This window comes from Pontibacter roseus DSM 17521 (genome assembly GCF_000373265.1).
Lineage (GTDB): Bacteria > Bacteroidota > Bacteroidia > Cytophagales > Hymenobacteraceae > Pontibacter > Pontibacter roseus.
In genome coordinates this window covers 1-115,343 of the sequence record NZ_KB890768.1, presented here as the reverse complement: position 1 = coordinate 115,343, position 115,343 = coordinate 1, and the positions used below count along the sequence as shown (strand labels likewise).

Here is a 115,343-nt window from a genome sequence, read left to right as displayed (position 1 = left end):
ACTTGAACTCCACTAAAACAACCAGGCGGCTGGCCACGGCGCTGCTCGGGCTGCTGCTATTGGGTGGCTCTCCGGCTCCGGTGGTCTTTGCCCAAGGCGGAAAAGACGTCAACATTGGCTACCAGCGCCCACCCGAAGCCATCGCGTCTATCATTGATGCGCCCTCCACACCGGGCGTGAGCATCAACTCGAAAGGGGATTGGATGCTCCTGCTGGAGCGGGCCGGTTACCCGAGCATAGAAGAGCTGGCGCAGCCCGAAAGTCGCTTGGCTGGTCTTCGCATAAACCCTGCCACAAACGGCCAAAGCCGCGCCGCCTTCATCAACAACATCAAGCTGAAGCAGGTGAACGGCGGGCAGGAGTTCCAGCTGAACGGGCTTCCGCAGAACGCGCAGATATCCTATGTGACCTGGTCGCCGGACGAGAAGCAGCTGGCCTTCACCGTGACCACCGCTCAAGGTATAGAACTGTGGGTGGCAGGTATAGCCGACAGGCAGGCGAAGAAGCTGACCGAAGCCACATTGAACGATGCCTACAGCGGCCGCCCGTTTTCGTGGATGTCAGATAGCAAGAGCCTGCTGGTGAAGTTTGTGGATGAGAAGCGCGGCGAGATGCCGAAAGCTAACTTGGTGCCAGCCGGACCGAACATCCAGCAAAACATCGGCAAGGCGAACCCAAGCCGCACCTACCAGGATTTGCTCAAGAACCGCCACGACGATCAGCTGTTCGATTACTATATGCAGACCCAGTTGAAGGTGGTGTCACTGGACGGCCAGCAGCAGAACATCGGGCAGGCGGGCATCATCAAAAGCATGGATGTGTCGCCGGACGGGCAGTACCTGCTGGTGGAGACCATCCAAAAGCCCTATTCCTACTTGGTGCCGCATTACTACTTCCCCTACAACGTGGAGGTATGGAGCCGCGACGGCAAAGTGCTGAAGCAACTGGCTCAACTGCCATTGGCCGAAGATATTCCGATTGGTTTCGACAACGTGGCCAAAGGCCCCCGCAGCTACAACTGGCGCCCTGACAAACCAGCTACATTGTACTGGGTGGAGGCGCAGGACGGCGGCGACGCCAGCAAAGAGGTAAAGGAGCGCGATATCGTGTTCACCCTCGATGCACCTTTCTCGGGTAAACCAGCCAAGCTGGCCGGCACCAAGTACCGCTTCCGAGGTATGCAATGGGGCAACAACAACCTGGCTCTGGTGAACGAGCGCCTCTGGAAGACCCGCACCGAGCGTGTCGTGCTGGTAGACGCGTCCAAGCCATCCAAAGCAGGCACAGTGCTGATTGAACGCTCCTATGAAGATGGGTATAACGACCCGGGCAGCCCTGTCTATACCAAGAATCAGTATGGCCGCAGCGTGCTGCTGACCGACAAGAAAGGCGACAACCTCTACATGATCAGCGAAGGCGGCTCGCCGGAGGGTAACCGTCCGTTCCTGAGCGAGTTCAACCTGAAGTCGAAGAAGGCCAAAATTCTGTTTCGCTCCGAAGCGCCATTCTACGAGCGCCCGGTGGACATCATCGACCTGAACAACAAGCGCATCATCACCAGAAGAGAGTCGGAGAACGACGTGCCCAACTACATCGTGCGTGACCTGAACAAGAAGAAGATGACGCAGGTGACCAACTTCCCGCACCCATACCCACAGTTGCAGGGCGTGCAGAAGGAGATGCTGCAGTACGACCGGAAAGATGGCGTGAAACTGACGGCGGTGCTATACCTGCCAAAGGACTACAAAAAGGAAAATGGACCGCTCCCGATGCTGATGTGGGCCTACCCGCGTGAGTTCAAGAATGCCGCCGCTGCCGGGCAGGTGAAGAGCTCACCCTATGAGTTTACGCGCATCAGCTCCGGCTCACCGCTGTTCTGGGTGACGCAGGGCTACGCCGTATTGGATAGAACCGACTTCCCGATTGTAGGGGAGGGCGACACGCAGCCAAATGATACTTATGTGGAGCAACTGGTAGCAAGCGCTGAGGCGGCTATCGATAAAGTGGTGGAGATGGGCGTAGCAGACCGCAAGCGCATCGCGGTAGGCGGCCACTCTTACGGCGCGTTCATGACAGGCAACCTGCTGGCGCATTCTGATTTGTTTGCTGCAGGTATAGCACGCAGTGGTGCCTACAACCGCACGCTCACGCCATTTGGTTTCCAGCAGGAGGAACGCACCTATTGGCAGGCGCCGGAGGTATACAACCGTATGTCCCCGTTCTCTGCCGCTCATAAAGTAAAAACGCCTATTCTGCTCCTCCACGGTGAGGCCGACAATAACTCGGGTACCTTCCCGGTGCAGAGCGAGCGTTTCTACAACGCCTTAAAAGGCCACGGCGCCACCACGCGCCTGGTGTTCCTGCCCCACGAAAGCCACGGTTACAGCGCCAAGGAATCTATCCTGCACATGCTGTGGGAGATGGATACCTGGCTGAACACCTACGTGAAAAACCGCAAGGTGCAGTAACCTAAACGTGATTTGAAATCAGAAAGCAGCCCCGGCCACTAAGGTCGGGGCTGCTTTTTTTATGGCAGTTCCTTGAAGCTAGGGTATAGCAGTTAGACCTGTTTGGCCGGGTACTGGTTCAGGAGCCTGGCTAGGGAGGTATAGATTTCCGGGTGCTCCTGTGCCAGCAACTGAGGCAACTCAAAGAACAGCTCCACGGCCACCGCGAAAAACTCATGTGCATCCGGGGCGGCGCTGAGTCTTCGGAACACACTCTTCTCCACCTGCATCCGGGTTCGCTCCCGTTCTGACAGGTGCGTCCAGCTGTTCAGGTATTCCCGGTTCAGGAAGTCGTATTCTTCGTTGCGGATGTCGTTCTCCAGGTGCAGCGCATGTGCCATCTCGTGCAGGCCCAGGTTCAGGCCGTCCTGCGGGTTCTGGTTTCCCGCCTCGAAGTCGCGCCACGACAGCACGATGTAGCCTTTCATGTTGACCTCGCCACAGTGGTACTGCTTGTAGATGGTGGAGTAGTAGCGGTCAGGGTATAGCAGGATGGTGCGGAAATGGGCGAAATGCAGCTCCTGTAGCCCGAAGGTGAGCTGCACGGCGCAGGCGGCGACCTGTACCTTCATGTGCGTGCTCACCTGCATGCCTTCGCCTCTGGCAATAAAGCGTTTATGCTGAATAAAGTTGACCACCAGGTCCTCGAACAGTTGCCGCTGCCCTTCGTTAAGGGTATGGTAATAGCGGGTGCCAGACAGGCGCAACGCCGCTTTGATTTCCTCCGGCGTCTCGTGTTGCTGTGCCGTGAGTGCGGCGGCTTTCTTACGGGTAAGGAAAATATAGTCGATGCCGAAAAGCGCCAACGACGCCAGGAGCAGCTGTTGCAACGACACGTCGTCTGATAGCGCGAGCACAACCAGGATGAGCAGGATGATGAACTTGAAGTGGCGGAGCATAGCGGCGGTTGTCGTACCAAAGGTAGTCATTCGCGCAGCATTAGGAAACCATAGGCAAGGTCTAGGAATGGAAATGATATTCATTGAGATATGGTGAGTGTGGTCATCCCCACATGGAACGAGGCATCAGGTATAGGGGCGCTGGTCTCTTTTCTGCACGAGCAGGCAAAACCCGGTGCGCTAGAGGTTATTGTAGCCGATGGCGGCAGCACGGACAACACCCATGACGAAGCGCAGGCAGCCGGGGCGCATGTCCTGCGCTGCGCCAGGAAGGGCAGGGCGGCACAGATGAACGAGGGGGCAGGTATAGCGGCTGGCGACATTCTCTACTTCCTGCACGCCGACACCTATCCGCCTGCCGGCTTTGTGGAGCAACTGGAAGGAGCTGTTCGAAGGGGCATTGGCAGCGGATGTTACCGGCTTGCCTTCGACGAACCGCACTGGTTTCTGAGAGCCAACGCCTGGTTCACCCGCTTTGATGTGGATGCGCTGCGCTTCGGGGACCAGAGCCTGTTTGTGCGGCGGGACACCTTTTGGCAAGTGGGAGGTTTCCAGGAGAACTGTCTGCTGTTGGAGGACCAGGAAATCATTGGCAGACTGAAAAGAGTCGCGCCTTTTGCCGTACTCCCTGATTGCGTGAAGACCTCGGCCCGGAAGTACAGGCAGTATGGCATTTACAAACTGCAGGGATACTACTTCCTGATTTACAGCCTCTACAGGCTTGGGCTAGCGCAAGAGCGTCTGATGGGGCTGTACCAATGGCTCCTGAGAAAGCAGTGAGTCTCGTTATACCTCCGTACGGCTCCTGAAGTGGTATAGCGAAATGGAAGAAGCAAGATTGCTGTCAGGTATAGGAAAACGAGAAGGGCGCTGCGTTATGGCAGCGCCCTTCTCGTTATGACGCAGGCTCGTGTAGCTACTATTGGCTTACTATTTTGATTTTGTGCGGCACAATGGTCCGAGGCCACTTCTGGGCATCTACCGGTTCTTCTGCGATTTTCTCCACCACGTCCATACCTTCTACCACCTCTCCAAACACAGTGTACTGCATGTCCAGGCTTGGTTCGCCGCCCAGGGTTTCATAGGCTTTCACCTGCTCAGGTGTGTAGGTGTGCTTATTCTTGGCTTCATAGGCCCGGAGTTCATTGGCGGACAAAGGCTCTCCCAACACGATGTAGAAGTTGTGGGAAGAGGACTCTTTGTCGGGGTTGCGCTCATCACCATAGCGGGCCATGGCCAGGGCGCCTCGCTTGTGGACATACTTGGGGTTGAACTCCTGCGGAATCTTGTAGGGGCCCTGCTTCAGAGTGCGGTTATCGGAGTCGCCGCCCTGCACGGCAAAGCCCTTCACCACCCTGTAAAACTCGCCCTGGTCGTAAAATCCGGCTTTGGTGAGGCGCACGAAGTTGGCGCGGTGCAGGGGCGTATCCTTGTAGAGGCGCACCTTGATGTCGCCGTGGCGGGTGCTGATGAGGGCGAGGCTGTCAGGGTTTTCCTTCTCGAAAGCAGTGAGTACCTCCACCGCGTTCTCAGGGGTGAGCGGCTCCAGTGTGGCTTCACCTGATACCTCAGCGGCCTCGCTGGTAGCCTCTTCCTCGGTCTGGGTTTGGCAGGAGCCAAGGACCAACAGGCAGACCATCAGGCGGATAATATGTTTCAAAGAAAATGCACGTATCGTAGTTTTCATATCTGTGGTTTATATGCTTGCTGTTTAATATATAAAATGTATGGTAGATACGCAAACAGGGGCGGCAGGAGCGAACTTTATCGCTGAAATAGTAATTGCATTTTATCTATAAAACCAAAAATGGGCAATACTTAATAGGAGGGGCGGCGTATAAAGTATCCCATGCCAAAGGTTCTATTTCTTTAAGAGGCTATACGAGGAACGCGCCTATTCAAATACACTTGAAGTCCTGCTAGGAGCGCCTTCCTTTTCAATGTTATAACACAAGATGGCATAGCATATGCCAGCCGCTGCCACAGCTGCATATATAGAAAAAAGTTATATTAACTTTTGTTTATATGAATCCATATCAGTACCTTAGAAATTACTAACCTTATTTTTTGTCTTAATTATTAACTAACCTTACATCTCACCAAGTATGAAAAACACCTTACACGTGAAGAGCATCCTACGCTCTGTATTGTTTGGCGCAGCCCTTTCAACAGCTGCATGTACCTTTACCTCCTGCGATAGCGATACACCAGATCCTGCGAATCCGACAGAGGAATTACAAGCCGCTGACCAGAATGGTGCAATTATCAAAGGTCAATTCATTGTTGTATTTAAGAAAGACGGCAATCAGCGTCTGGATGGCACTGCCACGTATGCAGAGCGTGTAGAAATGGTGCGCGCCATAGGCCAGGAGATACTTGCTGCCAACGGGATAGCCAATGCTACCATTGAGCAGGCTTACGGCAAAGCCATTGTAGGTATGGCGGCCAAGCTGACAGATGCGGAGGTGGAAGCGCTTCGCCGTGACTCCCGTGTGGCATATGTGGAGCCTGATAGAATCGTGATGCTGGCCAAGCCAGGTACTGGCGGTGGCGGGTCTGCTGCTCAGGAGATACCTTACGGTATAGCACGCGTAGGCTATGCAAGCGGTGCAGGCAAGACTGCCTGGGTGATTGACTCTGGCATTGACCTGACACACCCTGACCTGAACGTGGACGTTGCTCGCAGCAGAACGTTCTTTACCTCAGGTAGAGACGCAAGCGATGCGAACGACGGAAACGGACACGGTACGCACGTTGCGGGTACCATCGCCGCCAAGAACAACACGATTGGTGTGATTGGTGTTGCCTATGACGCCAGCGTGGTAGCCGTGAAAGTACTTGACTCCCGCGGCAGCGGCTCCTACTCTGGCGTAATAGCTGGTGTGGACTACGTGGCGGCCAATGGCAAGTCTGGTGACGTGGCCAACATGAGCTTGGGCGGACCAATTTCGAAGGCGCTTGACGACGCTGTGATAGCTGCTGCCAGCAAAGGCATCAAATTCGCACTTGCTGCTGGTAACGAGTCTACGCATGCCGAGAATTCTTCACCGGCTGGTGCCAACCATGCCAACATCTACACGGTATCGGCCATGGGCACTGGTGACAGATGGGCTAGCTATTCAAACTATGGCAACCCGCCAGTAGATTACTGCGCGCCAGGATCCAGCATTAAGTCTACCTGGAAAGGCGGTGCCTATAACACCATCAGCGGTACTTCTATGGCGTCTCCGCACGTGGCTGGTCTGTTGCTGCATGGCGCCATCAGGACCGATGGCAATGTGATTGGTGACCCAGATGGTAACCCAGACCCAATTGCGCATTTGTAATAGTAGTTTAAGGTAAGTGAAAGAGGGCAGCTGCGCAGCTGCCCTCTTTTTTTATGCCAGTTTCTTCCGCATCACGTAGTCGTTCATCCAATACGGGCCAATGGCAATGTCTTCCTCCTGGTGTACCTGATAGCCACAACGCTCATAAAACGCCTTTGCCTTGTTGTGGCGGTTCACATTCAAATCCAGGAAAAGGGCACCTAGTGCAGCAACCCTTTCCTCCACCGCCTCCAGGAGCCGCTTTCCTAGTCCTTCGCCCTGCCGGGCGGGCAACAGGTATATTTTGTTCAGTTTGTATACCTGCTCTTGTCCGTCTTTCAGAGAGTATGCTGCAAATCCAAGCGGCTCTGAATCACTGTAAAGCAAAAGAAACGTCTGGCCTTCCTCCATCTGCTGTTGCAGCGCCTCTGTGGTATAGATGATTTGGAACATATAGGCAATCTGCTCTTGGGTGAGTATAGGGCTGTAGGTTGGTTCCCATATGGCAGAGGCGAGCCGATGGATGGTGGCAATGTCAGCGTAAGTCGCTTCGCGAATGGTATAGGTCGTGTTCATGGTGTAGCTGTACGTATGGCTGCGTCCGCGAAGATAAAAGGCTACCCCAACAATTGCCAATACCGTGGCTGCTGCGCCTTTCAGGTTCCGGCAGATAGCTTATCTTTGTAGGTATACCTTATACCCTAAACTACTGAAAAATGCGAGCCATATACCTTGAGAACATCAACAGTCCCTTCGTGCTGATAGAAAAAGAGAAGCCCACCCCTGGTCCCGGAGAAGCCCTTGTGCAGGTCAAAGCCGCCGCCCTCAACCACCGCGACGTCTGGATACAGTATGGCCGCTATTTCACGAAGGAATACCCCGCTATCCTGGGTTCTGACGGTGCCGGCGTCGTGACGGAAGTGGGGGAAGGTGTGGACGCAAGTTGGATAGGCCAGGAGGTCGTGCTGGACCCATCTACTGACTGGGGAGACAACCCGCGCGCCCACAGCAAGGAGTACAAAGTGCTGGGTATGCCACAGGACGGGACTTTTGCTGAGTATGTGAAGGTGCTGGCCTCCAACCTGCACCGCAAACCGGAGCACCTGAGTTTTGAAGAGGCCGCCGCGCTTCCGCTGGCCGGCGTGACGGCTTTCCGGGCTATGTTCACGAAGTGCGGGCTGCAGGCTGGGGAGCGTGTGCTGGTTACCGGGGCTGGAGGAGGCGTTGCCTTGCTGGCGGTGCAGTTTGCAGTGGCAGCCGGTGCCGAGGTATGGGTGACTTCAGGCTCTGACGAGAAAATAGAGAAAGCCAAGGCCCTCGGCGCAACAGGAGGCATCAATTACAAACAGGAAAACTGGGGCAAAGAGCTGAAGGTGAAGGCAGGTGGCTTTGACGTGAGCATAGACGGTGCGGCCGGTGAAGGCTTTGTGCAGCTGGTGAAGCTCGCTAACCCTGGTGGCCGCATCGGCATCTACGGCGGTACTACTGGCATGATTGGTCAAATCAACCCGGCCGAGGTATTCTGGAAGCAATTGGCCATACACGGCAGCACGATGGGTACCAACGAGGATTTCAGGTTGATGATGGAGTTTGTGCGGGAGAAGCAGGTGAAGCCTGTGGTGGATATCGTTTTCCCGCTGGAGGAGACGGAGCAGGCCATGCGGTACATGGAGGCGGGTAAGCAGTTCGGGAAGATTGTGGTGAAGGTTAGTTAGGTAGGTGCTTGCATAGCTACTGTCTTTGAGGCTTGCCCGCTGAATTGCTCTGTAACTTGCCCTGGCCGGGCGGGCCTTACTTTTTTCCTTGATGAAAATCGAGGGGGCCTACCCCCAAAGCAAGCAAAAAAATCAAGGCGCTCCTTTCTCGAGGGCCCCTACCCCCACTCGCAGACCGCTCGGACAGTGGAGCGCCATGTAGTGCACCTGGCTGATATCTTCGCTCCGTGGCGGAGGTTACAAGTATGTCTACTATACCTGTCAGCAGCCTTTACCAGCTGCTACAATGCCTATACCTGACCACCTGTAGTGGCAGACTCCCCTCCTTGGATAAGGAGGGGCAGGGGTGGTTGGACCCAGTAGCACCTAAACCTATACCTGAAGGCAACATGCTCCTCTGTCATTCCGACAATAGTAGGAATCTGCCCACCGCTGCCCACCGCTGGTGCGAGCGCAGCGGGAACCTGCGGTGAGGCATGCAGACTATTTTGCACCTGGCGATTTTCTTTTTTCTTCGCAAGTGTCCTCACTTAAAGCTGCATCTGCGCTGGCGCTGGATGTGCGGCCGGAAGCGCATGAGATTCATCCTTCCGTCGGAATGACAATTTCGTCTGTTGGTATTCGCGTGGAGGGCTAGCTTGAAACACCTGAAACGCAATACGGCCCCGCTGCAGAACTGCAGCGGGGCCGTATTGCGTTTCAGGGAAGCGTTTTTCTACTCCTCTATACCTGCCAGTTTAAGGAAGAAGGCATATTGAAGCGCCGTCTCACGGTATGGCTGGAAACGGCCGGAGGCGCCGCCGTGACCGGCTTCCATATTGGTCTGGAGCAGGAGCAGGTTGTCATCCGTCTTCATTTCGCGCAGCTTGGCTACCCACTTGGCAGGTTCAAAGTACTGTACCTGCGAGTCATGCAGGCCAGTGGTCACCAGCATGTTCGGGTATTCCTTGGCCTCCACGTTGTCATAGGGCGAGTACGAGAGCATGTAGTCATAATACTGCTTCTCGGCAGGGTTTCCCCATTCGTCAAACTCACCCGTCGTGAGGGGTATGCTGGTGTCAAGCATAGTGGTCACCACGTCCACGAAAGGCACGGCAGCGTGCACGCCTTCGAACAGGTCAGGGCGCATGTTCACGACGGCGCCCATCAACAATCCACCGGCACTGCCTCCTTGTGCGAAGAGCTTATCTGGGTTGGTGTACTTCTGCTGAATCAGGTGCTCGGCGCAGGCGATATAGTCGGTGAAAGTGTTCTTCTTTTTGAGCATCTTGCCGTCTTCGTACCACTGGCGTCCCATCTCCTGGCCGCCCCGGATATGAGCGATGGCGTACACAAAGCCTCTGTCGAGCAGACTGAGGCGCACCGAGCTAAAGCCTGGGTTCATGGTGATGCCGTAGGAGCCGTAGGCGTAGAGCAGGGTGGGGTTGTTGCCATCCAATTGCAGGCCCTTGCGGTATACCAGCGAAATCGGGATTTTAGTGCCGTCCTTGGCTGTGGCGTAAATGCGCTTGGCTTCGTAGTTCTCCTTGTTGAAATCGCCTACCACTTCCTGCTCCTTCAGCAAGGTTTTCTCCTTCGTCACCATGTTGTAATCGAAAGTGGAGCCTGGCGTGGTGAGGGAGCTGTAGTTGTAGCGCAGCGTCTTACTGTCGAACTCTGGGTTGATGCCGATGCTGGCCGTATAGGCCTCCTCCCCGAAATCAACGTAATAATCGGTCTTCGGGTCGTTCCACTTCTTGATGCGGAGTTCCGTCAAGCCGTTCTTGCGCTCCTGCAGCACCAGGTAATCCTTGAAAATCTCGGTGCCTTCTAACAAGACATCGGCGCGGTGCGGAATCACCTCTTTCCAGTTCTCCTTGGCAGTTTTGCCTACCGGCGTCTGCATCAGTTTGAAGTTGGTGGCGCCGTCCTTGTTCGTCCGGATGTAGAAGTTGTTGCCGAAGTGGTCCACGTCATACTCCAGCCCACGTTCACGTGGCTGTATGATTTTGAAGCCGGCGGCGGGCTTGCTGGCATCGGCGTAGCGGTATTCCTGCGACAGCGTGCTGCTGGACCCGATGATGATGTATTTCTCTGACTTAGTCTTATACACATAGGTGCTGAAGGTCTCGTCCTTCTCGTGGTATACCTCTTTGTCCTGCGAGGTAGGAGTACCCAAGGTATGACTGAAGATTTTGAAGGAACGCAGAGACGGGTCCTTCATGGTATAGAAGACCGTCTTGTTGTCGTTGGCCCATACAGCCCCGCCCGTCGTGTTAGGGATACGGTCTGGCAGCAACTCGCCCGTCTGCAAATCCTTGAAACGGATGGTATACTGCCGGCGGCTCACAGTGTCCTCGCCGAAGGCCAGCAGCCTGTTGTTCGGGCTCACTTCCATGCCGGCCGGCGCGTAGTAGCTCTTGCCTTCGGCGCGTTCGTTGGCGTTCAGCATCACCTCCTCGGGTGCCTGCATCGTTCCTTTGCGCCGGGCGAAAATCGGGTACTCCTTGCCGGCTTCGTAGCGGGTATAGTAGAAGTAGCCGTTCTTTTTGAAGGGTACCGACTCATCTGTCTGCTTGATGCGGCTCACGATTTCCTTGAACAGCTTTTCCTGCAGTTCCTCGGTGTCGGCCATCACCTGCTTGGTATAAGCATTTTCAGCGTTCAGGTAAGCAATCACCTCCGGGTTCTCGCGCTCGTTGAGCCAATAGTAGTTGTCGGTGCGGGTTTGGCCGTGTGCTGTCAGTTCTTTCGGCTTTTTAGGGGCGGCTGGAGGCTGCGGCTGTGTGGTAGCAGCGGGTGGGGTGGCGGCAGCCTGCTGTTTAGCGGCCTGCTCAGCCGTGTTGGCCGCTGTGGAGTCCGTGGTTTTGCTGCTGCTGCAGCCGGCACCTACTGCCAGGCAGATGGCCAGCAGCAAAGCAGCGCCTGTTGCGGTGGTTTTTCGTTTTGTCATGGTTCCTTTTGTTGATGTTTGATGCCGAGGAAGGTATAGCCTGGTGCCCGGTAAGTGAAAATAAGCGAAAACTGGACTGAACAATTTGAGATAAAAGTTATGCATGCAGCGTATTATTTTATATCTTGTTTCCCATCACGAATCCAAACTTTTACAAGAACTATGGCCACACAACAAGAATTTGAAAGTGCAGTAGAGCAATCCAAAACCCTGACAGAACGACCTTCAAACGACATACTGCTGCAGCTTTATTCGCTGTACAAGCAAGCGACCGAAGGGGACGTTAACACCGACCGTCCTGGCGGCTTCGATTTCAAAGCCATTGCCAAATGGGATGCCTGGGCCAAACTCAGAGGAAAAGACCAGGAGGAGGCCCGTGATGAATACGTGGCTTTGGTGCACAGGTTGAAGGGATAACCCCGGAAACCCACCGAATCTGGCTCCGGTAGTCAATTGTTCTGTAGCAGCTGGCTATGACAGGGCCTATACCTACATGACTGAGCTGTAAAATAAAGAAGGGTGCCTGTAAAGGCACCCTTCTTTATTTATGCTTCCAGGTATGGCCGCAGTCGTAGCAGGTATACTTCCGGCTGACAAAGGGCACCGGAAACCCCAGCAGCAGATAGGAGATTGAGAACACCGCTTTGGAGTACTTCTCTTCGCCAATGTAGTCTGATTGGCATTCCGGGCAGGTGACTTCCTGGACATGCTCCTGCATGGGCGGGGCCAACTCAATGTTGTCGTCCAGGATGTACTCGCTGGTGCCGCCCTGGATTCGGGCCAGCATCTCGCGCGCCTCCTGCTCATCGCCCTCCGTCACACGCAGCTTCACGCCACCTACCGCCACTGAGTAGAGGGGTTGGGCCGCGATGATGTGCTCATCCCCCAGGAAACAGGGAATGCCCTCTGCCTCCAACCGACCCTTGAGAATGTGCGCCTCCGTTGGCTGGTTGAAAGTGGCGATGGTAATCAAACGCTCTGCCATGGTACTACATGCTTAAGAAACTAAGAGGCGGCTACTGCTTTTTGGGCGGCAGGTCAAAGGCCTGGGCATCGTGCTCAAAGTGGCCTTTGTGGGAGCCATCGCAGAAAGGCTTGTTCTGGGACAGGCCACAGCGGCAGATGGAGACCAGTTCGCGGCCTCCCAGACCATACACGTTGCCATTCTTATCCACTATCTCAAAGTCGCCCTCTATTCTCAGCGACCCGTTGTTGTTTACTGTTATCTTGGTTGTTGCCACGGTTTTATCTTTTGCTTAAAAACAAATATACTCATTTCTATGCATATATAGGTATGCCGCAGCCATAAAGGATACGCATAAAAACAGCACAGCCCCCGGATAGAAGTATCCGGGGGCTGTGCTGTTGGGAACATTTGCTTACTTGCTGTACACGTAGGTGAAGGTCTGGCTCTTGCCATTTGGCAGTGTCACCGTCTGGCTAATCGGGTGGCCGCTCTCATCGTACTTGTAAGAGTAAGAGTGTGTGTAAGACTTTTTGCTGGCATGCACCTCCGTCATGGAGCGGGTCAGGTTGTTGGGGCTGCTGGCAGTGCCTGGCTCAGCAAAACCATGGAAAGGATTCGGGTTTGAATCGAAGGAGTTGGTGGTAGTCGAGAACAGTTTGGCTGTGCCAGTGCCGTCCACTACATACTGCTTCTCCTGGCTGTAGTTACCGTTTGGCAACAGGTCATACTTCGTGAATGACTTCAGCTTGCCCTCTTGCTCAGAGCCCTCATAAACAGATTTTTTGCTCAGTTTGTTGGTCGCATCATACTCATATGTGGAGTAGGTGCTGAAATCGGCTTTCCCGTTGGTGAGGTAGGAGGTGACGGACTTAGAAAGCTCACCTTTGTCGTTGTAGGTATAGAGCTGCTCCGCCAGTACGGCCTGGCTCTTGCCGGCATAGGTCGTGGACTTCACCAGTTGACCTTTGCCATCGCGCTCAAACTTCTCAAAGCTCTCTACTTCACCGGACTTCTTGTCGTAGTGGTTGATTTGGGTGATGTGCTTGCCAGCGAACCTGAAGGATGTCACCTCAGCTGAGTCCAGCATCACATGCGAAAGCGCTCCCTGCTCAAAGGACGGGTTAGCGGCTTCGTTCTCTCTCTTCTCGCACGACGACAAGACTACCACGCCAAGAAATAGCATGGCGGGTAAAAATCTGTTTTTCAATTTCATTTGGCTAAAAGTTGAAATAGTGAAAAATGCGACTGGGCGGTACGTTTCTCCGGCAGTCTCAGGTAAAACGCGGCTTTTTGAAAATAAATTGCACTCAGGTAAATAAAATCTAAAACAAAGGCAAGTCTGATGAAATCCTACAATAAATAAAAAAAGGCAATAATCTGTTAATCAGATTATTGCCTTTTGAATGTCATGGATAAAAAAGTTGCCTTTTTAGGTATAGTGCAATTGAGGTAGCAATATTCAGGTATGGCTAGTTCAGGGCAGCCGTACGGGCTATGTTGAGGAGTTCGTCGCCGGCGTCAATGTTGTGGCGCAGGTGGTCGTGGAAATTGATGCTGATGCGAAGCGCTCGCAGACCCTGCACGCCTTGCATTTCCTCCAGTTCCACGTCCTCCACTTCATCTTCTATGTAACCCTCCGCCTGCAGGAAATCGATGTAGCGTCGGTACTCCTGGGCCTCCCGCTGCTGGGTATACACGATGGCGATTTTGCCGGGCTGCGTCAGGCGCTCGTCCGAACCACGCAACACGGCTTTGTCTATCCGCTTTTTTATGATTTCGTAGCGGATGTTGTCAGCCCCTTCCACGTCGAACTTCTTCTCATCGAGTCGGAAGCGGATGGAGATAGGGTTGCTGTGCACCAGGATGAGCTGCGTGATTTCGAGGGGCAGCTTGAGGTTGGCGCGCAGCTTTTGTATGCGGCGGGCAATCTCGCAGGTCAGCATCAGCTGCCACAGGCGCATGTTCTTGAGGTATAGCTGCTCAAAATTGCCATTGTTCAGCAATGACTCCCCAATGTAGATGTTGTACTCCAGCCCATCGGTCTTGTACTTCTCAAAATAGTGCGGGAAAATCTGCTGCGCCTTCTCCTCCTCCCTGTCCAGGAAGTTGGAGATGGTGTCATTTATCAGGTATAGGCTCTCCTCATAGGCCCTGCGCTTGTTGTACACCACACCGTTGGGGTTGTTGATGGCCTTGCGGTACGCATCAATGGCTTTTTTGGTGGAGGGGTACTTCAGCTCGAAGTGGTTGAAGAGCGGCTCAATCTCGGTGCGGAGGAACTCCAGCACCATGACTTCGTCGCCAGAGGCCAGCTCATGCACGATGCTCTGGGAGTACTTGTCTATTTTGTAGACCAACTCATCGAGTATAGACAAAGGCAGGTTGTCTTTGGCTGCCAGAATCACCTCTTTGGCATAGACTAACTGGTCCAGCAGGTCGCCTTGTATGGCCTTATTCCGCTCCATGGCCGAGCTCCGGATATCAGATACGCCGTAGAGCGGGTATATGTCGCGGAACACAATTGGCTCAATCTCGGAGCTGACATTGCGCTCCATCTTGTCGAGCAGGTTGATGGCCGCCTGCGTGAAACGCCATTCCACAATAGGGTGAATGGCGGTATATTTTTCTTTGATGATGTTCTGGATACTGCTGCGCAACTCCTCAAGCATGCGGTTGAGTGCCAGCGCGAACAGCGGCAGAATCTCCTTGAGCTTGATAGTGGAAAGGGCATTGAGCTCGCCAGGTATAGGTGAGGCAAGCTCCAGCAGACCGATGGTTTTGCCCTCGTACTGCAGCGGCGCCACAATCAGGTTGCGCACACCTGAGGCCAGCAGCTGTTGCTCCAGCCGGGTGGGGTTGTCAATCATTTCGAGGTCATCTACCACAATAGTGCTGCTCTCCGACATGACCGGGTGGTAAATGGAATCGCGTAAGTCCTGCTGCGTCACCTCACAGGTGTTGGTGAGCACCAGCCCGTTCCAGGTCTTGCGGGCGTAGTAGGAGTCGAATTCCTGCAGCGAAGGGCAGGAGGCCAAGCCTAGACGCAGGCCCGGAAGCCCGAAGAGCACGCGCAGCTTCTGTTGCAGGCTTTCAAAGCCCTCCTTGGTGTTCACTGAATCCTGGTCCAGCAAATCGTAGCGCAACGAGGAAATGGTCTCCTCGTTGGTCACATCGGTGAAGTCGTATATGGCGAAACCGCTGAACTCAAAGTCATCGGGAGGCAGTTTCTCCATCCACAGGTCCAGGTTGTTGTAGCGGTTTATCAGGAAGTTGATTTCCTGCGTGGTCAGCTTTTTAGGTTTGCCCTTCGCCTTTACCTGCATGAACTTGAGGTCGATGCTCAGCTTGTAGTTCCGCTCCAGATTAGTGAATTTATCCTTTATGGTGAAGATGAAGGGCTCGTCCACCATGAAGTTGGCGTTGTAGAACTTCTCCAAAATCAAGGTATAGGCAGAGAGGGTGAGCCTGAAGAGCAGGGTCTTCAGGTCGAGGTCGAGCTTCTCGGTATAGTTGCCGCCGCCCAGCAGGTTGAGTTCCTCCAGGCGCGGCGTGGCATAGAAGCTATCGAAATGGAACGGCACCACCGTGGCCCGCAGGTCGTTCTCCCACAATGCGCTCGGAAAGATGTCCTCCATCAGGATGTCCACGGTGTTGATGTACTTGTTGATGATGGAGGGGTCTTCGATGGGCTCCAGCAGCTCCCGGTTCTGGCGCAGCAGGCTGGCCAGTTCGTTTACGCGGGACACGTTGCAGTTGGGGTCTGTCTCAATCTTGTTCTCCCAGTAGGAGATAAGCGGGGACAGACTGAGCGTCGCCTTGAACGGGAACCGCTCAGTGCTTAGTTTGATATCGTCTCTGTTAGGTATAGAAACAACGGTTTCGTGAAAGTTGCCTCTTCTGTTACTCATACATTGGTTTTGCTTGGCTAAGGGAAACACGCCACTGGAACGTGTCCGGTAAGGGGTGGGCAATAAATATCACCTTCGTTGCATTAAACGTACGCGGCGCCAAAAAGGTAGGGAATACCCCTTACATGAGATGTTAAAGTTTGTGTTGACCTTGAAAATATAGCAGCATAAGAATATAGTGGCATAATATTTATGGGTATAGTATGTTAGAACATTAATCCGAAACCACACCTACCAACCATGAAGAAGACCATCAAAGGAGCTTTATTGATGCTGCTCGCACTAATGACGCTTGGGGCACAGGCCCAGACCAAATCCAAGCTAGAGCAGGACCTGGATGAATTCCGCAACTGGATGAGCAGGAGAGCCAGCCAGGGCGACAGCGCCATTCGGGCGGAATGGCCTACCGTCAAGCGCGAGTTCCAGGCCAAGACCCAGGGGCTGGAGAAGGGGACAAACCAACTGACCGAGGAGTCGAAGCAGGAATATGGCGAGTTGAGAGGGCGCTACAAGCAGTGGGAGGCAGAGAATGAGGAGCGCCAGGGCCAACCGCTGGACCGGGAGACGGCCGCACAGTGGGAGCGCCGCCTGACCGGCACCGGCAACATCCGGAACCTGCGAGCGAGCCAGATGCGCGACACCTATACCCGTTTCATGGAATCGGTGCGGGGCCTGCGCAGCGACTGGAGCCTCCGCGACTGGGACTACGCAGAGCACGTATACCTGGTGCTCAACGACCGCAAGCAGCAGGTGCTGGCGCAAATGAACAACAGCGACAAACTGAAGGTGGCGGCCCTGCAGGTGGAGTTCAACACGCTCCGCAAGAGCCGCGATGCCAAAGACATGTACAACAACATGAAAGAGAAGCGCTAAGGCTATACCTATACCTGAAAAACAGCGGCGCCTGCAGACTCAATCTGCAGGCGCCGCTGTTTTATGTGTCTATCCTTTAGATGGCATTCTGGCCCTTGGTGCCTCCTGACTGGTCTTTCTCCTTGTTACGGCCTTGGTTCGGGCTCTTGTCCTTCTGCTGGTCGCTCAGGCTGCTGTTGTGCCCAGGCTGGTCAGACTGTTTCTTCGCCTCTGGCTTCTGTGATTTGTTTTTATCCTGATTGTGTCCTTTTGTCATAGCTTTCAATGGTTAAGGTTCATGTAACGGATTTACCACACTAGTGTACGCTCGAGGCAGGAGAGGGTTGGTAGTGTGATTCAATGGGTTGTAATACAGTTGCTTAGGAGGGTATCTGAAATCCTTGGATAGTTTTTAAAGCGCCTGTGATTGGGCTTGAGTCAGATAAACAGGTATGGCAGGAGGTATGGTGACCACAGAAAAAAGCTGTTCCAGGGTTCAGATTTTAGGCGGCATCGTGCTCAAAAAACCTTTACTTTGTAACCCGGTTTTTCACCAACTATACTATTACCATGCACATTGCAATCGTCGGCAACATTGGCGCCGGCAAAACCACCCTGGCCACCAAACTCTCGCAACATTTCAAGTGGGACCTATACCTGGAGGCAGTAGAGAACAACCCCTACCTGAAGGATTTTTACGAGGACATGGAGCGCTGGGCTTTCCATCTGCAGGTATACTTCCTGAACAGCCGTTTCGGGCAGGTACAGCAGATACAGGCCAAGGATGGGCACGTTATCCAGGACCGCACCATCTACGAAGACGCCTACATCTTCGCCAAGAACCTGCACGATTCCGGGCTGATGAGCACGCGCGACTACGAGAACTACTTCGCCCTGTTCCAGTCTATGATCAGCATGGTGAAAGCCCCCGACCTGATGATATACCTGAAGGCCGACCTGCCCAAGCTGATTGGCCAGATTGAGAAGCGCAACCGCGACTACGAGAACAACATCAGCATCAACTACCTGCGCAACCTCAACGAGCACTACAACACCTGGATGAGCAGCTACGACCAGGGCAAACTGCTCGTGATTGACGTGAACAACATGGACTTCGTGGCCAATCCTGAGGATTTGGGCAGTATCATCGAACGCATCAACAGTGAGCTGTTCGGCTTGTTTTAAGTTAATCTAGAGCATCATATAAGTATAAGCCGCTGCCCCGCCAAAGGGCAGCGGCTTTTTCTTTTAGCTCAAATCCTGTATCTTTCTCTTGAAAAATAAAACTAACCTTATACCTGCATGAAACCACGTCACCTTATACTGGCCTCAGCCCTGGCCGCCCTTACGGCCGGATGTTCCGGCGGCAGCACCACAACTGAGGCCGAGACAACCACCAAGACCGCTCAGGCGGATACCACCTCCACTGACCTACAGCAGAAGCTCAGCATGTACACGAACGTGCGCCTGACCGCTGACCTGAGCGGCCTGAGCGCAAAGGAGCGCCAGATGATTCCGTTGCTGATTGAGGCGGGTGACATCATGGACAAACTCTTCTGGTACGAGGCCTATGGCAAGCAAGACTCCCTGCTGAACGCCCTGAACGATGCATCAGCCAAGCAGTTTGTGCAGATAAACTATGGCCCCTGGGACCGGCTCAACAACAACGAGCCTTTTATACCTGGTGTAGGACCTAAGCCCGATGCGGCCAATTTCTACCCCCACGATATGACGAAGGAAGAGTTTGAGAAAGCTAACTTGGAGGACAAGGCCAGCCAGTATACCTTTCTGCGACGCGACGCCAATGGCCAACTCATCACTGTACCCTACCATGTGCAGTTCAAGGAAGAGGTGAAGCGCGCCTCCGACCTGCTGCGCCAGGCGGCTGGTTTGGCTGACGAGCCGGGCCTGAAAAAATACCTGACGCTTCGTGCCGACGCCCTCCTCACAGATAATTACCAACCCAGCGACCTCGCCTGGATGGACATGAAAAACAACCGCATTGATGTGGTAATCGGCCCAATTGAAACCTATGAGGACAAGCTCTTCGGCTACAAAGCGGCTCATGAAGCCTATGTTCTGATTAAGGACATGGACTGGAGCAAGCGCCTCGAGAAGTATGCCGCTTTCCTGCCGGAGTTGCAGCGCGGCCTACCGGTGCCAGCCAATTACAAGAAAGAAACCCCAGGCACCGATTCTGACCTGAACGCCTACGACGTGGTGTACTATGCCGGAGACTGCAACGCAGGCAGCAAGACCATTGCCATCAACCTGCCAAACGACGAGGAGGTGCAGCTTAAGAAGGGCACTCGCCGTCTGCAGCTCAAAAATGCCATGCAGGCCAAGTTCGACAAAATCATGGTACCGATAGCGGATGAACTGATTGCTGATGACCAGAAAAAGCACATCACGTTTGATGCCTTCTTTGCCAACACCATGTTCCATGAGGTGGCGCACGGTCTGGGTATCAAGAACACCATCAACGGCAAAGGAACGGTACGCGAGGCGCTGAAGGAGCAAGGCTCTGCCTTGGAAGAAGGCAAAGCCGATATCCTGGGGCTGTACATGATTACGCAGCTGCACAAGAAGGGCGAAGTATCCGGAAGTCTGGAAGACTATTACACCACGTTTATGGCGGGCATCTTCCGCTCGGTGCGCTTCGGGGCGGCCAGTGCGCATGGCAAGGCTAATATGGTGCGCTTCAACTTTTTTAAAGACCACGGCGCCTTTGAGCGGGATGCGCAGACGGGCAAGTACCGCGTGAACTACGTGAAGATGGGCGAGGCCATGGACAAGCTGTCTGAGCTGATTCTGACCCTGCAGGGCAACGGCGACTACGCTGGCGTGACTAAGCTTCTGAATGAGCAGGGACAGATTGGCGCCGAACTGCAGGCAGACCTGGACCGCCTGAGCCGCAAGAACATTCCGGTGGACGTGGTGTTTGAACAGGGCGTGGACGTGCTGGGCCTGAATAAGTAAGCGTGATGGAGGTATGGCAGTGGCAACAGGAAAGCCTGGCGTCCCGCAGGTATACCGTTAGTGGGGAGAGCGGACCGATTGGCGTGCTCGCGTTTGGCGGCTGGACCAGCAATGATGCTGAGTTTTCTTCGGAGCGCCTCAGCCTTCATTTCCAGCGGCAAGGCTGGCTCGAACACGATGTCACGATTCGCTTCAAGGGCGAAGTGGTAGGTATGAGCAAGACAGCGAGCTTCGGCAAGACCATCACCACCTTCGTAACTGGTGAACGGTATACGCTGCAAGGCAAGACGCTGAACAGTAGCCGGGACTTAACTGACGAAGCAGGCCATGTGGTCATGCGCTTCGAGCAAGGTGATTTTTCTATCAGGCAGGGTCACATCTCCATGAACAAGGAGATTCCTGAGCTCACCAAGTTTCTGCTTGTGGCCATCGGGCTATACTTTAAGCACCTGGGCCAATAGAGAATGGCGGTTAACAAATGGCGTCATTTTCCGGGTGCTTGCTGCTGCAAATCTGATAAATACCTGACAATCTGATTAAAAGGCTCTGCTGGTTAGTAGAGCCTTTTTTATTCCCAATACCAGCGGTAAATTTTCTTGGGTTTACTATGAGTGAGTGCAGATTGTGGAAAACTGCTTCTAAATATAGACAACTTAAAAAGTGGCTAGAGAGTAAGATAGTTTTCCAACTCACTTAAAACCAATTTATTACTCATGGAAAATTTTGTTAAATCCTTTTACGATTATAATTTGAACAGCCCTCAGGAGCGTCAGGAGCGTAACAGATTATACCCTGAACTTGCCAAGTTCCACATTGCCCTGCGTGAGGAAATGAGCGAAGAAGAGTACCAGGAGTTTTATAAATCGGAGAAGGAGGCATTGAGACCTCGGATGATGAACACCACGACCACGCGCCAATGGATACACATATAAGGAACTGCTTTTATAGCAAATGAAAAAGGTAAGCCCAAGCTGGTTTACCTTTTTTTATGTCTGATTGTGTGGAAATTCGGTATTACAGCGCCTTCAACACCAAATCCGCTCCCTCTTCCCCTACAAGGGAGCCAATGGCCACGCCCATGCCGCCCATACGCACGGCGCAGAACACATGCTCCGATACCGGTTGCACAATGGTGGTTTTGGCAGTGCCAACCCCCATGATGCCGCTCCAGCGGTGCGCCACCTCAAACGGTGTGTCGGGCAGGATGACTTCCCGCAAGAGTTGCTCCAGTCTGTGCTGCACCAGTTCAGTCAGGCCCAAGGCAGTGGTCTCCTCTGTCTTGAAATCTAGGTTGCGGCCGCCCCCGAAAAGTATGCGGTTACCGATGTTCCGGAAGTAATAGTAGCCGTGGTCGAAGTGAAAGGTCCCTTTGAGTTTAAGATTTGGGATGGGCTCTGTGATGAGCACCTGCGCCCGGGCAGGTATAACCTGCACCTGGGGAAGCAATTGTTGGGCAAAGCCGTTGGTGGCCACCAGCGCTGCCCGCGCATGTATAGCTATACCTTGCGCGGTGGCGGCGGTTATACCTTTGTCCTCCTCCTGCAATTCCAGCACCTCCAGCCCGTTGAGCACTAACACACCCAGCGACTGCACTTTCTGCGTGAGCGCCAGAATCATTTTGCCAGTGTCTATCTGCCCCTCGGCGGTGCTCTCCAGCAGGTGGGCCACATTTCTGAAGCCGAATTGACTGATTTTATGGTCCGCTTGGCGGAACACTTCCTGTTCGCCTGTTACCTGTTGCAGTTGCCTGTTCAGGTACGGCAAGCGGTCCAGGCATTCCTCATAAAGCGGCTCCTGCGACTGCTCAAACAGTTCATAGCCGCCCCAGCGGTGGTAGTCGATGGTGGCGTCACCAAGGTTTTGGCGCAGGCGCTGCAGACCTTTCCAGCGGCGCTCTACCAGTGCGAACACTTCCTCCTCGGTATGGCGGCTCAAATCGTCAAGCAGTTCAGAGGGGCTTCCGAAGCAGGCGAAACCAGCATTTTTGGAACTGGCGCCTGTTGGCAGCAGGCCGCGTTCCAGTACCACCACCTTCAGCTTGGGTTGCTGCGTTTTGAGGTGCAGGGCCGCGTTCAGCCCCACAATGCCACTCCCGATTATCAGGACATCGATGTTGCTGAAGTAGGTGTCTTTCTCCCAATAGCTGAGCTGCATGCTTAGTCGTCTTCGCGGGTGTAGGTATGGGTATAGCTACGGGCAGTGGCCTCGTCCAGCATCACGAAGCCGGTGAGCATAATTTCACGTTCTCCGCTGTTATAACCTCTCACAAAAAGGCCCTCCGGCGTCTCATAGATGGAGTAGTTGTGCCTGCCAAACGGGTATAGGTTATTGCTCTTGAGCGTGCGGGCGTTCGTCAGGTCGGCCTGCGTACCGTCTGGCGTGGTGATGATGAATTTCTTTTTATCTGACATGGATGACTTCCTCTAGAATTTGATTCAATTTAGCACTTATCTCCGATGCATGGCTCAAAACCATCAGGTGGCCGGCATCTTTTATCTTGATGATGTTGGGATGCTCCCGCATGGGCAGGATGTAGTCGGCGGTACCGTGTATCATGACCACGTTATCATACCGTTCCGGCTGCTTCCAGGCAAGTAGCTGGCCCAGCGCCCAGCGCAAGAAATGCGGGTCTGTTTCCAGTATCACTTGCTTCAATAGCGCTCTTTCGGCCAGCGTGGCCGCGCCAAACAGCATAGGCGCTAAAAAGTGGAAGCGCTTGAGCAGTGGCACCGGGATGAGTTGGTGCAGCCGCAGGAAACCCATCAGGCGGTAGTACCAGGGCAGCGACTGGCTGCTGGCGATGCTGGAGATAAGGATGGTCTTGCGCGGGTGCAGAAACTTCGCCAACTCAATGGCCACCACTCCGCCAAACGACATACCTATCAGGATGGGGTTCGGCTCAGTGATTTGTGTTGCCAGCCTGCGGGCATAGTCGTGCAGCGGCTCGTTGGTTTCTGGCTGAATCCAGTACACGTATACCCTGTTTTGGCAGTGGATGTGCAGAAACTGGAACATCCGCTCATCCGCCCCCAGCCCACTGATGAAATAGACTGTACTCATGTAGCTTTGGTATTGGGACAAATGCCCCGGTTACTGATGCAAAGCTACGGCTTTTCTGCCTAATCCTTTTGGGCCGTCGAAGGGCTCAGGAACAACAGGGCGTCCTGTGCCGTCTGCTGCGCCAGTTCCTCCATCGGAATGTGTCCCGCCCCCGGGTATAGCTTGAGCTGCGCCCCTTTAATGTGCTGCTGAAAGTGCTTTGCATCAGTGGCCGGTACCCAGGCGTCGGCATCGCCCCACAGGATGAGCGTAGGAGCCTGCACCTGCCCCAACTTGTGTAGGTTGTCGGCATCAATGGTGTTCATGCGGGCGATGAAGGCCTGGCGGTTGCCTTCGCGCAGCAAGAGGTCATGGCTCATTGTGATAATGTCATCGTGGAGCCTGCTGTCGTCGCCGTATACCTCTTTCAGGCTCTGCTCCACAATGAAGCGCGGCGTGATGTACTTGAGAGAGTGCTTGAGCAAGGGCGTCTGTGCCATCCGGAAGGGCATGGAGATGCGTTTGTCGTTGGCATTGGTAACGCCGGTGGGCGACACCAGGATGAGTTTTTGTACCCGCTCCGGGTGCGAGGCGGCAAAATCATAAGCAATCTGTCCGCCCAGGGAGCTGCCGCCGATATGCGCTTTCTCTATACCCAGGCTGTCGAGGAAGTGCAGCAGCAAATCACTGTAGTAGTCAATGGAGTAGGTATCGGTGGCGTTGCGGCCGGTGAGGCCAAAACCAGGCAGGTCCAGACGCAGCACGCGGTGGCTTTTGCTGAGTTTGGAAGTCCAACCATCCCAGGTGTTGAGGGAGGCGGCGGTGCCGTGCAGCAGCACGATGGGAGCGCCTTGCCCCTCGTCACGGTAGTGCAGCCTCGCCCCGTCCAGGTGCATGAAGCGGGAGGAAGGGGAGCTATACCTCGCCTCCAGTTCTTCGGCAGGTATGTCAGCGCGAATCAGCAGTGCCGTGGCGGCCAACGTGAGGAATGCCCCAGCCATCAACATGCCTTTGGTTCTTTTTTTCATAGTAGAGGAGGGTCGGCTTACTTAATGAGGTACTAAAATAGAAAATCGAATTGAAAAAAGTAAATATGTCCTTGAGATTGTTATAGCAGGTATGGCGGTTTGTTTCTCATCAAAGGCCTATAATAAAAAAAGCCCGCACATACCAGCGGGCTTTCACATTGTATAAAGAAGGAGTTACTCCTTTTCTTCCCGGAACTTGTTCCCAAAGAAGTAGAACACAGGTATGCCCAAGCCTACTATGATGAGCCCTGGCCAGGTATACGTAGGCCTGTAGATGAGCAGGATAAGGCAGATGGCGGAGGCGAGAATCACGTACATGGCCGGCAGGATTGGGTAGCCAAACGCCTTGTACGGACGGTTCAGGTCCGGGCGCCTCACGCGCAGCACGAACACCCCCACAATGGTCAGGATGTAGAACAGCATCACTGCGAATATCACGTAGTCGAGCAGGTTGTTATAGGTGCCGGAAAGGCAGAGGAGGCAGGCCCAGAGGCATTGCAGCCACAGCGCCACAGCCGGAACACCATTTTTGTTCAGCCTCCCCATCTTCTCGAAGAACAAGCCGTCTTTGGCGATGGCGTAGTATACCCTGGCACCTGAAAGGATTGCGCCATTGTTGCAGCCGAACGTGGAAATCATAATCAGCACGGCAATGGCGACAGTGGCCGGATAACCCCCAATGACTTCAGCCACAGCCGTAGCCACCAGTCCGCCGGGTGCGTTCGTTATACCTTTAGCTACAATGCCAGCCGCGTTAGGGTCGCCGTTCAGGGGAAGCACCAGCAGGTATACCAGGTTGATGATGAGGTACAAACCCATCACAATGGCGCTGCCTATCACCATGCTCAGCACAATGGTGCGTTTTGGGTTGACGATTTCATCGCCTGAGAAACCAATGTTGTTCCAGGAATCGGCGGAGAAAAGCGCGCCCACCATGGCTATACCTACCGCCGTTATCAGGGCCCAGCCTGAGGGAGGTATAGGACCTGTGCCTGTCGCGGCGGCCGTGGCGCCCCAGAAGTCAGAGAAGTTAGCCTGCACGGCGGTTTCGTTCACCCCAAAGAGCAACCCAAACAGGATGAGCCCGAACAAGGCAATCAGTTTGGTGCTGCCGAAGATGTTCTGGATGAGCTTGCCGCTCTTCACGCCACGGGAGTTGATGTAGGTTAGGTAGACGATACTGGCAATAGCCAGCAGCTGCACCGTGGTGAACTTGAAGCCGCCAACGGCAAAGAGCACGTTGCTCTCGCTGAACCAAGGGATGAGCACGCCGGTGAAGCTGGCAAAGGCCACGCCAACGGCTGCAATCACACCGGTCTGTATCACCAGAAACAGCGTCCAGCCATACAGGAAGGCTACCATCTTGTTGTATGCCTCCTTCAGGTAGACATATTGCCCGCCCACTTTCGGGAACATCGAAGACAGCTCGCCATAACTCACGGCGCCCACCATGGTCAGGAAGCCCGAGAGCGCCCACACCAGCAGCACATTGCCCGGCGAGACTACCTCACTGGAGATGGAAGATGTCACCATGAATATACCGGAGCCAATCATGCCGCCTGTCACAATCATGATGGCGTCAAAAAGCGTTATTTCGCGCTTAAAACCCGTCCCGGACTGTTCTTCCCCAACCTGGTCCTTCTCTTTTATTTCCTGCATACTGTCTCTATTCAGACCACGAAGGTAAATGGAAATTCCGGCTTAGTCACTATTGGGAGTCCTGAGGCTATGTTTCTCCATAAATAGATGGATTTAAATATAAAGATACAACCTAAAAATTGACCTTTATGACGAAAATAAGAGCGCGCTGTTCGTCCGGTTTCCCGAGCGGTTCACGGACAAATTTTGGTAGTTGGTATAATAGGGTAGTAGTTACTGCAACAGTACCTTGCATAACAAAGTACTATAAGATATCTTTGTCACAGTAATTATTCATAACCACATAAACAACAAAGCCATGAAAGTATTATTCGTTATCGCCGCCACAGTTTCTTGTTTTGGTCTTGCCCTTCAGCACGACACCACCGCTCCAGTTTCTCAGGAGAATGTTTCCAGACCAGCCGTAATGGCAGAGGTAGAGGCCCCTGTGATGGATGTGCTGCTCGATACGGTAGTCATCACTGCCGTTGCTCCTCAGGCGGTAGCCGCTAATATCCGTTAGGATTAGCGGCCCGCGAGGTGCCGGCTCCGGATACGTCACAGTTGATGAGCCAGGTTTCGGCTGCCTCCCGTTCGTTGAAGTTCTCCATGCAAAGCTCTGGCGTAATTCGCTTCTGCAAGTCAATGGCCGCCAGCCTGCTGAACATGTTCTCTGAGAAGACATGGGCCATGCAGCGGAGACCCGATGCGAAAGCCTTGGGCAACCATTCGAACTCAAGCCAATCGTTGGCGTCCTGCCAGTCACCGGTAACCTCTGATTTGTCGTTGAGCAGCTTGGGATGGCAACCATTCCGTAGCAGTTCCAGGTGTACCTGAGCAGCACTTACTACGTCGTCTGCCGTGATGTGGCCAGTCCACTTCGCTTCCAGGTAGTCTTTTTTCGAGAGCAGGGTGAGGTATACGTTCCCTAACATGTCCCGTAGTTCCACCGGTTTTCTGAGTCGCCTGGTTGTGGTCTTTACCTTAGGTGCCATGTGTTCCTTCTTCTGATGTTCCTTACAATGCTACTGTACGCTTCAAGCAGCCCGGTATGGCCGTACAAGGCCAGGAGGCTGGAAAAGGGGAGTGGCCTGTCACTAGAGACAAGGTAGGGATTTTAAGAATGCTTGGGCTGTAAGGCCACATAATTTGGGCGAGCCGCCTGTTGTGGCATGCGAACGTTGCCAATCCTTCAGGCAGGAGCCTGAGTCCGTTCAATTCCAATAAACACACCGTCTGCCCGTACGTCCACGGGGTGCAACACCGCCTTTTTGGCGCGATACTCACATTCCCGCCCGTCTGACAGGCTGAAACGGTAGCTGTGCCAAGGGCAGATGACCTCATTCAAGTAATTGGTGGTGCCTCGGCTGAGCGAGTATCCCATATGGGGACAAGCATCATCGAGGGCAAAGAAGCCAGCGAAGGTATGGGCAAAGCAGATAGAACGGCCCTCCAGCACCAGCAGCTTCATCTTCCGCTGCGGCACCTGCTCTTTCGCCTCCTCTTCCGTCTCAAAGACTTTATGCCAGGTATAGCCAGCCTTCTCTGTTTCTGCCATACCTAGTAGTAGTTCACCCGAACAGCGGATGCGTGTGCCTGTATAGGGTATGACTCCATCACCGGGTCTTCCAGCCACGCTTCCACGATTTGCCCTTCCCGCAACTGCTCCAGCTTAAGAGTAGAGCCATCCATAGCCTGAATCAAGGTTTTGTCATCGATGCGGAGGCTGGCTTTGGCATGGCTGGTCTCCACGCCCTCCACGGCTTCCACCAATACCTCCGCTACCCCAACGCTTTTCTTGGAGTTGGTCTTTTTCAGGCTGGCGATGCTGCCGCGCACATCCGGCTGCGTACTTGGTATCTGTTGGCTATCCTGCACCTGGCAGGCTACCAGCAGCATCAGTATAACGACTGGCAGGATGTTTAAAAGTCTTCTCATGATATGTTATCGTAAGTGCTCCTCACCAATTGCTCTGTTGAAAAAATCAAGCACAGGCTTTACGCTTTTGTACGTTGGCAGCAGTCGGGAAGTCATATCCGGACTACGAACTTCTTCATCGCTTAGATAACGCAGTGCCAGGAAATTTTTGTGCCGCAGCAAGTCGATGGATGGGTGGCTTTTATCATACCCTTTTGGTGCCGTCACACGCTTCTCGCCCCGTAGCTCCCCAAACTGCTTTACAAAGGCAGGTGCGCCGATAAGCTGGTCCAGCTCGCCGGGGTTGTAGTCAACCTCCTGACGGATAAGCTCCAGGTGCTCTGGTTTGGGGTTTGGCACGCCACCGCCTATGCGGGACTTTCCGTATGGCTCCAGCACCAGTATGTAGTTGGCGTATGACGAGTGGCGGCCGCCTTGGGAGATGCCTGCCCCCATGCGCCCCTTGTAAGGAGCCTCTCCTTTTTTAGAGAAGTCGTTTTTGTTGATGCGGAACATGCATTCCTGTGGCGAGACACCATGCAGCGACGGGTCAATCTGCTGGAGCTCCTGCAGCGCGAAGCCCACCAACTCCGTGAAGTAGTGCCTGGCTTGCTGGTACCTGTCGCGGTTAGCGTCCATCCAGAGCTTGCTGTTGTTTTGCTGCAGGTCCTGGAGGAAATCCAGTATGAAGGGTATGTCCATTTCAGAAGGAGTTTGGGTATGGAAGGGGCACCCGCACATGCAAGCCTCACACAAAGTAGGCTCCTTGTTTTACTGAAACTAGTAGTCCCTGGTTGAGCAACCAGCTATGGACTTGGAAATAAAAACCAGGTATAGATTAAGCCACTCGCATGAACTGGTCTGACAAGTCCTTGCGTATGGCTGTCTCGGCAGTGTAGTACCTCAGAAAGTCTCCATGCCGGCATGTGGACCTGCGCGGTTCCAGCCGAAGCGTAATGCGTGACCTCTTGCCAACTGTAATCAGCCCGATGCGCCGGTGGTGGCATGCCTCCACCAATTTGTCTGCCAACTGGTTGTTCTTAAAGCAGAGACTGCTGACGGAAATAGCCAGCCACTGTTCATCGGCCGGTACCTGCCGGAGTTCATCCACCAGGCTGGTGATGCGGCGCTTAAGATGGCGCAGTTCTAGTTTGGAATGCAGCAGGAAACCTGCTAACGCCAACACCGGGGGCAACACCCACAGGACCATCCAATGGTTCAGGGTATAGCCGGCGTAAGTCGTGGTAATAATCAGCACTGCGGCTGTCACAAAGCGAGCTTTGCCCAGCCCTTTTCTTTTGTATTGGCTGAAAATGGAGGAAAGCTGGTCTGAATGGCTGGTGCTCAGCGAGGCGGCAAAGTACTTGTCGTCGGGATAACGGATGACGAACAGGCCATCGGCCTGAGCTCCTTCTTTGGTCCTTTCATGCTCTCTGACGAGGAGTGTCGAGTTCTTGGATTGTTTCGCGTAATATGAAGTCAAAAATTCAAAGGCGAATTTATTGATACCGCTGACTTCTTGGTCTGACATACCTCGTTTGATTGGTGAGTGATTAAAGAACCGTCCAAATTCAGAACCCAGAACAGCCTGCCGAAGTTTCAGCGATTCTAGGATTCAGGTAAGCTAAATGTTGCAACGCTAAACATTGCGGATTAAATATATACCTTAAAATGGATAATATTACACAAATCCCTAGATTATTTTTACCAAGGCTGTACAGTAGCTTAACTGGTGTTTTCGCTGTCATACTTATACCTCTCGGGTAGCATATCAGTGCAATCCGTTTCAGGTATAATCATGCCCATTTTCAGGGCGTTCGTCCGGATGAGGCGCCTTTCTGTCGGTACGAGCAAGAATCGCTATTTTGGGTCATTCAAATTTCCTAGTTTTACAGGACAGGTGCCCGTTAGGCACTTCCCATACCTATAGCCCAGAACATGAAAAAAAACCGTTCTTTCCTGTCTGCCTTGCTGTTGCTGCTCTTGGTGGCTGTGCAGGGGCTACAGGCACAGGCGCCCGCCAAGCCAGGTGCCGCTGAGCTGCTGCAGGACCTGAAAAAACTGACCGTGCTCGGCACGGCGCTCTACGTGGCGGCCCACCCCGACGACGAGAACACCCGCTTCATCGCCTATCTGGCCAACGAGAAGCTCTACAACACGGGCTATCTCTCCGTGACCCGCGGCGACGGCGGCCAAAACCTGATAGGACCGGAGATAAGGGAGGGGCTCGGCATCATCCGGACGCAGGAACTGCTGCAGGCGCGCCGCACCGATGGGGGCCGGCAGTTCTTCACCAGGGCCAACGACTTCGGCTTCTCCAAGAATCCAGAGGAGACCTTTGCCACTTGGGACAAAGAAAAGGTGCTGAGTGATGTGGTATGGGCCATCCGGAAATTCAAACCCGATGTGATTATCACCCGCTTCTCCCCTCGGCCATCCGAGACACACGGCCACCATACGGCCTCGGCCATGCTGGCCAACGAGGCCTTCGAGGCCGCAGCCGACCCAAAGCGCTTCCCGGAGCAACTCAAACATGTGGAGGTATGGCAGTCGAAGCGCGTGCTCTGGAACACCGGCGTGTGGTCGTTCAAGAGCGAAAAAGAATTTGAGGCCTATGGTTCGCAGCTGCTGAAGGTGGACGTGGGTGGCTACAACCCCTTGCTGGGCAAATCCTACCCGGAAATCGCCGCCCTCAGCCGCAGCATGCACAAGAGCCAGGGCTTTGGCGCCAGCGGCTCCCGCGGCAGCGCCACCGAGTACCTGGAGCATACCAAAGGCGAGCGGGCCAAAGCAGAACTGTTTGAAGGCATCAATACCAGCTGGAGCCGCGTGAAAGGCAGCGAGAAAGTAACCAAGCTGCTGCAGCAGGCTGTAGTTGAATTCAAGCCGCAGAATCCTTCTGCCGTTGTGCCTACGCTACTGGCCGCCCGGAAGGAACTGGCCAAACTGCCTGACAGCCATTGGAAGACCATCAAGACGCAGGAACTGGAGGAAGTGGTGAAGCACAGCCTGGGGCTATACCTGGAGGCGGTGGCAACTGACTTCGCCGTAACGCCAGGGGAGCGGCTGCCGCTGCAACTGGAGGCCATCAACCGTTCTGCCGTGCCGGTGCAGCTGCAAAGCGTACGCCATACCTTCGCCCGCACTGATAGCACCCTCAACCTAACCTTAGCCGACAACCAGGCGCAGCGTATGCCTGTCACAATACAGGTGCCGACATCGACCCCTGTTTCGCAGCCTTACTGGTTGCAGCAGGAAGGTACGTTGGGACTGTTCAAGGTGGAAGACCAGCAACTGATAGGGCTTCCCGAAAATAAGCCGGCCGCTACAGTGCAATTCAACTTGCTCATCAGCGGAGAGCCCTTCAGCTATACCATGCCGGTGGTGTACAAACGAACCGACCCGGTGGAAGGGGAGATTTACCGACCGCTGGCCGTTACACCGCCCGTGTTCGTGAACATCTCTGAAAAGGTACTCATGTTCGCCTCCCAGGAGCCCAAGCCGGTGCATGTGCTGGTGAAATCCGGCAAAGCGGACGTTAAGGGTGATTTGGCCTTGCAGCTGCCCAAAGGTTGGCGCGTGGAGCCAGCGCAGGTTGCATTTGATTTAAAACAGAACGGGGCGGAGCAGCTGGTGCGTTTTCTGGTGCACCCACCCAAAGGGCAGCAGGAAGTGGAACTGAAGGCCGTGGCGACGGTAGATGGCAAGGCGCATACACGCGGGCTCAACGTCATTCAGTACAGCCATATTCCTACACAGACCACCTTCCCGGAGGCGGTGGCCAAGGCCGTTCGCCTGGACCTAAAGCGCCAGGGAGAACAGGTAGCCTACCTGATGGGTGCCGGCGACGACATCCCGTTCAGCCTGCAGCAGATTGGCTACCAGGTGACCATCCTGAAGGATGAGGACATCACCGAGCAGAATCTGCAGCGCTTTGACGCGGTGATACTCGGTGTGCGGGCCTACAACACAGTGGAGAGGATGCGCTTCTACCAGCCCCGCCTGCTGAACTATGTGCAAAATGGCGGTACTGTAATCGTACAGTACAACACAGGGCACAGTCTGCAGACGCCTGAGGTGGCGCCCTATCCACTCAAAATATCCAGCCAGCGCGTGACTGTGGAGGACGCCGAGGTGCGCTTCCTGCAACCGAAGCACCAGGTGCTCAACTCACCGAATAAGATTACTAAGAAAGATTTCGAGGGCTGGGTGCAGGAGCGAGGGCTCTACTTCCCGAGCGAGTGGGGTAAGGAGTTTGAGGCTATCCTCTCCAGCAACGACCCGGGTGAGCCTGCCCGCGAGGGTGGTTTGCTTATTGCCAGGTATGGGAAAGGGCACTTTGTATATACCGGTTACTCCTGGTTCAGGCAGTTGCCGGCCGGTGTGCCTGGCGCCTACCGCATCTTCACCAACCTGATATCATTGGGAGGCACCACCATGGCCAACAAACCACAGCAGGGAGGCAACTAAACCATGAAAGAATCGGACCACACAACCAAGGATAATCTGGACAAGCCTCCCTTCTTCAAGAGCTGGCGCGGGATGTACTGGCTAGTGCTGGGCAACCTAGCCTTCTTGATTATCCTGTTTTACATTATCACCAAACTCTACGAATGAGGTTACTTGACTGGATTGTATTGCTGGGCACGCTTGGGTTCATCGTGATTTATGGCGTCTGGAAAACCCGTGGCAGCAAAGACATTGAAGGCTACCTGAAGGGCGACAACAGCATGAAGTGGTGGACCATCGGCCTTTCCATTATGGCCACGCAAGCCAGTGCCATCACGTTTCTGTCTACGCCGGGTCAGGCATACGAGGACGGGATGCGCTTTGTGCAGTTCTACTTCGGGTTGCCGATTGCCATGGTCATCATCTCCGTAACCGTCATTCCTATTTTCTACCGGCTCAAGGTATACACGGCCTACGAGTACCTGGAAAGCCGTTTCGACCTGAAGACGCGCTCGCTGGCTGCCTTCCTGTTTTTGGTGCAGCGCGGGCTGGCGGCTGGCATCACAATCTATGCGCCGGCCATCATCCTGTCCACCATACTAGGCTGGAACCTGACGGCGACTAACCTCATTATTGGTACTCTGGTGATTGTCTATACCGTATCGGGCGGCACCAAGGCGGTGAGCGTGACACAGAAGCAGCAGATGGCCGTGATGATGGGCGGTATGCTGGTGGCGGGTTTCATGGTGGTGCGTTACCTGCCGGAGGACGTGTCGTTTGGTGATGCCGTGGCCGTGGCCGGCAAGATGGGCAAGATGAACGTGGTGGACTTTTCTTTTGACTGGAACGACAGGTATAACTTCTGGTCTGGGCTGACGGGCGGGCTCTTCCTATCGCTGTCCTACTTCGGCACCGACCAAAGCCAGGTGGCCCGCTATCTAGGTGGCAGCTCTGTGGCGGAAAGCCGGCTGGGACTGCTCTTCAACGGACTGCTCAAGATTCCGATGCAGTTCATGATTCTGTTCATCGGGGTGATGGTGTTCGTGTTCTACCAGTTCAACCAGCCACCGCTCTTTTTCAATGAAGCGGCCAAAAACAAGGTATACGCCACGGAATATGCGCCGGAGCTGGAGGCGCTGGAGTCGCAGCATACCCAGCTCTTCAACCAGAAGCAGGAGGCGGTGAAAGGGCTGGTGTCGGCGCTGCGCACCGATGATGAGGCAGCCATAGACGCGGCCCAGGCGAAAGTGCAAACTATCACCGATGCCTCCAAGGAAATACGGACCGATGTGAAGGCCCTGATTTCGAAAGCCACCCCGGATGCAGAGACAAAAGACACCGATTACGTATTCATCTCATTCGTGATGAAATACCTGCCCGCTGGGCTGGTGGGACTGCTACTGGCGGTTATTTTCTCAGCGGCCATGTCGTCCACGGCGTCGGAGCTGAACGCGCTTGCCTCCACCACGGTGGTAGACATCTACAAACGCTCTGTCAACCAGAATGACAACGCCTTCCACTACCTCAAGGCCTCTAAAATATTCACAGCCGCCTGGGGTTTGCTGGCCATCATCTTCGCTACCTACGCCTCGCTGCTGGATAACCTGATACAGGCGGTGAACATCATCGGCTCCATCTTCTATGGCACCATCCTAGGGATTTTCTTAGTGGCTTTCTATTTCAAATACATCAAAGGGAATGCGGTGTTCATGGCGGCGCTGGTGGCTGAGGCCATTGTACTGTACTGCCACTTCTACACCGACATCGCCTTCCTGTGGTTCAATGTGATTGGCTGCGTGGCCGTAATCGTGTTCGGCTTAATCTTCCAAGTATTGCTGAACCAGCGCAAACGGGAGAAGCAGGCGGCCTAGCCGGTTTAGCCTAACTCTGACGGTCTGGGTTTGCGACCTGCCACAATGTAGATGAGGCTTCCGCCCGCGGAGATGTACTCGCCGTTCTGCAGGCGCTGCTTCAGGTTGAACTTGTTGAAAAGGAGCTTCTGCCAGTAGGCATCGAACTTGTCTTTGTCGCCACCGCCGGCCATGAAGTAGTTCAGGTTGTCTTGGTACTGGTAGCCCATGGCTTCTGATTCTATCCAGCTGAGCATCTGCTCCACGCGCAGCATCTTTTCGGCTGAGTCATAGGGCGGTATGATGGAGAGCGCCTTGTCCGATATCCATACCTTCGTATCGCGCAGGCCGGCTTTCACGAACAGGTCAGGCACCACGTCGCCCAGCGAGTTGAAGCCTTCGCCGAGCCGCTTCTTACCTTTCTCAATACGCAGCTTCACCTCCAGTACCTCCAGGGTGCTTTCCACATCAAAGTCGGTTTCGCCATACCGGTCAAACATGAGGTTGGGTACCAGGTTGTTCGGTTCCAGGGCCAGCACCCAGCCGCCCGGTTTTGTAATCCGAATCATCTCTTGAATCACCCGTTGGGGGTCCTTCACATGGATGAGCAGCGTCTGGCAGAGCGTGATGTCGGCTAGGTTGTCGGGTAGGGGGATGTCGGAGGCGTTGCCCACACGGAAGTCATATTGTATAGGATTGTGCAGGTATACGCTCTGCGCCTTTTGCTGGGCTTCCTCAATGTATTCCGCCTCGAAGTCCACGCCGTACACGGTGGCTCCAGACGGCAGGTACTTCGAAAACTTGAAGCCCATCATGCCTTTGCCGCAGCCTATGTCCACCAGCGACTGGCAGTACTCCAGGTTGAGGCGCTGAGCCAGCAACTCCAAATAATCCTCGTTCCACCAGTATTCCCGCGCAGGCCCCAGGTGGTCTTCTGAATGTCGTTTATCTTCTTCTTGCTCTTCCAACAGGTATAGGTTTATCAGGTATAAAAAGGAAAGCCCCTGGCAGAGCAGAGGCTTTCTTTACTAGAGGAGGCAGGTATGACCTACTTCGCTTTCTTCCACTCCGCTATGGCTTTCTCATTCATACGCACATAGTCGTCGTTGTTTTCCTTTTTGGCTAGCGCTATAGACTGCTCAGCGGTTTTCACGGCGCCTTTGTAATCCTTCAGCTTCGCCTGGATTTTAGCCTGCGCGTGCAGGTTCCAGAATTTAGGGTCGTTGGCATTGGCCTTCTGAATCCACTCCAGCGCCTGCTTCATGTCTTTGTTGTTGTCGTAGTAATAGTTGGCGGCAGCGGCGTAAAGCGCAGGAGACACCTCTTTGCTATTTACAACGCGCTCCTGAATCTGAGCCATCACTTTGCTGTCCACATCCGTTTCGATAGGGAAGCTGGCGATGGTTTTGTCCCACAGTATCTCCAGGTCAGCCGAGTTGCTCTTCAGGTTGGCGAAGTTGATGGTGAAACTCTCTACCGCTCTAGGGTTAGTCTGCGGCTTCACGGTGAAACGCAGCTGGTCGTTTTCCTGTTTGTAGGCGGCTACGTTACCACCCAGCTTCGTGTCCTTGTACAGGATGATGGTCCACTCATTCTGCGCAGGTATAGTCAGCAAGGCATACTCTCCGGCAGGCACCTTCTTGCCTTGGATAGTCACATCATCGCTGAACTTGATGGTAGTGGAGTTGTTCGCACCCGTGCGCCATACCTTGCCATAAGGCACCACGTCGCCTCCGAAGATGGAACGGCCTTTTACGGATGGACGGGAATAAGTAACAGTCACATCAGCCAAGCCTACTTTTTGCGTCACAGTGGACATAGGGCTGGCGGCTGGCATGGCGATGCCTTGCTGCTGTGCCTGTACGGCGCCAGCTCCGCAGAGCAGTGCGGCCGACAGCATGATGTTGAATAAAGCTTTTTTCATGTTTCTTTGAATTTAGTTTTAGGGTGTTTTTTACTTATGTAAATCTACTAAAAAAGTGTGGATTAGCAGTTTTTGCCGCTAGTTAACAGCAGGTATACGTCAAATTAAAAGCTTCGGCCGATGCTGAACGCAAAACGAGGCACCAGCGTCAACCCCGGGGTTTTCCTGTCCACCTCTGCAGACAGGAACGGCGTGAGGCCCACCCGCACCAACATACCGCCCTGCGGCTGCTGGTACCGGAACCCGACGCGCCCGAAGTACATGTTTTGAATCAAATCCGGTTCAGTGGTGAAGCGGCGGGTATAGCCTAAACCTGCCTCGATGTGCTTACGGTACCGGCCCAGCATACCGGACACCTCTACCGGCACGACAGGATATACGCCTGATTCCTGCTCCAGGAAGAATAAGTTACTGCTCAACCCCACCCGCAGGGCTGTTTTGAACATAGCGTCCTGGTACACGATACGGTCCACATTCAGGGAGTAGGCGTCGCCGTTTCCGCCAAGCTCAGCGTAAAGGGAGGTCTTCGCCGAGAAGGTGTCGCGGTAATTCTGGGCGGTGACCAGGTAGCCGGAAAGAGACAAAAAGCACACTAGTAGGGCTCGGGTGAAAGCGCTGGGTGTATACATAAAAGGTAACGGGGCGTGAACGGCAGGGGTATGGTTTCTGCGTTGCAAATTAGCAAGAAAGAGTGATATTCATAGAAGTATATATTATGGAAGGTTGTGGTTAGATGCTGATTTATCAACGTTGTATAGTTGCTGCCGTTCCGATGCCCTTATACCTTTAATTTCATTGCTGCTGTTCGAGCGCTCAAGCCGCGAGGCTTCGTCCTTTGGCCTCGCGCTGTGTATCTTTCCTTTGCTACCCTGACGGTCGCAATGCCTGCGGCACCGGAAACCTACAAGGCGCTCTACCCAAGGACTGGGTAGGTCACTCCTTGGCTGCGGCCGCTGGTGACGCTGCCATGCTATACCCACCCCTGCCCCTCCTGAGAGGGGAATCACCTGCACGAGTCTCCACAGGTATAAATACCCATGTTGTCATTTCGACGAAAGGAGAAATCTTATACCCTACGAGCCGAACATCCAGCTTCAGCGCAGATGCGGCTTTTGTGAGGACATTGGCGAAGAAAGTAGGAGATACGGAAGGTGCAGATTGGCTCGCATCTTTCACCGCCGGTCCCCGCTGCGCTCGCACCGACGGTGGGCAGCGTAACAGATTCCTCCTTTCGTCGGAATGACAGAACGCGAGCAGGTATAGCCTTAACACCCCTCTGACTCCCCTCAAGGGGAGAGTTTCCACAGCAGCTACAAAGCAGCGGCATCAGCCAGGTGCACCCAATAACGATTTTTTGTCTGAGCGTTCAGCTAGTTCAAAATCGTCTTGATTTTTTTGCTTACTTTGGGGGTAGGGGCCCTCGATTTTCATCAAGGAAAAAAGTGAGGCCCGCCCGGCCAGGGCAAGCTACGAAGCAACTCAGCGGGCAAACCGCAAAGACCACTGCTACAAAGCAGAAACGACACCAACAGATAGTAGAAACAAAACAGCCCTGCCAACGCAAAGGCTGACAGGGCTATCTTTAAAATCTTTTAAATTATCCTTAACTCATCTCAAACTGCAGGCGGAGCAGGTTGGCGTAGATGCCGTTGTCGTTCATGGAGAGCATATCGTGGGAGCCCTCCTCTACAATCTCGCCACCGTCTATCACTAGAATCTTATCCACTTTGCGGATGGTGCTCAGGCGGTGGGCTATCACGATGGAGGTTCTGTTCTTCATCAGTTCGTCCATGGCCTGCTGCACCAGGCTCTCTGACTCAGAGTCCAATGAGCTGGTGGCCTCGTCGAGTACGAGAATAGCCGGGTTCTTGAGTATGGCCCGGGCGATGGCCACGCGCTGGCGCTGCCCACCGGAGAGCTTGATGCCTCGTTCGCCCACCAGCGTGTCCAGGCCTTCGGGGAAGGTGCTGATGAAGTCGTAGGCGTTGGCTTTGCGGGCCGCCATGATGATTTCCTCCTCGGTCGCTTCCGGACGGCCATAGGCGATGTTCTCGCGGATGGAGCCGCCAAACAGCAGCACTTCCTGTGGCACGATGCCCACGTTGGCGCGCAATTCGGTCAGGTTCATGTTGCGGATGTCGGTGCCGTCCACGGTGATGCTGCCGTGGCTCACGTCATAGAGACGGAGCAGCAGCTGCACAATGGTGGACTTGCCGGCGCCGCTTGGTCCCACCAAAGCGATTTTCTCGCCGGACCGGATGCTGAAGTTGATGTCGCGCAGTACCTGTATATCGGGGCGGGTAGGGTAGGAGAAGGCTACCTGGTTGTAGTGAATATCACCTTGTACGCGCCGGATTCCGCTCAGTGGGCGTTGGCTCTTGTCGGTCGGTTCCTCTGATTCGGCCAGTATTTCCTGTATGCGCTCGGTGGCTCCCAATGCCGACTGTATTTTGCCATACAAATCGCCCAAGCCGCCTACAGAAGCCCCAATGAACACGGTATAGAGCACAAAAGAAACAAAGCTATCGCGGGCAATCTCGCCGTTGGCAACCAGCGTGGCGCCATACCAAATCACCAGAATGATGCCGCCGAACAGACCTACAATGATGAACGTGATGAACGCGCCCCGGTAGTTGGCAGTGGAAATGGCCGTGCGCACCGCTTTTGCCAGGGTGGTGCGGTAGCGGGCTACCTCGAACATCTCGTTGGTGAAAGCTTTCACGGTATTAATCGCCTGGAGCGTTTCCTCCACAATCACGTTTGTGTTAGCCAGTTCGTCCTGCGTCTGCTTGGAGAGTTTTTTGATGCGGCGCCCAAATATCATGGCCAGCACCACCAACACAGGGAAGGTAGCCAGCATGAAAAGGGAAAGCTTGATTGAAATCCACATAATCAGGGCCACCCCGACTATGAGCGTAGTGACCTGCCTGAACAGCTCGGCCAGTGTGATGGACATGGCATCCTGCACCTGCGCCACATCGGTGGTGATGCGGCTGGTGATTTCACCCACTCGCCTTTTCTCATAAAAGGAAATAGGCAACTGCACGAACTTGCTGTAGAGGTCCTTCCGGATGTTGGCCACCGCGTTCTCGCTCACCTGGGCAAAGAAGTATACCCTGAAAAACGAGAAGATGCCCTGCAACAGAATCACACCTAGCAGACCAAGCGCGTACATGTTGATCAGCTCGTTCTCAGATTCGTTGAAGAGTTTGCCCACCAGGTAGGGGAACGCCATGAAGGTAAGGCTGGAGAGCACCAGGAAACCCAGCCCAATCAGGAACTTGAACTTGTAGGGTAAGACGTAGCTGAAGATTTTAATCCCGCGCCGAAAGCTTTCCTTGCTTATTTTCTTTCTGCCTTCTTTCTCTGGTGTGCTTTCGCTCGGCCCGAATCCGCGTTTTGCCATCAATAAAACTTATACTTGTACATGTTGGGGCTGCTGGCTTGGCAAAGCCCGTGGCAGCAGGGGGTATGCGGAGGTATAACAGCCAAAATCAGCTAAAGATGCCACCACCCCGAAAAATCTTTCAAAGGTAAGCAAACTAAGCGACATAGCCCTAACGGCCTGCCCCAGTTTGCGGATAGAGACAGTCGCTGCTATAACTCGCCTTCTTCCAACTCCAGTTCTGTCTCCCTTTTGGATATGGCCATAAGCCCTGTAAAGGTCAGGAAGCCGTTCAGTATCAGTACTTCAAACCCGAACTGGTAGCCGTAGAGCCACTCCACGGAGTTGGCGCTGATGAGGTAGGTGAGGAGCGGGGCCACGATGCAGATGGCCGGCACGTAGCGGTCGCGGACGGAACGGCGGGTATAGAGCCCGAAGGTATAGAGACCCAACAGCGGCCCATAGGTATAGCCGGCCACCTGCAGCACCGTGGCAATCAGGCTCTGGCTGTTCAGGGCGTCCACTGCCAGGATAACGAGCGCAATCATCACCGAGAAGCCGATGTGCACAAAGTAGCGCAACCGCACGCGCTCATGCTCGCTACGCTCCTTGAAGTTGAGGAAGTCTACACAGAAGGAGGTAGTCAGGGACGTGAGGGCGGAGTCGGCGGAGGCGTAGGCGATGGCGATGATGCCCAGGATAAACGCTATACCCACGATGCCGGGAAAATAGTTGAGGGCCAGAAACGGGAACACGTCATCGCCGCGCTCCGGCAGCGCTATACCTTTAGAGGCCGCATACAGGTATAGCAAGGCTCCTAGAGAAAGGAACATCACGTTCACCACCACCAGCAGCACGCTGAACCAGAACATGTTCTTCTGCGCCTCGGGCAGGTTTTTGCAGCTCAGGTTCTTCTGCATCATGTCCTGGTCCAGGCCCGTCATCACGATGGTGATGAAAGCGCCGGCGAAGAACTGCTTTAGAAAGTACGTGTTTGCCTTAAAATCCCAATTGAACACGGTGCCATACTCGCTCGCCGATATCGTCTCCACCATGCCCTGGAAACTCAGGTTCAGCTCATCCGACACCACCCAGATGCTGACAGCCACAGCCAGGAGCATGGCCGAGGTCTGGAAAGTATCGGTCCAGATGATGGTCTTCATGCCGCCACGGAAGGTATAGGCCCAGATGAGCAGGATGGTGATGCCCACCGTAGCCGAGAAAGGAAGACCCACCTCGTCGAACACCGCCAGCTGCAGCACACTGGCCACCAGGAAAAGGCGTATGGCCGAGCCCAGGGTGCGGGAGAGCAGGAAGAAAGCCGCACCGGTTTTGTAGCTCCAGAACCCGAAGCGCTGCTCCAGGTAGGTATAGATGGACACCAGGTTGAGGCGGTAGTAGAGCGGCAGCAGCACCAGCGCGATGACGAAGTAGCCGGCCAGGTAACCGAGCACCAGTTGTAGGTATGTGAACTGTACATCGCGCACCATTCCTGGCACCGACACAAACGTGACGCCCGACAAAGTGGCCCCAATCATGCCGAAGGCCACCACGTACCAGGGCGATTTCCGGTTCGCCAGGAAAAAGGTATCGGAATCCGTCTTCCCACTGGTGAGGAAAGAGATGAAGATGAGGATGCAGAAGTAGCCTATAATCAGGCTGATGATAAGCGTTGGAGACATGTAGGCGGCTATTGGTCACAAGCCCTGTCAAGACAGGCCCGCAAATATAGCACCCCAAATCGGTTTTCTTTATTCCAGCCCCTGCAGCAGCACCTGCTCCCCGATGGCAGGAATACGAAGGCCACGTAACACGCCTGCCGCCGCTATCTGCTCCAGCAGCCGCACCGGCTCTCCCGGCGGCTCATCAGACAAATCGAAGGTGCCGTAGTGCATGGGAATGAAAGTGCCGCCACGCAGTATGTTGAAAGCCTTTACCGCCTCATGCGGGTTCAGGTGGCTCTTCTGCATCAGGAAGCTTGGTCGGTACGCCCCCACCGGCAACAGGCACACGTCCATCGGCCCGAAAAGGGACTCAATTTCCTCAAAATGGCCATTCATGCCTGTATCACCGGCAAAATAGAGTTGCCTGTCGCCTACTTTAAGGAGGAAGCTTCCCCACAGTACCTTGTTCATGTCGAAGGCGCCGCGGCGATGCCAGTGGGATGCCGGCAGAAAGTAGATGTCTATACCTTCAGGTGTGAGGTCGTATTTCTGGTACCAACCGGCTTCCTGGTAAGGCAGGTGTGGTTCGGCGCTCCGCAGCAGGTCGCCCGCCTTGAGCGGAGTCAGAGCCCGCAGGTTGGGGTTGTGCTGGTAAATCGTCTGGATAGACTTTGTGTCGAGGTGGTCGCGGTGCGCGTGCGACAGCAAGAGGAAGTCTATACCTGTGAGCTGCTCCGGAGTACAAGGCAGACCGACCCGGCGCTTAATCATAGGCAGGTCGTAGAGCACAGGGTCGGTTAGGAAAGTGACCCCATTCATCCGGATGAAGAAGGTGGCGTGGCCGAGCCAAACCACCACATCTTCAGTTGAGGTGATGAAGTCGTTGCCATACACCACGCGCGGCACATAATTATCGGCTTTCTTCTCGTCGCGCTGCGGGTTGCGGGAGAGCTTCCAGCGGAGCACATTGCTAAAATCCGGAATGTAGAGTTCGCTGCCGTTCACAAACTGCCCGGCCACTGTCTTGTTTCCGCGGAAGTCAGGCTTTACCACTTCAAGCCGCTCGTTTTTCAGGTGTCGTACTATGTTGCTCTTCTGCCTCAAAATCAGAGTAAGGTTGTTTCAGGAAATATAAACAGTTTAAGCCAGTTTAAAGTTGAGGCATCCCCGGAAAAAAGCGAGAATGGTACTGATTAGCATGGAAAAAGCGCCCCTTCTGGAGAGAAGAGGCGCTTTTGCAAAGTCTTGTATCAGGTATAGTTGCGCTAGGGATTAGTACCAGAAAGCGCTTCCTCTGTTGCCGAAACCTGGGCTGTGGAAGGGACTATAAAAAGGCGAAGCACCATCGGTATAGCGCATGCCACCCGTCACAGAGAAGTGGTCGGTGATTTTGTAAGTAGCCCTGAAGTCCATGGCCTGCCTGCCCGGTGTCATGAAATTAGTGTAGGCTGGGTTCTGCGCAGGCACGTTCGAAAAATCCTTCCACACGCTGCCGCTCAATATCAGGCGGTCGTTCACCAGGTAATCCGCGCCGGCATTCACAATGTAGTGGCTGCTTGGGCTGGTGCGGCGCATGATGGTGCCGCCTTCCAGGGTAGACGCGGTATACTGCTGCGACATCACGTTCATATACGTCATGCTGCCGAACACTCGTAGTCGGGGGCTCACCTGGTACCGTACGGTAGGCTCCAAATATGTGGCGCCAAAGCCGCTGCCAAAGCTGGCTCCTGCCGAAAGGCCATAGCTCATCCGGTTGGCAGGCATACTCAGCATGGAAGGATTTGCCGTCGCGGTCTGCGGCGCAGGCTGTTCCTGCAGGACAGGGGTAGGAGCGGCATCCAGGCTGGCTTTCTGCTGTGTCTGGGCCAGAGCTGTGCCAGCGAAGAGGCTGCAGGCCAGTAAGGTGGTTATAACTATTTTCACGTGGAAATTCTAGGTGTTGGTCGTACTAAGTTAAGGCTCAATCGCTTCAATAGCAAGTCTCTCGTCTATTTCCAAACGGAGGCCAGTGGCATTTGTTGTCAGCGGCTATACCTGACGGGCTTTCCCGGCAGCCGGAATGACCACATCGGAAAGGGCCAGCCAGAAGCTGAGGACAAGCAGCAGCAGGTAATTCAAGGTATAGGCCGTGGCAACGGAGTCAGACACCAACCTGCCAGGGGCAAAAAGTATAGTTTTGAGAAGCGACAGGTCCAGTAAGCCAACCAAGGCAAAAGCCAGCGCCGCCACCAGTACCACTCCTGTGTTCAGGTAACTGTACTTTTTCTTTCGGGTAGAGATGAAGGCGAGTACCACTGCAAATAGAGCACCTGCAAAAGGAGCGCCCCGCTCCACCAGCGCAAACTTTTGCACCCGCTCTTCCGGCAAATGGTAGCCTTTGGCGCTTTCTGCAAACGCAGCCATGTTTTCCTTCTTTTCCAGGTATAGCTCCGTCAAGGGCATGTCATAGATGTAGCCTAAGGCGATGAAAGCATAGGAAAGCACCAGCACCAGCAGCACGTGCACCAGTACCAGCCTCACATTCAACCTAGTCATGCTAATTAGCTGCCTTACTGCCAAGCCAGGCCTGGCGGAACTTTTGCAAAGCGGGTGTCAGCTCCTTGTTTGCTGCCTCAAAAGGCACTACCTCCAATGTGGGCGTCTCCTCCAGAATGATGGTGGTGGTGCGGGTTTCGCCGTGTCGCAGGAAGGTAAGCGGCACGCTGTGGACGGGCTTGAGTTTCGCCATGATTTTCTCCAGTTCTTTGGCAGAGGTTACTTTCTTTCCGTTCAGGCTCGTGATGATGTCGCCGCGGTCAAGTCCGGCTTTGTAGAGCGGAGAGGTCACGACGGTGCCGTTCAACAGTTTCGCTCCTTCTTTGCTATACTCCAGGTTGGCCGGCCCCAGACTGGGTTTGTCCGGAGAGGCCTTGCGCAGCTGGAAGCCTGCCTCCGCCAGCAGTTTGGAGTAATCCGGAAGCTCGCTGCCGAAGACGTGGCGTTGGAAGAAATCAGCGGCCCAGGCTTTGTCTTTGGTCACTTCGGCCAGTGTCTGCTCCAGGTCAGCCAAGGTATAGGGTTTCTCCGGCTTGCCGTATTTCTGCCAGAGTGCCTGCATGTAGGCGTCCAGGGTGGTGTTGAAGTCGCGGCGCAGGGTCAGGTCGAGCCCGAGCGCGAGCACACTGCCATAGGTATAGTAGGAGATGAAGGTGTTGTGGCGGTTGACTGGGTCTACGGAGCGGGCCGCATCCACGAACGGCGCCTGCAGGCTCATCTCCATCAGGCTGTGGTAGTGCCGGCCCGGGGAAAGCAGCACGTAGTTCAGGTCTCCGGCCAGGTCGCTGGCGTACTTCTTTGTGTCATATATGCCGCTGCGGTGCATGGTGAGGTCGCCGTAGTAGGTGGTAAAACCCTCGGCCAGCCACATCGCCTCCGACATGTTGGCCCGCTGGAAGTCGAAGGGCTCCAGGCTCTGCGGACGCAGGCGCTCCACGTTCCAGGCATGGAAAAACTCATGCGACACCGTGTTCAGCTGGCCGGGCATGGTGGTGGCCAGTGGGCGGGAACTGGTGACGATGGTGGAGTTGCGGTGTTCCATGCCATCGCCCACCGCCTGCGGCATGTAGCAGCCAATGAAGGTATAGCGGCCAAAATCGAAGTCCGGCAGCTCGCCAAACACGGCCCGTTGCTCCGCCACAATCTTCTTCGTTTTGGCGACATATTCCTCAAACTGTGCTTTGGTGCCTTGGTGGTGGAGCGTCACCTGTATGGTTTTCTTTTTACCCTGGTCGTTCACCGTCCACTCGGCCAACTCAAAAACACTCAGCTCGGTGGGGCTGTCCATCAGGTACTGGAAGTCAGGGGCAGAGAAGGTAGAATCGTTCTCAGGCTTCAGTTGCGTGGCTATTTTCCAGTTGCTTTTTTGGGGCGTCCGGAAAGTGACTTTGGCAGGAGTCCTCTCAAAACCTTTGGCATATAGCAGCGTGGCTGGCATGTTGAGGTGCGCGTGGGTCTCGTCTATACCAGCATAGGTGCCATCGGCGTGGTCGCCAAACAAGGTATAGCTGACCGTCACCTCGCCCTGATGACCCACCACATCCCACTGATAAGGGCTGGGCCTGCTGATGCGCAGTTGGTTTCCTTTGCTGTCGGTGGCCTTCACGCTGTACACGTTTTTGGCGAACTCGTGCAGGGCGTAGCGGCCAGGTGAGCTCCGGGGCATCAGCACCTGCAGGGTATCGGAAGGTATACCTGTGAAGGTCACTTTGATTTGCGCCTCGTGGTGAACGGCGTTCGGGAAAGAGAGGTGGTAGCTTACCTGCTGCTGCGCCAACAAAGGCATGACGGAGAGTGACAGGGCAGCGCACAGAGCGCTGAAGCGTCTTTTGGACATAGGAAAGGGAGATGTTTCGTTTTCTAAAAGTAGAGAATTTACTGGAGACGCGGAAATAGGTGTTGTTTTTGGCTAAATGCCTGTTGCTATAAGCTATGAGGTTTATCATTTCATAGTAGCTGCCGTTCCAATGCCCTTATACTTTCAGCTGCGTTGCTTCTGTTCGAGCGCTCAAGCCGCGGGGCATCGTCCTTGGCCCTCGCGCTGTGTATCTTTCCTTTGCTCCTATCGTCGCAATGCCTGCGGCACCGGAAACCTACAAGGCGCTCTGCCCAAGGACTGGGTAGGACACATCTTGGCTGAGGCCTTTGGCGATGCCACCGTGCTATACCTGCCCCTTGCGGGTGAGGAATCACCTGCACGAATCTTATCAGGAATATTGTCATTCCGACGAAAGGAGGAATCTAACGCCCTTAGGGCCGCACATCGAGCGCCAGCGCAGATGCGGCTTTTGTGAGGACACTAGCGAAGAAAGTAGAAGATACGCCAGGTGCAGACCGCCCGGCATGTCTCACCGCCGGCTCCCGCTGCGCTCACACCGGCGGTGGCTGTAGTAATGGATTCCTCCTTTCGTCGGAATGACAATATATGTATAGGTATAGCCTTAACACCCCTCTGACTTCCCTCAAGGGGAGAGTTTCTACCGCAGCGACAGAGCAGAGACTAATGCCAGGTGCACCTTTTGGCGCTCCACTGTCCGAGCGGTCAGCGAGTGGGGGTAGGGGCCCTCGAGAAAGGAGCGCCTTGATTCTTTTGCTTACTTTGGGGGTAGGGGCCCTCGATTCTCATCAAGGAGAAAAGCAAGGCCCACCCGGCCAGGGCAAGCGATGAAACAAGACTGGGATGAAGAAGTAAAGACCTCCGCAAATAAGCGGATACTGAATGACTAATGGCTGTTGCTTAAGCAAGCTTCCGAAACACCTTTGCCTGTACCATACCACCGTAAAAAGCATTAGAAGCTTCTTCCTGTAAAGCAAAACGGGCGAAATGACGCGCGAAATCAGGTATGGCAGTTGCTTTCACACCGCTGATTATACCGAAAAAGGCATACATAATTTTAAGCAGCAAGCGCTGCCAGAGCGGGGGAGGAGTTTGCGCAGGCCAGAAGTCAGAAAAGAACCAGAGGCCATCGGCAGTCAGGGCATCAAACAATCTGTCCATGAGGTGCTGCAGCCGCTCATCCGGGAACAGGTCGAGGAGGAAGGGCGTCAGGATGACATCAAACTGCTCATGCGGCAGTAGCGCGTCTTCGGTGCCCAAGCGGAAAATTACTCGATGTGGTAAAGCGGAATCTTTTCCCGCTATGCGCTGCCTGGCCCTCTGTAGCATCTTAGACGAGGCTTCGAGGTAGGTCACCGTCATGCCGGGCCGCAGCCGCAGTAGTTGTTCCAACAGCCAACCGGAGCCGCCGCCAATCAGCAAGACGCGCGGCTGATTAGGTATAGCCGGAAGAAATATCAACTGAGCTTGCCGCAGCGCATCGCCAAACACCAGCCGGGAAAGGCCGTCATAGAAAGGCGCTACGCTGTCAAAGCCGCTGTCAGGGTGAGGTTGCAAGTGCCGCAGGTATGGGTGAGGCGCAAAGCTATGGTTTATCGGTCATAATGCTCCTCCACTATACCTTTGAGCTTCTCGAAGATGTAGTCGGAGAGTTGCTTGCGTATGCTGAGGCTGTTGCCTTTGAAGACTTCCCTGAATTCCTCTGCCTTGCCATCGTAAAGGATGGAGACGAACATGGTGCCGACAGGCTTCTCGGAGTTCTCGGAGCCGCCGGGTCCCGCCAATCCGGTGGTGGCCACGCTGATGTCGGCGGCTAGTGCCTTTTTCAGGCCCATCACCATCTCGTTCGTTACTTGCTGGGATTCGGCTGTGTATAGGTCCAGTGTCTCCTGCTTTACGCCCAGTAGCTTTTTCTTGGCTTCCGGTTGGTATACCACCAGGCTTCCCATCAATACATCGCTGCTGCCCTTGGCTTTCACTAGCTCAGAGGCCAGCATGCCGGCGGTGCAACTCTCCGCAAAGGCCACGGTCAGGCCTTTGTCCTTCAATAACATGGTCAGCTCTGTGAGCTCGGTTTGGGTCATAGAACGGGTGAATTAATCCAAAATCGTGCTTATCATACTCTTTTCCGTCACGATGGGTTGTGCCCCAGGGGGTAGCTTTCCAGGATACGGTAGCGAGGGTGCGGCGAAGCCAGCTCGGAGTGCCAGACGGCAATCTCCCTAACCTGCAGCGTCACGGACTGCTCCGGCTCCACCACCGGCAGGTTGCGGGGAGCAGGCCGGTCTTTCCGGAAGCGGGCCAGGGTGATGTGCGGAATGGCTTTGCGGGTATCAGGAGGGGCGGAGGAGAGCGCCTGGGTCAGGCTCTGGCTCAGCTGCTCGAAGAGCGCGCTGCTCTCGAACCGGGCCCACACCAGGCGGGGAGAACGCTGCTTCGGGCCGGGCTCTATGGCCTCTAACCGCAGGTCGAAGGCGGCGGACTGGCTGGCGATGTGTTGCGTCACCTGTTTGATGGAGGACAGCTGCTCTTCCGGCACATTGCCTATGAAGAAGAGCGTCAGGTGCAGGTTTTCCAAAGGTATAGGCCGTATCGCCTCATCCTGGTACAGGCTCGCCTGTTCACTTAGATACTGCTTTAGCTCCTCTGGCAGAGGGGCCGCTATGAAAAGTCTGGTAGTGTTGCCCATGCGCTGCTCCTGTATACTCACTTGCAAAGGAATACGTAATGGAAGCAAAGGCGTATACCTGGCCTTATGTTCTACTTGATTTAACGACAGCTACATGATAAAACACTTCTATAGGAAACTCGCCGCCGGCTTTGCGCTCTTCACCGTGGAGTTGCTTTTTGTGATGGCCATCTTCTTGGCCTGCGTGCTGGTTTTCCTGTTTGTCAGTGCGGAGGTAGCCACCGCTGCGGGCCCGCTGGAGTTTGATGAATCGGCATTTGCGCTGGCCCAGGAGGTGCGGAGCACAGGCTTCACCCGCTTCATTGAGTTCATCACCTTCTTCGCTTCGCGCCACTTTATGACGGCCGCCGCTCTGATGCTCATCGCCTATTTCCTGTTCGTGCGCAAGCACAGGTGGTACTCGCTGAAAGTGCCGGTGGTGGCGCTGGGCAGCATCTCGCTCAACCTGGTGCTGAAGTACTTTTTTGACAGGCAGCGGCCCGACCTGCCTTTGGTGGAGGCCTCCGGGCTTAGCTTTCCGAGTGGCCACTCCATGATTGCCGCCTCCTTCTACAGCCTCATCATCTACCTGACCTGGAAACACGTGGAGTCTAAGCCGCTGCGCAACCTGCTGGTTTTTTTGTTGGTGATTTTTATTCTGCTCATCGGTTTCAGCAGGATATACCTGCGGGTGCATTTCGCTACAGATGTGGTGGCGGGCTTTGCAGCTGGCATTCTGTGGGTTATCATTGGCATCTGGAGCCTGCGCCGACTGGAGAAATACACTAGGAAAGAGATAGATCCGGTGGTGGAGGAGGATTAATTTTTAGTGAGTGAAAATTTTTTGAGGACAGCTCTTGCATAAAATAATTTCTGTTGTACCTTTGCAATCCCAATCTATAAGGGTTAAAGGGTTTTGGGGCAATACATTTTGAATTAGTACCAGCTGCGCACGTGGCGAAACTGGTAGACGTGCAGGTCTCAGAAGCCTGTGCCTTCGGGTGTGGGAGTTCGAATCTCCCCGTGCGCACTAACACAAAATGTTCTAAAGGCCGGCTGCAAAGTCGGCCTTTTTGTTTTATACCACCTCTCAACTGCATCTCCGCTTTCTGCCAAGGCATAATTCGCAGGCGGTAATTTACCGCACCAACAAGCCTCAATCATTGGCCGTAAAGCAAGGCCGTATACCTTCTCTTGCTGCATGAAACGGGTCACCAAACGTTTTCTGGAATTGCTGGCTTTGCTCTCCGTAGAGGCTGTTGTCATTGGGCTGGCTTTCCTGGTGTGTCTGTTCGTGTTTGGCTACATGGTGCGGGAGGTGTTTGTGCATCAGGACACCGGCCTCGATACGGCCCTCTTCCGCTACGCCGCCTCGCACCGCTCCGATGGCATGACGCAGTTCATGAAGTTCATCACGTTTTTTGCCTCCGCTGAGTACCTGCTGGTGGCGCCGGCTCTGCTTGTCATGGTGTTGGTCTGGTTTCACAGGCTGCGCTGGTATGGGCTCAACGTGCTCCTCATCGCCTTTACCAGCACCATGCTCAACCAACTGATGAAGCGCCTTTTTGAGCGGCCAAGACCCGTAACGGCCATGCTGGAGCAGTCGGGCTTGAGCTTTCCGAGTGGCCACGCCATGATAGGCGGCTCCTTCTACGGCCTGCTCATCTACATTGTCTGGCGCGAGGTGCGCTCCCCTTTCTGGAAATGGCTGTGGATTACCCTACTCACCGTGCTGGTGCTACTCATCGGCTACAGCCGCATCTACCTGAACGTGCACTATGCTACCGATGTGCTGGCCGGCTATGCCATGGGCATCCTTTGGCTGCTGCTAGCCGTGTTCTTGATGAAAAAAGTGGAAAAGTTCTACATGCAGAAGTATGTACGGTCAATGGAACCCTGAAAACAGAGAGATAGGTCTTATCATTTTGATTTGACGATATAGCGCGTTATTTTCGGGTAACTGATTCACCCCCAACTGACCTGTCCTATGCCCCGTCTCCTGAAAGCTTTCCTAAGTTATACCTTTGTTTTGATGGCGCTGCCGTCATTTGGGCAGCACCCTGACCAGGTGGCGGAAGTTCGGGCGAAACTGCAGCAGGAGCGGAAGGCCGTAAGCGAGGCGAGAAATCAACCCGCCCATGTTAGAGCCAGTCGCATGCTGGAGCTGGGTATGTGGCAAGAGGCGGCAAAGCTACTGGAAAGTGCCCCGCCTATACCTGCGGCGCAATTGGCCAAAGCCCGCCTAGCCATGCTGCGAAATGAATACCAGGCCGCTGAAGCACTGGTGCAGGGCGTGCTGAAAAAGTCGCCTCAGGAGCGGGAGGCGCTGTTGCTCCAAAGCAAGTTGCTGGTGCAGGCGTGGGAACTGCCCCAAGCTTTGGCCACCGTACAGCAACTGCTACAGGTATATCCGAAAGATGAAGAAGCTACCCTGGCAGCAGGCCGCATCCTGATGCTCCAGAAGAAGTACAACGAGGCGCTGGCACAGGCCGTGAAAGTGCAGCGTTGGAACCCCAACAATGCCGATGCCTTCCTGCTGGAGTCCGATGTGCTGTTCTGGGACCAGAAGCCGGAGGCGGCGGAGAAGCCCCTCGTCACCAGCCTTACCCTGAACCCATTCAATGCCGACGCGCGGTTCAATTACGGTTATGCCATCTGGCGGCGCGTGGATGCGACGCAGCTCAATGCCATGGCGGCCCAGTGGGAACTTGCCCTGGAGCTGAACCCGCTGCACTATGTCACGCACTGGCACTGGGGCAACGGCCATACCAACCTCACCTACGCCGACTATGCCCAACCCGAGGACGAGCAAGTGCGCAAGGCACTTAAACCAGCTGACCAACTGATCTCGCAGAGCAAGCTGCAGCAGGCGCTGGCGGAAATAAAGAAAGTGCAGCAACAGTACCCCAAGTCGGTGTTGCCGGACATGTTGCGCGGCTCGGCTTACTACATGGCGTTTGATTTGCCGCGCCAGCCGCGCCTCGACTCTGCCGAAGTCGTTTTCCAGCGCATCCTCCACAAAAAGAAGCACTATGGTCCGGCGCACAATGCCCTGGCCGCCGTCATCAAGCAGAAGCAGCTGACTTACTTGGCCGCCTATGATTCGCTCACACAGGTGATTCAGAACACAGTCATCCAGGACCCTGCTAACTTCGCCCGTGTGTTCCCGGATGTGACGTACTACCCCGGCGAGACGGTGCAGAAAATGGTCTGGCAGCAGCTGTACGCCAGCACGGTGTACTTCCCATTCCTGTCGCGGCAGGGGGAAGATTTCGTGATTCCGCCATTGCACATCGACCTGGCTATTGCCATGAACTCACCTTATTTCCGGCAGGCCACCACCTTCGATAACCGGCAATGGATGGACATACGGGGCGTGGGAAGCGGGGCGGCAGCCATTGAGTACGTGATACGTGGAGCATACCTGGAACGCAACGTGGTGTTGCACGAGTACGTGCACCTGTTCCACGGCCGGGTGTTCACCGATGCCGAGAACCGTGAAGTGCGCCGCCTGTACCATACCGCCATGAAAGAAGGCCGCACCCTCGACTACTACTCCGCCAATAACGAACACGAATACCTAGCTCAGACCTATCCGGCCTATTTTGAGCCAGTGAAGGTGCATCCGCTCAACCACAAGTCCATCAACACCACCAGTGACCTCAAAGCGAAAGACCCGGAGCTCTATACCTTCCTTGATAGACTGGTGCAGCGGCAGCAGGCTTACCTGGCTGGCGACAAACAGTCCATGGCCAGCAATTGGGCGCAGGTATACCTAAACCTGGCCGATCGGGAGCTAAGGTCGAACGCGTACGCCAAGGCCACGGCCTATCTGGACACGGCGCTCACCTGGGATGCAAAGTACCAACCCGCCTTGCTGGCCTACGGCAGTGTGAAGCAGCGGCAACTGGATTTCTCGGGGGCGCAAAGCTGGCTGAACAAGGCGAAGAAAGTGAATCCAGACTACGCACCCATTTTTGTGGCTGAGGCGGAACTGCTGGAGGCCCAGCGTAGAGCGGGCAAGCTGCCTCAGAAACAGGCCATGGAGGCGCAGTCCATCCTTTATGACCAGGCGCTGGAGCGGGAAGAGGATTTGCTGACGCGCGCCCGCATTAACCAGGCGTACCGGGAAATGTATGCTGCCTATGGCGCCATACCTGAGGCCGTAGCCGTGGCGGAGAAATACGTGAAAGAGGCCCCCACCATCTCCACCTACCTCCGCGACAGGAGAGACGAGGCACAGGCCTACGCCAGTTGGCTACGCGGTACGGCTGGCCCATCACCGGAGGCGGAACGCATGCTGGCCGCCCTGGTCGCCCGCAAACCACAGCACTACGAGCTGCGCCAGCAGTACGCCGATGTGCTGGCGGCACAAGGGAAGTACGCCGAAGCAGTGGCCACACTGGAGGAGGCGCAGCGCATTCTGTCAGCGGCAGGCACTCCCCGCCCAAGTTACATGGTGCGCCTCGCAGATTATCAGCTCAAACTGGATAACAAAGAAGCAGCCCTGGCGGCCTTACAGCCTATCACAGAAGGCAAGGCAAAGCCACGCGGCGAATCGCTCCTGCTGGCACGGGTTTATGCCGACCTGGGTCTAACCGACAAGGCCATGGAGGAAATGAAAAAGCAACCGATGCAGCAGAGCACAGCCCTGGAAGCAGAGCATCTGTTTGTGTCCGGCAAGGTATGGGAAGCCAAGGGAGACGGGAAGCGTGCCCGCAAAGCCTATGAAGCCGCCTTGGAGGTGAACCCATACCTGCACGAAGCCCGCCTGTGCCTGGCGCAACTGCTGGCAGCTGACGGCAAAAAAGGCAGAGCAGAGCGCGTACTGGGAGAAGGGCAGGATTTGGCTTTCCGCATTTGACAGCGATGGATTACCTTACATCTTATTATATAACACACTAAACCTAACAACCAACACATGCAACATTTTTTACGCCTTCCTTTGCTGCTACTGCTTCTGGTGACATTTATGGCTTCCTGCCGTTCCGGTTCCGTTGAAGACGGGGTAGCAGCAGAACAGCCGGCCGCTGAGCCTACCACAGTATATTTGGTGCGACATGCTGAGAAGGACACCTCCAATCCGTCGGAACAGGACCCTGACCTGAACGATACCGGAAAAGCCAGGGCCGAAGCGCTGCGCACGCTCTTGAAAGGGAAGCACATTGACGCGCTATACGCTACAAAATATATCCGTACAATCCATACACTGAAGCCCTTAGCCGATGAACGCCAACTGGAAATCCGGCAATATGAAGGGCACGACTTCAATGGCATCAAGCAGCGCCTTCTGCAGGAGCATGCTGGGCAGACGGTGGTGGTGGCAGGCCACTCCAACACGCTGCTTCCCATCATCGAGGCTTTCGGAGCCAAAAGACCCGTGAGTGAAATCGTTGACAGCGAATATACCTACCTGTTCAAGCTTGTTGTCGATGGCCAGAATCCAGCGGTGGTAGAGGTGAATCGCTTTGCTGAGTAAAGCAGGAGCCACATTTCACAACACACGAAAATCCCATCCGTCAACTGACGGATGGGATTTTGCTTTTCTGCAGCAGGTATAGCCTAAATGCTCCTCTGAACACGAATGGGTTTTGTCAGCGTAAGAAAAAGGTACAAGCGCAAAACCTATGAGGAAACTGACGATAAAAGTGCCTGCCGGGCGAGGTGAGGAAGTTGTTGAGAAAGCAAAAGAGCTGGATGGGAAAAATTTACTACTACAGGAAACGGATTCGGGCGAGCTGGTGACGGTATACTTGAGCAATATGCAGGTCAGTAAGTTCATCGAGCGCATTCACCACATTGAATCCGCGGAGATAAACCTGATACCAAGAGGCGTAATCACATTGTACCCACCGCAGGGAGACGCACCAGACCAAGTGTCGGATGTGACCTACCGGAGTCCTTTCGAGATTTTCTTGGGAGGTATACAGAGTGTCGGCTCCAAGGTGGGGCTTGTAGGCTATGCTGCAGCAGGAGGTATAATTGCTTGGATAGGGCTCTATACCAACACCAGTTACCTGCTAGTGGCGGCCATGCTGGTGGCTCCCTTTGCGGGACCTGCCATGAACGCGGCCATTGCGGCGGCCTCCGGCAAGAATGGTCTCCTCTGGAAGAGCCTCGGGCGCTATTTCCTTTCCATAGGCACGGCTGTGGTCATTGCCGCCCTGCTGAGCTGGTTGGTGGGCCAGAAACACGCCACTACGTTAATGGTGGATATCAGCCACATATCACAGTTGGCTATCCTGCTGCCGCTGGTGGCGGGCTTCGCTGGAGCCATCAACCTGGTGCAGTCGGAGCGGGATAGTCTGGTGTCGGGGGCGTCGGTGGGTATGCTGGTGGCTGCCTCGCTGGCACCTCCGGCAGCCATCATCGGTATGGCGGCCACGTTTGGGGACTGGCAGTTGGTGAGGAGCGGCTTGTTTCTGCTCATCCTACAGTTGGCAGGTATACAACTGTCTGCGGCGCTCGTGTTCAGGATTCTGGGGAAAGTAACCACCAAAGGCGTACGCTTCAGCGATGGGAAGGAGTTGGTGTTCAAGGGCTCGCTGCTGATGTCCACCATAATATTGGTTGCTTTGCTGTACTGGCAGTTCGAAGAAAAACCTTCGTTGCAGAAGTCCAGTCTGAGCACGCTGGTCACTGAGGTCATGCGCTCGGCATTGGAAACAGTAGAGGGCGTGGAGGCCATAGAGGCAAACGCACGCTTCACACGGGGCACGCTACCCGACAGGAATTCGGTTGTCTGTGATGTACAGCTTCTCAAAACCACCACAACCCTGGGCGATGAGGAACTGAAGGAGCGGATTGCCAGCATGCTGCGAGACAGCATCAAGCACCGGGACTACAACGCAGACCCGCTGTTCAACATCACAGTGTTAAAGTAAATCACTGCTGTGTGAGCACCTTGGTATCGGCCACCTTGTCGTGGAAGAACTGGGTATAGGTGAGGGGGGAGCTAGCCAGGGCCCGCATGATGAAGGCAAACACACTGATGGGCTTGGCAAAGTAGCGTATCGTGGCGCATCGGAAGGAAATACGCTCCCCTTTGGTGCTGACGACGCAGAGCTGCAGCAGGTTTTTACCCAGTGTGGCCTGCCAGGGAGAACTCTCCATACCGGCAAAGTAGAGCCAACCCAGCAGGAAATGAAGTAGACGCTCAGTTTTCAGTAACAAGGCCTCTTCGTCGCTGCTGATGGTGTAGTACTCAATGACTCCTATGACTGTGAGCATGAACAGAAGGTCCAGGCAAAAGGCGACCACCCGCGGGCCGAAATCGGCTACGTGCTCATGGGTTCTCGTCTTTTGGAAGGATACCTGCATAACAGCTGCTCTTTAAGGGGAGAAGGCTATTATTCTATACTGCAGATAATCGGGTAGGTTGCAGTTTTTTTTAAGTAATTATCACTTTTAAAAGAGGGAGCCTTGCATAGACTTCTGAAGCACACCCTCATGCTGCAGCAGCCACTCTTTGCGCCAAAGTCCTCCTGCATACCCTGTTAGGCTGCCGTCGCTGCCAATCACGCGGTGGCAGGGCACTACGATACAAAGCGGGTTCCGGCCATTGGCCGCTCCCACTGCCCGTATGGCCTTCTCACCCGATACAGCCCGTGCTACGGAAAGGTAACTGCTGGTCTTGCCGTAAGGGATGGTCTCCAATTGCTGCCATACCTGTTTCTGGAACACGGTGCCTGTCGGGCTGAGCATGAGGCTGAACTCCCTGCGCGCCCCTTCGAAATACTCCTTCAGTTGCTGCACGCAGGCCTGCAGGCACTCCGGAACCTCAGCAGCAGCGGTCTCGTCCATGTCGTCACAGAACAGAACGGTTGCTATACCTTGCTCAGAGCCGGTGATGCGCAGCACGCCAATAGGAGTGCTCAGGTAGGCCGTGTGTATTGTTGCATCCATGTTAGAAAGATAAGGTATAGCAGCTAGAAATGCCAGCCATCTGGTTGGGTAATAACAGCAAGAGCCGCCAGCTATACCTGCTGACGGCCCTTGCTAGGATAGCATTCAGGAATCAGGAGCCTTTGTCTGCTTTGCCGGCGGTTGCAGCTGTGAAACGTTCCACTTTGTTCTTCTTCGGCTCCTGGGTCATCAGGTATTTGTAGATGGCACGCAGGTCTTCTTCTTTCATGCCGGCATACATGGCCCAGGGCATGATGGTGTTAAAGTCCGTCGGGCCAAGTTTGGCAGTCGCCGCCTCCGGAGCTTCGTGGTTCTTGAAGCGCTGTACAAAGGCGTCCTCGGTCCAGGTGCCTATACCTGTCTGCTTGTCTGGGCTGATGTTGGCTGAACGCAGCACACCTCCAGGCAGCTTGAACTCCATGCCGCCAGCCAGCTGCATACCTGCTATCGGCTCTCCCTTGTCACTAGGCGTATGGCAATCGCCGCAGGAAGCAACCGTCATCAGGTACTTTCCTTTCACCAGCTCATCACCCAGCGTGCGCTCATCGGTAGGGGTGGGGCCTCCGGAAGGAATGGTGCGCATAATCAGGTTCATCGGGAAGTCCGGCTCCGACTCCGGCACCTTGTGCTTGATGGGGTCCAGGGTGCGTATGTAGGCGATGATGGCGTAGGCGTCGTTAGTGGTCAGGTTCGCGTAGCCTTTGTAGGGCATCACCGGGAACAAAGGCTCTCCGTTCCTGCTCACGCCACTCGTGATGGCACGGTAGATTTCACCGTCGGTCCAGCTGCCTATACCCGTCTCTTTGTCGGAAGTGATGTTGCGGGCGTAGAAGGTGCCCGGGAAACCCATGTCCTTGTTGAAGACATCGCCTCCTTTGCCATGTGTGCCTGGTACAACCGGACCAGAAAAGCGGGACCAGTCGCGGGTGGAGTGGCAGTCAATACAGACAGCCACGTGGTGGGCCAGGTACTCGCCTCGCTCCACCAGGGCTGGCGTCTTTTTAATAGTGATGACAGGGGCTGCATCTACCTTAGGGAAGGTATAGCGCAGGTATACCACGCCTGCTGCCACTACCACAGCTAGGGCAACAACCAGATAACCAATGATTTTGAACGCTTTTTTCATGTTTCGGAGCTTTGAGAAGAAGATGAACGAACTTAGAACAGAGCATGAATAAGTGGTAAAAATATTGATTAATTTCAATAAAAATTATAATATAAAAGCTCGTAGAAAGCTGCAACAAAGTATATTTAGTAAGTGGATATGATGAATTGGTAGACGAAATAAAAAAAGCCGCAGACATAGTCCGCGGCTTTCCGATAAGGTATGGATTGAATTCTACTGGAACGTGTTCTTGCTCTCCACAATCTTCACGTCGGTCACGTTGAGTTTGTAGTTGGCGATAACGTCATCCTCGGCCAACACTTCTTTGGGCAGGCCTTCTTTCACCAGGTTGGAGTAGCTCATCGGCGATGGCGTGTTGCTCAACAGGGCCTGCTTCAGCGGCTCGGCCTCGCTGTCGTCCGTCACGATGGTTACAAACATGTTCTGCACGTCCCAGTGCTTCTTCACGGCATCATTCACCTGGTCCACTGTCAGGTTGGCCAGCAGCTGGTCCATCTCCTTCAGGTAATCTTCGCGGCCATAGAAGCGCGAGTCCATCAGGAAGCCCAGTTGCTTCTCCTCGGTTTGGGTATAGAGCTTCATGTAGGAGCGCAGGAACTTGCGTGTCAGCTCAAACTCCTCGGTCGTCATGCCATTCTGAATCAGGTTGTCTACTTCGCGCATAGCCAGGCGCAGGGCAAAATGGGCGTGACCCACGTTGATGTCCTTCAGCTCCGGGTACTGCTGCTTCAGGCCTTCGGCAATCTGCACCGGTCTTATCCAGAGGGCGAAGTAGTTGGAGGTACGCGGCACGCCCGGGTTCGGCAACTGAAAGCTTCCGCCGTTGTCGTACCACTCTATATAAGAGTAGTCGCCGTAGTTCATAGAGCGGGTCGTCCGGATTTTGTCATACAGCTTGCCGTAGCTCTTGCGGTGCTCACCCAAAAATGAGTTAGCTACCATCAAAGCCGCAAATTCATCGGCAGAGCGGGTGACCGGCATGGGCGCACCTGTGAAGATGGCTGAGCCCAGCGCATCACTCTTCTGGATAATCTCTACTTGCACGCCCTTTGGCTCGTTAGGCTTACCTGCCGCCGGGATGTTGGGTGTCACCTCCGAAAGCTGCGCCATATCGGCCTTCAACTTGTCCAGAAAATCGGCGGAGTAGTTGCCGGCCACGCCTATCATCAGGTTGTTGCGGGTGAACATGTTGCGCCAATGGTTGCGTACGTCCTCCAGCGTGATGTTCGGTACGCTGGCCGATGTGCCCTCCACCATGTGCTGGTAATTGGTGCCCCGGAACAACAGGTCTTCCAAGGCCTTCTTGCTATACTCTTCATCCGAAGAGGCCCGTATCACCTGGTCCACGAAGTTCTGCTGGTTCGATTTCACACGTTTGAAATCGTCCTCGGCAAAAGCAGGCTGCAGCATCAGGCCACGCACTATCGGGTAGAAGTCGTTGAGGAAGTCGCGGTGCACGGCAAAGGTGAAGGTGGTCACCTCTTTGTCGGTGTTCGCGCCATAGCCGGCTGCCCAAGGGTATATCTTATCACGTATCTGGGTCACGGTCATGTCCTGCGTGCCGGAGTTGGCAATCATCTGGGCGGTGGCATAGGTCAGGCCTTCCTTTCCTTTCGGGTCCGACAGGGAGCCGTTCTTGAACATCAGCTTGATAATCACCTTGTTTGACTGTGGATTCTGTAACTCCACCACCTTGCCAGCGCCGAAGGCAGTGTTGGCATCGAAGGCTGCGGGAGCGGTTTCAGGGGCAGTGGCCGTGGTGGTATCGGTGGTTGGCTGGGACGCCTGTGGCTGTTTGGCGCAGGAGGCGGCCAACAGGGCGACAGGCAGTATATAGGCAGCTATTCTTTTCATCGTTTCTTTCTCTTAATCTGGTTGACTATGATCACTTTACCGGCGACTTCTCAGAAGGGGCGATGGTGCCTACCGTGAGGGTGGTGGGTGTAAAGTACTTTTTGGCTACATCCATCAAGTCTTTGGCCGTAACGGTATCGAACACAGCGTATAGGTTGTTGATGGACTCTGGGTTGCCGGTCAGCCAGATGTACTGCGCCAGCGAGTTGGCGATGGCATCCGGGCTGTCCATGCTCATGGCAAAGCTATACTTGATACGCGACTTGGTATCGGCTATCTTCTGGGCGTCTATCGGCTTGGTCTTGGCATCGTTCAGCACGCGCATCATCTCGTCTTTCACATACTGCATATCTTCTGCTTTCACCACTGATGCAGATAGGGAAATCAGGTTCGGGTCGCGGGAGAATTGCGGGCCGCCGCCAATGAACCGGGCTTTCTGCTCTTGCACCACCAACTTGCGGTATAGGTCAGAGTTCTGCGAGAAGAGGATGTTGGATAGGATGCTCAGCGCCGGCAGGTCTTTGTCCTTGTCCGAGAAAGCGGGCCCTTTGAAAGCCAGCGACAGGTATGGCGGGAAACCCTGCTGGGTCACATGGGCGTAGCGGGTCTGGGTCTGCTTTGGCTCCGTCGGAATCTCAGGCTTGTAGTTTCCGCGTTTCCAGTCACCGAAGTACTGCTGCGCCAGGGTATTCACGCGCTTAGGGGTCACATCACCTACCACCACGATAGTGGCGTACTCTGGTCTGTAGAAGCGGTCGAAGAAGGTCAGCGAGTAATCGTATTGGTTGGGCATGTCCACCACGTCTTCAAAGAAGCCCATGGTGGTGTGAGAGTAGGTGTGCTTGTTGAAGGCAGTGCTCACCAGTTTCTCATACAACTGCTGGTAAGGGCTGGCGGAGTTCTTGGTATACTCGCCTTTCACGGCGCCGGCTTCGGTCTTGAAATCGTGTACGCTGTACTTCAGGTTCTGGAAACGGTCGGCTTCAATCTCGAACATCTTGTCGAGCATCTCGGCGTTGCCGGTCATGTGATACACGGTGCGGTCTATGCTGGTGTTGGCGTTGGCGGCTGCGCCCATCTCCTTCATGATGTCACCGTACGCCTCTTTGCTGTACTTGTCGGTGCCCCGGAACATCATGTGTTCGAAGAAGTGTGCGAAGCCGGTTTTGCCTTTCTCCACTTCCTCACGGGATCCCGCCCGCACGACGATGTAGAAGGCCGCCAGGCCGGGACTGTTGTAAGTCACGGTCACCACGTTCAGGCCATTGTCCAGCTTTTTCTGGTGGATGGGGTAGGGCAGGATGTTTTTGCTTTGGTTGCCCTGCTGCGCCATTACTGCCGTAACGACGAACAACAGCAGCAAAAGCAGTGCTATTATTCTGGTCTTCATGTATTGGTTTTTAATTGTTTAAAAGAATAATGCTTGTATTCAATGCTTAAATATAGCGATTGATGCATTGTTGTACTAGTGTAGGCCCTGTTAGGGTTTTGAAACTCGACAGAAGAGGTGGTTTTATCGGTGAAACAGATGCTGCAATCTGATTAGGTGTTTCGGTAGCAACTGTTCCTTCAGCTTTGTGGCCGCAGTCTGTGGTATACCTATAACCGCCTGTCCGGCGGGCACCTACTTTTTTTCTTGACACAAATCGAAGGCCCCTACCCCCACAGTGGAGCGCCATAAGGTGCACCTGGCCGATGCCACCGCTCTGTTGCTACAGGGCAACTCTCCCCTTGAGGGGAGCAAGAGGGGTGTCGAGGCTATACCTATACCTACTGCTGAAAGCAAGACGCCCCCATATCATTTCATCACGTGTTCTGTCATTCCGACAAGAGGAGGAATCTGTTACCCTACCCACCGCCGGTGCGAGCGCAGCGGGAACCGGCGGTGAGACATGCCGGGTGGGGTGAACCTAGCATAACCTCAAATCCTTCACTTGTTGCCCTCAGAAAAGCCGCATCCGCGCTGGCGCTGGATGTGCGGCCGGAAGGGTGTGAGATTCCTCCTCTCGTCGGAATGACAGTTACGACTTTGGGGGTTTATACAGGGGGAGTTCCTACTTAGAGGGGCAGGGGTGGTTGGACCCGGCGTTGCTAGTCACTATTTTCCTAAAGCGCTTATAGTGGTGGATGGGTTACGGCAGAAAGTCCCCCATCGAAGGGGGCAGGGGGATGTCTATCGTACCTGGTTCCCCACTTAAAAACCTTTTATCCAACAAATCCTAATTCGGACAAGGAAGCCATGCAAACAAGAAGCGCTGCCTTATACTTATAGGGCAGCGCTTCTTTATATTATTAATCCTATACCTATGTCTATACCATTTCCTTCTCCTGCGACTCCTGCTCCGGCAGGCGGTCTTCCAGCTCAGAGTTGGTTGTCTCTACCAGGCCGGTCTCTGGCGTAGGGTTGAACTCTCCTTCCCAACGGGCCACCACGGCCGTGGCCAGGCAGTTGCCCGTCACGTTGATGGAAGTGCGGGCCATATCCATGAGCTCATCTATACCCAGAATGGCGAACAGTGGCCACACCGGTAGGTTAAAGGAGGCAACCGTTCCCAGCAGAATCACCAGTGAGGCGCGCGGTACGCCGGCCACACCCTTGCTGGTGAGCATGAGCGTGAACACCATCAGCAGCTGCTGCTCCCAGCTCAGGTCGATGCCGGCGGCCTGCGCCACGAACACCGAGGCCAAGGCCAGGTAGAGCGTGGTGCCGTCCAGGTTGAAGCTGTAGCCAGTCGGCATCACAAAGGCCACTATGCGGCGTGGCACGCCCAGTTTCTCCATCTCCTCCATGGCGCGCGGCAGGGCCGCCTCTGAACTAGTGGTGGCGAAGGCGATGGATACCGGACCAGAGATGGCGTTGACGAAGCGGCGGATGGGTACGCGGGCGATGAGCGCGATAGGCAGCAGCACCAGCAACACGAAAGCCAGCAGGGCGACGTAGAGCGTGGCCAGCAGTTGGAACAGGTTCACCAGGATGCCGAAGCCCATATGCCCTACTGTATAGGCAATGGCCGCCCCTACGCCCACCGGTGCGAAGTACATGATGATGTTGGTGAACTTGAACATGGTCTCGGAAAGGCTTTCGCAGAAGTCAATCATAGGCTTGCGCTTCTTCTCCGTCACCATAGCCAGGCCGATAGCGAAAATCACGCTGAACACCACAATCTGCAGCACCTGCCCCTCGGCCACAGACTTGGCGATGTTCTCCGGAAACACGTGCAGGATGATGTCGGACCAAGTCTGCTTGGCCGGGGCCTGAATCTCCTCGGTCTCCGCTATACCAGTCATGTCGATGCCCTCGCCTGCCTTGCTGATGTTGATGGCGGCCAGACCAATGAAGAGGGCGATGGTGGTCACGACCTCAAAGTACAGGAGCGCCTTCCAGCCCATGCTGCCGATTTGCTTCAGGTTAGCATGTCCGGCTATGCCCACTACCAATGTAGCGAAAATCAGGGGCGCGATAATGGTCTTGATGAGCTTGAGGAAGACCTTGCTGAGCACGTTGAGGTTGGTGGCAAAGGAAGGGAAATCGTAGCCAATCTCGGCGCCCACCACCATGCTGATGAGAATCCAGGTGGTGAGGGAGCGCTTCTGCAGGCCGTAGAACAGCAGCACGCCTATACCTGCCCAGCGTATCGCCAGCAGCAAATCAGTAGGAAGCGAGATGAAGGAGTACTGCTGCAGTAGGGTCAGGATTGCCGCCACCGTGATGGCTACCAGCGTGGCGAGCGGGATAAAGGATTTCTTCATAAGGAATAAAATAACAGACTGCTCCTGGTGCCGCCATCCAAGCCTATATGAGTGGACTTCCAGCAAGCTGAAAAAGAACCCAAATCAGGCATGTGAGGCTACTGCACAGGTAGAATAAATTTAGCAAATATAGACGGTTGCCACATAGCTGCAAGGGATTGGGGAGGCAAAGATTCAGAAATATTTTAGCATTGGGGTGGAGCCATTCAGGAAAATAAATGATTTGAGTCCGGCTATACCTACAAAGAAAATATTTCTTGCGACTATCTGAATAAAATGTTTGTACATTTACTGTATGTACATATTTTTGCAGAACAGCAGATTGTGAGGGGATTTATGAGAATAGAAGAAGAGATAAAGCAAAATACATTCAAGAATCCATACCAGAAGGCGTACATCAACTTAGTGTATACTTCGGGTTGGGTGCAGCAGGAGCAAAGCGCGCAGTTCAAGCCATTCGGGGTGACGCTGCCCCAATACAACATCCTGCGTATCCTGCGTGGGCAATATCCGGAACCCGCTACAGTTAGTATGCTCATAGAGCGTATGCTTGACAAAACCTCCAACGCCTCCCGCATTGTAGATAAGCTGGTGGCCAAGGAACTGGTGACTCGCAAGCAGTGCCCGAACGACAGAAGGACTGTTGATGTGTTAATTTCGCAGAAAGGCCTGGACCTGCTCCAGCAGATGGATGAACTAGAGGGGGGTAAAGGGACAGGCATCACGCGCCTCACAGAAGAAGAGGCGGAGCAACTGAGCCTGCTGCTTGACAAAATCAGGGAATAATTCTATATATTGCAACCTAAATAAAAAGATAATCAAACCAACCATGAAGAAGACTGCTATTCTGGCTTCATTCGCCGCCGCGCTGATGCTGACTGCCTTTACCGGCACCAAGACCCAACCAACCGCTGCTACAGAGGTGACGGCGCCTGCCAAAGGCCGCACCTATACCGTAGAGACTTCCAAAAGCGAAGTGAAATGGCATGCCAAAAAGATGACTGGCGAGCACATGGGCGACATCGCTCTGAAAAGCGGCCAACTGAATGTGGACAAAAACAAAGTGACAGGCGGCACTTTCGTTATCGATATGACCTCCATCTCCTGCTCTGATGTCAAAGACGAAGGAATGAATGGCAAGCTGGTAGGCCACTTGAAGTCGGACGACTTCTTCGGCGTAGAAAAACATCCTACAGCTACTTTCAACGTGACTGAGCTAACGCCTATCGCCAAAGCGGCAGCCGGACAGCCTAACTATAACGTTAAGGGCAACCTGACCATCAAGGGCATCACCAACCCCGTTACTTTCCCGGCTACCATTACTGTGAAAAACGGTATAGCCACTGCCAAGGCCGATGTGACTGTTGACCGTACCAAGTACGACATCCGCTACCGCTCCAGCAACTTCTTTGAGAACCTGGGCGACAAAGCAATTTACGACGATTTCACCGTTAGCCTGAACGTGACCGCTAAGCAGTAAGGTATAGCAATAACGTTTTCCCTCTGCCCTCTCCTTCATACAGGAGGGGGCTTTTTATTTACCCATATCCGGATTGGCAGAATTCGAAACTTAATATTTGTTACTTCCCCAAGGAACTTAAAAAAGTTTTAAACGTGTTTGTACATTAGTTGTATATACATTAAATTTGTGCGACAATACTGAAAGGAAGAATCAGAAGCTCGTAAAAAGGTGCATGAATTCTCCTGGAGAACTCTAATTTAAATCAACACTATAATTAAGCAACATGAAAAAGACAGCAATCTTGGCTTCTATGGCGGCAACGCTTTTATTCACAGCCTGCGGCGACAATACTTCCACCACTGCGACTGCTGAAAACAACGCAGTGACTACTGAGGCACTGGCTTCTGACGGAGGCGAGGCCTATGCAGTAGTACCTGCTGAGAGCAACCTGACCTGGAATGGCAAAAAGATTGGCGGCGAGCACTCTGGCAATATCAGTATGCAGGGCGGTGAACTGCTGGTGGCGAACGATGCCGTGGTAGGCGGCGAGTTTACTATTGACATGGCTTCTATCACCAACACCGACATCACAAGCGCTGAAGACAATGGCAAGCTGGTAGGGCACTTGAAGTCTGACGACTTCTTTGGCGTGGAGCAGCACCCAACAGCCACTTTCAAAATCAATAGCGTAAGCCCGATTGCCAATGCCGCAGCTGGTCAGCCGAACTACAACGTGGAAGGCGATTTGACCATCAAAGGCAAAACCAACCCGGTTAGCTTTCCGGCAACTGTTACCGTTGAGAATGGCGTAGCCACTGCCAAAGCAGACGTGACTGTTGACCGTGCGAAGTATGACGTGCGTTATGGTTCTAAGAGTTTCTTCAGCGACCTCGGCGACAACGTGATTGACGATAATTTCATCGTTTCGCTGGATATCACTGCGAAGCAGTAACATTTTTCAAGTGTAGTTTTCGAATTCCGCTCCGTGCCTGTCTTCAGGTGCGGGGCGGTTTTCGTTTTAATAGGTATAGTAGAGTCTGTCATTTCGGATACCAGGAGTAACCCGCAGTATTGAGAAGGCAATAAAAGACCATATCTCTTCAGGCTCTTCAATTCGGGAGCGTCCTGTGTAGCAGCAGCTATACCTGTAGGCCAGCATGCTGTTTGCAGGTCTGAGACCAAATATTCCGAACTGTACATCACGATTCAGTGGCAGTGGCTGAGAACTCCCCACTTGAGGGTAGAGTCCCTTTTTGATGGACAAGGAAGGATAGGGGAGAATTTGGAAATGCAGAAGATATAAGCTGCTGTTGTATGCAAGAACATACAAGAGCACAACCTTACCCTTTCATTTTGTAAATTGCCCTCAACATCAAGCCTTGACAACATGCGCACCCACCAAAAATCTGTTTTGCTATACCTGTTTGTACTGCTCCTTACCCTCACTTCCTGCCAGTCAGATCAGCAGCACAATGCGCAGCAAATCGTAGATGCGGCCATTGAGGCGCATGGAGGCAACAGGTATGAGCAAGGTATAGTGACATTCAAACTGCGGGACCGGCAATATAGAGCGCTCCGGGATAATGGTGCTTTTGTGTACAGTCGCACCTTCACCGACTCCACTGGCCAGCGGGTGCATGACGTACTGCGAAACAGCGGCTTCACCCGAACTGTAGACGAAGTGGAGGTGCAGCTTCCTGAGGAAAAGCAAAAGGCCTACTCCGCTTCGGTTAACTCCGTGATATACTTTGCCCTGTTGCCCTACTTCCTGAACGATGCGGCCGTCCAGAAGGAATACATTGGGGAGGCTAGAGTAAAAGGAGAGCCTTATCACAAAGTGAACGTGACGTTTGCACAGGAAGGCGGTGGCGAGGGCTACCAGGATGTATACGTTTACTGGTTCCACCAGCAGCGCCACACCATGGACTACTTGGCCTACTCCTTTCAGGAGGACGGCGGCGGAACCCGCTTCCGTGAAGCTATCAATCCTCGTGCTATCGGCGGCATCCGCTTCCAGGATTACATGAACTACACCTCTAAAGAGACTTTGCCGCTGGAGCGGTATGATGAAGCCTTAGAGGCAGGAAGTCTAGAAAAAGTGTCGGATATTGTGCTGGAAGAAGTGGAGGTGAGGGGGCTTTCTGAGTTGGAGAGCCAATAAGTAAGAAACTCAAACAAATTGAAGTTCTAGAATGGATTTGGGTTGTAGCAGTCTCAGTTTTTGAAGCTACTACAACCCAATTATTATTGATAAGAGCATTCTAAAGAAAATCATCGAATTGTTCAGATTCTGAAATCCTTAATTCGGCAAAGACTACCTATTCCTAAACCTGCCCGCTTAGCAGCAGCACCTTCCAAGCCTCTTGTACCTGATTGTCTTCCAAAAGTTTCTTTCCCAGTAATTCCAACTCCTGGCGCAACCGAGCCTTATCATGGCTATACCTGTTCAGGGTATAGGCAGCTAATGAGCCCGATTTAAAAGCCTCTACCTCTTCAGTTGTTGGGATTGCCTCTGTATTCCCTAGCCGCGCTAAGTTATTGCCACTCAACACGCTGCTGTTGCGAATATGCTCAGGCAGTTGGTCTACGCCTATACCCTTGTTCCGAATCGGCTTCGGCAGTTCAAAGATGGCCTCACCGTTTGCCCTGAGGTAATAGTCGCCACCCATACGGGCCACAGCATCCAGTTTGAACGGGCTGATTTTACCCTCCTCGTCTAAGATGTTCTCATCCACGTGAATCAGTAGCACCTCACAGATAACCAGATTGCCAGCACCTCCTTCTGGTCCCAAACTGATAACGTCATTTACCCGACATTCAAATGCCACTGGCGCCTCTTTCACACGTGGGGCCTCTACCAATGCAGACGCCTCTGGCGTCAGGCCAGACTTAATAAACTCATTTATTCCCAAATCATACTCTGTGCTGGCCAGCGACATCTGCTCTACAATGTCATAATTGGCTATATTGATAACTACCTCTCTGGTGTTGATTACATTTTCCAACGTATGCTTGCCTGTATTGTCTCGAACCCGTCTGGCAGGAGAAAAGACCACAATAGGAGGCTTAGCACTAAACACGTTGAAGAAGCTGAACGGACTAAGGTTCACATTGCCAGCTTCATCCAACGTGCTGGCAAAGGCGATAGGGCGTGGTGCTATAGCCCCGAGCAGCAGAGCATGTACTTCAGCAGTCTTAGATTCCTTAGGGTTTATTGTTTTCATGGTTGATGTTGCTGTGTAAAAAGTTATAATGCAAGTTATAAAATTGTTAGGAATGCAAGTCTTAGAGAAGTTTCTTCTCGCTGTCATTCCGGTATTCTTAAGGCTTGGGCCAAAGAGAGATGACGCAGCTGGGGGTAGTGCGCCTCAATGTGAGAAACTTGTTAAATGTAAGCAGATGTGCGACAGATATTCAAAATTAGGAACCTAAACCTCCCAATTATATAGTTTCTCTTAAGCATACATCACATGGGTAGTCAAAATATCACTAATGCTTTAATTGAGTTGAATAAGGTGTAGTAAATATTTAGTCCTACAAATCTGAATCTTTAGCAATTTCTATTTCTAATTAACGTTGGCAGGTGACAAACAAGCTATTTTAATAGTTATCACATGAAATAGATGTTTATGAAATCTTTTTAATTAATTTTGCAAGCTAGCAACCACGCGTAGTTGCCCGAAAGTGTCTGATTGATGTTTTATGGTTATTTCATAAAGCCGATTGTATATACCTGATATGAAAATCAAATTAGTGCTCTTTTTGAGCCTGTTATTCTTCGCCTCCTGCAGCTCCCTCCGCACCCGGAATATCGTATACTTTAGCGATTTAGAACAAGAAGCTCTCATAACAGAGGAAGTAGCTCCCAAGCGCCTTACCATCAGGCCTGGCGATTTGCTGGCCATTGAGGTACTTACTCCTAACCCAGAGACAAATATGCTCTTTAACCGTGGCATTGTTATGGAGGAGGGAGCCGGAGGAGGTGGTCAGATGATGCGGCAACAGGGGAATCAAAATGAAGGGTATTTGGTAGACACACGAGGCTCCATTGATTTTCCAGTAATCGGAAATATGTTAGTGAATGGCCTGACTACGGAACAAGTTCGTGATTCAGTTGTGTTGAAGGTTCGCGAGTATGTCCAGGACCCTATTGTGAAGGTAAGACTTCAGAATTTTCGATTCACTATGATGGGTGAAACTGGGCCAAGTGTAGTAGAAGTGCCTGCCGATAATGAGGAAGTAAATCTGCTTGAGGGTATTGCTATGGCTGGTGGTATCTCCATCTATGGCAAAATGAATAATGTCTTGGTTATCCGCGAAGCAGAAGGTGTGCGAACGATGGCTCGCCTGAACCTGAACAACAAAGAAACTATGTATTCCCCTTATTTCTACCTGCAGCAGAACGATATTGTATATGTGGAGCCGGATAAAGCCAAAGTAACAGGCACCAGCTTCATTCGACGTAACTGGGGCTTTGCTGCTGGTTTAGTCTCGTCTGCCTTTGTATTGTATCAATTGTTAAAATAGTAAACGCTTCCTTTACCCATTATGTCCGAACTTGACTTTCAGGAAGAAAACAATGATTCCCTCGATATAAAGGGTCTGGTAATGCGATATCTTAGCTACTGGTACCTCTTTGTGTTAGGAGTAGCCTTGGCGTTAACGGCTGCCCATCTTTATTTACGATATTCCACACCTGTCTACAGCATCAAAGCAACCATTCTTATAAAAGACGAAAGTGGGGCAGACTTAGCGAATAGCGGTGTGTTTGCTGATATGGCGCTTCTGAATGCTAATAAGTCATTTTCCAACGAAGTGCTCGTTATCAAATCCAAAGGATTAATGGAGCGGGTGTTAAGTGAGTTAGGGATGCAAGTGTCATATTTTGGAGAAGGGCGCATTAAATCACCCGAACTTTATGGTGGTCGTAGTCCAATTAAGGCAGTTATTGCTGAACTTGACTCAGCTGGCTTGGGGCGTAGCTTTGTAGTAGAAGTAGAGGACAATAATACATTCAGTATTTGGGAAGGTGAGAACAAGGTATCTACACATAAATTTGGTAAACAAATCCATAAGAAGTACGGCATTTTCACTATTGTAGCCGATTCAGATATTACAAATGACACAGGACGCCGTGTGCTCGTGCGTTTCAATGATTTGAGTAGAATGGCAACCAGTTATAGCAATAAGCTAGGCGTAAAGAGTGTAAACGAGTATGCTACTGTCATGGAGCTAAATTTGACAGATCCTGTACCCGCGAAAGGAAAAGACATATTGAATAAGCTAATTGATGTCTACAATCGTGAGACTATCAGCGAAAAGAACTTAGCAGTGACTAAAACAATTCAGTTTATCGATGATCGTCTGGTGTACCTAACTCGGGAACTCACCGATGTGGAAAAGGACGTAGAGCGTTACCTGCAAGACAACAAATTGATAGACCCAAGTGCCAGTGGTGGTATTTACCAAAATACGGCACATGAATATAACCAGCAAATAACTGAGAACGAGATAAAGCTTGAGATTCTGAAAACGATAGAATCTTACCTTCAGAAAGAGGAAAATAGATATGAACTGGTTCCTACCAGTCTTGACATAGCCGATCCAACCTTGGGCGGATTGATTTCTAATTTTAATGACCTTCAAAACCAGCGCCGCCGCTTGGGCCGCTCTGTTACTGATAGCAACCCGGTACTACGCAATGTCAATGAGCAGCTGGAAATTCTTCGATTGAATATTCTGGAGAATATACGCAATATACGTGCAGGGCTTCTTGTTGTACGCCGTAATCTTCAAGCTAATGCTAGGCAATTCGAGTCACAAGTGCGGCAGGTGCCTTCCATGCAGCGCGAACTGACCGACATCAGTCGACAGCAAGGCATAAAAGAAGGCTTATATCTTTACCTCCTCCAAAAAAGAGAAGAAGCAGCCCTCTCTCAAGCCATCACTCCATCTAATTCTCGCATTATCGATCCGGCAGCTGCCAGTGGTAACCCTATTGAACCACAGGCTACAAATATTTACTTGATAGCATTGCTAGCTGGCCTGGCTTTGCCTTTTGGAGGCATTTTCCTGCGCGATATGCTGAACGATACAATCCAGGAAGTACGGGAAGTAGAGAAGGCAACTCCCACTCCAATTTTGGGTGAAATCGGGCATAATGATTCAAACCAAATGTTGGTTATCAGTCAGGAAAGTCGTAGTTCTAGCGCCGAGCTTTTCCGGTTATTACGTGCTAATCTACAATTCGCGGCAGGGGGCAAAGAAAATAAAGTAATCTTGGTAACCTCTAGCATGAGTGGCGAAGGAAAGACCTTCTTCAGCCTGAACTTAGCTGCTAGCTTGATGATGACGGGCAAAAAAGTGGTTGTGCTAGGATTTGACTTACGTAAACCAAAACTTACACAAGGGGTGAATTTGCCCAACAATATAGGTATTACAAATTACCTGATTTCAGACAATGTGCAAATCGAAGATATGATTCAATTTGCTCCTCAGATGTTAGATTTAGCCATCATTGGCTCAGGCCCTATACCGCCTAATCCTGCTGAGCTTATGCTTCTACCTAAAATTGGTATCCTGATTCAGGAATTGAAGGCTACTTTTGATTATATCATTATTGACTCTTCACCAATCGGGCAGGTAGCAGACACACTAGCCCTGGCGCCTTATATCGACTCAAGCTTGTACATTGTACGCTATAATTATACCCATAAAAAGCAACTTCAAATTATTGATGATTTGTACAAGAGCCGGAAACTCAAACACCCTATGATTGTCTTGAATGACGCTAAAAAGTCCAACAGTTATGGTTACTCCTATGGCTACGGTTATGGCTACGGCAATTATTATGAGGAGGGTACTACAGGTTTGGGAGGTAAAATCAGGAAATTAGTAAAGGGGGTATAAATGTAATATTTGGGCATCAAATACTCATTCCCATACCTATATAAGGTGTTATAGCATATTTGTGCTGCCTTATCTGAAGAACAAAAAGTAAGAGGAATATCAAAAAAGCATAGACCGTATCTACTCTTAGAAAACAAAATACTATGTCAGCAGCAGCTAGTACAGAAATAGAGAATGCACGTATAGCCGTAATTGGGTTAGGATATGTAGGCTTACCCCTAGCGGTAGAATTCGCCAAGAAATATAACACAGTCGGCTTTGATATAAACGAGTCAAGGGTAAGGGAGCTGAGAGCAGGTTTTGACCGTACGCTGGAAGTAGAAGATGATAAGCTCAAAGCAGTTTTGGTAGAATCTGTAAATGGGCAAGAAAATGGTCTGTATTGCTCTAGTACACTTGCAGATATACAGGAAAGCAACTTTTACATCATCACAGTACCTACCCCAGTAGACAAACACAATCGGCCAGACCTGACCCCGCTCTATAAGGCTAGTGAAACGGTAGGAAAAGTTCTAAAGAAGGGAGATATAGTTGTATATGAGTCTACTGTTTACCCGGGCGTTACGGAAGAAGAGTGTGTGCCCGTACTGGAACGCGTATCAGGCTTAAGGTTTAATCAGGACTTCTATGCTGGTTATTCTCCTGAACGCATCAATCCAGGTGATAAAGAGCACACGGTATCTAAGATTTTGAAAATTACCTCCGGATCAACTCCTGAGGCTGCTGAGAAGGTAGACAACCTCTATAATGCCGTTATCACTGCAGGAACTCACAAAGCGGCTTCCATCAAAGTGGCCGAGGCTGCCAAAGTAATTGAAAACGCACAGCGTGACATTAATATTGCTTTCGTAAATGAGCTAGCCAAAATTTTCAATAGGCTTGGTATTGATACAGAAGAGGTGCTGGAGGCAGCTGGCACTAAATGGAACTTCCTGAAGTTCAAGCCAGGCTTAGTAGGAGGGCACTGCATCGGGGTAGACCCATACTACCTGGCGCAGAAGGCACAAGAGGCTGGCTATCATCCCGAAATTATCTTGGCAGGTCGTCGCCTTAATGATGGTATGGGCGAATATGTAGCGCATGAGGTAATCAAACTCATGGTGAAAAAAGATATACCCGTAAAAGGAGCAAAGATTTTAGTGCTAGGTATCACTTTCAAAGAGAACTGCCCAGACGTACGCAATACGAAAGTGGTAGATATCTTACATACATTGAAAGACTACCAAACTAACATCACTATTTATGATCCATGGGCTGAACCAGCCGAAGTGAAGCATGAGTATGGATGGGACTCAGTAAAGGAGTTGGATAATGTGACCGAGTGTGATGCTATTGTACTTGCTGTATCACATAATGAGTTTAAGTCATTAAATCTAAGCGAGCTATGTAAAGGAAACGCTGTAATCTATGATGTCAAAGGTGTACTCCCTAAAGAACTTTCTGACGCACGCCTCTAGGTTAGAGAATTGTTCACACTCTGGCCAGATATAGGTTGTATTTGTAGCATTTATGTACTGCTGAGAGTATACTAGTTAAAATTAATTACACAGAATAAGTTAGAGAGCTATCATATGTACGATATTCCTTACCATACAACAGACTTAAGCCAAAACACCTTCCTGGTTACTGGTGGAGCAGGCTTCATTGGTTCGAACATTGTGGAGTACCTGCTTAAGAACGGCGCAAAGAAGGTAAGGGTGCTCGATAACTTCTCAACTGGCTCACATAGTAACATTGAAGAATTCCAAGACAACCCAGCCTTCGAACTGCTAGAGGGAGACATACGCGACAAAGAAACCTGCAATAGGGCATTAGAAAATATTGACTATGTTTCCCATCAGGCTGCTTTAGGTTCAGTGCCACGTTCTATAAATGACCCAATTACAAGTAACGGAGTGAACATTAGCGGTTTTCTAAACATGCTGGTGGCCGCACGAGATGCAGGGGTAAAGCGTATGGTGTATGCAGCAAGTTCCAGCACGTATGGTGACCACCCTGGTTTGCCAAAAGTGGAGGACACAATAGGGAACCCTTTATCCCCTTATGCTATAACTAAGTATGTAAATGAGTTATACGCGAGCGTATTTTCCAGAACATATGATTTTCATACTGTCGGCTTACGTTATTTTAATGTGTTTGGACCAAAGCAAAACCCGAGAGGACCTTATGCAGCCGTCATCCCACTATTCATAGAGTCAGCCATCCAAAACAGAGCTCCTTATATTAATGGAGATGGTGAGACCAGCCGTGATTTTACGTTCGTAGAAAATGCAGTACAAGCAAATATAAAGGCTCTGCTAGCTACGGATATTACAAAGCATGAAGTGATTAATATAGCATTTGGTGAGCGGACAACATTGAATCAGCTTTGGGATGAAATTACGAAAATTGCAGGTATTGAGTTGGCAGCTGAGTACAGAGAAGAACGTAAAGGGGATGTACGCCATAGCTTGGCAGACATTGGCAAAGCAAATCATTTGATTGGTTACAAACCCATCTATTCTGTTTTAGAGGGTTTGGGGATAGCATTCAGGTGGTACAATAATCAACAGCAGAGACAGAATAAGGGGGAAGCCTCTCTTTCAGAATAATCTATGCTACGAAGGCATTAAAAAAACGAAAGAATAAAATACAAAAAGTGAAAATATTAATTACCGGGGGAGCTGGGTTTATTGGTTCGCATGTGGTGCGGCTGTTCGTAAACAAATACCCTAACTACCAAATCTATAACCTCGATATTTTAACTTATGCAGGTAATCTGCAGAACCTTAAGGATATAGAGGATAAGGGAAACTATACTTTCCTTAGAGGCGACATCACCGACAAAGCCTACCTGGAGCACATGTTTGCTGATTATAAATTTGATGCTATCATCCATTTAGCGGCCGAGTCACACGTAGACCGTTCTATTTCAGGGCCTATGGCCTTTGTACAAACTAACGTTATAGGCACTGTAAACCTCTTGGAGGCCTGCCGATGCGCCTGGGGTGGTGACTACTATGGCAAACTCTTCTATCACGTCTCTACTGATGAGGTATACGGCTCACTGGGCGAAGAGGGACTCTTCACCGAGTCTACTGCCTACGATCCACGTTCACCTTATTCGGCCTCAAAGGCTGCTTCTGACCATTTTGTGCGGGCTTGGTTCCATACCTACGGGTTGCCAGTGAAGCTCTCCAATTGCTCCAATAACTATGGCCCGAACCATTTCCCTGAAAAGCTCATCCCTCTGGCGATACACAGCATTAAGTCCGGAAAGCCGGTGCCTGTTTACGGCAAGGGAGAGAATGTGCGTGACTGGCTTTATGTAGAGGACCATGCGCGTGCTATTGACGTAATTTTCCACCGCGGCAGGGTAGGCGATACCTACAACGTAGGTGGTGTGAACGAGTGGCGCAACATCGACTTAATTGAGTTACTCTGCGATGTAATGGACGAGCGGTTGGGAAGGGAAAACGGAACATCCAGGAAACTCATCACCTTTGTAAAAGACCGCGCTGGCCACGATGCGCGCTATGCCATCGACTCAAGCAAACTGATGCAAGGGCTGGGCTGGGAACCATCAGTAACTTTTGAACAAGGCCTACGCAAAACCGTGGACTGGTACCTGCAGAACGAACAGTGGCTTGAGAATGTCACTAGCGGCGCTTATCAGCAATATTATTCAGAGCAGTACTCAACAAGATAAATGAAAGTCACTCACTCTCCCCTGCCAGGATGTATTATCTTGGAGCCGACTGTATTTGAAGACAGCAGGGGCTACTTTTATGAAAGCTTCAACGAAGCCAGGTTTAACGAACTTACAAGCCAGCAGGTACACTTTGTACAGGATAATCAGTCTTTTTCAAGCTACTGCGTGCTTAGAGGCTTGCATTTTCAGCAAGGGAAGCATGCACAAGCAAAATTAGTTCGTGTGCTCAGAGGAAAGGTGCTTGACGTTGCGGTGGACATACGTCCTGAATCGCCCACATTTGGCAATCATTTTTCAATTGAATTGAGCGCTGAGAACAGGCTGCAGCTCTTTATTCCTCGTGGATTTGCCCACGGCTTTGTGGTGCTTAGTGAGGAGGCAGAGTTTTTTTATAAATGTGATAACTATTATAATAAAGCCTCTGAAGGCAGCATACTTTTCAGTGATAAAGATTTAAACATTGATTGGCGTATCAAGCCTGAGCAAGCACTTGTGTCAGATAAGGACATAGAAAGTGACTCTTTTGCAGCATTCAAACAAACCGTCACTAATACTGCTGCTATAATAGGAAAGGAGTTATTATGTTAAAAGAGTTGTAGTGCCAGGTAATTTATCTCCCCCAACACAGTTCAGGCAATTTTACAAAAACCTAATCCTACAAGACAATGAAAGGCATCATCCTGGCTGGGGGCTCCGGCACCCGCCTGCACCCACTGACGCTAGCTGTGAGCAAGCAGCTCATGCCTGTTTACGACAAGCCCATGGTCTACTACCCGCTCTCCACACTCATGTTGGCGGGCATACGGGAAATTCTTATCATCTCAACACCTCACGACTTGCCAATGTTCGAGCGCCTGCTGGGCGATGGAAGCCGAATTGGTTGTAGGTTTGAGTATCGGGTGCAGGAGGAGCCTAACGGGCTGGCGCAGGCTTTTATCATTGGTGAGGATTTCATAGGTGCTGACAAAGTAGCCTTAGTATTAGGTGACAATATCTTCTACGGCTCCGGAATGAGTAAGCTACTGCAGGCTAACAATAACCCAGAAGGAGGAGTAGTGTATGCTTACCACGTCAATGACCCTGAACGTTACGGTGTAGTGGAGTTTGATGATATTGGTCGGGCCATATCAATTGAAGAGAAGCCTCGGGAGCCGAAATCAAGCTATGCTGTACCAGGCCTTTATTTCTATGATAATGATGTGATACGTATAGCCAAAGAATTAAAGCCGAGTGAGCGAGGGGAATACGAAATCACGGATGTTAACCGTGAGTATCTGAGGCAAGGTAAGTTGAAGGTTGGTATTTTGAACCGTGGCACGGCTTGGCTCGACACGGGCACAATCCAGTCGCTGATGCAGGCGGCCACGTTTGTGCAGGTGATTGAGGAACGGCAGGGGCTCAAGATTGGCTGCATCGAGGAGGTGGCCTGGCGCATAGGCTTCATCGATGATAACCAACTCAGAGAATCCGCAGAGCCCCTCCGCAAAAGCGGCTATGGGGAGTATCTGCTGGGACTATTGAAGGAGAAGTTTTAAATATATTTTGATAGTATGAAGGTTCTGGTAACAGGAAGTGCAGGCTTTATTGGCTTTCATTTAGTAAATAAATTGGTTGAAAAAGGAGATGAAGTTGTAGGCCTAGATAATATTAATGACTATTATGAGGTAAGTCTAAAATATGGTAGATTAGCTGATGCCGGCATAACAAAGGATGAAATTCAGACAAGCCGATTTGTGCAGAGCAAACGTTTTAGAAGTTATCGGTTTGTAAAGGAAGATTTGACAAATAAGGAATTTCTACTTGAACTTTTTAAGTCGGAACAATTTGATGCCGTTGTGAATTTGGCGGCGCAAGCTGGAGTAAGGTATTCACTTGAAAAGCCTGACGAATATATCTCTTCTAATGTACAAGGGTTCCTAAATATACTTGAATCGTGCAGGCACCATCCAGTGAAACATCTGGTATATGCTTCTTCTAGCTCTATATATGGAACGAATACCAAAATCCCATTTTCTACAGAAGATGTAGTAGATCATCCTATTTCTTTATATGCTGCATCCAAAAAATCGAATGAACTTATGGCGCATACTTATAGCCATTTGTTTAATATACCCACAACAGGACTCCGATTTTTTACTGTCTATGGACCATGGGGGAGGCCTGATATGGCGTTGTTTCTTTTCACTCGCAAAATTTTAAATGGTAATCCTATACAGGTTTACAACAACGGAGAGATGAAACGTGATTTCACCTATATAGATGATATAGTAGAAGGTATAGTAAAGGTACTTGATAAACCTGAATCCGTAAATAATGACTCAGAATGCGACCGTCTAGAAGCATTAAAAACAAAAGCTCCTTATAAACTTTATAATATTGGAAACTCATCTCCTGTGCTGTTAACTGATTTTATTGATGCGCTGGAAGAATCAATTGGGCAAAAGGCAGAAAGACAATTAATGCCATTACAACCTGGGGATGTATTATCCACGTGGGCAGATGTAACAGATTTGATAAAAGATATTAACTATCAGCCTAAGACAGAATTACGAGTAGGAATTTCTAATTTTGTAAAATGGTACAGAGACTTTTACAAAGTTTAAAAAAGTAATTCTAAATAAATTGTATAACATAAAGTCATTTATATAAACAATGTTAACTGGCAAATCAGTATTAATAACAGGAGGGACGGGCTCATTAGGTAAAGCCCTGACAAATCATATTCTAGAGACTTACCCTGGCGTCAAGCGTCTAGTGATATTCTCTCGCGATGAGCAGAAGCAATTTAATATGGCCCAGGAGTATCCACATGATAATTTTCCGCAAATTCGTTTCTTTATTGGAGATGTAAGGGATTATGATCGTGTTAAAAGAGCACTAAAAGGGATTGACTATGTCATCCATGCAGCTGCAATGAAACATGTGCCAATTGCAGAGTATAATCCAATGGAATGTGTGAAGACAAACATCTTAGGTGCAGAGAATATTATAAATGCATGCCTTGAAACAGAAGTAGAACGTGTGGTAGCGCTTTCTACTGATAAGGCGGCAGCTCCAATTAATCTTTACGGTGCTACAAAATTGGCCTCAGACAAACTTTTTGTAGCTGCAAATAACATCAAGGGCTGGAATCCAATCCGATTTTCGGTCGTTCGTTATGGCAATGTGATGGGCTCAAACGGTTCGGTAATACCTTTCTTTTTGAATAAAAAGAAAGAGGGTGTGCTCCCCATAACAGACGCTACCATGACCAGATTTAACATCAGCCTGCAGGGCGGTGTTGATATGGTAATGCATGCCCTTGAGACTGCATGGGGGGGAGAGATTTTTGTTCCGAAAATTCCCTCCTATAAAATTACAGACGTAGCTGAAGCAATCGGACCAGAGTGTGAGCAAAAGGTGATAGGTATTAGACCTGGTGAGAAAATCCATGAAGAAATGATTACCTCTTCTGACTCATATTATACCTATGATCTTGGAAGATATTATGCAATCGTACCTGCTATTCCAAGATGGAGTGTGGAAGATTTTGTAAAAGAATTTAACGCAGAAAAAGTACCAGCAGGCTTTCAATATAATTCTGGAGAAAATACAGAGTGGGTTTCTGTGCAAGAGTTGAGAGAGTTAATCAAAGAACACGTAGACGAGACTTTTTCTGTATGCTAAAGAATCCAGTTCCTTACGGCCGGCAGCACATCACTGAGGCTGACATAGCCACCGTGGTGGAGACGCTGCAGTCGGACTTCCTGACGCAGGGGCCGAAGGTGGCCGAGTTCGAGCAGGCCTTTGCGCGCTACGTGGGCGCCAAGTATGCCGTGGCCGTGAGCAACGGCACGGCCGCGCTGCACCTGTGCACCATAGCGCTGGGCGTGAATGAAGCCTCGCGCGTCATCACCACCCCCATCACCTTCGTGGCCTCGGCCAACTGCGTGCGCTACTGCGGCGGCACCGTGGAGTTCGCGGACATCGACCCAACCACGGCCCTGATTGACATTGCGCAGGTGCGCCAGATGGTGGAGAGCAAGCCCAAAGGCTACTACAGCGGCATCATACCTGTCGACTTCGCCGGCAACCCGGTGAACCTGGAGCAGCTGCGTGAGCTGGCCGACGAGCATGGGCTATGGATTATCGAGGACGCAGCCCACGCACCGGGCGGCTTCTTTGTCGACAGCAAGGGCGAGCAGCAGTTGTGCGGCAACGGGCGTTTCGCTGAATTGGCCATCTTCTCGTTCCATCCCGTGAAGCACATCGCCACAAGCGAGGGCGGCATGGTGACCACCAACGACGAGGAACTCTACAAAAAGCTTTTGCTTTACCGCACCCACGGCATCACGCGCGAGGCGGACCTGCTGGAGGAGAACCACGGCGGCTGGTACATGGAGATGCAGGCGCTGGGCTACAACTACCGCATCCCTGACATGCTCTGCGCCCTGGGCCTCTCCCAACTCAGCCGCGCCGACGAAGGGATGGCCCGCAGAAGGCAGATTGCCAAAATATACGACGCGGCTTTCGCCGGCACGGCAGGTATAGAAGTGCTGGGCACCAACCTGGCGGCTATAACTGAATCGGGTGAGACGGGCCACGCCTACCATTTGTACGTAATTCAAGTGGCCGACCGCAAGGGGCTATACAATTTCCTGCGCGAGCACAACATCTTTGCGCAGGTGCACTACATCCCGGCCCACACCATGCCCTACTACCGCAGCCTGGGGTATAAGAAAGGTGACTTCCCGAAAGCTGAGCGTTACTACGAAGCTTGCTTGAGTCTGCCGATGTACCCGACGCTGACGAACGAGGAGCAGCAATTCGTGATTGAGAAAGTTATAGGTTTTATAAAAGAGTGAAAAAGTTAGCAATAATACCTGCGCGGGGTGGTAGTAAACGAATTCCACGTAAAAACATCAAAAACTTTTTAGGTAAACCTATTATTGCTTACTCCATAGAAACGGCTTTGAATTCCAAGTTGTTTGAAGAAGTAATGGTTTCTACTGATGATGAGGAAATTGCTGAAATAGCTATAAAGTATGGAGCGAAGGTGCCTTTTTTAAGAAGCATTAATAATTCAGATGATTATGCTCCCTTAAAGGAAGTCATTTTAGAAGTCTTGAGTAATTATGAAGTTCAAGGCTTTAATTATGATGTATTTGCATGTATTCTCCCTACAGCCCCTTTAGTTCAGCCAAAGCATCTAATTGATTCATTTCTATTAATGAAAGAGAGGTGTAAATCGGTTATTTCTATCGTAGAATATGATTTTCCAATTGAAAGATCACTCCAATTAGTAGAAGGAAAACTTATAAAGAGTTACCCTGAATTATATTTAAAGCGAAGCCAAGATTTAGCTAAATACTTGCATGATGCAGGGCAATTCTATTGGGCTGATGTAAAACATTATTTAGAGCATGAAAGCTTTTTTAGAGAAGATAATAAAGGCTATCTGCTCAACGGAAAGTACTTTCAGGATATTGATACCATAGAAGACTGGGAGATAGCTGAAGTAAAATTTAAATATGTACATGAGCAAAATAAAACAGATTTGCATCGATAAGTTATCACAGCTTATTCCTATTGAAGGGACTAGATGGGAATTAATATCTCATGCTCATACTCCTTCAATAGTTAATTGGAGAAACGACCCTAATAATTTAATCTTCTTTGAGCAGCAAAATAAGTTAAGAGAAGAAGAACAAACAGATTTTGTTAATAATTACAATAAATTAGACAGGATTGATCTTGTGTTAATAGGTAATGGCCCTATAGGAGTCTTTAGTATAAAAAACCTAACTACAATGCCAGAATATGGCGCTCTAATTGGAGAAAAGCAATATAGGGGGAAAGGTATTGGTAGTAAAGCTAAATATTCATTATTCGATTACTGGTTCATTGAGCTCAATCAGGAAGTGATATACACAAAGAATAAAACAAATAATACGAAAGTGCTTGAATCAAATCTTGCTTTGGGATTTGAAAAAATGGTAAATGCTCAAAAGAATGATGACTTTATTTTAATGAGGCTTTTAAAAAGTACTTATCTAAAAGCGATAAAATAGCTATTTGTGATCAAAGTTCTTTTTTTGACAGAGTACGGGCAAAATATTGGTATAGGGCATGTCAATAGGTGTCGAGCATTAGCGGATGCTTTTGCCAGTAAAGAGTGTAGTATTAAATTTCTTATTAGAGGAAGTAAATCAATGATAGATTTACCATATGATATTGAATATGTTGATTGGGAAACAAACAGTCTAGCGGCTGAACATATAGCTTCCAGCGACATTAGTGTTTTTGATACATATCAAATAGATAACTCACAGTTAGCATGTCTTTCTTCAAAATCTAAGTTACCCGTTTCTATAACAGACGCTATGCTAAGATATATTCAGAATGGCATTGTTGTAGTAGGTAGTATATATGGGGATTCTATACAGTTACCAACGGAAATAGCAAATTATATATTAAAAGGTCCTCAATACATGTTATTTAGAAATGAGTTTTGGTCACTCCCTAATTATTTGGTAAAAAATAAGATTGAAAATATCACTATCTCGCTAGGTGGTTTTGTTGATAAGCAGAAAATAGCTCCTCTATTAGAAATTGTTCATAATGTGTTTCCTGATGCTAATGTGTCAGTATTTGGACAAGCAGAAAGTAGAGAACGTATTGATGCTCATGAGAAAGTAAGTTTTAAAAATTTGGTTTCAAGTGAAAATTATATAAAGCACTTGTATTCAACTGACTTAATGATAACAAATGGGGGGCAGACATTAAATGAATCTATATTAATAGGTATACCTGTTATAGCCATTTCGACTGCTGATAACCAGATAAAAAATGCCCAAAAATGGCGTGAGCTAGGAGTTATCAAATATTGTGGGAAAACAGTAGATAAAAATTTTAATAAGGAGTTTAAAGAGGAATTGATTGAATTTATCTCGAAAGATGAAAGAATTAAATTCAATAGGGTATCTCAGGAATCAATTGATTCAAATGGGGCAAAAAGAGTTGTAGACTTTGTGCTTGAAAAATATAAAAGCATATGAAATTAAAGCTTACCAGATTTTCATATACTGATTTTATAAAAAGAAATGTTTTTAATCATTCTATAAGGAGAATAAATATATTCAAACTTTTCTATTTATGGAGTAAGGGGTTTGATACCAAAAACATAATTCTATATAAACTCAATTTTAGTAATTGGTGCAATTATCTTCCTGATTCAATCAGGTATAAAATCACTTTAAATACAAATCAAAACTACTGGCCAATATTACACGATAAGTTTTTATTTTATTCATTTATAAACGACAAACTCCCTACTCCAGAGCTATTTGGAATAATACATCAAGGAAGCATTTTTGGAGTTAAAGAAAATTATAATTATGAAATTTTTCTTAAACAAATATTTTCTAAAACCAAATTAGTATTAAAACCACTGCAAGGAGGGAAAGGGCAAGGTATATTGTTTATAGATTTTGATGGAGAAAATATTTTAGTTCAAAACGAGATATTAAGTGAAGGATCATTACATAATCAAATCAAATCTTTGAGTGAGTATGGAATATTTAAATATTATGAGCAACACAAAGAGTTATCAAAGATATTCCCCTTAACAATCAACACAATTCGCCTGGTTACTTTTGTAGACGAGAATACTAGACCCAGTATTTTTGCAGGCGTTTTAAGAGTAGGCTGGTCTGGATCTATACCATTTGATAATTTTTCTCAAGGCGGGATGGTCTCTTTAATAGATTGTGAGACAGGCAAACTATCACCTTGGTTAAGCCGAGCTAGTAATGGTATGCTATTGCAAGGTAATTTACATCCTGATAGTAAAGCTAGTTTCGAAAGCATTATTTTGCCACATTGGAATCAAATTAAAGATGAAATGTTAGCCTTTTTAGCTAAGTATCCTATTTTCGAATATGTAGGATGGGATATACTAGTTACAGATTATGGCTTTGTGATTATTGAAGGTAATCATAATCCTGATTTAGATTTAATCCAAGTGCATAAGCCATATTTAACTGATAAAAGGGCTAAAAAATTTTTTAAGTCTAAGAATATAATATGAACAATAACAAGGTTTTCATAATAGCGGAACTCTCCGCAAATCATAATAATGATTTCTCATTAGCAGTTAAAACGATAGAAGAAATAGCTAAAACAGGTGCAGATGCTGTGAAAATTCAAACATATACAGCAGACTCACTTACGCTTAATGTTGACAATGAGCATTTTGGGCCTCTAAAAGAAGGTTTATGGAAAGGCACAAGGCTATATGACTTGTATACTCAAGCATCAATGCCTTACGAGTGGCAACCTAAGCTAAAGAAAATAGCGGAAGATTTAGGTCTTGTTTTCTTTTCTTCTCCTTTTGATAAAGAAGGAGTCGATTTTCTTGAATCTATGGATGTGCCATTATATAAGATTGCATCTTTTGAAATAACTGATATTCCGCTGATTAAATATGTAGCTAGTAAAGGAAAGCCAGTAATCATATCAACAGGGGTTGCCGAAATCAAAGATATTGAATTAGCACTGGAAGCTTGTAAATCCGTCGGTAACGAGAATATAACTCTCTTAAAATGCACCTCCGAGTATCCAGCTCCCATAGAGGGAGCAAATTTACTGACTATCCCTAATCTTAAGCAAAAATTCGGAGTTAATGTTGGTGTTTCAGATCACACAATGGGGAGTATTGTTCCAACTGTTGCAGTAGCATTAGGAGCTACAGTAGTCGAAAAACATTTAATCTTAGACCGAAATTTAGGAGGGCCTGATTCTTCGTTTTCAATGGAGCCCCAGGAGTTTGCAGAAATGGTAAAGGCTGTGAGATCTACAGAGGCCGCACTTGGAAAGGTAACATATGAAGTGAGTGAGAAAAACAAACTTAAACGTCGCTCTCTATTTGCAACTAAGGATATTCTAGCTGGAGAACCATTTACATCAGAGAATGTTAAATCGGTAAGGCCGGGGCATGGTCTTGCCCCAAAGCATTATACCGAAATTATTGGTCAAAAAGTAAATAGAAATGTAAAGGCAGGCACTCCTATTACAAAGGACATTTTATCCTATGATTATGAGTAGGACCATTAAGTTAATAATAACGTTTTGGCTCTATATACTTTAGAAGAATATAATAATGTCTTTGAAAAGAGCGACAATAAGTAATGTAAAATGGTCTTTTGTGGAGTCTATCAGTTTAAAACTAATAGGCTTTATATTGACTATAATATTAGCTCGCCTTCTTTCTCCAGAGGATTTTGGTGTGTTGGCCGTAGTCAATGTTTTTTATCTATTAACTAATTCATTTATCGATGGTGGTTTAAAAGACGCACTTATCAGAAAACAAGGCGCAACAGATGCCGAATATTCATCAGTATTCTGGATGAATTTAATTTTAGCCATTTTATTCTACCTAATTCTATTTACCGCCGCCCCTATTATCCAAGATTTCTATGGGTACGAAAATTTAACCTTCTTTATAAGATTACAAGCATTAAGCCTAATCATTGATTCGTTAGCTTTAATTCAAATTGTAAAAAGTGTTAAAGATTTAAATTTAAAAAAAGTTAGTCAGGCGAGAATTCCTGCGTCATTAATCAGTTTTATTGTAGGTATCTTAATGGCTTATATGGGATTTGGTGTTGTTGCGCTTATTACTCAGCAATTGGTAAACTCAGCGTTATATGTGACTATACTTTGGTTTAGAGTTAAGTATATCCCATCTATGGATTTTAGTTGGAGATTGTTAATGCCATTATATGGATTTGGTTTAAAATTATTTATAGCAGGGTATCTTAACAGGATTTATGTACAATCAATGAACTTAATTTTTGCTAAATTTTACTCCCCAGCTCCATTAGGTTTATATACCAAGGCAAAAAATTTACAATTGACTCCTAGCTCATTAGTAATTGATTCGATAGCATCTGGTATTTACCCAACAATGGTTAAGTTGCAAGATGATAATTCTAAACTTAAAGCATTCTACGTTAAGAATATTCAAATAACCTTTGCCTTAATATGTGGGATTTCTACTCTTATGTATTTTCAAGCAGAAATTATAGTGAGTATGCTTTTAGGAAATAAATGGTTAGACATGGTTCCTTTTCTTAAAGTCTTAGCAATTGGAGGGCTTTTTATGCCTTTAACCCAAATAAATAGGAACATGCTAAAAGTTAAGGGGCTGGCAGGTTTATATTTAAAACTAGAAGTTATCAGGAAAGTTATGTTGATTGCACTAATTTTTTTCTTTATAAATTATTCATTTATAACTACTATAATTGCTATAACTTGTGGAGGAGCTTTGATGACTATTATAGATATGCACTTTGCTGGTCTTAAAATAAAGTATACTCTAATTGAACAACTAGTAGATATTTTGCCATATTTCATTATAATTTTTTCTGTAGGTCTATTTACAAATTATTTAATAGGATTTGCGCAATTAAATGAAATTTATCAATTAGGTTTATTTTCCATGACTTTTTTTGTGTTGTCGGCACTTATAATTTTCTTTCTTAAAAGAAAGATTATAAACGAAATTATACTACTTTTTAAGTAACTATGAATATTTTATTGCCAATTGAAACAATTAATAGAGAGATAGATTTTAAAATTGTTTTAGCATCTATATTATCAGGTCAAGGTCATAAAATCTATATAGGGCAGCATGATTTTTTAATGTCACTATTGCCAAGTTTACATGGTGGACTGTATATAGGTAAAAACTTATTTACAAAACGTTCTGACCTGGAAACAGGAGAAAAGTATAATATACTTAAAGAAAGAGGCTTTGATATCATTTACTTACATGAAGAAGGAGCTGTATTCGGGGGTAGAGAGAATGATTGGATAGATGTGCTCAAACGTCAGTATAGTCTTGATTTTTTTGATGAAAATGATAGGATATGTGTTTGGGGTGAATTTCAGGCACAAGTTGATTATAGTAGGAGTGAAGGACTAAATATTGCCACAACTGGGCATCCAAGATTTGATTTGTATAAAAAGAAATGGAACAGTTACTTTGATGAAGAAACAAATCAAATTAAGAGCAGATATAGTAGTTACATTTTGATAAATGGAAACTATGGTTTAGCGAATCATGGATTAGGGATTAGTCATGTATTTTCTGAGAATGGAAATTATATAGCTAAAGATGTAGAAAAAAGGCTTAAGAGAATAGGGTTTTACGCTTATTCTTCAAAGCAATTAGTATCAATAATCAATTTAACGCACCATCTAGCGGTTAAATACCCGGATAGATATTTTATTTATCGCCCACATCCCTCCGAAAACCACGATTATTATAAAACTCTTTTTTCAGGTGTAGAAAATATTATTGTTAATCATGATGGCTCGGTCGGTCCGTGGATTTTAGGAGCTGATGCAATTATACATGATGGTTGCACAACGGCCATTGAGGCTACCCTAGCTGGTAAACCAGTTATAAATTTTAAACCTTTTCATGATGAGCAATTTGATATATGGCTACCAAATCAACTAGGTATTCGTGCAACTTCAAATGAAGATGTATTCAATATTTTGGACAACTTGAAAAGTTTTAATCATAGTAGATTAGATTCGGCCTCTTTTGAAAAACTAACTAATTTATTTTATAATTTCAAAGGTGACAGCTTTGAATCAATATTAAAAATAATTGATTCTAAAATCGAAGATAAGCATAAATATAAGTCTATAAGTCCATCATTAAATTTTATCAGAGCAAAGTTTATAAAGATGAGGCTAAAACAAGAATTTGCAAAAAAATTCAATTCTGTCCTCTTTAAAAATAGTAAATATCATGGATTGAAATTCTATGGATTTGAACATAGTTTCATAAAAAATAAGTTTTTAAGTGTACAAAACTTAATGGTCAAGCAAGTATATTTTAAAATTCATAATTCATTTTTAATTGAAGTACAATGAGTCATGAACCACTAGTGTCGGTTATTATTCCTACTTATAAAAGATCAGAGTTTATTTTAAGAGCGTTAAAAAGTGTCATTAATCAAACTTATAAAAATATTGAAATTTTAATAGTTGATGACAATAATGGCAATAACGAGCATAGAATAAAGACCAAGCTTAAATTGGAAAGTTATATTAAGAGTGGTTTAGTAACATATATTGAACATAATCAAAACAAAGGATTATCAGCAGCTCGTAATACAGGAATACAGGAATCTAAAGGTACATACCTTGCATTTCTAGATGATGACGATGAGTGGCTTAATGATAAGATTAGAGTACAAATTGATAAATTTGCAACTTTACCAGAAGACTATGCTCTAGTATATGGTGCATTCAAACAAATTGACCAAAATACGGGTAATCAAAAAATTATTGTCCCAAAATACAAAGGTGATTTATCTAAAATTCTTGGTTTGAATTACATTGGCCCCCCCTCAATGGTTTTATGTAAGAAGCATGCTATTCTTAATATTGATTGCTTTGATGAAATGTTTAAGTCTAGAGAGGACATAGATATGTATTTTCGTCTTAGTAAGAAGTATAAAGTCTCATTTGTAGATAATGTCTTAATGAATTATTATGTTCATACAGACACTATGAGTAAAATATATAGTGATAAACTAGTATATCTTGAACGTTTTATAGAAAAATATAAAACAGATTTAGTTATCCCTAAAACTAGGTGGAGTGAATTACATGAAAGGTTGGGTGAACTTTATGCTTTAAATGGCTTCAACATGAAAGCGATAAATGCTTTTGTGATTTCCTTCCTACATAGAGTTTCCAGGCCACAAGTATTAGGCAAGTTATTTATCTCTATACTTGGGCAAAAACAATACAAAAAGTTACGTAAATTTGATTAAAACGCACTACTCCAAATTTGATTATGAGTATAAATAGAACGCTGAAATCACTTGGGGTTAATAAATATAATCCATCAAATATTGAAAGTGTGATTAATATTAATAATGATAAGGCAATAATTGCAAGATTGCGCTTATCATCAACATAGAGCTATGCTATTAATCCATTAACGGTAAGTATAATTTTGAAGAAAGATATACATCACGTTTCATAAGCATTTAATATAAAGTATAAGCCTGTGCTTTATGGCGTGAGGTCGATGCCATCACTATAATTTAATATTTGAATGATATGGGGTAGTGGTTTGATTTCAGATAATTTTAAGAATATTTATAACATTAAGGAGGTACTTACTTTAAATGCGATGCACAGCTGAAAGTTTATCACTTACGTGTAGGGTTTGTTTATCTAAATCTCTTAATAAGTAGAATAATTATCTATAGCTATACTCTTACATAGAAAAAATCAAACTAATACTTAACTATTCTAAAAATTTAATTATTGAATAATTTGCTGATGAAGAGTTAGGTATAATAAATGTTTGGTCAGATTTAATCAATGTATTAAGTTATTGTTTTAAGATATATAATCGACTGTGCTTAAAATTGCTTTTATCGGTGTGCCTATTCTAAGTGGAGGCTATACCCATTACTGTTCTTTAAAAGAATATTTACCACATTATAATTTTACTCTTATTGGGTTGGGAGTAAGAGATTCTTCAATGGATTTGCAAGATGATTCTTTTATAAATATTGGAGTAGAATTCAGTAAAGTTAATAATCAAAGGGAACTAGCCAATCGACTAATCTCATATTTAATCAATAATAAATTCGATATTTTATTTCCCAATAATTCACCTATAGCTATATCGTGTATTCCTTTTCTGCCTAATCATATTAAAATTATACAAAAAGTAAATAGCGATACCCCTAGAGTTTATAAATATGTAATTACTAATTTAGAGTATGTATCGCAAATAATTTGTATATCCCCGATACAATTAGAAAAGCTCACAGAAAAATATCCAGAAGCATTAAGTAAGCTAAAACTTATACCTCATGGTGTAGACATGGGTTTAGCTACAAACAGAAATATTAATGTAGATAAGCATAGGCTACAGATTGGGTTTTTAGGAAGGATTCATAATGGTCATAAAAGGGTTTTTATAATTCCTGAGATTCTTAAAAATTTAACTATTGAATATGATTTTCATATAGTAGGAGATGGCCCCGATAAATCTGCTTTACTTAGTTTACTAGATAAGAATAAGATATCTTACAAATACCATGGATTTATTGAAAATAAGAATCTTGAACCTATAATTAGCTTATGGGATATAATGTTATTTCCTTCCATAGTTGAAGGTTTCGGTTTAACATTAATTGAAACTATGAAGTATGGTGTAATCCCTATTGCAAATAGATTAGAGGGAATAACCGACTATATTATTGAAGAAGGCCAAAGCGGCTTTTTGGTTGATAAAAATAGCATATCTATTTATGCTAATATTATAGAAAGGTTAAGTAATAATTATCAACTGCTTCTAGATATGAAACAGGGCGTAATTCTTAGGGTTAAAAATAAATTTGATGTATTAAAGATAAGCGAAGAGTATGATAGGGTTATCAAACAATCAATGTTATTTAAAAAACCTCCAAGAAAATCTTTAAGTGAGTGGTCACCATATATAGAATATAGGCCTAGTATTTTACAAAGGATAATTAATAAGGTTAAAATTTTTTTTAAAATTTAAGGTTATATGCATGTATGGTTATTGAAATACTCTAAATCTAATTTGTCGTTACTTGCGGAGACTAAGTTTAATACGTCCGATATTCCAGTACTGAAGAATTTTAATTCTTACTGTAAAGAGATAGGGGATTTTAAACTAGTTTCTTATACACCAGTTGATAGGACTTCAAAAGCTTATTTTGTAGAATATCCCAATTTAATATTGGGATATTCAGGAACAATTTTAGATAACTCAGGTGAATTAACAGATTTCAGAAGCTCTGAAGCTTTAAGAAGTTTAAAATCTTCTAATGAAAAAACTATCTCTGGTCAGTTTTCTATATTTAAGATAACAAACTCTGAGTTTGACTGCCATGTTGATTGTTTAGGTCATCATAAAGTTTTTTACACGGGTAGAGGGAGTGAAATCTATGTTTCCAACTATTTGCCGGTTCTGGCTGAGGTAGCAGGGCTTAAGATTAATGTTGAGGAGTATATTAAACAAAAGGTTATTAAGGATACGGGTGCCGAATTTGGATATTCAACAGTCTACGAAGGTGTAAACATGTTGCCTGAATATGGGCATCTTACTATAGAAGATGGAAGGTTAAAGGTTGGAACTTATAAATCTGTAAAGGAAATTCTTTCGCCTAACCTCTCTTTTACAGATGCTTTGCAAGCTACTGCAAAAGAGTTTAAAAACAATGCAAAGTATTTGAGGAACTTTCATGATACTGTTGTTCCATTATCAGGAGGTTTTGATAGTCGGCTGGTACTAAGTATGTTTTGGAATACCACTGGGAGAACATTACAAACTCTCACTTATAATAGGCAATCAAACTTAGACTTCTGGATTGCAGGTATATTAAGTAGAAAATTTGATATACCTCATGTTAAGGTACTCTTGGATCCAAGCAAAGATCAAAACTTGATTTCAGCTTTTAATCCACAAACAGATGGCGATGTATTTTCATACTTATTCAGGTTAAAAACCTCAGATTTTTACAACAGTGGGGAGATAAAAGTTTCATTGAACGGTAACGGAGGAGACACAGATTGGAGTTATAAATTCAGCAAGAACTTAAACCCTTCAGCTACTAATTTCACTCAACTTGTAACTCATTTTGCTGATTCAGTATTTAGTAAAAAGTCTTTATCTGAGGATTTCGCTCAAAAGTCTAAGATTGATTTAGAAAAATATTTGTTATCAAAATATAATTCATTTGAAAATAAAATAGATTTCCTTAAACTTTTCTGTTCAGCTGTATTCCATTTAGAGAGATGGAGAAGTCAGGGGGTCGGAATTTCACAGAGCTCTCTTAAATATCATGATTCTTTTTCTCCTTTTGGTTCAGAGAATTTTCTTAAGCTAGTATTTCTGTCTAAAGAAGAAAACTTGATTAGAGGGAATAAGGAAAGCTTACATAATCAACTATACGGTCTATTAACTGAAAATGTAAACCCATATGCTCCATTACTTGGCCAGAATGAATGGCATGAAGGAGCAAAAATGCTTGTAGATAAATCCATACCTCTTTACTCTAAAGTTATGTGGAAACTACAAGGTGGAGATATTAACACGCAACTTAGAGTTGCAAATTCAATTGATAATAAAAGCAACTATAAGGAAATTATATTAGACAACGCTAAATCTTCTATCTGGGACTACTTCGATAAGAATTCTATTGTAAATCAAATATCAAAGAATCAAAATCCTAATGGAATAAACTTGGCAGCTTTGGCAGCTCTTTTTAATATTAAATAATAATACAATTGTCAATCGTTTTTTATTTCCCGAATCTTCGCCCAGGCGGAGCAGAGCGCGTCATGCTTCAGCTCCTTAATTTTTTTCACAATAGGGGGCTTACCGTTTCTTTACTTCTTGGCAAAAAAGAAGGGCAGCTTTTAACACAACTTAATCCGCAAATTCCTGTCTATGAGTTGGGAACTGCCGGTGCGAGGGGCTCTGTATTTTCGCTGATTAAATTCTGCAGAAAACATCAACCAGATATCTTATTTGCCACATTAGGTGCTTCAGTAGCGGCGGCACTTGCAAAGCCTTTTTTGCCACGTAAAACGAAACTTATTTCTCGATTAGGAAATACAATTGGGGCGGAAAGAAAGATAATCAAAAGTTTCATCAGAAGAATGATAGTGATGGGATTGCTGAAGCTGATTGCTAATAAGTCTGATATAGTAGTTTTTCAGAGCCACTACATGAAAAGGGACTTCTTAAAATTTATTGAAATAGAGGAGTCCAAGTGTCGCGTAATTTACAATCCCGTAAACATTCCTGAAGTTAATTCGAAAGCAACAGAAGAGGCAATTAATTCTGATCTTTTAGCAATAGGAAGGTTAATGGAACAAAAAGACTATTTTACCCTAATCCAAAGTATCGCTCATTACAAACGAATTACTTCTGATTCTATTAATTTAAATATTGTTGGAGAGGGTCCGTTAGAAAATGAGTTAAAGAAATTGGTTAAAAGTTTAGCACTAGAAAATGAAGTTCACTTCTTAGGTTTCCAGGCTAACCCTTATAGATATCTTTCTAAATCAAAATACCTTATTTCTTCTTCACTTTATGAGGGGTTTTCAAATGTGATTTTAGAATCTCTTGCTTTAGGAGTACCAGTTATCGCTACTGATTGTCCCAGCGGCAACAGAGAGGTCCTTGAAGAGAATGTAAATGGTTTCTTTACCGAAGTAGGAGATTCTGAAAAGATGGCTAATACTATTAACCTTGCTTTGGAAAATAGACCTTCGTTTGATTCAACTAAGATAGCTGCGGATTTGAAAGCAAAGTTTGATCTTCAATTTATTGGGGAGCAATATGCAAGTATGATAAATGAATTTCAGAATTGAGAGTTTTATTTTTTCCTAAATACACCCGCTTGGGTGCGAGTAGTAGATTGCGCACCTACCAGTATCTGCCCTATTTTAGGGATCAAGGAATTGATGTTGATTGCAGCCCCTTATTTGATGATTACTATTTGCAGCAGCTTTACCAAAAGAAAGCCATCAGTAGAGTAAAAATTATTAAAGCGTATATTTCAAGACTATTTAAATTGTTTACATCAGCAAGATATGATCTGGTAATTATAGAAAAAGAACTCTTTCCTTATCTTCCTGCGTTTGCAGAACAAGCTCTTGCATTGTTTAAAATTAAATACATTGTTGATTATGACGATGCGATCTTTCATAATTACGATCTGCACCCCAACAAGTGGATTAGGACAATACTGAAAAGAAAAATTGCCAAGGTAATGGAAGGGGCATCTCTGGTAGTTGCAGGCAATAAATACTTACGAGATTATGCTAAAAAGGCAGGAGCTACCAACATTATTATTATTCCAACAGTGATCAATACAGATTATTATACGGTAAAGAATTCTGAAAATCAGGAAGAAGTTATTATAGGTTGGATAGGTTCGCCATCTACATTAAAATATGTTCGGAATATAGTGCCTGTTTTGCAAAATCTTAAAAATAAATATCCACTTAAGTTACATATTATAGGTGGTAAAGCCGGGGTTGGCTTTGAAGGCTATGAAGAGGTGCTGGAATGGTCAGAAGAAGCTGAAGTAGATTTGATCAGGCAATTCGATATAGGGATTATGCCCTTGAATGATGATGCTTGGGAAAAAGGAAAGTGTGGCTATAAGCTTATACAATACATGGGCTGTGGGTTGCCTGTCGTGGGAAGTCCTATTGGTGTGAATAATGAAATTATACAAAATGGAGTAAATGGATACAAAGCCACAGACTTAGTGAGTTGGAAACAAGGACTCGAAAAGCTTTTGGAGGATAAAAATCTGAGAGAGTGTATGGGTAAAGAGGGTCGAATTATTGTAGAAGAAAAGTACTCATACAAAGTGGCTAAAAATAGATGGTTACAAATTTTGCAGGAAGTACATAATTATTAATAATGCCTACACGTAAGTTTATCAAGTGAAATGGGGATTTTTGACATCATAATATTGCTGCTGATACCTTACCTGGTAAAGATAGCTATTCCCTATTTTTCTAGAATCGCTGAGGTTAAAAATACAAGATGGCTGTACTATTTATGGTACTATCATGTGTTTTTTGGTGTGATCTTTATGCTCTATGTACAGGTGTTTGGAGGTGATGCACTTGGTTATTGGCGTGTAAAAGAAGTTAGCCTTAATGAATACTTAGAGCTAGGTCAAGGAACTGCATTTATGCATGCATTTAATTATGTATTCGTAAATGTACTGAAATTATCCTTTTTTACAGGGTCAATGATCTATACTTTTATAGGATTCCTAGGGGTTATGTTTTTTTATCTCTCTACCACAAATTTGGTTAAAACCAATGTAAAGGTGTATGGATACAATGTTTTCCCTTATATCTTTTTCCTTCCAAATCTGCATTTCTGGTCTTCAGGAGTTGGTAAAGACACATTAGTTTTTTTTTGTGTAGGGCTATTCCTCTTTAGTGTAATGAGCCCTTTACGGCGAAGTCTGGGCATAGCTATAGCTTTAATTTTATCCTACAACATCCGACCTCATATCACCATATTTCTCCTTGCATCTTTCGGCATAGGCTTTCTTTTTGATAATAAATTAAAACCCTTGCAAAAGCTTTTCCTATCATTATGTATGATATCAGTTGCAGCATTCATATTTGACGATGTAATGCGCTACTTAAAACTAGAAGATGTTTCGACGGAAAGTGTAGAGCAGTTTTCTGATAAAAGAGTTTATAATCTTAGTAGGGGGCATACGGGATCTAGCGTGGATATATCATCTTACCCATTACCGCTTAAGGTTTTTACATTTTTGTTCAGACCCCTTTTCTTTGATATTCATAATGTAATGGGTGTTTTTGCTTCGGTTGAAAACTTAATTATGCTAATACTATTTATTAAAATATTAAATGCCAAAACCTTAAAACTGTTGAAACAGGCACCTTACCAAATAAAAGGTTTGTTTTTCTTCTTTCTGATTGGCAGTATTGCTTTTTCCACTTCGTTGGGGAACCTAGGCATTATGATGCGCCAGAAGAATATGCTTGTGCCTGGCATGTTGATATTTATGTTTTGGGTTCTAAGTGTGAGGAAGGAGATATTTCAATCAAGATTACTCTCAAAGATGATACATGACCAACACTCAGTTCAGCCAAGTCAAAAGTTGAATTAGATTATACTCTCTATTTACAGTTTAATATATGTTATTGTTTAAACATTTTAAGAGAAGCATCCAAAATTATGAGACGACTTAGACGATTTCGATGGTTAGTTCTGGAAACTATTAAACTTGTTAGGAATCCCTTGCTATCTCAATCTTATTATCCAGAAGAAGAAAGAAAATCTAAGTTTTCCATTTGGCTTGACAATCTCTTGTGGGTAATAAAAAATAATGAAGTGAACAAACTTTATTATGCCTATGGCATGGATAGAAAGGCAGGGCTTAATGGTTTAGAAGTAATGTCTCTAAAAAAATTTGGATATATAAGGGACAAGGAAAACCTCTTTCCAGCTATCAGCAACTATAGCTACATCTGCATCTTGCGTGACAAGTTTATCTTTTCACAGCTCCTGAAAAGTTTGGATATACCCACTCCAACTAATCTAGCATTGTTAAATAAAGAGGGTGTGACCTGGCTTGCTGACATGAGACAAACCCCGTTGGAGTATCTTGTAGAAAATGAAAGCCTCAATATAAAAGGCTTTTCTAAAGAACTAGCAGGTATACTGGGAAAGGGTGCCTTTCCTTTACAGGTAGCACATGGTAAGCTCTACATTAAAAACGAAGAAGTTACAGTTGATCAATTAAGGGATAAAGTAGATGGTTTGTATTTGCTGCAGGAGCATATTGATCAACATCCTCAGATGAATTACTTATACCCGTCAGCTGTTAATACTATACGTGTAGTGACTTTTTTCATTAATGGCAAAGTTGAGGTTTTCTGTGCCTCCCTTCGCATAGGCGCCAAAGGAAGAAGTGTGGATAATTGGGCTGCGGGAGGGATAGTTGTTGGAGTCGATATGAAAACAGGCAACCTAACAGGTGAAGGCCTTTTCAAGCCAGGCTATGGAGGAAGGGTGACGAATCACCCTGATACAGGGGTGAAGCTAGACGGATTCCAAATACCATTCTTCCACGAAGGAGTTAAAAAAGTTTGTGAGTTGCATAGCTACTTATATGGAATTCACTCTGTTGGCTGGGATGTTGCCATTACCCCTAATGGTCCAACTATAATTGAAGGAAACGATAACTGGGATGGTGGTATTCCTATGTCACTTGAAAAAAACTTTAAAAGCAGATTTTTAAGTTATTATTCTAAATAGATAGGTAAAACAAAAGAGCAACACGTTCCTGCCTTTTAATTTATAGAACAGCTCCTGCAGGAGCTGTTCTATAAATTTTTAAACCAATAAATAGCGGACTCATCATTAGATTGATTATTTTTTGGATAAGGGTCGCGTAAAAAGAACTTATCTTTGTACCTGAAAACAAATCTTTTCCACTAATGCCCCCAGTTCTTATCCGCATCACCACGGTACCACTCTCCCTGCAAAAGCTGATTACTGGTCAATTGCCGTACATGCGGTCCAAAGGGTTTGAGCCGCTGATGGTTTCTGCCCCTGGACCGGAATCACAGGCGGTGATGAAAGAACAGCAGACTTCCCTCGTTGAAATTAGGATGACCCGCAAGATTACGCCGGTACAGGATTTGAGGGCGCTCTGGCAATTCTATCGGCTTTGCAAGAGGTACAAACCGGCTATAGTGCACTCCCACACGCCTAAGGCGGGCATAATTGGAATGTTGGGAGCCAAACTAGCCGGTGTGACGGTAAGGCTGCACACGGTTGCTGGGCTTCCGCTGATGGAGACGCAGGGAAAGAAGCGGCATGTGCTGGAGGCGGTGGAGAGAGTTACCTATGCCTGTGCCACTAAGGTATACCCTAACTCGACGGTGCTGAAAGACTTTATCCTGCAAAGCAGGTTCTGCGGATTAGATAAAGTGAAGGTAATCGGGAATGGAAGCAGCAATGGCATCGATACCCGCTTTTTCTGTCCATCGCAACTGGACGCAGCCAGGTTACAGGAGTTGAGAGCCTCTTTGAGTATACAGCCCGAGAATTTCGTATTCGTGTTCATTGGCCGCCTAGTCAGAGATAAAGGTGTGCAGGAGTTAGTGACTGCCTTCACGAAACTGCAGCAAAGCCATCCTCAGGTGAAGCTGTTGCTAGTAGGCCCCTTTGAGCAGGACCTAGACCCCGTCAATGATAGAATTCTGAAAGAGATTGAGCGTAATCCAGCTATTCTGTCAGTTGGTTTTCAGCACGATGTGCGACCATACCTGGCCATCAGCCAGGCGCTGGCATTCCCCTCTTATCGTGAAGGCTTTCCAAATGTGCCCATGCAGGCTGGTTGTTTTGGGCTACCAAGTATTGTAACAGATATCAATGGCTGCAACGAAATCGTGCGCCACGGTGAGAACGGCTTGATCATACCACCTAAGTCTATGGAGGAACTCTATAACGCGATGCTGCAGTTCATTACGGATAAGGAGAGCTTCGTGTGTATGCAGTCGAAGGCACGGCAGATGATTGTGGACCGCTATGAACAATCCCACTTCTGGGAGCTTTTATTACAGGAATACCAAGACCATTTGAAGCAGCATGAAGGTATATAGCGGCTTTTTCAAACGCCCGGTTGATTTCATCGTGAGTCTGAGTGCTTTCGTAGTGTTGTTGCCGGTTTTTGTGGTGGTGACGCTACTGTTGGCTATTGCGAATAATGGCAAGCCCTTTTTCTTGCAGGCCCGACCTGGAAAGGGGGGGCTCATATTCCGGGTGATAAAATTCAAGACAATGAATGACCGGAAAAATGAACAGGGAGAACTATTGTCGGATGCAGAAAGGTTGACATCTGTTGGTGCCTTTGTTCGGAAGACCTCATTAGACGAAATACCGCAGCTGCTGAATGTCATCAAGGGAGAGATGTCACTGATTGGTCCACGTCCATTGCTGGTGGAATACCTGCCCCTCTACAATGAAGTGCAGCGCCGCCGGCACGAAGTCAGGCCCGGTATTACAGGTTGGGCGCAAGTGAATGGCCGCAATGCCATCAGTTGGGGCGAGAAGTTCCGTTATGATGTGTGGTATGTGGATAACATCTCCTTCCTGTTGGATGTGAAAATCATCTTGAGAACAATTGTAAAAGTCTTCAAATCGGAAGGAATCAGTGCAGAGGGCTCTGTCACGATTGAGCGTTTTAGGGGGAGCGAGCAGGAAGTGTAATTTTCTTTCCTGAGAATTCCTGATAATTTTGTAGCCTATACCTGGCAATACTCAAAACAACTAAAATGTATTTGTACGGCGCAAGCGGACATGCCAAAGTGATTATCGACATACTTCGGGATGCGGCTATACCTGTTGCGGGTGTGTTTGATGATAACCCGAATATTCGGGAAGTGAGCGGTATACCTGCTGTTGGGCCATATACTGGGCAAAAATTAGATAAGCCCTTGCTCATCAGCATCGGGGACAACACAATACGCCGCAGGATTGCGCAGAAGCTACAGGTAAACTATGGTAAGGCTATTCATCCAAGTGCTATCATTTCTGCTTCTGCTACTATACAGGAGGGGACCGTCGTAATGCAGGGAGCGATTATTCAAGCGAGCGTCCATATTGGGAAACATGCTATCGTGAACACAGGCGCCAGCATAGATCATGATTGCCGTATTGGCGACTACGCCCATATCTCCCCGGGAGCGGTACTGAGTGGGAACGTGCAGGTAGGGGAGGGAACACATGTAGGGGCAGGTGCCGTGGTTATTCCTAATCTTAAGATTGGGAAATGGTGTAAAATAGGTGCCGGCGCCGTGGTGATACGGGATATACCGGACGGAGTGACCGCTGTGGGAAATCCGGCCAGAATCATTAATGAACATCAGAATAAGATATGAACACAAAAATATGGCTCTCTTCCCCGCACATGGGGAACAACGAGTTCAACAACATAAAAGAGGCCTTCGATACGAATTGGATTGCGCCGCTTGGTCCGCATGTGGATGGCTTTGAGAGAGACTTAGCAAATTTCTTAGGAGAGGGTGTGTCAGTTGCGGCCCTGAGTTCTGGTACTGCTGCTCTGCACTTGGGCCTAATTATGCTGGGTGTGCAGGCAGGAGATGAGGTAATTTGCCAAAGCATGACTTTCTCCGCTTCTGCAAATCCCATCGCTTACCAAGGCGCTACTCCTGTGTTCGTAGACAGTGAAGAGCGCACCTGGAACATGTCTCCGGATTTGCTGGAAACCGCCATACAGGACAGGCTTAGAAAAGGTAGGAAGCCAAAGGCCATCATTGTGGTGCACCTGTATGGTATGCCCGCGGAGATGGACCAAATAATGGACATAGCCAATCGTTTTGACATACCTGTTGTGGAAGATGCAGCCGAGGCGCTTGGTTCTTCCTACAAAGGTCAAATGCTAGGTACTTTCGGGGCAATGAGCATTTTGTCCTTCAACGGCAACAAAATCATTACTACTTCAGGGGGCGGCGCCTTGGTATCAAAGAATGAAGCTTGGATTAAACAGTCCCGCTTCCTGGCGACACAGGCACGTGATGCGGCCCCACATTACCAGCACTCGCACATCGGGTATAACTACCGCATGAGCAACATCTGCGCTGCCATTGGGCGCGGGCAGATGGAGGTACTACCGGAACGCGTACAACAAAGACGCGCTAACTATACCTTCTATAAAGAGGCTTTTGCTGATTTAGCAGCCATCCAGTTCCCGGATGAACCGAACGCAGATTATTACTCCAACCGTTGGCTGAGCACGGTGCTGATAAACGACAAGAAAGGCTTTAGCCGTGAGGATATCCGTCTGGCGCTTGAGTCAGAGAACATTGAATCGCGACCGCTCTGGAAGCCGATGCACTTACAGCCTGTGTTTGCCAATGCTCCCTTCTATGGCGATGGCACCAGCGAGCGATTGTTTGAGAAAGGTCTTTGCCTGCCCTCCGGGTCTAACATGACGGATGAGGAACGAGCGAGAGTGGCTGCAAGGATAAAAGCCTGTTTCAAAGAAGTAGCTGTTTAGGGTTTCAAAATCCCGCAAACCTTTATAATGTAGTACTACTGGAGCCGTGTGCTCTTCTTTAGTTCATCCCCATAGGCAGGGAAAGCCGAATTGCCTTCGAGCTAGCTTTCCCTGCGTATGGGGATGAACTTTTTATTTGGTTCAAATTAGTAATATTTGATTTTACCGGCCTGTAGAGGACGATTTTTACAAAATTCTCGGATTATAAAGATGTTTAGCTAGCTAAAGAAATACTTTTCTCATCAAGAGCCAGTGTAACACTTGCCAGAAAAGTTGCAAAACAAATATTGACTGCTGCTATATAAAATGCTGTAGATTAACGTTATTATAGTTAATTTTGGGCTCCAAATTTGTAAGAGTTCGTGCTAAAGGCTATAAAGCACTGGTGAAAAGCACTTTTTTATTAGTCGCAGGCTTATGGCAGGAATGAAATTGACAAGTTTGGTGTTGAACCGGAGACTAAGTATTAATTATAATTAATTTAACTTAAACGACCACAGGAAATAAGCCGTACGATAGTAACTGAGCATGCCTGAAGCGTTCACACCCTCGACCGCGTTATTACCTGATCCAAACCAACGTATGAAAACATTTTTACAGAATAAGGCATTACCGAAATGGATTATCCTCATTATCGATCAGGTGATTACGACTTGGTCTTTTGCCTTATCCTTCTTTATTATCCGCCAATTCGATTTTGAGCACATACTCCGCGGGCACTTCCTGGTATATGTGGGCATTTACTTCCTCGTTTCCGTCACGGTGTTCTACCTGATGCGCATCCATACTGGGCTCATCCGATATTCCAGTACAGACGACATCTACAGGATATTCACGGCCGTTCTGATAGCCAGCCTTACCTACGCTGCCCTTGTGGGGCTGTGGGTGGAGCCAGAATTTAGCATTGACTCAGTCAACATCTATGTAGTCTTGCTGATAAACTTCTTTATCTGCTCCTCTGTACTGATTATGATGCGGATAGGGGCGAAGGCCCTGTTTTACTTCATTAAGCGTGGCACGACCGGAGAGAAAGAGACGGTACTCATTTACGGAGCGGACAGCTTCGCCATACTTGTAAAGCAGGCTCTGGAAGTAAGTAGCGTTGGGCGCTTCACCATTGCTGGCTTTGTGGACGACAACCCTAACAAAATCGATAAGAACATACAGCAGAAGCGCGTATACCACATCAACGACATCGAGAAACTGCAGAAGAAGCTCCATATTGACAAACTCGTGATTCTGAGTGAAGAATTGAAATCAGATGCTCGCAAGAGCGCGATTGAAAAGTGCGTTGAATTGGGCATAAAGGTGGTGACGGTGCCGCCAACAGACCAGTGGATGTCCGGTTACCTGCGCATGAACCAGATTCAGGATTTGCGCATCGAGGATTTGCTGCAGCGGCCACCCATCGTGATTGAAAATGATAAGATTTCAGCTGACCTAGCCGGCAAGCGCATCCTGATTACGGGTGGAGCGGGCTCTATTGGTTCTGAGATAGTGCGACAGGTGCTGACTTACAATCCAGAGATGGTCATCATCTGCGACCAAGCAGAATCGCCGCTTCATGAGCTGCAACTGGAGATGGAGGAGGAGTTCCCAGGTGCAAATCTAAAGCTGTGCATCGGTGACATCCAGAATTTCAACCGGATGTATGCGCTCTTCAAGGAGTATAGCCCTCAAATGGTATACCACGCGGCGGCTTACAAGCATGTGCCGATGATGGAAAACAATCCGTCAGAAGCCATCATGACCAATGTGTTAGGTACGAAGAACCTGGCCGACCTTTCCATGACTTTCGATGTGGAGAAGTTCGTGATGGTTTCAACAGACAAGGCAGTGAACCCGACCAATATCATGGGGGCCTCCAAGCGTATCGCTGAGATTTACATCCAGTCGCTGAACAACATCAATGCGGAAGGTAAGCAGCAAGAGCGTTCACAGAGGCCGCAGCATCAGACGCGATTCATTACCACCCGTTTTGGGAACGTGTTAGGCTCCAACGGTTCTGTCATTCCCCGTTTCAGGGCGCAGATTGAAAAGGGCGGACCTATCACAGTGACGCACCCAGATATCACACGTTACTTTATGACTATACCGGAGGCGGTGCAGTTGGTGTTGGAGGCAGGTACGATGGGTTCAGGAGGCGAGATTTTCATCTTTGACATGGGGCAGCCTGTAAAAATAGTAGACTTGGCTAAGAAGATGATTAAACTGGCTGGTCTGACGCCGCAGGATATTGAAATCGTTTTCTCAGGTCTGAGACCTGGGGAGAAGCTGTATGAAGAGCTGCTGAACCAAGAAGAACTGACTATACCTACGCACCACGAGAAAATCAAAGTTTCTAAGGTGCGGGAGTATACCTACAATAAAGTAGTGGCGAACATCAATGAATTGCTCACCCTCAACAAAGACGGCGATGAAACCGATGTGGTGAGAAAGATGAAGAACATTGTGCCAGAGTTTAAAAGCAAGAACTCTCGTTTTGAGGAACTGGACTCCATGCTGCAGTAGAACCAGGAGCACAAAAAGAGAGGGCCCAGGTATAGCACCTGGGCCCTCTCTTTTTGTGCTCCTCTTAGGGCTGACACCTACAGAGCCGGCAGCACTTTTGCCCGTACCTCACCAAAGCCAATACGAACACCACCGCGCTCGGCAAACCCGCGCATGATGACGGTGTCGTAGTCGTTGATGAACTTGCGTTCAGTGCCGTCAGAGAGTCTGATTGGCTCCGAGCCACGCCAGGTAAGCTCCAACATAGACCCGTAGGAAGTCTTGTCAGGTCCGCTGATGGTGCCAGAGGCGTACATATCGCCTACCTGTATGTTACAGCCGTTGCTGCTCTGGTGGGCCAGTTGCTGGTTCATGTTCCAGTACATGTACTTGAAGTTGGAACGGCAGATGCTGTTCTCCTTCCCATCCTCTGGTTTCAGCAGCACCTCCAGGTTGATATCGTAGTTGCGGTCGCCGCTGAACTCCAGGTATGGCAGCGGTCTTGGGTCTTGCACCGGACCTCTCACACGGAAGGGCTCCAGCGCATCCAGTGTAACCACCCAGGGAGAAATGGAAGAGGCAAAACTCTTGGCCAGGAAAGGCCCAAGCGGCACGTACTCCCAAGTCTGCATGTCACGGGCCGACCAGTCGTTGAACAGCACCAGCCCGAAAATATAGTCATCTGCCTCGTTTGGGGTAATCATGTCACCTAGCCTGGTTTCACGACCGGTGATAAAGGCGACCTCCAGCTCAAAGTCGAGCAGGCGGGATGGGCCAAAAGTAGGCGCGTCCGCATCCGGTGCTTTGGTCTGGCCATTCGGGCGGCGAATGTCTGTACCCGAAACCACAATGGAGGAGGCGCGGCCATGGTAGCCAATAGGCAAGTGCTTCCAGTTGGGGAGCAGCGCGTTCTTCGGGTCACGGAACATGGTGCCCACGTTGGTGGCATGCTCAATGCTGGAGTAAAAGTCGGTGTAGTTGCCCACCTTCACTGGTAGCAGCATCTTTACCTCGCTCATCTTAATCAGGCACTCCTGCATGAGTCGGCTGTTGCCGCTTATCTCGTCGTTGTCGTTGCGGAGCAGCTCAGACACCCGGTTGCGCACGGCGCGCCACTTGGATTTGCCCAAGGCGATGAAATCATTCAGGTAGGGGCGATGGAAAACAGTTGGGTCAATGTCGAGCAACTCGAACAGGTTGTGCTGCGCGACAGCGTATAGGTCCAACACATAGTCACCTATGGCCACTCCCACGCGCGGGTCCCTGGTGGCCGATTGGAAGATACCAAAAGGAAGGTTCTGTATCGGGAAATCGCTGTGCGGGGCAATCTCTATCCAGGAGTGTAAGGTTGGGTCGTTGGCTTTTATCATAGCATGCAGAAATCATGATTGTGAACAAATATATGGATTTTGGAGCGGAAGGGAAAGCGGTACAGGCAGCCAAACCCATCCATCTATACCTGAAGCATAGGAGAGGTATAGAACCTTTAACTGTGCGGCTATAATGAAAATGAAAAGGCAGGCGCTGAGTAATCAGCGCCTGCCTTTTAAGGTATGGGAAAGCCTATTGTTAGGGTATGGCAGTCACATTCACCGCCTCAACCGACCTGATTTCTGGAACGGCCTTCAATACGGACTGCTCCACGCCGGCCTTCAAGGTCATGGTAGACATAGGGCAGGAGCCACAGGCGCCCAACAGTTCCAGTTTAAGTACCATCTCATCGGTTACTTCGAGCACCTTTACGTTTCCGCCGTCAGCTTCCAGGTAAGGCCTGATTTGGTCAAGGGCATCCTCGATGCGAAGTAAAAAATCGTTGTCAACGTTTATGGCTGCCATCAGTATTAGCTTTTAATTTCTACGGTCTTAGTTTTGGCTAAAGTGGCGTTACGAACAGATACCTGCTGCGCGACAGCCTCGGCCAACTCCTTGAAAACACCGGACGCTGGAGAATCGTTCTGTAAAGCCACCGGAGTTCCTGCATCGCCACTTTCGCGGATGCTCTGCACCAGCGGTACCTGGCCCAGTACGGGCACATCAAACCTTTTGGCCAGATTCTGGCCGCCTTCCTGACCAAAGATGTAATACTTGTTCTCGGGAAGTTCGGCAGGTGTGAAGTAAGCCATATTCTCGACCACGCCCAGCACCGGCACGTTGATTTGCGGCTGGCGGAACATCTGCAAACCCTTTTGAGCATCTGCTATGGCCACCTTTTGTGGGGTGGTCACAATCACGGCTCCGGTCACTGGCAGTACCTGCACCATGGTCAGGTGGATGTCGGAGGTGCCGGGAGGCAGGTCGAGGAGCAGGTAATCTAGCTCGCCCCACTCCACATCAGAGATGAACTGCTTCAGAGCGGAACTGGCCATTGGCCCTCTCCAGATAACGGCATGGTCAGGAGGCGTGAGGAAACCAATGGACATCAGCTTCACGCCATACTTCTCCACGGGTATGATGTAGTTCTTGCCGTGGTCACCCTGCACCATCTGCGGGCGCTGGTCTTCCACACCAAACATGGTAGGTATAGACGGTCCGAAGATATCGGCGTCAATCAGGCCTACGCGGGCGCCTGACTGCGCCAGCGCGATGGCCAGGTTGCTGGTGACGGTAGACTTGCCTACGCCGCCCTTGCCGGATGCCACGGCGATGATGTTCTTCACACCAGTCAGCACCTCGGAGTTGCCGGCACGGCCGGAAGTCACGCGCGAGGTCATGTTCACCGTCACGTCCGCTTCTTTGTCCACCATGGTATGGATGGCACGGATACAAGCGTTGCGAATCAGGTCTTTGAGTGGGCAGGCCGGCGTGGTCAAAATAACGGTGAAACTCACGTTCTTGCCATCCACCTGCACGTCCTCCACCATGTTGAGCGTCACCAGGTCCTTGCCCAGGTCCGGTTCCTCCACATAGCTGAGGGCTTTTAATATATCTTCTTTTGTGATTGCCATAGTTGAAATACTAGCTGTTAAGCCTTACAAAGATACGAACAAAAAACTCTAGAAACAGCACATATTCCTAGTTTGCATGGCAAGTAGGATGGGGACAGTAGGAGAGGGATTTTAGAGAAATATGGCTGGCCCATGCAACGCATTCCTACCTTGGTGGGTCTACCAGGTATAGCGCATCCTAAATCAGAAGCTCATGAAAAAGCTGTTCCCCCATTGCCTTAAATTCGGGTTATACCTCTTCTTGCTGCCTCTCCTGCTGGCAGTCTCCTGCCTGAAACAGGAGGGGGAGGAGGCTGTTCCTGTTGACCTGTTTGGGAAGTGGAGTCTGGTAACAATCGGATATACAGACAAGGCAGACCTGCCACCACCACAGGACACGCACGTCTGGGTTGAGTTCAGCAAGGAACGGCCGACTTCAGGTCAGCATCTGGCTGGAGACTATACCTACTGGCTCAACGGCCAGGCAGCCCCTAACCATTACTTCGGGGGCTTCAGGACCAGCGGCCTGGGCAGCGAAGGCTCCATACGAACCGGTGAACTGGCGACGACAGAAATAGCCAGCACCAGAATGATGGATACGGCGTTCGAAAGAGAATACTTCAGGCTGCTGCCCCAAGCGAAATCCTACACTATCCAAGGCAACACCCTCACGGTGCTTTGCCGGGAGGGGGAGAAGCTGGTGTATAACAGACAGCTACCTGAATAAATCGCTCCTTAAGTTGTCCTAGTAATAGGTTATAGTTTGTTTCAATGCAAAGGACGGCTAGCTAGAGCAGCAAGAGTGAAACCAGGTATAGCAATACCTGTAGGGCTGCCATCGATTCAAAATAAAAGTCCCGGCTATACCCTGTGGCTATACCTGCAACCGTTATATTTGTATTCCTCCAAGTATAGCACCCATGTCCTTAATCCCGAAAGAAACAGTTGACCAAATCCTTGCCCAGGCCGATATCACGGAGGTGGTGGGGGATTTTGTGTCGCTCAAGAAAAAGGGACAAAACCTCTGGGCCTGCTGCCCTTTCCACCACGAGAAGTCGCCTTCCTTTTCTGTTTCGCCGGCCAAAGGCATTTACAAGTGCTTCGGCTGTGGCAAGGCGGGCAACTCGGTGCAGTTCATCATGGATGTGGAGGGCACCAGCTTTCCGGAGGCGCTCAAGTACCTGGCCAAAAAGTACGGCATCGAGGTGCCGGAGGACCAGCCGAGCCCGGAGTACGCCCGGGAGCAGAGTGAGCGGGACAGCCTCTACATTGTCTCGGAATTCGCAAACAAGCATTTTCAGCACGTCCTGCACCACCACGAGCAGGGCAGCATCGGCCAGTCGTACCTGAAGGAGCGAGGCCTGACCAATGCGACTATCAAGAAGTTTGAGCTGGGGTATAGCGTAGACGCCTGGTCTGACCTGACGGACGCGGCGCTGAAGGCAGGGTATAAGCAGCAGTACTTGGAGGCCACCGGGCTGACCATCGTCCGGGAAGACGGCAAGAAATACGACCGCTTCCGGGGCCGCGTGATGTTCCCAATTCACAACATCTCGGGCCGCGTCATCGGCTTCGGCGCCCGTACCCTCAAATCCAACGACAAGAAAAGCCCCAAATACCTCAACTCCCCGGAGTCGGAAATATACCACAAGAGCAATGTACTGTACGGCATGTACCAGGCGCGTCAGGCCGTGCGCATGCAGGACATGTGCTACATGGTGGAAGGCTACCTGGACGTGCTGTCCCTGCACCAGGGCGGCATCGAGAATGTGGTCTCCTCCTCGGGTACCTCGCTCACCGAAGGTCAGATAAAGCTCATCGCCCGCTATACCCAGAACATCACGGTGTTGTATGATGGTGACGCGGCAGGTATAAAAGCCTCCCTGAGAGGTATAGACCTGATTCTGGAGAATGGCCTGAATGTGAATGTGGTTACCTTTCCGGCTGGCGAAGACCCTGACTCCTACATCCGAAAGGTGGGCGACGAGGCGTTCAAGGCCTATGTGCAGGAGCACGCGCAGGATTTCATCTCCTTCAAGACCAGCCTGTACGCCGAGGAAGCGAAAGGTAACCCTGTGAAGAAGGCCGAGGCGATACGCGAAATCGTGACCTCCATCTCCAAAATCCCGGACCCCATCAAGCGGACGGTGTTTTTCCAGAGCTGTAGCCTGATTTTTGGGATTGATGAGCAGCTGCTGATTTCGGAGTACAACAAAATGCACCTGCAGGACCGGCAACAGCAACAGCAGCTCCGTTCTGGCAGCCTCGCCGATTTTGCCGAGGCCGAATATTACGAGCAGGAAGAGGCAGAAACGGCCAAGCCGGTAACAGAAACCGATAGCCTGAAGCGTTACGAGCGTGAGATTGTGCGCATGCTGCTCAACTACCCCGACCGGATTCTGGTGGATGGGCAGAACACCTGCCAGTACATGCTGGAGCAGCTGGAAGATGTGGAATTCAGGACGCCGCTTTACGCCCGCCTGGTGGAGGTGGTGAAGTCAAAGTTAAACCAAGGGGCTATACCTTCGGCCGATGACTTCATCAACTACCCGGACCAGGAAATCCGGACAGAGGCCACCAACCTGCTCTCTGACCCCTACGAGCTCAGCCATAACTGGGAAACCCATCAGATTTACGTGCCGCACGAGTCCGATTTGCTGCCTTACGGAGCCGAGCGGGCCGTACTGCGCCTCAAGTGGCGCAACGCGCAACTGCTCATGAAGGCCGAGATGGAAAAGCTCCGCCTCGTGACCGACCCCACCGAACAAGACCGCGTGCTCCACGTCATCCGCAGCCTCAAAACCTTTGAAACCCAGATAGGGGAGCTACTGGGGATTGTGGTGAATAAGTAGATTTAGGCTTCGCCCGATGCTTTCATAAGGTTGCGTTTAATTCTGCTGAGCAAAAAAGCTGTTTTAATCTTGCGAGTCAGATTTCCGATTGGGTTGTACAGTATAGACAGCCCCAAATGTTTAATGAACTTTCTACCTAAGTCTTGCTGTGAATACATTAACCCTTCAGCCTGTAGTAAGTGTATTTCGGAGAGCAGGACTCTAATTTCTTTCTTACTCGGCATCTTCACACCACTCAGTTGTCTCCTCTGAATAGCATTTTTTACTGCTATCAACTTAAAGTCCCTAGAGCGTACATAGTTATCAAAGCCCTGGGACACACCTCTAGGCCATATCCGATAGTAGTACAATGGTTCATTTATATAAACCACATCTCCAACTTCTTCTAATTTATAATATAAATCTTGGTCACTACCTAAGGTTAAATTCGGGTCAAAACCGGAGGTTTTGTCATAGGCTTCACGCTTGAATGAAGCAAAAGCAGAGATTTTATTTTCTAGGAGGTTATTAAATAATACTGGGCCAGCTTCTTGACATATCTCACAGATACTCATGTCTGGGCTACAACGGTACATGTTAGTGAATACAACACTTGCATTGGGGCTGTGCATGTGAGCCTGCATTACTTTTTCTACAGCTTCAGCATGCAACATGTCGTCAGGGTCACAAATTGCTACAACTTCTCCTGAAGAATTAATGACGCACAGATGTTTAGCCCTCGGCAAGCCGATATTATCACTAAGATGCACTAATTTATATTTCTTTGGGTCTTGCACATTAGCTAAGTAGTCGTTTATAACAGCCAATGAGTTATCTGTTGACCCATCATCTACAATTACTACTTCCCAATTAGTATATGTTTGTTGCTCTATTGAACCTAAAGCTTGAGTTAAAACATCAGCGTGGTTGTAGTTTGCGACAACAATTGAACACTTCATGGCAGTGGGTGATAATGGTTTCTGAGTTTTAAGCTTGTAAAAATAGAGAATATTTCCATTCAAGGAGTGCTTTCAACTAAAGCCCCTCCGATTGTGTTATGAAATAAGACGGCAATGCGGGTTAAACTTTTTACCTTTGCAGCGCATTTCATAGTATAAACAATCAACCTGCTATAAACCAATCGGTTAGGTAGGGATATGGAGTAACATATGGAGACTAATTCACTGGAGCCAATCAAGCTCGATTCAATAGAGGAAGCCATCGAGGACATCCGGCAGGGGAAAATCATTATTGTAGTAGACGATGATGACCGCGAGAACGAGGGCGACTTCATCTGTGCCGCCGAGATGGTGACACCCGAAATCATCAACTTCATGGCAACGCATGGCCGCGGCCTCATCTGCTGCCCTCTTACCGAGGAGCGTTGCGAAGAACTGGGCCTGGAACTGATGGTAGGCCGCAACACGGCGCTGCACGCCACGCCTTTCACGGTTTCCGTTGACCTTATCGGCCACGGCTGTACAACCGGCATCTCCGCCTCTGACCGCGCTAAGACTATACAGGCACTTGTAGACCCCAACACAGACCCCCATTCCCTTGGCAAACCGGGTCACATCTTCCCGCTGAAGGCTAAGAAAGAAGGCGTCCTGCGCCGCGCTGGCCACACCGAGGCGGCCGTTGATTTGGCAAAGTTGGCTGGGCTGGCTCCTGCCGGGGTGCTCATCGAGATTATGAACGAGGACGGCACGATGGCCCGCCTGCCTGATTTGGTGAAGGTGGCCGAGCGATTCAACCTGAAGCTCATCTCCATAAAAGACCTTATTGCCTACCGCCTGAAGAAGGAAAGCCTGATTGAACGCGAGATAGCCGTGCAATTGCCTACTGACTTCGGTGACTTTGACCTGTATGCGTTCACGCAGCGCAGCAACGGCGCCAAACACCTGGCGCTGGTGAAAGGAACCTGGGAAGAAGGCGAGCCAGTGCTGGTGCGCGTGCACTCCTCCTGCGTGACCGGTGATATTTTCGGCTCCTGCCGTTGCGACTGCGGCCCACAGCTGCACGAAGCCATGCGTATGGTGGAGCGCGAAGGGAAGGGCGTAATTGTGTATATGAATCAGGAAGGCCGTGGCATTGGTCTCATCAACAAGCTCAAAGCCTACAAGCTGCAGGAGCAGGGCCGTGATACCGTAGAGGCAAATCTGGAACTGGGCTTCGGGATGGATGAGCGCGACTATGGCGTGGGTGCCCAGATTTTGCGCGATTTAGGCGTGACAAAGATGCGCCTCATCACCAACAACCCAAAGAAACGCACTGGCCTGATTGGGTATGGCCTGGAGGTGGTGGACAATGTGCCCATCGAAATTGCCCCAAATACGCACAACCAGAAGTACCTGGCTACCAAGCGCGACAAGTTAGGACACGAAATCCTGAAAAGCACCCCCATTCAATAATTCTATACCTGGGAGCTATACCTTTGGCAGAGCCCGTGATTCAGTATCACGGGCTCTGCCTTTTTTGTGCCTGTACACCAAGGGTTTATGGTAGAAATTTTAACATGATATTTGTATACCTCGACTACTGTAGCTCGTTATACCTAAAGGATAACTTTTTGTGCTACAACAAGTTGGAGTATGTAAATATTGTATTTAAGAGATGTAATTAGAATCGCGTATGAAGAAGTTACTTACGAAAGGTACTGCAAGGCCAGTCATGCTGCTTTTGCTTTCTTTCTGGCCACTGTTCGCCCATGGGCAGTACAGAGATGGCTACGACGTGCAGGAATGGCATCATGGCAGAGTCATATTGGCCTCTGGAGACAGCCTGGAAGGCGCTGTGGTATACCACCCCAACATGGATGTGGTGCAGGTAGAGGCGAAGGATGGAGCCGTTAGTTCATTCTCGCCGGTCAACGTGAGCCACTTCATAGTAAGAGATACGCACAGCGGTAAGCCTCACATCTTCAGGTCGCTTTTCTGGAACCAGGGCCAAGTGGACAGTGACTTCAAAAAGCCTGTGTTTTTCGAGCAGCTCAACCATGGCACCATCAGCCTGATTAAGCGGCAGATTGTCAAGGGTAAGAATGACAGCTATGCAGGTGCTAACGGTGTGGAGAATTACAATGCCTTAGGTCAATCCATATCGGAGGAGTACAAAGAGACGTATTACGCCCTGCTCCCGGATGGGGAAATAGTCACACTCCGGAAAATCCAGCGGGACCTGCACCGGCTCTTCGGGGACAAGTCTGACGTGGTACGGAAATTCGCTAGGTCCAATAAACTCGACTATAACAAGCCGCATGAACTGGTCACCATCGTCAACTACTTCAATACATTGTAATTCAGGCCAAGGCTATAAGTCACGCAACCGAAGCAGCAGGTAAGAGAGCAGCAACAGCAACCCGATGTAGAGCATGGCTGGCACGGTGGCCCAGGCCGGCGAGAGCATCTCGGTAGGGGAGGTGAGTTGGTCAAGCACTTCACGGCCCGGCATAGGCGTCAGGCTGCTAAACACCTTCATGGGCAAGTACTTGTCGATGCGGTCAGGCAGCTGGTAGTGTATGACAGGCTCCACAATTTTGGACCACGCCAGAAAAGCGATGATGGCCAGACCGCTTTTTCGGAACAGGAAAGCGAAGAACATGGCCAGCGCCATATACCCTACCGACTGCACAAAGAAATAGGAGAGGTGGTCGATTTGGCCCAGTACGGCGCCCATACCTCTTTTGACACTGAAGAGCAGGCCAAACGTCAGGCCGAGCGCCAGCAGAAGCAAGGTGCTGAACACAGCCAGCGCCAGCACCACGTAGAACTTGGACAGCACCGCCTCCGCCCGCGAGAGCCCATCTATCACCTGCTGCCGTATCGTCCTGAAACTGTACTCATCCGTGATAAGCACAATCACCAGTATACCTAGCAGGAGGTTGAAAAAATACGCGATGTAGGTAAACCGCTCCCAGAGCCCCGGGAACTGGTACATGGAGGCTCCCATGGACTGGCCGCCCAGCATCACGTTGCGGCTAATGTAGAGCACCAGCAGAAGCAGCAGCATGTATATCGCCAGTATGCCCCAGAACGTACGGTAGGGGAATATCTTTCGGAACTCGGTTCGTAGCAGGTTCATGTCAAGCGTCTTTTTTAATGATTTCCAGAAACTGCGCCTCCAGGCTCTTGCGGCGCACCAACAACTGTGAGAGCACGATGCCCTGCGCAAACATATCGCGGTTGAGGTCGGTGCTGGTATAGCCTTCGGTCAGGGTCAGTGTAATACAGTCCTTTTCCTGTGCGAACTGCACCACGTAGGGCAGCCGCTCCAGTAGTTGCAGCACCGGCGCCAGGTTCTCGGCGCTGATTAGCAGGTGGTCGTGGGCAGACAGGATATTGCTCACTGGTCCGTTGGCTTTGAGCTTTCCGGCCTGCAGCACGGCTACGTGTGTGCATACCTTCTCCACTTCGTCGAGCAGGTGGCTGGCCAGCACAATGGTCTTGCCATGGGAGGCGATGCGCAGGATGAGGTCCCGGACTTCGGCTATACCTTGCGGGTCCAGGCCATTGGTGGGCTCATCAAGCACAAGCACTTCCGGGTCGTTGAGCATGGCGGCGGCTAGTGCCAGCCGCTGCTTCATGCCCAGCGAGAAGCCCTTATAAGTGGTATGGCTGCGGGTGCCCAAACCCACCATGTCCAGCATCTGATTGATGTTTTTCGGGTCCGCGTTCTTGATATCGGCGACGACCTGGAGGTTGCGCTTGGCAGTGAGGTATGGGTAGAAGTTCGGCGTCTCGAGCAGGGCACCCACCCGTTGTTTCGTCTCTTTACTGATGGATTTCCCAAACCACAGGAAGCTGCCGCCACTAGGCCGGATGACGTCCAGCACCATACCCAGTGTGGTGGTCTTGCCGCTTCCGTTGGGGCCGAGCAGACCATAGATGCTGCCTTCCTCCACCTGCAGTGTCAGGTTATCGAGCGCCTGCAGGCTGCCGTACCGCTTCGAGAGTTTGTCTGTTTGTAATACTGTCGCCATACCTTAGGGTGTTCAGTTCAGGGGCCACTGCAGCAGCGGCATGGACAAATATAGCCTTTTTATGATATGGTTTTGCCAAAGTTCCTGCCGAACAAGGCCAAGTTGAATCTGCCAGAAGTTGATTACAGCTTCAGAATAGAGGCGGCTATACCTGAAAATGCTGGCTATGGCAACTTCCTATACCTGGTGTCATCGCTTTTAAAGCCGGGAAATAAACAGTACCTTTTATGACAGTTTTGGCATCTTGGGCAGCAGCGAAACCAATTAGTAGATGGAGTTTTCGGAAGCAGATTATCACAAGAAAGAGCTCAGCATGACAGCCGGCGAAGCGAACGTTTACGCCCTGGCCTTTATGCTGCCCATCCTGCTGCTCTACATACCGGCGTATGTGCTGCTTTGGCCGGAACAATTCTCCATGCAGCACATCGGGGAACTGGTGCGTACGCACCGGATGGTGCTTTACTTCTCCGGCCTAATCGGGTTGGGAGTATTTGTTGTGGGGGCTGTGGTACACGAGCTGCTGCACGGCTTCACTTGGGCTATCTTCTGTAAAAACGGGCTCAAATCCATCCGGTATGGCGTGCATTGGAAGGCGCTGACACCGTACTGCCACTGTACGGAGGTGCTGCCGCTGAAGCAATACGCTATGGGCGGCATGATGCCCGGACTGGTGATGGGGCTGCTCCCAGCACTGGCAGGTATAGTCACGGGACATTTCCTGCTGTTCCTGTTTGGGCTGTTCTTCTCGATGGCCGCGGCTGGCGACCTGCTCATTCTTTGGATGCTGCGCCACCAGCGGACCACTGACCTTGTGCAAGACCACCCAGAGAAAATCGGTTGCTATGTGCTCACCCCGGTATAGGACCGGGTATACCTGTCAGGCAGGCTGAGGCGGCAGTAGGTATTTTCTAGACTATAAGCTATATTTAAGCTATCCAATAGTAAAGTGCACCTGTTGCTTTGCTGATAAATCGAATAGAAAAAATACATGAAAATGAGACATTTATACGGCAGCCTGGCCTTGGCAGCCCTGCTTGGATGCGGCACACCCACGCTAGCACAGGAGTACAAAACGCTGCATGAGAAAGCCATCGTGGTGGATACGCACAACGACGTGCTCATCTCGGTGTTAGAGGGACTGCGCCTGGAGGATGACCTGAGCGGCAAAACGCACTCTGACCTGGCCCGTTTCAAACAGGGCGGCGTGGATGTGCAGATATTCTCGGTATGGAGCGACGAGACCTATGGCAAGGGCAAAGGCTTTGATTTCGCCAACCTGCAGATTGATTCCCTGAACGCAATTGTGAACCGTAATCCGGACAAGATGATGCTGGCCAGAACGCCGGACGAGGTGATGCAGGCGGTGCAGCAAAACAAAATGGCGGCTATGATTGGTCTCGAGGGCGGGCACATGATTGAAGACAACCTGACGTACTTGGAGGAACTCCACAAGCGCGGCACCAGCTACATGACCCTCACCTGGAACAATTCCACCTCCTGGGCTTCCTCCGCCATGGATGAGGCCAGCGGAAAACTGCCGAAATCAAAAAAAGGCCTGAACAAGTTCGGTAAGCAGGTGGTGCGCAAGATGAACGAGCTGGGCATGATGGTGGACCTGAGCCATGTGGGCGAACGCACGTTCTGGGATGCCATCAAGACCACCACTAAGCCTGTAATCGTGTCGCACAGCTGCGTGCACAGCTTCAACCCACACTTCCGCAATCTGAAAGACGACCAGATAAAGGCGATCGGCAAGAACGGCGGCGTGATTCACCTTAACTTCTTTTCCGGTTTTCTGGACCCGGATTACGACAAGCGCATGAGCGCGTTCCGCGCAAACCACAAAGCTGAGGTGGACTCGCTCCGGAAGCTGAACAAAAGCTCTATCGAGGTATACGAGTGGGCGATGGCCCATTATCCTGAAGAGGCAGCCACCCTGCGTCCGCCGCTCTCGCTGCTGCTTGACCACCTGGACCACATCGTGAAGCTGGTAGGGGTGGAGCACGTGGGTCTCGGCTCCGATTTTGACGGCATCACCTCCACGCCCAAGCAGCTCGACAGCGTAGCCGATATGCCTGTCATCACCAGAGAACTGCTGGCCAGAGGGTATAGCGAAGAAGACATCAAGAAGATACTAGGTGAGAATTTTATGCGTGTGTTCAGAGCGAACGTGGGAGCCTAAGCAGGTATAGCAGGCTTAAACACAAAGAGGTCAGGCTCCTCTATGAAGCCTGACCTTTTTGTGTGTCTCGGAATTTAGCTGTTCCTGGTCGAACCACCCCTGGCCCTCCTTGTCTATGGAGGGGAATCCTTTGTACGAATCTCCACAAGTAAAAATACGCATGTTGTCATTCCGACGAAAGGAGGAATCTCACGCCCTAGTGGCCGCGCATCCAGCGCCAGCGCAGATACGACTTTTCTGTGAGAGCAACAAGGGAAGGATACCGAGGAAAACGCTAGGTGTAAACGTACTCACATGTCTCACCTCCAGTTCCCGCTGCGCTCGCACCGGAAGTGGGTATGGTAACAGATTCCTCCTTTCGTCGGAATGACAATACCGGTATAGGTTTAGCCGTCAGGTATAGCGTTAACACCCCTCTTACTCCCCTCAAGGGGAGAGTTTCCGCGGCAGCTACAGGGCAACAGCCTTGGCCAGGCGCACCTTCCGGCGCTCCACTGTTCGAGCGGTCAGCGAGTTTGGAGCGTCTTGACTTTTTTGCTTACTTTTTGTGTCAAGACAAAAAGTGAGGCCCGCCCGGCCAGGGCAAGCTA

103 protein-coding genes and 1 tRNA gene (1 of these 104 running past the window's edge) are annotated in these 115,343 nt (G+C 49.7%); 59 read left to right on the top strand and 45 right to left on the bottom strand.

Features of this window, described 5'->3' with window-relative positions:
- Positions 1–2,468, top strand: partial view of a S9 family peptidase gene (locus tag B051_RS0118650; protein WP_018479746.1) — the 3' portion only. It extends 4 nt beyond the left edge of the window; only the last 2,468 of its 2,472 coding nucleotides appear in the window; the start codon falls outside the window, past its left edge; its stop codon occupies positions 2,466–2,468.
- Between the two features lie 92 nt (positions 2,469–2,560).
- On the opposite strand, the gene B051_RS0118645 is transcribed toward B051_RS0118650, so the two are convergent.
- Positions 2,561–3,436, bottom strand: a complete 876-nt coding sequence (locus B051_RS0118645) for a zinc-dependent peptidase (protein ID WP_169336229.1) — start codon at positions 3,434–3,436, stop codon at positions 2,561–2,563.
- A gap of 60 nt (positions 3,437–3,496) precedes the next feature.
- Between B051_RS0118645 and B051_RS0118640 the strand changes: the two genes are divergently transcribed.
- Complete coding sequence (locus B051_RS0118640; RefSeq protein WP_018479744.1) at positions 3,497–4,186, top strand: TIGR04283 family arsenosugar biosynthesis glycosyltransferase; 690 nt, start codon at positions 3,497–3,499, stop codon at positions 4,184–4,186.
- A 139-nt stretch (positions 4,187–4,325) separates the two neighbouring features.
- On the opposite strand, the gene B051_RS0118635 is transcribed toward B051_RS0118640, so the two are convergent.
- The gene (locus B051_RS0118635; protein ID WP_018479743.1) at positions 4,326–5,093 is read right to left on the bottom strand and encodes a peptidylprolyl isomerase; all 768 of its coding nucleotides are present in this window, start codon (positions 5,091–5,093) and stop codon (positions 4,326–4,328) included.
- Between the two features lie 418 nt (positions 5,094–5,511).
- On the opposite strand from B051_RS0118635, the gene B051_RS0118630 reads away from it, so the two are divergent.
- Positions 5,512–6,732, top strand: coding sequence for a S8 family serine peptidase (locus tag B051_RS0118630; protein ID WP_018479742.1), 1,221 nt, complete (start codon positions 5,512–5,514; stop codon positions 6,730–6,732).
- A 51-nt stretch (positions 6,733–6,783) separates the two neighbouring features.
- Here the strand turns inward: B051_RS0118630 and B051_RS0118625 are convergent, their stop codons facing one another.
- Positions 6,784–7,287: a GNAT family N-acetyltransferase gene (locus B051_RS0118625; protein ID WP_018479741.1), complete on the bottom strand. Its 504-nt coding sequence runs from the start codon at positions 7,285–7,287 to the stop codon at positions 6,784–6,786.
- 140 nt (positions 7,288–7,427) lie between these two features.
- Here B051_RS0118625 and B051_RS0118620 point away from each other — a divergent pair, with 140 nt between their 5' ends.
- Positions 7,428–8,426 carry a zinc-binding dehydrogenase gene (locus B051_RS0118620; RefSeq protein ID WP_018479740.1) on the top strand — a complete coding sequence of 333 codons (999 nt, stop codon included), beginning with the start codon at positions 7,428–7,430 and terminating at the stop codon, positions 8,424–8,426.
- Positions 8,427–9,141: 715 nt separating this feature from the next.
- On the opposite strand, the gene B051_RS0118615 is transcribed toward B051_RS0118620, so the two are convergent.
- Entirely contained in the window at positions 9,142–11,358 is a 2,217-nt protein-coding gene (locus B051_RS0118615) for a S9 family peptidase (RefSeq protein ID WP_018479739.1), read from the bottom strand.
- A 162-nt stretch (positions 11,359–11,520) separates the two neighbouring features.
- Between B051_RS0118615 and B051_RS0118610 the strand changes: the two genes are divergently transcribed.
- Entirely contained in the window at positions 11,521–11,775 is a 255-nt protein-coding gene (locus tag B051_RS0118610) for an acyl-CoA-binding protein (protein ID WP_018479738.1), read from the top strand.
- Positions 11,776–11,899: 124 nt separating this feature from the next.
- Here B051_RS0118610 and B051_RS0118605 read toward each other — a convergent pair whose 3' ends face one another.
- From B051_RS0118605 to B051_RS0118590, 4 genes are all read right to left on the bottom strand, one after another.
- Positions 11,900–12,343: a putative signal transducing protein gene (locus tag B051_RS0118605; RefSeq protein WP_018479737.1), complete on the bottom strand. Its 444-nt coding sequence runs from the start codon at positions 12,341–12,343 to the stop codon at positions 11,900–11,902.
- Between the two features lie 31 nt (positions 12,344–12,374).
- Positions 12,375–12,599 (bottom strand): CDGSH iron-sulfur domain-containing protein, encoded by a 225-nt coding sequence (locus B051_RS0118600; protein WP_018479736.1) that lies wholly within the window; start codon positions 12,597–12,599, stop codon positions 12,375–12,377.
- 138 nt (positions 12,600–12,737) lie between these two features.
- A complete protein-coding gene (locus tag B051_RS0118595; RefSeq protein WP_157579087.1) occupies positions 12,738–13,532 on the bottom strand; it encodes a hypothetical protein in 795 nt (264 codons plus the stop codon).
- Between the two features lie 262 nt (positions 13,533–13,794).
- Positions 13,795–16,233, bottom strand: coding sequence for a GAF domain-containing protein (locus B051_RS0118590; protein ID WP_018479734.1), 2,439 nt, complete (start codon positions 16,231–16,233; stop codon positions 13,795–13,797).
- Positions 16,234–16,473: 240 nt separating this feature from the next.
- Between B051_RS0118590 and B051_RS0118585 the strand changes: the two genes are divergently transcribed.
- Entirely contained in the window at positions 16,474–17,106 is a 633-nt protein-coding gene (locus tag B051_RS0118585) for a hypothetical protein (RefSeq protein WP_018479733.1), read from the top strand.
- Positions 17,107–17,182: 76 nt separating this feature from the next.
- On the opposite strand, the gene B051_RS0118580 is transcribed toward B051_RS0118585, so the two are convergent.
- Positions 17,183–17,362 (bottom strand): hypothetical protein, encoded by a 180-nt coding sequence (locus tag B051_RS0118580; protein WP_018479732.1) that lies wholly within the window; start codon positions 17,360–17,362, stop codon positions 17,183–17,185.
- A 293-nt stretch (positions 17,363–17,655) separates the two neighbouring features.
- Here B051_RS0118580 and B051_RS0118575 point away from each other — a divergent pair, with 293 nt between their 5' ends.
- The 4 genes from B051_RS0118575 (at position 17,656) to B051_RS0118560 (ending at position 20,996) form a co-directional block, all read left to right on the top strand.
- On the top strand, positions 17,656–18,270 hold the full coding sequence (locus B051_RS0118575; RefSeq protein WP_018479731.1) for a deoxynucleoside kinase: 615 nt from the start codon (positions 17,656–17,658) through the stop codon (positions 18,268–18,270).
- A gap of 117 nt (positions 18,271–18,387) precedes the next feature.
- Complete coding sequence (locus B051_RS0118570) at positions 18,388–20,064, top strand: dipeptidyl-peptidase 3 family protein (RefSeq protein ID WP_018479730.1); 1,677 nt, start codon at positions 18,388–18,390, stop codon at positions 20,062–20,064.
- A 5-nt stretch (positions 20,065–20,069) separates the two neighbouring features.
- The gene (locus tag B051_RS0118565) at positions 20,070–20,525 is read left to right on the top strand and encodes a hypothetical protein (RefSeq protein ID WP_018479729.1); all 456 of its coding nucleotides are present in this window, start codon (positions 20,070–20,072) and stop codon (positions 20,523–20,525) included.
- Between the two features lie 252 nt (positions 20,526–20,777).
- Positions 20,778–20,996 carry a hypothetical protein gene (locus B051_RS0118560; protein WP_018479728.1) on the top strand — a complete coding sequence of 73 codons (219 nt, stop codon included), beginning with the start codon at positions 20,778–20,780 and terminating at the stop codon, positions 20,994–20,996.
- 82 nt (positions 20,997–21,078) lie between these two features.
- On the opposite strand, the gene B051_RS0118555 is transcribed toward B051_RS0118560, so the two are convergent.
- The 5 genes from B051_RS0118555 to B051_RS0118535 form a co-directional block, all read right to left on the bottom strand.
- Positions 21,079–22,218 (bottom strand): NAD(P)/FAD-dependent oxidoreductase, encoded by a 1,140-nt coding sequence (locus B051_RS0118555; RefSeq protein ID WP_018479727.1) that lies wholly within the window; start codon positions 22,216–22,218, stop codon positions 21,079–21,081.
- A gap of 2 nt (positions 22,219–22,220) precedes the next feature.
- The gene (locus B051_RS0118550; protein ID WP_018479726.1) at positions 22,221–22,475 is read right to left on the bottom strand and encodes a hypothetical protein; all 255 of its coding nucleotides are present in this window, start codon (positions 22,473–22,475) and stop codon (positions 22,221–22,223) included.
- On the bottom strand, positions 22,465–23,124 hold the full coding sequence (locus B051_RS0118545) for an alpha/beta fold hydrolase (RefSeq protein WP_018479725.1): 660 nt from the start codon (positions 23,122–23,124) through the stop codon (positions 22,465–22,467). The genes B051_RS0118550 and B051_RS0118545 overlap by 11 nt, the downstream gene beginning before the upstream one ends.
- A 59-nt stretch (positions 23,125–23,183) precedes the next feature.
- Positions 23,184–24,131 (bottom strand): alpha/beta fold hydrolase, encoded by a 948-nt coding sequence (locus B051_RS21635; RefSeq protein WP_018479724.1) that lies wholly within the window; start codon positions 24,129–24,131, stop codon positions 23,184–23,186.
- Between the two features lie 174 nt (positions 24,132–24,305).
- Positions 24,306–25,790, bottom strand: coding sequence for an APC family permease (locus tag B051_RS0118535; RefSeq protein WP_018479723.1), 1,485 nt, complete (start codon positions 25,788–25,790; stop codon positions 24,306–24,308).
- 298 nt (positions 25,791–26,088) lie between these two features.
- On the opposite strand from B051_RS0118535, the gene B051_RS0118530 reads away from it, so the two are divergent.
- Positions 26,089–26,292 (top strand): hypothetical protein, encoded by a 204-nt coding sequence (locus B051_RS0118530; RefSeq protein WP_018479722.1) that lies wholly within the window; start codon positions 26,089–26,091, stop codon positions 26,290–26,292.
- On the opposite strand, the gene B051_RS0118525 is transcribed toward B051_RS0118530, so the two are convergent.
- The 6 genes from B051_RS0118525 to B051_RS22980 all read right to left on the bottom strand — a co-directional run bounded on the left by B051_RS0118525 (position 26,279) and on the right by B051_RS22980 (position 29,540).
- Positions 26,279–26,764, bottom strand: coding sequence for a hypothetical protein (locus B051_RS0118525; RefSeq protein ID WP_245539662.1), 486 nt, complete (start codon positions 26,762–26,764; stop codon positions 26,279–26,281). The genes B051_RS0118530 and B051_RS0118525 overlap by 14 nt on opposite strands.
- Before the next feature lie 197 nt (positions 26,765–26,961).
- Positions 26,962–27,327 (bottom strand): Rieske (2Fe-2S) protein, encoded by a 366-nt coding sequence (locus tag B051_RS0118520; RefSeq protein ID WP_018479720.1) that lies wholly within the window; start codon positions 27,325–27,327, stop codon positions 26,962–26,964.
- A gap of 2 nt (positions 27,328–27,329) precedes the next feature.
- Complete coding sequence (locus tag B051_RS0118515; RefSeq protein WP_033317047.1) at positions 27,330–27,707, bottom strand: DUF3221 domain-containing protein; 378 nt, start codon at positions 27,705–27,707, stop codon at positions 27,330–27,332.
- 6 nt (positions 27,708–27,713) lie between these two features.
- A complete protein-coding gene (locus B051_RS0118510; protein ID WP_018479718.1) occupies positions 27,714–28,388 on the bottom strand; it encodes a DUF2461 domain-containing protein in 675 nt (224 codons plus the stop codon).
- Between the two features lie 136 nt (positions 28,389–28,524).
- Positions 28,525–29,217, bottom strand: coding sequence for a hypothetical protein (locus tag B051_RS0118505; RefSeq protein ID WP_018479717.1), 693 nt, complete (start codon positions 29,215–29,217; stop codon positions 28,525–28,527).
- 194 nt (positions 29,218–29,411) lie between these two features.
- Positions 29,412–29,540, bottom strand: a complete 129-nt coding sequence (locus B051_RS22980; protein ID WP_281163516.1) for a hypothetical protein — start codon at positions 29,538–29,540, stop codon at positions 29,412–29,414.
- A gap of 84 nt (positions 29,541–29,624) precedes the next feature.
- On the opposite strand from B051_RS22980, the gene B051_RS0118500 reads away from it, so the two are divergent.
- From B051_RS0118500 to B051_RS0118490, 3 genes are read left to right on the top strand one after another with little or no spacing between them, the layout of a single operon-like run.
- Complete coding sequence (locus B051_RS0118500) at positions 29,625–32,156, top strand: PIG-L family deacetylase (RefSeq protein WP_018479716.1); 2,532 nt, start codon at positions 29,625–29,627, stop codon at positions 32,154–32,156.
- 3 nt (positions 32,157–32,159) lie between these two features.
- Positions 32,160–32,303 (top strand): hypothetical protein, encoded by a 144-nt coding sequence (locus B051_RS22535; RefSeq protein ID WP_018479715.1) that lies wholly within the window; start codon positions 32,160–32,162, stop codon positions 32,301–32,303.
- Complete coding sequence (locus B051_RS0118490) at positions 32,300–34,006, top strand: sodium:solute symporter (RefSeq protein ID WP_018479714.1); 1,707 nt, start codon at positions 32,300–32,302, stop codon at positions 34,004–34,006. Before B051_RS22535 ends, B051_RS0118490 begins: the two co-directional genes overlap by 4 nt.
- A gap of 5 nt (positions 34,007–34,011) precedes the next feature.
- Here B051_RS0118490 and B051_RS0118485 read toward each other — a convergent pair whose 3' ends face one another.
- The 12 genes from B051_RS0118485 to thpR all read right to left on the bottom strand — a co-directional run bounded on the left by B051_RS0118485 (position 34,012) and on the right by thpR (position 48,040).
- On the bottom strand, positions 34,012–34,953 hold the full coding sequence (locus B051_RS0118485) for a class I SAM-dependent methyltransferase (protein WP_018479713.1): 942 nt from the start codon (positions 34,951–34,953) through the stop codon (positions 34,012–34,014).
- 80 nt (positions 34,954–35,033) lie between these two features.
- Positions 35,034–35,909 carry a DUF2911 domain-containing protein gene (locus tag B051_RS0118480; RefSeq protein ID WP_018479712.1) on the bottom strand — a complete coding sequence of 292 codons (876 nt, stop codon included), beginning with the start codon at positions 35,907–35,909 and terminating at the stop codon, positions 35,034–35,036.
- A gap of 104 nt (positions 35,910–36,013) precedes the next feature.
- Positions 36,014–36,538: a hypothetical protein gene (locus tag B051_RS0118475; RefSeq protein ID WP_051080686.1), complete on the bottom strand. Its 525-nt coding sequence runs from the start codon at positions 36,536–36,538 to the stop codon at positions 36,014–36,016.
- A 974-nt stretch (positions 36,539–37,512) separates the two neighbouring features.
- On the bottom strand, positions 37,513–39,315 hold the full coding sequence (locus B051_RS0118470; RefSeq protein WP_018479710.1) for an ABC transporter ATP-binding protein: 1,803 nt from the start codon (positions 39,313–39,315) through the stop codon (positions 37,513–37,515).
- Between the two features lie 191 nt (positions 39,316–39,506).
- Positions 39,507–40,976, bottom strand: a complete 1,470-nt coding sequence (locus tag B051_RS0118465; RefSeq protein ID WP_018479709.1) for a sodium:solute symporter — start codon at positions 40,974–40,976, stop codon at positions 39,507–39,509.
- Between the two features lie 69 nt (positions 40,977–41,045).
- Positions 41,046–42,062 carry an MBL fold metallo-hydrolase gene (locus B051_RS0118460; protein WP_018479708.1) on the bottom strand — a complete coding sequence of 339 codons (1,017 nt, stop codon included), beginning with the start codon at positions 42,060–42,062 and terminating at the stop codon, positions 41,046–41,048.
- A 168-nt stretch (positions 42,063–42,230) separates the two neighbouring features.
- Positions 42,231–42,881 carry a hypothetical protein gene (locus B051_RS0118455; protein WP_018479707.1) on the bottom strand — a complete coding sequence of 217 codons (651 nt, stop codon included), beginning with the start codon at positions 42,879–42,881 and terminating at the stop codon, positions 42,231–42,233.
- A 105-nt stretch (positions 42,882–42,986) separates the two neighbouring features.
- A complete protein-coding gene (locus B051_RS0118450) occupies positions 42,987–43,493 on the bottom strand; it encodes a hypothetical protein (protein WP_033317046.1) in 507 nt (168 codons plus the stop codon).
- A gap of 1 nt (position 43,494) precedes the next feature.
- Positions 43,495–45,330, bottom strand: a complete 1,836-nt coding sequence (locus tag B051_RS0118445) for a M61 family metallopeptidase (protein ID WP_026236518.1) — start codon at positions 45,328–45,330, stop codon at positions 43,495–43,497.
- Between the two features lie 900 nt (positions 45,331–46,230).
- The gene (locus B051_RS0118440) at positions 46,231–46,887 is read right to left on the bottom strand and encodes a class I SAM-dependent methyltransferase (protein WP_018479704.1); all 657 of its coding nucleotides are present in this window, start codon (positions 46,885–46,887) and stop codon (positions 46,231–46,233) included.
- 35 nt (positions 46,888–46,922) lie between these two features.
- Positions 46,923–47,414 carry a CinA family protein gene (locus B051_RS0118435; protein ID WP_018479703.1) on the bottom strand — a complete coding sequence of 164 codons (492 nt, stop codon included), beginning with the start codon at positions 47,412–47,414 and terminating at the stop codon, positions 46,923–46,925.
- A gap of 47 nt (positions 47,415–47,461) precedes the next feature.
- Positions 47,462–48,040, bottom strand: coding sequence for an RNA 2',3'-cyclic phosphodiesterase (thpR, locus tag B051_RS0118430; protein ID WP_245539669.1), 579 nt, complete (start codon positions 48,038–48,040; stop codon positions 47,462–47,464).
- 73 nt (positions 48,041–48,113) lie between these two features.
- Between thpR and B051_RS0118425 the strand changes: the two genes are divergently transcribed.
- From B051_RS0118425 to B051_RS0118400, 6 genes are all read left to right on the top strand, one after another.
- Positions 48,114–48,821: a phosphatase PAP2 family protein gene (locus B051_RS0118425; RefSeq protein ID WP_018479701.1), complete on the top strand. Its 708-nt coding sequence runs from the start codon at positions 48,114–48,116 to the stop codon at positions 48,819–48,821.
- Between the two features lie 125 nt (positions 48,822–48,946).
- Positions 48,947–49,028, top strand: a tRNA-Leu gene (locus tag B051_RS0118420).
- Between the two features lie 171 nt (positions 49,029–49,199).
- The gene (locus tag B051_RS0118415; protein WP_018479700.1) at positions 49,200–49,898 is read left to right on the top strand and encodes a phosphatase PAP2 family protein; all 699 of its coding nucleotides are present in this window, start codon (positions 49,200–49,202) and stop codon (positions 49,896–49,898) included.
- Between the two features lie 87 nt (positions 49,899–49,985).
- Positions 49,986–52,862 (top strand): tetratricopeptide repeat protein, encoded by a 2,877-nt coding sequence (locus B051_RS0118410; RefSeq protein ID WP_157579081.1) that lies wholly within the window; start codon positions 49,986–49,988, stop codon positions 52,860–52,862.
- 57 nt (positions 52,863–52,919) lie between these two features.
- Positions 52,920–53,477: a histidine phosphatase family protein gene (locus B051_RS0118405; RefSeq protein ID WP_018479698.1), complete on the top strand. Its 558-nt coding sequence runs from the start codon at positions 52,920–52,922 to the stop codon at positions 53,475–53,477.
- A 148-nt stretch (positions 53,478–53,625) separates the two neighbouring features.
- Complete coding sequence (locus tag B051_RS0118400) at positions 53,626–54,882, top strand: DUF389 domain-containing protein (protein ID WP_018479697.1); 1,257 nt, start codon at positions 53,626–53,628, stop codon at positions 54,880–54,882.
- A gap of 1 nt (position 54,883) precedes the next feature.
- Here the strand turns inward: B051_RS0118400 and B051_RS0118395 are convergent, their stop codons facing one another.
- The 6 genes from B051_RS0118395 to B051_RS21630 form a co-directional block, all read right to left on the bottom strand.
- The gene (locus tag B051_RS0118395; protein WP_018479696.1) at positions 54,884–55,318 is read right to left on the bottom strand and encodes an RDD family protein; all 435 of its coding nucleotides are present in this window, start codon (positions 55,316–55,318) and stop codon (positions 54,884–54,886) included.
- 87 nt (positions 55,319–55,405) lie between these two features.
- Complete coding sequence (locus B051_RS0118390) at positions 55,406–55,903, bottom strand: methylated-DNA--[protein]-cysteine S-methyltransferase (protein WP_018479695.1); 498 nt, start codon at positions 55,901–55,903, stop codon at positions 55,406–55,408.
- Between the two features lie 112 nt (positions 55,904–56,015).
- Complete coding sequence (locus tag B051_RS0118385; RefSeq protein ID WP_018479694.1) at positions 56,016–57,029, bottom strand: c-type cytochrome; 1,014 nt, start codon at positions 57,027–57,029, stop codon at positions 56,016–56,018.
- A 213-nt stretch (positions 57,030–57,242) separates the two neighbouring features.
- Complete coding sequence (locus tag B051_RS0118380) at positions 57,243–58,883, bottom strand: M16 family metallopeptidase (protein ID WP_026236516.1); 1,641 nt, start codon at positions 58,881–58,883, stop codon at positions 57,243–57,245.
- Positions 58,884–58,914: 31 nt separating this feature from the next.
- Positions 58,915–60,273 (bottom strand): M16 family metallopeptidase, encoded by a 1,359-nt coding sequence (locus B051_RS0118375; protein WP_033317045.1) that lies wholly within the window; start codon positions 60,271–60,273, stop codon positions 58,915–58,917.
- A 920-nt stretch (positions 60,274–61,193) separates the two neighbouring features.
- The gene (locus tag B051_RS21630) at positions 61,194–62,633 is read right to left on the bottom strand and encodes a dicarboxylate/amino acid:cation symporter (protein ID WP_018479693.1); all 1,440 of its coding nucleotides are present in this window, start codon (positions 62,631–62,633) and stop codon (positions 61,194–61,196) included.
- A gap of 336 nt (positions 62,634–62,969) precedes the next feature.
- On the opposite strand from B051_RS21630, the gene B051_RS0118365 reads away from it, so the two are divergent.
- The 4 genes from B051_RS0118365 to B051_RS0118350 all read left to right on the top strand — a co-directional run bounded on the left by B051_RS0118365 (position 62,970) and on the right by B051_RS0118350 (position 66,256).
- Positions 62,970–63,419, top strand: coding sequence for a MarR family winged helix-turn-helix transcriptional regulator (locus B051_RS0118365; RefSeq protein ID WP_026236514.1), 450 nt, complete (start codon positions 62,970–62,972; stop codon positions 63,417–63,419).
- Positions 63,420–63,462: 43 nt separating this feature from the next.
- A complete protein-coding gene (locus B051_RS0118360; protein WP_018479691.1) occupies positions 63,463–64,113 on the top strand; it encodes a YceI family protein in 651 nt (216 codons plus the stop codon).
- 265 nt (positions 64,114–64,378) lie between these two features.
- Positions 64,379–65,047, top strand: coding sequence for a YceI family protein (locus tag B051_RS0118355; RefSeq protein WP_018479690.1), 669 nt, complete (start codon positions 64,379–64,381; stop codon positions 65,045–65,047).
- Positions 65,048–65,482: 435 nt separating this feature from the next.
- The gene (locus B051_RS0118350) at positions 65,483–66,256 is read left to right on the top strand and encodes a DUF6503 family protein (protein WP_018479689.1); all 774 of its coding nucleotides are present in this window, start codon (positions 65,483–65,485) and stop codon (positions 66,254–66,256) included.
- Between the two features lie 163 nt (positions 66,257–66,419).
- Here B051_RS0118350 and B051_RS0118345 read toward each other — a convergent pair whose 3' ends face one another.
- Positions 66,420–67,319: a flavin reductase family protein gene (locus B051_RS0118345; RefSeq protein WP_018479688.1), complete on the bottom strand. Its 900-nt coding sequence runs from the start codon at positions 67,317–67,319 to the stop codon at positions 66,420–66,422.
- A 514-nt stretch (positions 67,320–67,833) separates the two neighbouring features.
- Between B051_RS0118345 and B051_RS0118335 the strand changes: the two genes are divergently transcribed.
- The 29 genes from B051_RS0118335 to B051_RS0118195 all read left to right on the top strand — a co-directional run bounded on the left by B051_RS0118335 (position 67,834) and on the right by B051_RS0118195 (position 101,859).
- Positions 67,834–68,622, top strand: a complete 789-nt coding sequence (locus B051_RS0118335) for a polysaccharide biosynthesis/export family protein (RefSeq protein ID WP_018479686.1) — start codon at positions 67,834–67,836, stop codon at positions 68,620–68,622.
- 21 nt (positions 68,623–68,643) lie between these two features.
- Entirely contained in the window at positions 68,644–71,004 is a 2,361-nt protein-coding gene (locus B051_RS0118330; RefSeq protein WP_018479685.1) for a GumC family protein, read from the top strand.
- A gap of 143 nt (positions 71,005–71,147) precedes the next feature.
- Positions 71,148–72,461, top strand: coding sequence for a nucleotide sugar dehydrogenase (locus B051_RS0118325; protein ID WP_018479684.1), 1,314 nt, complete (start codon positions 71,148–71,150; stop codon positions 72,459–72,461).
- Positions 72,462–72,575: 114 nt separating this feature from the next.
- Positions 72,576–73,595: an SDR family oxidoreductase gene (locus tag B051_RS0118320; RefSeq protein ID WP_018479683.1), complete on the top strand. Its 1,020-nt coding sequence runs from the start codon at positions 72,576–72,578 to the stop codon at positions 73,593–73,595.
- Positions 73,596–73,642: 47 nt separating this feature from the next.
- Positions 73,643–74,692 (top strand): dTDP-glucose 4,6-dehydratase, encoded by a 1,050-nt coding sequence (gene rfbB, locus B051_RS0118315; protein WP_026236512.1) that lies wholly within the window; start codon positions 73,643–73,645, stop codon positions 74,690–74,692.
- A complete protein-coding gene (rfbC, locus tag B051_RS0118310; protein WP_018479681.1) occupies positions 74,693–75,283 on the top strand; it encodes a dTDP-4-dehydrorhamnose 3,5-epimerase in 591 nt (196 codons plus the stop codon).
- 77 nt (positions 75,284–75,360) lie between these two features.
- Positions 75,361–76,230, top strand: coding sequence for a glucose-1-phosphate thymidylyltransferase RfbA (rfbA, locus tag B051_RS0118305; RefSeq protein WP_018479680.1), 870 nt, complete (start codon positions 75,361–75,363; stop codon positions 76,228–76,230).
- A gap of 15 nt (positions 76,231–76,245) precedes the next feature.
- Entirely contained in the window at positions 76,246–77,298 is a 1,053-nt protein-coding gene (locus B051_RS0118300) for an NAD-dependent epimerase (RefSeq protein WP_018479679.1), read from the top strand.
- Positions 77,299–77,347: 49 nt separating this feature from the next.
- Entirely contained in the window at positions 77,348–78,361 is a 1,014-nt protein-coding gene (gene pseB / locus B051_RS0118295; protein ID WP_018479678.1) for a UDP-N-acetylglucosamine 4,6-dehydratase (inverting), read from the top strand.
- Positions 78,355–79,539: a UDP-4-amino-4,6-dideoxy-N-acetyl-beta-L-altrosamine transaminase gene (pseC, locus tag B051_RS0118290; RefSeq protein ID WP_018479677.1), complete on the top strand. Its 1,185-nt coding sequence runs from the start codon at positions 78,355–78,357 to the stop codon at positions 79,537–79,539. The genes pseB and pseC overlap by 7 nt, the downstream gene beginning before the upstream one ends.
- Positions 79,536–80,243, top strand: a complete 708-nt coding sequence (gene pseF, locus B051_RS0118285; RefSeq protein ID WP_018479676.1) for a pseudaminic acid cytidylyltransferase — start codon at positions 79,536–79,538, stop codon at positions 80,241–80,243. The genes pseC and pseF overlap by 4 nt, the downstream gene beginning before the upstream one ends.
- Positions 80,212–80,745, top strand: coding sequence for a GNAT family N-acetyltransferase (locus B051_RS0118280; protein WP_018479675.1), 534 nt, complete (start codon positions 80,212–80,214; stop codon positions 80,743–80,745). Before pseF ends, B051_RS0118280 begins: the two co-directional genes overlap by 32 nt.
- Before the next feature lie 6 nt (positions 80,746–80,751).
- A complete protein-coding gene (locus B051_RS0118275) occupies positions 80,752–81,732 on the top strand; it encodes a hypothetical protein (protein WP_157579078.1) in 981 nt (326 codons plus the stop codon).
- Entirely contained in the window at positions 81,729–82,763 is a 1,035-nt protein-coding gene (locus tag B051_RS0118270; RefSeq protein WP_018479673.1) for a sugar-transfer associated ATP-grasp domain-containing protein, read from the top strand. The genes B051_RS0118275 and B051_RS0118270 overlap by 4 nt, the downstream gene beginning before the upstream one ends.
- Entirely contained in the window at positions 82,760–83,779 is a 1,020-nt protein-coding gene (gene pseI, locus B051_RS0118265) for a pseudaminic acid synthase (protein WP_018479672.1), read from the top strand. The genes B051_RS0118270 and pseI overlap by 4 nt, the downstream gene beginning before the upstream one ends.
- Positions 83,780–83,834: 55 nt before the next feature.
- Entirely contained in the window at positions 83,835–85,259 is a 1,425-nt protein-coding gene (locus B051_RS0118260; RefSeq protein ID WP_018479671.1) for a lipopolysaccharide biosynthesis protein, read from the top strand.
- A 2-nt stretch (positions 85,260–85,261) separates the two neighbouring features.
- Positions 85,262–86,623, top strand: a complete 1,362-nt coding sequence (locus tag B051_RS0118255; protein WP_018479670.1) for a surface carbohydrate biosynthesis protein — start codon at positions 85,262–85,264, stop codon at positions 86,621–86,623.
- Complete coding sequence (locus B051_RS0118250) at positions 86,620–87,531, top strand: glycosyltransferase family 2 protein (RefSeq protein WP_018479669.1); 912 nt, start codon at positions 86,620–86,622, stop codon at positions 87,529–87,531. Before B051_RS0118255 ends, B051_RS0118250 begins: the two co-directional genes overlap by 4 nt.
- Positions 87,532–88,127: 596 nt before the next feature.
- Positions 88,128–89,285: a glycosyltransferase family 4 protein gene (locus B051_RS0118245; protein WP_157579075.1), complete on the top strand. Its 1,158-nt coding sequence runs from the start codon at positions 88,128–88,130 to the stop codon at positions 89,283–89,285.
- Positions 89,286–89,291: 6 nt separating this feature from the next.
- Positions 89,292–91,028 carry an asparagine synthetase B family protein gene (locus B051_RS0118240; protein WP_018479667.1) on the top strand — a complete coding sequence of 579 codons (1,737 nt, stop codon included), beginning with the start codon at positions 89,292–89,294 and terminating at the stop codon, positions 91,026–91,028.
- Between the two features lie 8 nt (positions 91,029–91,036).
- Complete coding sequence (locus tag B051_RS0118235) at positions 91,037–92,128, top strand: glycosyltransferase (protein ID WP_018479666.1); 1,092 nt, start codon at positions 91,037–91,039, stop codon at positions 92,126–92,128.
- The gene (locus B051_RS0118230; RefSeq protein ID WP_026236510.1) at positions 92,125–93,189 is read left to right on the top strand and encodes a glycosyltransferase family 4 protein; all 1,065 of its coding nucleotides are present in this window, start codon (positions 92,125–92,127) and stop codon (positions 93,187–93,189) included. Before B051_RS0118235 ends, B051_RS0118230 begins: the two co-directional genes overlap by 4 nt.
- A 30-nt stretch (positions 93,190–93,219) precedes the next feature.
- Positions 93,220–94,428: a hypothetical protein gene (locus B051_RS0118225; RefSeq protein WP_018479664.1), complete on the top strand. Its 1,209-nt coding sequence runs from the start codon at positions 93,220–93,222 to the stop codon at positions 94,426–94,428.
- Between the two features lie 68 nt (positions 94,429–94,496).
- Positions 94,497–95,579 (top strand): sugar-transfer associated ATP-grasp domain-containing protein, encoded by a 1,083-nt coding sequence (locus tag B051_RS22090; protein WP_018479663.1) that lies wholly within the window; start codon positions 94,497–94,499, stop codon positions 95,577–95,579.
- A 182-nt stretch (positions 95,580–95,761) separates the two neighbouring features.
- Complete coding sequence (locus B051_RS0118215; protein ID WP_018479662.1) at positions 95,762–96,931, top strand: glycosyltransferase family 4 protein; 1,170 nt, start codon at positions 95,762–95,764, stop codon at positions 96,929–96,931.
- Positions 96,918–97,538, top strand: a complete 621-nt coding sequence (locus B051_RS0118210) for a sugar transferase (RefSeq protein ID WP_018479661.1) — start codon at positions 96,918–96,920, stop codon at positions 97,536–97,538. The genes B051_RS0118215 and B051_RS0118210 overlap by 14 nt, the downstream gene beginning before the upstream one ends.
- 65 nt (positions 97,539–97,603) lie before the next feature.
- Positions 97,604–98,209, top strand: coding sequence for an acetyltransferase (locus B051_RS0118205; protein WP_018479660.1), 606 nt, complete (start codon positions 97,604–97,606; stop codon positions 98,207–98,209).
- Positions 98,206–99,348: a DegT/DnrJ/EryC1/StrS family aminotransferase gene (locus B051_RS0118200; RefSeq protein WP_018479659.1), complete on the top strand. Its 1,143-nt coding sequence runs from the start codon at positions 98,206–98,208 to the stop codon at positions 99,346–99,348. The genes B051_RS0118205 and B051_RS0118200 overlap by 4 nt, the downstream gene beginning before the upstream one ends.
- Positions 99,349–99,930: 582 nt before the next feature.
- Positions 99,931–101,859, top strand: a complete 1,929-nt coding sequence (locus B051_RS0118195; protein ID WP_018479658.1) for a polysaccharide biosynthesis protein — start codon at positions 99,931–99,933, stop codon at positions 101,857–101,859.
- 77 nt (positions 101,860–101,936) lie between these two features.
- On the opposite strand, the gene fahA is transcribed toward B051_RS0118195, so the two are convergent.
- The 3 genes from fahA to B051_RS0118180 form a co-directional block, all read right to left on the bottom strand.
- Positions 101,937–103,208 (bottom strand): fumarylacetoacetase, encoded by a 1,272-nt coding sequence (gene fahA / locus B051_RS0118190; protein WP_018479657.1) that lies wholly within the window; start codon positions 103,206–103,208, stop codon positions 101,937–101,939.
- A gap of 199 nt (positions 103,209–103,407) precedes the next feature.
- Positions 103,408–103,674: a NifU family protein gene (locus tag B051_RS0118185; protein ID WP_018479656.1), complete on the bottom strand. Its 267-nt coding sequence runs from the start codon at positions 103,672–103,674 to the stop codon at positions 103,408–103,410.
- A gap of 5 nt (positions 103,675–103,679) precedes the next feature.
- Positions 103,680–104,783 (bottom strand): Mrp/NBP35 family ATP-binding protein, encoded by a 1,104-nt coding sequence (locus tag B051_RS0118180; RefSeq protein WP_018479655.1) that lies wholly within the window; start codon positions 104,781–104,783, stop codon positions 103,680–103,682.
- A gap of 193 nt (positions 104,784–104,976) precedes the next feature.
- Between B051_RS0118180 and B051_RS0118175 the strand changes: the two genes are divergently transcribed.
- Together B051_RS0118175 and dnaG are read left to right on the top strand one after the other, a co-directional pair.
- On the top strand, positions 104,977–105,489 hold the full coding sequence (locus tag B051_RS0118175; protein ID WP_018479654.1) for an META domain-containing protein: 513 nt from the start codon (positions 104,977–104,979) through the stop codon (positions 105,487–105,489).
- Between the two features lie 193 nt (positions 105,490–105,682).
- Entirely contained in the window at positions 105,683–107,614 is a 1,932-nt protein-coding gene (gene dnaG / locus B051_RS0118170) for a DNA primase (RefSeq protein WP_018479653.1), read from the top strand.
- A gap of 2 nt (positions 107,615–107,616) precedes the next feature.
- Here dnaG and B051_RS0118165 read toward each other — a convergent pair whose 3' ends face one another.
- Complete coding sequence (locus B051_RS0118165) at positions 107,617–108,552, bottom strand: glycosyltransferase family 2 protein (protein WP_018479652.1); 936 nt, start codon at positions 108,550–108,552, stop codon at positions 107,617–107,619.
- Between the two features lie 210 nt (positions 108,553–108,762).
- Here B051_RS0118165 and B051_RS0118160 point away from each other — a divergent pair, with 210 nt between their 5' ends.
- A complete protein-coding gene (locus tag B051_RS0118160) occupies positions 108,763–110,004 on the top strand; it encodes a bifunctional 3,4-dihydroxy-2-butanone-4-phosphate synthase/GTP cyclohydrolase II (protein WP_018479651.1) in 1,242 nt (413 codons plus the stop codon).
- 220 nt (positions 110,005–110,224) lie between these two features.
- Positions 110,225–110,890, top strand: coding sequence for a hypothetical protein (locus tag B051_RS0118155; RefSeq protein WP_157579072.1), 666 nt, complete (start codon positions 110,225–110,227; stop codon positions 110,888–110,890).
- 12 nt (positions 110,891–110,902) lie between these two features.
- Here the strand turns inward: B051_RS0118155 and B051_RS0118150 are convergent, their stop codons facing one another.
- Both B051_RS0118150 and B051_RS0118145 read right to left on the bottom strand, forming a co-directional pair.
- Positions 110,903–111,673 carry an ABC transporter permease gene (locus B051_RS0118150; protein ID WP_018479649.1) on the bottom strand — a complete coding sequence of 257 codons (771 nt, stop codon included), beginning with the start codon at positions 111,671–111,673 and terminating at the stop codon, positions 110,903–110,905.
- Between the two features lies 1 nt (position 111,674).
- Positions 111,675–112,571, bottom strand: a complete 897-nt coding sequence (locus B051_RS0118145; RefSeq protein WP_018479648.1) for an ABC transporter ATP-binding protein — start codon at positions 112,569–112,571, stop codon at positions 111,675–111,677.
- 271 nt (positions 112,572–112,842) lie between these two features.
- Here B051_RS0118145 and B051_RS0118135 point away from each other — a divergent pair, with 271 nt between their 5' ends.
- Both B051_RS0118135 and B051_RS0118130 read left to right on the top strand, forming a co-directional pair.
- Entirely contained in the window at positions 112,843–113,433 is a 591-nt protein-coding gene (locus tag B051_RS0118135) for a DUF3267 domain-containing protein (protein WP_018479646.1), read from the top strand.
- A 132-nt stretch (positions 113,434–113,565) separates the two neighbouring features.
- Positions 113,566–114,753 carry a dipeptidase gene (locus B051_RS0118130; RefSeq protein WP_245539661.1) on the top strand — a complete coding sequence of 396 codons (1,188 nt, stop codon included), beginning with the start codon at positions 113,566–113,568 and terminating at the stop codon, positions 114,751–114,753.
- The last annotated feature ends 590 nt before the right edge of the window (positions 114,754–115,343 follow it).

Excerpts from the sequence above, each read along its gene's own strand:
- B051_RS0118645 (WP_169336229.1), bottom strand. The coding sequence starts at position 3,436 with ATGACTACCTTTGGTACGACAACCGCCGCTATGCTCCGCCACTTCAAG.
- B051_RS0118640 (WP_018479744.1), top strand. The coding sequence starts at position 3,497 with ATGGTGAGTGTGGTCATCCCCACATGGAACGAGGCATCAGGTATAGGG.
- B051_RS0118635 (WP_018479743.1), bottom strand. The coding sequence starts at position 5,093 with ATGAAAACTACGATACGTGCATTTTCTTTGAAACATATTATCCGCCTG.
- B051_RS0118630 (WP_018479742.1), top strand. The coding sequence starts at position 5,512 with ATGAAAAACACCTTACACGTGAAGAGCATCCTACGCTCTGTATTGTTT.
- B051_RS0118625 (WP_018479741.1), bottom strand. The coding sequence starts at position 7,287 with ATGAACACGACCTATACCATTCGCGAAGCGACTTACGCTGACATTGCC.
- B051_RS0118620 (WP_018479740.1), top strand. The coding sequence starts at position 7,428 with ATGCGAGCCATATACCTTGAGAACATCAACAGTCCCTTCGTGCTGATA.
- B051_RS0118615 (WP_018479739.1), bottom strand. The coding sequence starts at position 11,358 with ATGACAAAACGAAAAACCACCGCAACAGGCGCTGCTTTGCTGCTGGCC.
- B051_RS0118610 (WP_018479738.1), top strand. The coding sequence starts at position 11,521 with ATGGCCACACAACAAGAATTTGAAAGTGCAGTAGAGCAATCCAAAACC.
- B051_RS0118605 (WP_018479737.1), bottom strand. The coding sequence starts at position 12,343 with ATGGCAGAGCGTTTGATTACCATCGCCACTTTCAACCAGCCAACGGAG.
- B051_RS0118590 (WP_018479734.1), bottom strand. The coding sequence starts at position 16,233 with ATGAGTAACAGAAGAGGCAACTTTCACGAAACCGTTGTTTCTATACCT.
- B051_RS0118585 (WP_018479733.1), top strand. The coding sequence starts at position 16,474 with ATGAAGAAGACCATCAAAGGAGCTTTATTGATGCTGCTCGCACTAATG.
- B051_RS0118580 (WP_018479732.1), bottom strand. The coding sequence starts at position 17,362 with ATGACAAAAGGACACAATCAGGATAAAAACAAATCACAGAAGCCAGAG.
- B051_RS0118575 (WP_018479731.1), top strand. The coding sequence starts at position 17,656 with ATGCACATTGCAATCGTCGGCAACATTGGCGCCGGCAAAACCACCCTG.
- B051_RS0118570 (WP_018479730.1), top strand. The coding sequence starts at position 18,388 with ATGAAACCACGTCACCTTATACTGGCCTCAGCCCTGGCCGCCCTTACG.
- B051_RS0118565 (WP_018479729.1), top strand. The coding sequence starts at position 20,070 with ATGGAGGTATGGCAGTGGCAACAGGAAAGCCTGGCGTCCCGCAGGTAT.
- B051_RS0118560 (WP_018479728.1), top strand. The coding sequence starts at position 20,778 with ATGGAAAATTTTGTTAAATCCTTTTACGATTATAATTTGAACAGCCCT.
- B051_RS0118555 (WP_018479727.1), bottom strand. The coding sequence starts at position 22,218 with ATGCAGCTCAGCTATTGGGAGAAAGACACCTACTTCAGCAACATCGAT.
- B051_RS0118550 (WP_018479726.1), bottom strand. The coding sequence starts at position 22,475 with ATGTCAGATAAAAAGAAATTCATCATCACCACGCCAGACGGTACGCAG.
- B051_RS0118545 (WP_018479725.1), bottom strand. The coding sequence starts at position 23,124 with ATGAGTACAGTCTATTTCATCAGTGGGCTGGGGGCGGATGAGCGGATG.
- B051_RS21635 (WP_018479724.1), bottom strand. The coding sequence starts at position 24,131 with ATGAAAAAAAGAACCAAAGGCATGTTGATGGCTGGGGCATTCCTCACG.
- B051_RS0118535 (WP_018479723.1), bottom strand. The coding sequence starts at position 25,790 with ATGCAGGAAATAAAAGAGAAGGACCAGGTTGGGGAAGAACAGTCCGGG.
- B051_RS0118530 (WP_018479722.1), top strand. The coding sequence starts at position 26,089 with ATGAAAGTATTATTCGTTATCGCCGCCACAGTTTCTTGTTTTGGTCTT.
- B051_RS0118525 (WP_245539662.1), bottom strand. The coding sequence starts at position 26,764 with ATGGCACCTAAGGTAAAGACCACAACCAGGCGACTCAGAAAACCGGTG.
- B051_RS0118520 (WP_018479720.1), bottom strand. The coding sequence starts at position 27,327 with ATGGCAGAAACAGAGAAGGCTGGCTATACCTGGCATAAAGTCTTTGAG.
- B051_RS0118515 (WP_033317047.1), bottom strand. The coding sequence starts at position 27,707 with ATGAGAAGACTTTTAAACATCCTGCCAGTCGTTATACTGATGCTGCTG.
- B051_RS0118510 (WP_018479718.1), bottom strand. The coding sequence starts at position 28,388 with ATGGACATACCCTTCATACTGGATTTCCTCCAGGACCTGCAGCAAAAC.
- B051_RS0118505 (WP_018479717.1), bottom strand. The coding sequence starts at position 29,217 with ATGTCAGACCAAGAAGTCAGCGGTATCAATAAATTCGCCTTTGAATTT.
- B051_RS0118500 (WP_018479716.1), top strand. The coding sequence starts at position 29,625 with ATGAAAAAAAACCGTTCTTTCCTGTCTGCCTTGCTGTTGCTGCTCTTG.
- B051_RS22535 (WP_018479715.1), top strand. The coding sequence starts at position 32,160 with ATGAAAGAATCGGACCACACAACCAAGGATAATCTGGACAAGCCTCCC.
- B051_RS0118490 (WP_018479714.1), top strand. The coding sequence starts at position 32,300 with ATGAGGTTACTTGACTGGATTGTATTGCTGGGCACGCTTGGGTTCATC.
- B051_RS0118480 (WP_018479712.1), bottom strand. The coding sequence starts at position 35,909 with ATGAAAAAAGCTTTATTCAACATCATGCTGTCGGCCGCACTGCTCTGC.
- B051_RS0118475 (WP_051080686.1), bottom strand. The coding sequence starts at position 36,538 with ATGTATACACCCAGCGCTTTCACCCGAGCCCTACTAGTGTGCTTTTTG.
- B051_RS0118470 (WP_018479710.1), bottom strand. The coding sequence starts at position 39,315 with ATGGCAAAACGCGGATTCGGGCCGAGCGAAAGCACACCAGAGAAAGAA.
- B051_RS0118465 (WP_018479709.1), bottom strand. The coding sequence starts at position 40,976 with ATGTCTCCAACGCTTATCATCAGCCTGATTATAGGCTACTTCTGCATC.
- B051_RS0118450 (WP_033317046.1), bottom strand. The coding sequence starts at position 43,493 with ATGACTAGGTTGAATGTGAGGCTGGTACTGGTGCACGTGCTGCTGGTG.
- B051_RS0118445 (WP_026236518.1), bottom strand. The coding sequence starts at position 45,330 with ATGTCCAAAAGACGCTTCAGCGCTCTGTGCGCTGCCCTGTCACTCTCC.
- B051_RS0118435 (WP_018479703.1), bottom strand. The coding sequence starts at position 47,414 with ATGACCCAAACCGAGCTCACAGAGCTGACCATGTTATTGAAGGACAAA.
- B051_RS0118425 (WP_018479701.1), top strand. The coding sequence starts at position 48,114 with ATGATAAAACACTTCTATAGGAAACTCGCCGCCGGCTTTGCGCTCTTC.
- B051_RS0118415 (WP_018479700.1), top strand. The coding sequence starts at position 49,200 with ATGAAACGGGTCACCAAACGTTTTCTGGAATTGCTGGCTTTGCTCTCC.
- B051_RS0118410 (WP_157579081.1), top strand. The coding sequence starts at position 49,986 with ATGCCCCGTCTCCTGAAAGCTTTCCTAAGTTATACCTTTGTTTTGATG.
- B051_RS0118405 (WP_018479698.1), top strand. The coding sequence starts at position 52,920 with ATGCAACATTTTTTACGCCTTCCTTTGCTGCTACTGCTTCTGGTGACA.
- B051_RS0118400 (WP_018479697.1), top strand. The coding sequence starts at position 53,626 with ATGAGGAAACTGACGATAAAAGTGCCTGCCGGGCGAGGTGAGGAAGTT.
- B051_RS0118395 (WP_018479696.1), bottom strand. The coding sequence starts at position 55,318 with ATGCAGGTATCCTTCCAAAAGACGAGAACCCATGAGCACGTAGCCGAT.
- B051_RS0118390 (WP_018479695.1), bottom strand. The coding sequence starts at position 55,903 with ATGGATGCAACAATACACACGGCCTACCTGAGCACTCCTATTGGCGTG.
- B051_RS0118385 (WP_018479694.1), bottom strand. The coding sequence starts at position 57,029 with ATGAAAAAAGCGTTCAAAATCATTGGTTATCTGGTTGTTGCCCTAGCT.
- B051_RS0118380 (WP_026236516.1), bottom strand. The coding sequence starts at position 58,883 with ATGAAAAGAATAGCTGCCTATATACTGCCTGTCGCCCTGTTGGCCGCC.
- B051_RS0118375 (WP_033317045.1), bottom strand. The coding sequence starts at position 60,273 with ATGAAGACCAGAATAATAGCACTGCTTTTGCTGCTGTTGTTCGTCGTT.
- B051_RS21630 (WP_018479693.1), bottom strand. The coding sequence starts at position 62,633 with ATGAAGAAATCCTTTATCCCGCTCGCCACGCTGGTAGCCATCACGGTG.
- B051_RS0118365 (WP_026236514.1), top strand. The coding sequence starts at position 62,970 with ATGAGAATAGAAGAAGAGATAAAGCAAAATACATTCAAGAATCCATAC.
- B051_RS0118360 (WP_018479691.1), top strand. The coding sequence starts at position 63,463 with ATGAAGAAGACTGCTATTCTGGCTTCATTCGCCGCCGCGCTGATGCTG.
- B051_RS0118355 (WP_018479690.1), top strand. The coding sequence starts at position 64,379 with ATGAAAAAGACAGCAATCTTGGCTTCTATGGCGGCAACGCTTTTATTC.
- B051_RS0118350 (WP_018479689.1), top strand. The coding sequence starts at position 65,483 with ATGCGCACCCACCAAAAATCTGTTTTGCTATACCTGTTTGTACTGCTC.
- B051_RS0118345 (WP_018479688.1), bottom strand. The coding sequence starts at position 67,319 with ATGAAAACAATAAACCCTAAGGAATCTAAGACTGCTGAAGTACATGCT.
- B051_RS0118335 (WP_018479686.1), top strand. The coding sequence starts at position 67,834 with ATGAAAATCAAATTAGTGCTCTTTTTGAGCCTGTTATTCTTCGCCTCC.
- B051_RS0118330 (WP_018479685.1), top strand. The coding sequence starts at position 68,644 with ATGTCCGAACTTGACTTTCAGGAAGAAAACAATGATTCCCTCGATATA.
- B051_RS0118325 (WP_018479684.1), top strand. The coding sequence starts at position 71,148 with ATGTCAGCAGCAGCTAGTACAGAAATAGAGAATGCACGTATAGCCGTA.
- B051_RS0118320 (WP_018479683.1), top strand. The coding sequence starts at position 72,576 with ATGTACGATATTCCTTACCATACAACAGACTTAAGCCAAAACACCTTC.
- rfbC (WP_018479681.1), top strand. The coding sequence starts at position 74,693 with ATGAAAGTCACTCACTCTCCCCTGCCAGGATGTATTATCTTGGAGCCG.
- rfbA (WP_018479680.1), top strand. The coding sequence starts at position 75,361 with ATGAAAGGCATCATCCTGGCTGGGGGCTCCGGCACCCGCCTGCACCCA.
- B051_RS0118300 (WP_018479679.1), top strand. The coding sequence starts at position 76,246 with ATGAAGGTTCTGGTAACAGGAAGTGCAGGCTTTATTGGCTTTCATTTA.
- pseB (WP_018479678.1), top strand. The coding sequence starts at position 77,348 with ATGTTAACTGGCAAATCAGTATTAATAACAGGAGGGACGGGCTCATTA.
- pseC (WP_018479677.1), top strand. The coding sequence starts at position 78,355 with ATGCTAAAGAATCCAGTTCCTTACGGCCGGCAGCACATCACTGAGGCT.
- B051_RS0118280 (WP_018479675.1), top strand. The coding sequence starts at position 80,212 with ATGAGCAAAATAAAACAGATTTGCATCGATAAGTTATCACAGCTTATT.
- B051_RS0118270 (WP_018479673.1), top strand. The coding sequence starts at position 81,729 with ATGAAATTAAAGCTTACCAGATTTTCATATACTGATTTTATAAAAAGA.
- pseI (WP_018479672.1), top strand. The coding sequence starts at position 82,760 with ATGAACAATAACAAGGTTTTCATAATAGCGGAACTCTCCGCAAATCAT.
- B051_RS0118260 (WP_018479671.1), top strand. The coding sequence starts at position 83,835 with ATGTCTTTGAAAAGAGCGACAATAAGTAATGTAAAATGGTCTTTTGTG.
- B051_RS0118255 (WP_018479670.1), top strand. The coding sequence starts at position 85,262 with ATGAATATTTTATTGCCAATTGAAACAATTAATAGAGAGATAGATTTT.
- B051_RS0118250 (WP_018479669.1), top strand. The coding sequence starts at position 86,620 with ATGAGTCATGAACCACTAGTGTCGGTTATTATTCCTACTTATAAAAGA.
- B051_RS0118240 (WP_018479667.1), top strand. The coding sequence starts at position 89,292 with ATGCATGTATGGTTATTGAAATACTCTAAATCTAATTTGTCGTTACTT.
- B051_RS0118225 (WP_018479664.1), top strand. The coding sequence starts at position 93,220 with ATGGGGATTTTTGACATCATAATATTGCTGCTGATACCTTACCTGGTA.
- B051_RS22090 (WP_018479663.1), top strand. The coding sequence starts at position 94,497 with ATGAGACGACTTAGACGATTTCGATGGTTAGTTCTGGAAACTATTAAA.
- B051_RS0118215 (WP_018479662.1), top strand. The coding sequence starts at position 95,762 with ATGCCCCCAGTTCTTATCCGCATCACCACGGTACCACTCTCCCTGCAA.
- B051_RS0118210 (WP_018479661.1), top strand. The coding sequence starts at position 96,918 with ATGAAGGTATATAGCGGCTTTTTCAAACGCCCGGTTGATTTCATCGTG.
- B051_RS0118205 (WP_018479660.1), top strand. The coding sequence starts at position 97,604 with ATGTATTTGTACGGCGCAAGCGGACATGCCAAAGTGATTATCGACATA.
- B051_RS0118200 (WP_018479659.1), top strand. The coding sequence starts at position 98,206 with ATGAACACAAAAATATGGCTCTCTTCCCCGCACATGGGGAACAACGAG.
- B051_RS0118195 (WP_018479658.1), top strand. The coding sequence starts at position 99,931 with ATGAAAACATTTTTACAGAATAAGGCATTACCGAAATGGATTATCCTC.
- fahA (WP_018479657.1), bottom strand. The coding sequence starts at position 103,208 with ATGATAAAAGCCAACGACCCAACCTTACACTCCTGGATAGAGATTGCC.
- B051_RS0118185 (WP_018479656.1), bottom strand. The coding sequence starts at position 103,674 with ATGGCAGCCATAAACGTTGACAACGATTTTTTACTTCGCATCGAGGAT.
- B051_RS0118180 (WP_018479655.1), bottom strand. The coding sequence starts at position 104,783 with ATGGCAATCACAAAAGAAGATATATTAAAAGCCCTCAGCTATGTGGAG.
- B051_RS0118175 (WP_018479654.1), top strand. The coding sequence starts at position 104,977 with ATGAAAAAGCTGTTCCCCCATTGCCTTAAATTCGGGTTATACCTCTTC.
- dnaG (WP_018479653.1), top strand. The coding sequence starts at position 105,683 with ATGTCCTTAATCCCGAAAGAAACAGTTGACCAAATCCTTGCCCAGGCC.
- B051_RS0118165 (WP_018479652.1), bottom strand. The coding sequence starts at position 108,552 with ATGAAGTGTTCAATTGTTGTCGCAAACTACAACCACGCTGATGTTTTA.
- B051_RS0118160 (WP_018479651.1), top strand. The coding sequence starts at position 108,763 with ATGGAGACTAATTCACTGGAGCCAATCAAGCTCGATTCAATAGAGGAA.
- B051_RS0118155 (WP_157579072.1), top strand. The coding sequence starts at position 110,225 with ATGAAGAAGTTACTTACGAAAGGTACTGCAAGGCCAGTCATGCTGCTT.
- B051_RS0118150 (WP_018479649.1), bottom strand. The coding sequence starts at position 111,673 with ATGAACCTGCTACGAACCGAGTTCCGAAAGATATTCCCCTACCGTACG.
- B051_RS0118145 (WP_018479648.1), bottom strand. The coding sequence starts at position 112,571 with ATGGCGACAGTATTACAAACAGACAAACTCTCGAAGCGGTACGGCAGC.
- B051_RS0118135 (WP_018479646.1), top strand. The coding sequence starts at position 112,843 with ATGGAGTTTTCGGAAGCAGATTATCACAAGAAAGAGCTCAGCATGACA.
- B051_RS0118130 (WP_245539661.1), top strand. The coding sequence starts at position 113,566 with ATGAGACATTTATACGGCAGCCTGGCCTTGGCAGCCCTGCTTGGATGC.